General features: G+C 46.3%; 95 protein-coding genes (2 of these 95 only partly in view). 50 read left to right on the top strand and 45 right to left on the bottom strand.

Annotated elements, in window-relative coordinates; translation table 11 throughout:
* The 7 genes from G8759_RS08370 to G8759_RS08340 form a co-directional block, all read left to right on the top strand.
* On the top strand, positions 1 to 1,581 hold the 3' portion of the coding sequence (locus G8759_RS08370; RefSeq protein WP_167206927.1) for a glycosyltransferase. Its footprint begins 39 nt before the window's first position; 1,581 of the gene's 1,620 nt are visible here — the last part of the coding sequence; its start codon lies off the left edge, out of view; the stop codon is at positions 1,579 to 1,581.
* Positions 1,578 to 2,591: a polysaccharide deacetylase family protein gene (locus G8759_RS08365; protein WP_167206925.1), complete on the top strand. Its 1,014-nt coding sequence runs from the start codon at positions 1,578 to 1,580 to the stop codon at positions 2,589 to 2,591. The genes G8759_RS08370 and G8759_RS08365 overlap by 4 nt, the downstream gene beginning before the upstream one ends.
* 60 nt (positions 2,592 to 2,651) lie before the next feature.
* The gene (locus G8759_RS08360; protein WP_167206923.1) at positions 2,652 to 3,722 is read left to right on the top strand and encodes a polysaccharide pyruvyl transferase family protein; all 1,071 of its coding nucleotides are present in this window, start codon (positions 2,652 to 2,654) and stop codon (positions 3,720 to 3,722) included.
* A gap of 56 nt (positions 3,723 to 3,778) precedes the next feature.
* Positions 3,779 to 4,930, top strand: coding sequence for an acyltransferase family protein (locus G8759_RS08355; protein WP_167206921.1), 1,152 nt, complete (start codon positions 3,779 to 3,781; stop codon positions 4,928 to 4,930).
* A 299-nt stretch (positions 4,931 to 5,229) separates the two neighbouring features.
* A complete protein-coding gene (locus tag G8759_RS08350) occupies positions 5,230 to 6,669 on the top strand; it encodes a serine hydrolase (RefSeq protein WP_167206919.1) in 1,440 nt (479 codons plus the stop codon).
* Between the two features lie 915 nt (positions 6,670 to 7,584).
* A complete protein-coding gene (locus G8759_RS08345) occupies positions 7,585 to 8,487 on the top strand; it encodes a glycosyltransferase (protein ID WP_167206917.1) in 903 nt (300 codons plus the stop codon).
* Positions 8,487 to 9,497: a glycosyltransferase gene (locus G8759_RS08340; protein WP_167206915.1), complete on the top strand. Its 1,011-nt coding sequence runs from the start codon at positions 8,487 to 8,489 to the stop codon at positions 9,495 to 9,497. The genes G8759_RS08345 and G8759_RS08340 overlap by 1 nt, the downstream gene beginning before the upstream one ends.
* 128 nt (positions 9,498 to 9,625) lie before the next feature.
* Here the strand turns inward: G8759_RS08340 and G8759_RS35810 are convergent, their stop codons facing one another.
* Together G8759_RS35810 and G8759_RS08335 are read right to left on the bottom strand one after the other, a co-directional pair.
* Positions 9,626 to 9,880, bottom strand: coding sequence for a hypothetical protein (locus G8759_RS35810; protein ID WP_232074179.1), 255 nt, complete (start codon positions 9,878 to 9,880; stop codon positions 9,626 to 9,628).
* 56 nt (positions 9,881 to 9,936) lie between these two features.
* Positions 9,937 to 12,105 (bottom strand): TonB-dependent receptor plug domain-containing protein, encoded by a 2,169-nt coding sequence (locus tag G8759_RS08335; RefSeq protein ID WP_232074178.1) that lies wholly within the window; start codon positions 12,103 to 12,105, stop codon positions 9,937 to 9,939.
* Between the two features lie 73 nt (positions 12,106 to 12,178).
* Between G8759_RS08335 and G8759_RS08330 the strand changes: the two genes are divergently transcribed.
* A complete protein-coding gene (locus G8759_RS08330; RefSeq protein WP_167206913.1) occupies positions 12,179 to 12,829 on the top strand; it encodes an oxidoreductase in 651 nt (216 codons plus the stop codon).
* A gap of 279 nt (positions 12,830 to 13,108) precedes the next feature.
* On the opposite strand, the gene G8759_RS08325 is transcribed toward G8759_RS08330, so the two are convergent.
* Entirely contained in the window at positions 13,109 to 15,565 is a 2,457-nt protein-coding gene (locus G8759_RS08325; protein WP_232074177.1) for a glutaminase family protein, read from the bottom strand.
* A 203-nt stretch (positions 15,566 to 15,768) separates the two neighbouring features.
* Complete coding sequence (locus G8759_RS08320) at positions 15,769 to 16,995, bottom strand: DUF6786 family protein (protein WP_167206909.1); 1,227 nt, start codon at positions 16,993 to 16,995, stop codon at positions 15,769 to 15,771.
* A gap of 4 nt (positions 16,996 to 16,999) precedes the next feature.
* Between G8759_RS08320 and G8759_RS08315 the strand changes: the two genes are divergently transcribed.
* Together G8759_RS08315 and G8759_RS08310 are read left to right on the top strand one after the other, a co-directional pair.
* A complete protein-coding gene (locus G8759_RS08315; protein ID WP_167206907.1) occupies positions 17,000 to 17,542 on the top strand; it encodes a GNAT family N-acetyltransferase in 543 nt (180 codons plus the stop codon).
* A 655-nt stretch (positions 17,543 to 18,197) separates the two neighbouring features.
* Positions 18,198 to 19,970 carry an arylsulfatase gene (locus G8759_RS08310; RefSeq protein WP_167206905.1) on the top strand — a complete coding sequence of 591 codons (1,773 nt, stop codon included), beginning with the start codon at positions 18,198 to 18,200 and terminating at the stop codon, positions 19,968 to 19,970.
* A gap of 302 nt (positions 19,971 to 20,272) precedes the next feature.
* Here the strand turns inward: G8759_RS08310 and atpH are convergent, their stop codons facing one another.
* The 6 genes from atpH to G8759_RS08280 form a co-directional block, all read right to left on the bottom strand.
* Complete coding sequence (gene atpH, locus G8759_RS08305; RefSeq protein WP_162387842.1) at positions 20,273 to 20,812, bottom strand: ATP synthase F1 subunit delta; 540 nt, start codon at positions 20,810 to 20,812, stop codon at positions 20,273 to 20,275.
* 55 nt (positions 20,813 to 20,867) lie between these two features.
* Positions 20,868 to 21,362, bottom strand: a complete 495-nt coding sequence (locus G8759_RS08300; RefSeq protein WP_167206903.1) for a F0F1 ATP synthase subunit B — start codon at positions 21,360 to 21,362, stop codon at positions 20,868 to 20,870.
* Positions 21,363 to 21,579: 217 nt separating this feature from the next.
* Entirely contained in the window at positions 21,580 to 21,837 is a 258-nt protein-coding gene (gene atpE, locus G8759_RS08295; protein WP_162387840.1) for an ATP synthase F0 subunit C, read from the bottom strand.
* A 106-nt stretch (positions 21,838 to 21,943) separates the two neighbouring features.
* A complete protein-coding gene (gene atpB / locus G8759_RS08290; protein WP_167206901.1) occupies positions 21,944 to 23,044 on the bottom strand; it encodes a F0F1 ATP synthase subunit A in 1,101 nt (366 codons plus the stop codon).
* Positions 23,045 to 23,063: 19 nt separating this feature from the next.
* On the bottom strand, positions 23,064 to 23,426 hold the full coding sequence (locus tag G8759_RS08285) for a hypothetical protein (RefSeq protein ID WP_167206899.1): 363 nt from the start codon (positions 23,424 to 23,426) through the stop codon (positions 23,064 to 23,066).
* Between the two features lie 71 nt (positions 23,427 to 23,497).
* Positions 23,498 to 23,770 (bottom strand): AtpZ/AtpI family protein, encoded by a 273-nt coding sequence (locus G8759_RS08280; protein ID WP_167206897.1) that lies wholly within the window; start codon positions 23,768 to 23,770, stop codon positions 23,498 to 23,500.
* Between the two features lie 118 nt (positions 23,771 to 23,888).
* Between G8759_RS08280 and porW the strand changes: the two genes are divergently transcribed.
* The 3 genes from porW to uvrC all read left to right on the top strand — a co-directional run bounded on the left by porW (position 23,889) and on the right by uvrC (position 30,630).
* The gene (porW, locus tag G8759_RS08275) at positions 23,889 to 26,153 is read left to right on the top strand and encodes a type IX secretion system periplasmic lipoprotein PorW/SprE (RefSeq protein ID WP_167206895.1); all 2,265 of its coding nucleotides are present in this window, start codon (positions 23,889 to 23,891) and stop codon (positions 26,151 to 26,153) included.
* Positions 26,154 to 26,235: 82 nt separating this feature from the next.
* Positions 26,236 to 28,587 carry a penicillin-binding protein 1A gene (locus G8759_RS08270; protein WP_167206893.1) on the top strand — a complete coding sequence of 784 codons (2,352 nt, stop codon included), beginning with the start codon at positions 26,236 to 26,238 and terminating at the stop codon, positions 28,585 to 28,587.
* A gap of 234 nt (positions 28,588 to 28,821) precedes the next feature.
* Complete coding sequence (gene uvrC, locus G8759_RS08265; RefSeq protein ID WP_167206891.1) at positions 28,822 to 30,630, top strand: excinuclease ABC subunit UvrC; 1,809 nt, start codon at positions 28,822 to 28,824, stop codon at positions 30,628 to 30,630.
* 78 nt (positions 30,631 to 30,708) lie between these two features.
* Here uvrC and porN read toward each other — a convergent pair whose 3' ends face one another.
* The 8 genes from porN to sucD all read right to left on the bottom strand — a co-directional run bounded on the left by porN (position 30,709) and on the right by sucD (position 40,091).
* A complete protein-coding gene (gene porN, locus G8759_RS08260; protein ID WP_167206889.1) occupies positions 30,709 to 31,767 on the bottom strand; it encodes a type IX secretion system ring subunit PorN/GldN in 1,059 nt (352 codons plus the stop codon).
* Between the two features lie 64 nt (positions 31,768 to 31,831).
* A complete protein-coding gene (gene porM, locus G8759_RS08255; RefSeq protein WP_167206886.1) occupies positions 31,832 to 33,418 on the bottom strand; it encodes a type IX secretion system motor protein PorM/GldM in 1,587 nt (528 codons plus the stop codon).
* Positions 33,419 to 33,533: 115 nt separating this feature from the next.
* Positions 33,534 to 34,346 carry a type IX secretion system motor protein PorL/GldL gene (gene porL / locus G8759_RS08250; RefSeq protein ID WP_162387831.1) on the bottom strand — a complete coding sequence of 271 codons (813 nt, stop codon included), beginning with the start codon at positions 34,344 to 34,346 and terminating at the stop codon, positions 33,534 to 33,536.
* A gap of 127 nt (positions 34,347 to 34,473) precedes the next feature.
* On the bottom strand, positions 34,474 to 35,610 hold the full coding sequence (gene porK / locus G8759_RS08245) for a T9SS ring complex lipoprotein PorK/GldK (protein WP_167206884.1): 1,137 nt from the start codon (positions 35,608 to 35,610) through the stop codon (positions 34,474 to 34,476).
* 268 nt (positions 35,611 to 35,878) lie between these two features.
* Complete coding sequence (locus tag G8759_RS08240; RefSeq protein WP_167206882.1) at positions 35,879 to 36,850, bottom strand: PorP/SprF family type IX secretion system membrane protein; 972 nt, start codon at positions 36,848 to 36,850, stop codon at positions 35,879 to 35,881.
* A gap of 204 nt (positions 36,851 to 37,054) precedes the next feature.
* The gene (locus G8759_RS08235) at positions 37,055 to 37,840 is read right to left on the bottom strand and encodes a uroporphyrinogen-III synthase (protein WP_162387828.1); all 786 of its coding nucleotides are present in this window, start codon (positions 37,838 to 37,840) and stop codon (positions 37,055 to 37,057) included.
* Positions 37,841 to 37,943: 103 nt separating this feature from the next.
* Complete coding sequence (locus G8759_RS08230) at positions 37,944 to 39,116, bottom strand: DUF4271 domain-containing protein (RefSeq protein ID WP_167206880.1); 1,173 nt, start codon at positions 39,114 to 39,116, stop codon at positions 37,944 to 37,946.
* A 96-nt stretch (positions 39,117 to 39,212) separates the two neighbouring features.
* Complete coding sequence (gene sucD, locus G8759_RS08225) at positions 39,213 to 40,091, bottom strand: succinate--CoA ligase subunit alpha (protein ID WP_162387826.1); 879 nt, start codon at positions 40,089 to 40,091, stop codon at positions 39,213 to 39,215.
* A gap of 159 nt (positions 40,092 to 40,250) precedes the next feature.
* On the opposite strand from sucD, the gene G8759_RS08220 reads away from it, so the two are divergent.
* Positions 40,251 to 40,826 carry a DUF6962 family protein gene (locus tag G8759_RS08220; protein ID WP_167206878.1) on the top strand — a complete coding sequence of 192 codons (576 nt, stop codon included), beginning with the start codon at positions 40,251 to 40,253 and terminating at the stop codon, positions 40,824 to 40,826.
* 111 nt (positions 40,827 to 40,937) lie between these two features.
* Positions 40,938 to 42,023, top strand: a complete 1,086-nt coding sequence (locus tag G8759_RS08215; protein ID WP_167218804.1) for a DNA topoisomerase IB — start codon at positions 40,938 to 40,940, stop codon at positions 42,021 to 42,023.
* 29 nt (positions 42,024 to 42,052) lie between these two features.
* Here G8759_RS08215 and G8759_RS08210 read toward each other — a convergent pair whose 3' ends face one another.
* From G8759_RS08210 to G8759_RS08200, 3 genes are all read right to left on the bottom strand, one after another.
* A complete protein-coding gene (locus tag G8759_RS08210) occupies positions 42,053 to 42,748 on the bottom strand; it encodes a DUF421 domain-containing protein (protein WP_167206876.1) in 696 nt (231 codons plus the stop codon).
* 57 nt (positions 42,749 to 42,805) lie between these two features.
* Positions 42,806 to 43,012: a DUF2188 domain-containing protein gene (locus G8759_RS08205; RefSeq protein WP_167206874.1), complete on the bottom strand. Its 207-nt coding sequence runs from the start codon at positions 43,010 to 43,012 to the stop codon at positions 42,806 to 42,808.
* Between the two features lie 71 nt (positions 43,013 to 43,083).
* Complete coding sequence (locus G8759_RS08200) at positions 43,084 to 44,472, bottom strand: TolC family protein (protein ID WP_167206872.1); 1,389 nt, start codon at positions 44,470 to 44,472, stop codon at positions 43,084 to 43,086.
* Between the two features lie 106 nt (positions 44,473 to 44,578).
* Between G8759_RS08200 and G8759_RS08195 the strand changes: the two genes are divergently transcribed.
* Complete coding sequence (locus G8759_RS08195; RefSeq protein ID WP_167206870.1) at positions 44,579 to 46,210, top strand: amidohydrolase; 1,632 nt, start codon at positions 44,579 to 44,581, stop codon at positions 46,208 to 46,210.
* Between the two features lies 1 nt (position 46,211).
* Here the strand turns inward: G8759_RS08195 and G8759_RS08190 are convergent, their stop codons facing one another.
* A complete protein-coding gene (locus G8759_RS08190; RefSeq protein WP_317166772.1) occupies positions 46,212 to 46,682 on the bottom strand; it encodes a 3-oxoacyl-ACP synthase in 471 nt (156 codons plus the stop codon).
* Between the two features lie 365 nt (positions 46,683 to 47,047).
* Between G8759_RS08190 and G8759_RS08185 the strand changes: the two genes are divergently transcribed.
* Together G8759_RS08185 and G8759_RS08180 are read left to right on the top strand one after the other, a co-directional pair.
* Positions 47,048 to 47,902, top strand: a complete 855-nt coding sequence (locus tag G8759_RS08185) for an SDR family oxidoreductase (protein WP_167206868.1) — start codon at positions 47,048 to 47,050, stop codon at positions 47,900 to 47,902.
* An 82-nt stretch (positions 47,903 to 47,984) separates the two neighbouring features.
* Complete coding sequence (locus G8759_RS08180; protein ID WP_167206867.1) at positions 47,985 to 48,848, top strand: SDR family oxidoreductase; 864 nt, start codon at positions 47,985 to 47,987, stop codon at positions 48,846 to 48,848.
* 130 nt (positions 48,849 to 48,978) lie between these two features.
* Here the strand turns inward: G8759_RS08180 and G8759_RS08175 are convergent, their stop codons facing one another.
* Positions 48,979 to 49,692: a hypothetical protein gene (locus G8759_RS08175; RefSeq protein ID WP_167206865.1), complete on the bottom strand. Its 714-nt coding sequence runs from the start codon at positions 49,690 to 49,692 to the stop codon at positions 48,979 to 48,981.
* A gap of 82 nt (positions 49,693 to 49,774) precedes the next feature.
* On the bottom strand, positions 49,775 to 51,070 hold the full coding sequence (gene nhaD, locus G8759_RS08170) for a sodium:proton antiporter NhaD (RefSeq protein WP_167206863.1): 1,296 nt from the start codon (positions 51,068 to 51,070) through the stop codon (positions 49,775 to 49,777).
* A gap of 92 nt (positions 51,071 to 51,162) precedes the next feature.
* On the opposite strand from nhaD, the gene G8759_RS08165 reads away from it, so the two are divergent.
* Positions 51,163 to 51,489, top strand: coding sequence for a hypothetical protein (locus G8759_RS08165; protein ID WP_167206861.1), 327 nt, complete (start codon positions 51,163 to 51,165; stop codon positions 51,487 to 51,489).
* Positions 51,490 to 51,506: 17 nt separating this feature from the next.
* Here the strand turns inward: G8759_RS08165 and G8759_RS08160 are convergent, their stop codons facing one another.
* The 4 genes from G8759_RS08160 to G8759_RS08145 form a co-directional block, all read right to left on the bottom strand.
* Entirely contained in the window at positions 51,507 to 52,688 is a 1,182-nt protein-coding gene (locus G8759_RS08160; protein ID WP_167206859.1) for a cation:proton antiporter, read from the bottom strand.
* A 94-nt stretch (positions 52,689 to 52,782) separates the two neighbouring features.
* Positions 52,783 to 54,309: a 1-hydroxycarotenoid 3,4-desaturase CrtD gene (gene crtD, locus G8759_RS08155; RefSeq protein ID WP_167206857.1), complete on the bottom strand. Its 1,527-nt coding sequence runs from the start codon at positions 54,307 to 54,309 to the stop codon at positions 52,783 to 52,785.
* A 49-nt stretch (positions 54,310 to 54,358) separates the two neighbouring features.
* Positions 54,359 to 55,243 carry a PE-PGRS family protein gene (locus tag G8759_RS08150; protein WP_167206855.1) on the bottom strand — a complete coding sequence of 295 codons (885 nt, stop codon included), beginning with the start codon at positions 55,241 to 55,243 and terminating at the stop codon, positions 54,359 to 54,361.
* 58 nt (positions 55,244 to 55,301) lie between these two features.
* The gene (locus G8759_RS08145) at positions 55,302 to 58,391 is read right to left on the bottom strand and encodes a PAS domain-containing protein (protein WP_167206853.1); all 3,090 of its coding nucleotides are present in this window, start codon (positions 58,389 to 58,391) and stop codon (positions 55,302 to 55,304) included.
* 249 nt (positions 58,392 to 58,640) lie between these two features.
* Here G8759_RS08145 and G8759_RS08140 point away from each other — a divergent pair, with 249 nt between their 5' ends.
* The 14 genes from G8759_RS08140 to G8759_RS08080 all read left to right on the top strand — a co-directional run bounded on the left by G8759_RS08140 (position 58,641) and on the right by G8759_RS08080 (position 77,313).
* Complete coding sequence (locus G8759_RS08140) at positions 58,641 to 61,124, top strand: S9 family peptidase (RefSeq protein WP_167206851.1); 2,484 nt, start codon at positions 58,641 to 58,643, stop codon at positions 61,122 to 61,124.
* A gap of 351 nt (positions 61,125 to 61,475) precedes the next feature.
* Positions 61,476 to 63,221, top strand: a complete 1,746-nt coding sequence (locus tag G8759_RS08135) for an FAD-binding protein (protein WP_167206849.1) — start codon at positions 61,476 to 61,478, stop codon at positions 63,219 to 63,221.
* A 3-nt stretch (positions 63,222 to 63,224) separates the two neighbouring features.
* On the top strand, positions 63,225 to 64,085 hold the full coding sequence (locus G8759_RS08130; RefSeq protein WP_167206847.1) for a methyltransferase domain-containing protein: 861 nt from the start codon (positions 63,225 to 63,227) through the stop codon (positions 64,083 to 64,085).
* A gap of 11 nt (positions 64,086 to 64,096) precedes the next feature.
* Positions 64,097 to 65,194 carry a hypothetical protein gene (locus G8759_RS08125; protein ID WP_167206845.1) on the top strand — a complete coding sequence of 366 codons (1,098 nt, stop codon included), beginning with the start codon at positions 64,097 to 64,099 and terminating at the stop codon, positions 65,192 to 65,194.
* A gap of 111 nt (positions 65,195 to 65,305) precedes the next feature.
* A complete protein-coding gene (locus G8759_RS08120; protein ID WP_167206843.1) occupies positions 65,306 to 66,772 on the top strand; it encodes an amidohydrolase in 1,467 nt (488 codons plus the stop codon).
* A 161-nt stretch (positions 66,773 to 66,933) separates the two neighbouring features.
* Positions 66,934 to 68,703 (top strand): aspartate--tRNA ligase, encoded by a 1,770-nt coding sequence (gene aspS / locus G8759_RS08115; protein WP_167206841.1) that lies wholly within the window; start codon positions 66,934 to 66,936, stop codon positions 68,701 to 68,703.
* A 425-nt stretch (positions 68,704 to 69,128) separates the two neighbouring features.
* The gene (locus G8759_RS35805; protein ID WP_232074176.1) at positions 69,129 to 70,850 is read left to right on the top strand and encodes a sialate O-acetylesterase; all 1,722 of its coding nucleotides are present in this window, start codon (positions 69,129 to 69,131) and stop codon (positions 70,848 to 70,850) included.
* Positions 70,851 to 70,933: 83 nt separating this feature from the next.
* Positions 70,934 to 72,112, top strand: coding sequence for a DUF11 domain-containing protein (locus G8759_RS35800; protein ID WP_232074175.1), 1,179 nt, complete (start codon positions 70,934 to 70,936; stop codon positions 72,110 to 72,112).
* A 271-nt stretch (positions 72,113 to 72,383) separates the two neighbouring features.
* On the top strand, positions 72,384 to 73,523 hold the full coding sequence (gene moeB / locus G8759_RS08105; protein WP_167206839.1) for a molybdopterin-synthase adenylyltransferase MoeB: 1,140 nt from the start codon (positions 72,384 to 72,386) through the stop codon (positions 73,521 to 73,523).
* A 168-nt stretch (positions 73,524 to 73,691) separates the two neighbouring features.
* Positions 73,692 to 74,045, top strand: a complete 354-nt coding sequence (panD, locus tag G8759_RS08100; RefSeq protein WP_167206837.1) for an aspartate 1-decarboxylase — start codon at positions 73,692 to 73,694, stop codon at positions 74,043 to 74,045.
* Between the two features lie 130 nt (positions 74,046 to 74,175).
* Positions 74,176 to 75,222 carry a lysylphosphatidylglycerol synthase transmembrane domain-containing protein gene (locus G8759_RS08095; RefSeq protein WP_167206835.1) on the top strand — a complete coding sequence of 349 codons (1,047 nt, stop codon included), beginning with the start codon at positions 74,176 to 74,178 and terminating at the stop codon, positions 75,220 to 75,222.
* A 27-nt stretch (positions 75,223 to 75,249) separates the two neighbouring features.
* Positions 75,250 to 75,729, top strand: a complete 480-nt coding sequence (gene rfaE2, locus G8759_RS08090) for a D-glycero-beta-D-manno-heptose 1-phosphate adenylyltransferase (RefSeq protein ID WP_167206833.1) — start codon at positions 75,250 to 75,252, stop codon at positions 75,727 to 75,729.
* A gap of 259 nt (positions 75,730 to 75,988) precedes the next feature.
* Positions 75,989 to 76,411 (top strand): DUF2147 domain-containing protein, encoded by a 423-nt coding sequence (locus G8759_RS08085; protein WP_167206831.1) that lies wholly within the window; start codon positions 75,989 to 75,991, stop codon positions 76,409 to 76,411.
* Between the two features lie 236 nt (positions 76,412 to 76,647).
* Entirely contained in the window at positions 76,648 to 77,313 is a 666-nt protein-coding gene (locus G8759_RS08080) for a zinc metallopeptidase (RefSeq protein ID WP_167206829.1), read from the top strand.
* A 97-nt stretch (positions 77,314 to 77,410) separates the two neighbouring features.
* On the opposite strand, the gene G8759_RS08075 is transcribed toward G8759_RS08080, so the two are convergent.
* Entirely contained in the window at positions 77,411 to 77,794 is a 384-nt protein-coding gene (locus G8759_RS08075; RefSeq protein WP_167206827.1) for a phage holin family protein, read from the bottom strand.
* A gap of 77 nt (positions 77,795 to 77,871) precedes the next feature.
* Between G8759_RS08075 and G8759_RS08070 the strand changes: the two genes are divergently transcribed.
* From G8759_RS08070 to nspC, 5 genes are all read left to right on the top strand, one after another.
* Positions 77,872 to 78,600: a class I SAM-dependent methyltransferase gene (locus G8759_RS08070; protein ID WP_167206825.1), complete on the top strand. Its 729-nt coding sequence runs from the start codon at positions 77,872 to 77,874 to the stop codon at positions 78,598 to 78,600.
* 155 nt (positions 78,601 to 78,755) lie between these two features.
* The gene (locus G8759_RS08065) at positions 78,756 to 79,328 is read left to right on the top strand and encodes a hypothetical protein (RefSeq protein ID WP_167206822.1); all 573 of its coding nucleotides are present in this window, start codon (positions 78,756 to 78,758) and stop codon (positions 79,326 to 79,328) included.
* The gene (locus tag G8759_RS08060) at positions 79,309 to 79,860 is read left to right on the top strand and encodes a hypothetical protein (RefSeq protein ID WP_167206820.1); all 552 of its coding nucleotides are present in this window, start codon (positions 79,309 to 79,311) and stop codon (positions 79,858 to 79,860) included. The genes G8759_RS08065 and G8759_RS08060 overlap by 20 nt, the downstream gene beginning before the upstream one ends.
* Positions 79,861 to 80,328: 468 nt before the next feature.
* On the top strand, positions 80,329 to 81,015 hold the full coding sequence (locus tag G8759_RS08055) for a response regulator transcription factor (RefSeq protein WP_167206818.1): 687 nt from the start codon (positions 80,329 to 80,331) through the stop codon (positions 81,013 to 81,015).
* Between the two features lie 121 nt (positions 81,016 to 81,136).
* Entirely contained in the window at positions 81,137 to 82,282 is a 1,146-nt protein-coding gene (nspC, locus tag G8759_RS08050) for a carboxynorspermidine decarboxylase (protein WP_167206816.1), read from the top strand.
* A 162-nt stretch (positions 82,283 to 82,444) separates the two neighbouring features.
* On the opposite strand, the gene G8759_RS08045 is transcribed toward nspC, so the two are convergent.
* A complete protein-coding gene (locus G8759_RS08045; protein WP_167206814.1) occupies positions 82,445 to 83,425 on the bottom strand; it encodes a UDP-glucuronic acid decarboxylase family protein in 981 nt (326 codons plus the stop codon).
* Positions 83,426 to 83,512: 87 nt separating this feature from the next.
* Positions 83,513 to 84,844, bottom strand: a complete 1,332-nt coding sequence (locus G8759_RS08040; RefSeq protein ID WP_167206812.1) for a UDP-glucose dehydrogenase family protein — start codon at positions 84,842 to 84,844, stop codon at positions 83,513 to 83,515.
* A gap of 372 nt (positions 84,845 to 85,216) precedes the next feature.
* On the opposite strand from G8759_RS08040, the gene G8759_RS08035 reads away from it, so the two are divergent.
* A complete protein-coding gene (locus tag G8759_RS08035; protein WP_167206810.1) occupies positions 85,217 to 86,356 on the top strand; it encodes an acyl-CoA dehydrogenase family protein in 1,140 nt (379 codons plus the stop codon).
* Positions 86,357 to 86,394: 38 nt separating this feature from the next.
* Here the strand turns inward: G8759_RS08035 and G8759_RS08030 are convergent, their stop codons facing one another.
* The 3 genes from G8759_RS08030 to G8759_RS08020 all read right to left on the bottom strand — a co-directional run bounded on the left by G8759_RS08030 (position 86,395) and on the right by G8759_RS08020 (position 87,611).
* A complete protein-coding gene (locus G8759_RS08030) occupies positions 86,395 to 86,637 on the bottom strand; it encodes a GlsB/YeaQ/YmgE family stress response membrane protein (RefSeq protein ID WP_167206808.1) in 243 nt (80 codons plus the stop codon).
* Positions 86,638 to 86,706: 69 nt separating this feature from the next.
* Entirely contained in the window at positions 86,707 to 87,459 is a 753-nt protein-coding gene (gene pgeF, locus G8759_RS08025; protein ID WP_167206806.1) for a peptidoglycan editing factor PgeF, read from the bottom strand.
* On the bottom strand, positions 87,459 to 87,611 hold the full coding sequence (locus G8759_RS08020) for a hypothetical protein (RefSeq protein WP_167206804.1): 153 nt from the start codon (positions 87,609 to 87,611) through the stop codon (positions 87,459 to 87,461). Before G8759_RS08020 ends, pgeF begins: the two co-directional genes overlap by 1 nt.
* A gap of 87 nt (positions 87,612 to 87,698) precedes the next feature.
* Between G8759_RS08020 and G8759_RS08015 the strand changes: the two genes are divergently transcribed.
* Positions 87,699 to 88,097: a T9SS type A sorting domain-containing protein gene (locus tag G8759_RS08015; protein WP_167206802.1), complete on the top strand. Its 399-nt coding sequence runs from the start codon at positions 87,699 to 87,701 to the stop codon at positions 88,095 to 88,097.
* A 128-nt stretch (positions 88,098 to 88,225) separates the two neighbouring features.
* On the opposite strand, the gene G8759_RS08010 is transcribed toward G8759_RS08015, so the two are convergent.
* From G8759_RS08010 to G8759_RS07990, 5 genes are all read right to left on the bottom strand, one after another.
* Positions 88,226 to 89,056, bottom strand: a complete 831-nt coding sequence (locus G8759_RS08010; RefSeq protein ID WP_167206800.1) for a sulfite exporter TauE/SafE family protein — start codon at positions 89,054 to 89,056, stop codon at positions 88,226 to 88,228.
* 54 nt (positions 89,057 to 89,110) lie between these two features.
* Positions 89,111 to 89,815, bottom strand: a complete 705-nt coding sequence (locus tag G8759_RS08005) for a hypothetical protein (protein WP_167206798.1) — start codon at positions 89,813 to 89,815, stop codon at positions 89,111 to 89,113.
* 277 nt (positions 89,816 to 90,092) lie between these two features.
* Positions 90,093 to 91,454, bottom strand: coding sequence for an FAD-binding oxidoreductase (locus G8759_RS08000; RefSeq protein WP_167206796.1), 1,362 nt, complete (start codon positions 91,452 to 91,454; stop codon positions 90,093 to 90,095).
* A gap of 44 nt (positions 91,455 to 91,498) precedes the next feature.
* The gene (locus G8759_RS07995; protein WP_167206794.1) at positions 91,499 to 92,413 is read right to left on the bottom strand and encodes a helix-turn-helix domain-containing protein; all 915 of its coding nucleotides are present in this window, start codon (positions 92,411 to 92,413) and stop codon (positions 91,499 to 91,501) included.
* Between the two features lie 54 nt (positions 92,414 to 92,467).
* Positions 92,468 to 93,340, bottom strand: a complete 873-nt coding sequence (locus G8759_RS07990; RefSeq protein WP_167206791.1) for a helix-turn-helix domain-containing protein — start codon at positions 93,338 to 93,340, stop codon at positions 92,468 to 92,470.
* A gap of 537 nt (positions 93,341 to 93,877) precedes the next feature.
* Here G8759_RS07990 and G8759_RS07985 point away from each other — a divergent pair.
* The 5 genes from G8759_RS07985 to G8759_RS07965 all read left to right on the top strand — a co-directional run bounded on the left by G8759_RS07985 (position 93,878) and on the right by G8759_RS07965 (position 102,256).
* Positions 93,878 to 95,530: a putative maltokinase gene (locus G8759_RS07985; RefSeq protein WP_167206789.1), complete on the top strand. Its 1,653-nt coding sequence runs from the start codon at positions 93,878 to 93,880 to the stop codon at positions 95,528 to 95,530.
* A gap of 180 nt (positions 95,531 to 95,710) precedes the next feature.
* Positions 95,711 to 97,717, top strand: a complete 2,007-nt coding sequence (gene glgB, locus G8759_RS07980) for a 1,4-alpha-glucan branching protein GlgB (protein WP_167206787.1) — start codon at positions 95,711 to 95,713, stop codon at positions 97,715 to 97,717.
* 149 nt (positions 97,718 to 97,866) lie between these two features.
* A complete protein-coding gene (locus tag G8759_RS07975; RefSeq protein WP_167206785.1) occupies positions 97,867 to 98,637 on the top strand; it encodes a hypothetical protein in 771 nt (256 codons plus the stop codon).
* Positions 98,638 to 98,989: 352 nt separating this feature from the next.
* Positions 98,990 to 99,382, top strand: coding sequence for a response regulator (locus G8759_RS07970; protein WP_167206783.1), 393 nt, complete (start codon positions 98,990 to 98,992; stop codon positions 99,380 to 99,382).
* Between the two features lie 21 nt (positions 99,383 to 99,403).
* Positions 99,404 to 102,256 (top strand): PAS domain-containing sensor histidine kinase, encoded by a 2,853-nt coding sequence (locus G8759_RS07965; RefSeq protein ID WP_167206781.1) that lies wholly within the window; start codon positions 99,404 to 99,406, stop codon positions 102,254 to 102,256.
* Positions 102,257 to 102,286: 30 nt separating this feature from the next.
* On the opposite strand, the gene G8759_RS07960 is transcribed toward G8759_RS07965, so the two are convergent.
* A complete protein-coding gene (locus G8759_RS07960) occupies positions 102,287 to 103,249 on the bottom strand; it encodes an alpha-E domain-containing protein (protein ID WP_167206779.1) in 963 nt (320 codons plus the stop codon).
* A 153-nt stretch (positions 103,250 to 103,402) separates the two neighbouring features.
* On the opposite strand from G8759_RS07960, the gene G8759_RS07955 reads away from it, so the two are divergent.
* On the top strand, positions 103,403 to 104,164 hold the full coding sequence (locus G8759_RS07955) for an NIPSNAP family protein (RefSeq protein WP_167206777.1): 762 nt from the start codon (positions 103,403 to 103,405) through the stop codon (positions 104,162 to 104,164).
* 235 nt (positions 104,165 to 104,399) lie between these two features.
* Complete coding sequence (locus tag G8759_RS07950) at positions 104,400 to 105,794, top strand: Gfo/Idh/MocA family protein (RefSeq protein WP_167206775.1); 1,395 nt, start codon at positions 104,400 to 104,402, stop codon at positions 105,792 to 105,794.
* Between the two features lie 27 nt (positions 105,795 to 105,821).
* Here the strand turns inward: G8759_RS07950 and G8759_RS07945 are convergent, their stop codons facing one another.
* On the bottom strand, positions 105,822 to 107,402 hold the full coding sequence (locus tag G8759_RS07945; RefSeq protein ID WP_167206773.1) for an OmpA family protein: 1,581 nt from the start codon (positions 107,400 to 107,402) through the stop codon (positions 105,822 to 105,824).
* Between the two features lie 85 nt (positions 107,403 to 107,487).
* Here G8759_RS07945 and G8759_RS07940 point away from each other — a divergent pair, with 85 nt between their 5' ends.
* On the top strand, positions 107,488 to 108,483 hold the full coding sequence (locus G8759_RS07940) for a glycoside hydrolase family protein (RefSeq protein ID WP_197933106.1): 996 nt from the start codon (positions 107,488 to 107,490) through the stop codon (positions 108,481 to 108,483).
* A 33-nt stretch (positions 108,484 to 108,516) separates the two neighbouring features.
* Here G8759_RS07940 and G8759_RS35795 read toward each other — a convergent pair whose 3' ends face one another.
* From G8759_RS35795 to G8759_RS07925, 3 genes are all read right to left on the bottom strand, one after another.
* Positions 108,517 to 110,598, bottom strand: a complete 2,082-nt coding sequence (locus G8759_RS35795) for a DUF5723 family protein (protein WP_232074174.1) — start codon at positions 110,596 to 110,598, stop codon at positions 108,517 to 108,519.
* A 119-nt stretch (positions 110,599 to 110,717) separates the two neighbouring features.
* Positions 110,718 to 111,329, bottom strand: a complete 612-nt coding sequence (locus tag G8759_RS07930; RefSeq protein WP_167206770.1) for a hypothetical protein — start codon at positions 111,327 to 111,329, stop codon at positions 110,718 to 110,720.
* Positions 111,330 to 111,391: 62 nt separating this feature from the next.
* Positions 111,392 to 113,251: an ABC transporter ATP-binding protein gene (locus G8759_RS07925; protein ID WP_167206768.1), complete on the bottom strand. Its 1,860-nt coding sequence runs from the start codon at positions 113,249 to 113,251 to the stop codon at positions 111,392 to 111,394.
* A 261-nt stretch (positions 113,252 to 113,512) separates the two neighbouring features.
* Between G8759_RS07925 and G8759_RS07920 the strand changes: the two genes are divergently transcribed.
* Together G8759_RS07920 and G8759_RS07915 are read left to right on the top strand one after the other, a co-directional pair.
* The gene (locus tag G8759_RS07920) at positions 113,513 to 114,460 is read left to right on the top strand and encodes a thioredoxin family protein (protein ID WP_167206766.1); all 948 of its coding nucleotides are present in this window, start codon (positions 113,513 to 113,515) and stop codon (positions 114,458 to 114,460) included.
* A 120-nt stretch (positions 114,461 to 114,580) separates the two neighbouring features.
* Positions 114,581 to 115,105 (top strand): low affinity iron permease family protein, encoded by a 525-nt coding sequence (locus tag G8759_RS07915; protein WP_167206764.1) that lies wholly within the window; start codon positions 114,581 to 114,583, stop codon positions 115,103 to 115,105.
* Here the strand turns inward: G8759_RS07915 and G8759_RS07910 are convergent.
* Positions 115,102 to 115,343 carry the 3' end of an AAA family ATPase gene (locus G8759_RS07910; protein WP_167218798.1) on the bottom strand. It continues 838 nt past the right edge of the window, so 242 of the gene's 1,080 nt are visible here — the last part of the coding sequence; its start codon lies beyond the right edge, outside the window; it ends in the stop codon at positions 115,102 to 115,104. The two genes, G8759_RS07915 and G8759_RS07910, sit on opposite strands and share 4 nt — an antisense overlap.

Here is a 115,343-nt window from a genome sequence, read left to right as displayed (position 1 = left end):
AATCATGGGCGTTTTTTACAACAAGCTATCGATAGTGTTGTCCGGCAAACGTATACCCCAATCGAAGTTATAGTCGTCGATGATGGCTCTACCGATACTACCAAAACGGTTGCCTTGCGGAATCCTCAGGTTCACTATGTATATCAATCAAACCAGGGATTGTCGGCCGCTCGAAACACAGGCATAAGCCACAGCATGGGCGATTATCTCGTTTTTCTGGATGCGGATGATCTCCTCTACCCTCACGCCATTGCTTACAATGTGAAGATATTACTTGATCATCCTGAGGTAGCATTCGTATCAGGAGGGCACCACACTGTTGATACGGAACTGAACATTCTGAATACAATAACAAGGACTGTACTTACCAATCATTATCGAAACTTTCTGAGAATTAATTATATCGGTATGCATGCAACGGTTATGTACCGTCGAAGTATATTTGATACCGTACGTTTTGATGTAACTCTCAGAGCCTGCGAAGATTATGACATATATTTGACCATAGCGGCAGAGCACCCCGTATTACACCATACCGAGGTTTTAACTGCTTATCGGCAACATCAGACCAATATGTCATCTGATTGCCTCATGATGTTATCAACCGTTCTTGACGTACTAAAACGACAGGAAAAACTCATTCATGAACCAGAAGACCTCGAAGCCTATCAGGCTGGTATAAAGAATTGGCATTCCAATTACGCTATGGAGATGTACCATCGACTTCTCAAAAAGGACGTTTTCCTAAGCAATTCAGTCAAAAAAAGCTACGAGCAACTACTCTATAAATATAATGCCAGGTGGTTCTATCGTTATCAATTGTTTACCAAGCTCATGTTTATCAAGCCAATAGCCAAACGCGTTGTGCCTAACTTTCTATTCCGGTGGGCGTATCAGGCGGGTCTTTTTCAAAGTTATCGACCTAAAGTAGGGTCCGTTCGTTTGGGCGACCTCAAGCGGCTCAAACCAATAAGTGACTCTTTTGGCTACGACCGGGGCGGTGGTCCCGTTGATCGTTACTACATCGAAAATTTCCTGCATCAACAAGCCAATTTGATTCGAGGACGCGTACTGGAAATTGGCGACAATGAATACACGATGCGCTTTGGCGGTACGAATGTTAGTCAAAGTGATATTTTACACGTTCATGCCGATGCTCCCCAGGCCACTATCATAGGGGATCTGACAGACCTTCCTCAGGTTGATACGAATACATTCGATTGCATTATCCTGACCCAAACACTGCACTTGATCTATGATTTCAGCAGCGCGATCCAAACCTGCCATCGGATTCTGAAACCAGGTGGTATGCTACTACTAACCTCGCCAGGAATCAGCCCGATTGATCATGGTGAATGGCAAAAAACATGGTACTGGTCGTTCAATGAATTATCGCTGAAACGAATTCTTACAGAGCATTTCCCTGCCGATCGTGTCACGTTGCAAACATTTGGCAACGTATTCGTGGCTACTGCATTTCTATACGGGATGGGTCAAAACGAATTAACTCAGCATCAATTAGATATGCAGGACTCTCACTATCCTGTTATCATTACGGCTAAAGTTTGCAAACCATTATGAACGTTCAGCCCCTTTGGTTGCGTCAGCTCCGGCAATCTATTTCCCCCAGCGTATTGGCACTTATGTACCATCGTGTGGCTGAAGTTGATTTTGACCCCTGGGATTTATGCATTAGCCCTGCTCACTTTGAGAAACAACTACAATGGCTAAAAAAGACCAATCGTGTGATATCAGTTAATCAGTTAGTTGATCAATTACAAACAGGTAAACTCACCCATAGGGGGCTGGTGCTGACTTTTGATGATGGGTATACGGATAATTTTACGGTTGCCAAACCACTGTTGGAAAAATATGAATTGCCAGCTACATTCTTTCTGACAACAGATTCTATTTTCAACAGGCAACCGTTCTGGTGGGATGAATTGCAATTCCTAATCTTTGATACGCACCTTCTACCTCAGACGCTTTCGATACAAATTGCCGATGAAAACTTCCTGTTTGATCTGGACGACGAATCAGAACTGACACAGCGTCTTATGCAACTACAAAAATCATGGAAAGCGAGCAGTCCTCCACCATCAAAGCGATGCAGTTTATATTTAAGCATCTGGAAGAAAATGCGGCCTTTACTTCATAATGACCAGCAAAAAATTTTAGCTTATTTACGAAACTGGGCCAGTTCTGATGTACAAATAAGACCCGAAGATTCAGCCATATCACTAGCACAGCTTACTGAATTGATCGATCATCCGCTTATTGATATAGGTGCTCATTCCTTATCTCATCCGGCACTGTCTGATCATAAGGAAGCTACACAGCGTCACGAAATAGCTACCAGTAAAAATATACTTGAAAAAATAAGCCATCGATCCATAACTTCGTTTGCTTATCCATACGGAGATTATGACAGTCGTACGCAAAAAATAGTGCGTGAAGAAGGATTTTCGATTGCTTTCACGACAAACGCTGTACAAACAAGAGGTCGTAGCAATCAGTATCAAATTGGACGGTTTCCCGTTCCAAACTGCACGGGCGAACAATTACAAAAACAGCTTGATCAAATTTTATAATAGTCATCATGAGTTGTTTCAGGTTTGTTGAAACAGAACTAGTGGCGGGTAGTATTTCTCATGAATAAAAAAGTGCTAATTGCGGGCTGGTTTAGTTTTGAACTAGGACATCCTACTGCTGGAGACATCCTGGCATTAAACGTTACCTGCGAATGGGTAGAACAAGCTGGTTATAGTTATGATATTGCTTTCGACCTTCCTTTTGAAGGCGGTGTTAACTGGCGATTGGTTGAAGCGTCAACTTATTCGCACGTCGTATTTGTATGCGGCCCCTTCGAGCAAAGTCAATATGAAGCTGATTTTCTAAATCGTTTTAACACATGCCGTCTTATTGGCCTTAACTTATCAATGCTTGTTCCATTAGAAAAGTGGAATCCTTTTGACTTACTACTGGAGCGAAATAGCTCGTTAACTGTACGACCAGATATTGTTTTTTTATCGCAGGAACCCCAGGTGCCGGTTGTGGGTATTTGTTTAGTCGAGCCGTATCCGGGCGCTTTGGATTCTGTAGCTAACGAAGCAATTAATCGTTTGGTCAACTCCCGCCAAATGGCTGTTGTCTATATAGATACTCGCCTGGATTCAAATAATACTCACCTCCGATCTTCGGCCGAGGTCGAATCCCTGATTGCCCGGGTCGATGTACTTTTAACAACCCGGCTACATGGAACAGTACTTGCACTCAAGAATAATGTTCCAGTACTTGCTATTGATCCAGAAGCCGGAGGAGCTAAAATCGTGGCACAGGCTGAAAAAATAGGCTGGCCAATCGTATTCAAGGCTGACGAACTGGATGATCAGGTATTAGCGAATGCTTTTAATTATTGTTTGACCGATCAGGCACGTAGAAAGGTTCAGGAATGCCGTGATAACTCTATGGTAATGGCTAAAGAAATACAAAACGAGTTTATTTCTGAGTTAACGCATCCCATAGAGCTGGAAATTAAATTTCAAAACCGATTGGCGAATCCAGTCGCGAATAAATGGATGAGTGACCTGTCTGCCAGTTCTCGGATAAAGCCAAATTGGGTAAACAAGCTAAAAAAGAATAGCAAAAAGCTCGTAAAAACTATATCTTATTTGACATTACCAATCCCTATTTACAACTATCTTTTGTCAAGAAAAAGATAATGCTTCTCTTCTAAATATAGATCAATCGATAATTTAAACGAATTATATAGTTTACTATGAAGCTTTTATACACTGAAAGTACAGATCGAAAGAATAACCTGGATTTTTTTAGGTTTATTCTGGCGGTAACAGTAGTCTTCAGTCATGCTTATGTGCTATACTATGGCACGGCCAATTATACGGAGCCACTTTGGGTATTTTCAGAAAAGCAAGTAGGGTTTGGCACGGTGGCGCTTAACTTCTTTTTTATCATTAGTGGATTTCTTGTTTTACAAAGTTGGGATCAAAATCCAGATTATCTTACCTTTATAAAAAAGAGAGTTTTACGAATTTATCCGGGATTCATAGTTGTTTGTTTACTCTGTGCTTTTGTTTTTGCCCCTTTGGGAAATGGCATACCAATTCAACCATTTCAAAATATCAGAATGTATTGGGCTCATATTAATGTTCGCGAACTGATACACAATATCCTCTTGTTAAGGTATCCTGTTTTACCAGAAACATTAACAGGGGCACCAAGACCAAATGTGATCAATGCGTCAATATGGACAATCCCATATGAATTCAAGTGTTATTTATTGATAATTCTTTTGGCATTCCTTAATATTTACAAAAATAAATTTGCCTTACTGATAGTATATATTTTTATCCTGATAGTTAATATTTTACATTACAAAACATACGAATTATATAATATTAGTGGAATCGTTAGTCCTCATCTTATCCCCTATTTCCCATCACAAAAATTCATGACTATCCTGAATCTGGAACATTTTTTATCATTTTTCTTGTCAGGATCATTCTTTTATTTTTATCGAAACTATATACCTCGCTCGATTCTCTTATTCTTAAGTTCATTATTTCTTCTCCTTATCAGCGCAAGATGGTTAGGTTATTTTGAGTTAGTTCAGCCATTTTTCGGATCTTACATACTATTTTACATTGCATTTTCTAAAAAAATAAAATTCTACACGTTCGCAAAATACGGCGACTTTTCATATGGCTTTTACTTATATGGTTGGCCAATCCAACAGCTTGTATTATTGTACATTGGCCAGCAATTAAGCATGACAGGAAATTTTATAGTTTCCTTTTCAATAATTTTTATCTTTTCAGTATTAAGCTGGTATCTAATCGAGAAACCATTTCTATCTCTTAAAGAAAGATCGATCTCTATAAATTTTTCCTATTTAAAAGTCAGGATATAAACTACCTAACATTTTACATTAATAGATCCAGGTTTTCTCGCATCTATTACTTTCATTCTTTTTTCATAGATTCCCGAGTAAGTATTTGTTAAATTTATAATGTGTTGTACCTCGAAGTAATCGCACAGGCGATCTAATTCAAAGACTATGAGAATATAGTATCATCCCGGTAAATTGTTATTGTTTAGTTAACATGCGAGTGATCTGATCCTACAATGAATACCGTTCTTATAGCAAGCAACAAAAACAATAAGTAACTAATAATGCAGTTTAGCCACAACCTTATAATCTATAACTATATGAAATCGTATTTAATTTTTGTGGGTCTGTTTTCCTTGATAATAAATTCAAGTCCAGCACAAAGCAAGAAAGATAAACTAAATGAAATAATGAGAGCCTATCACAATTATAATATGTTTGACGGAAGTGTTTTAGTTGCTGAGAATGGCAAGGTCATTTATAAAGCTGCTTTTGGATTAGCCAATAGAGAGTGGGACATCCCTAACACTACCGAGACCAAATTTATGATTGGTTCTATCTCAAAGTCGTTTACCGCTACACTAATGCTCATTCAGGTCCAGAAAGGCTTAATTAAATTAGATAAAGCAATTTTAGATTATCTTCCCGAATTTTCCAATAAGCCAGCTGCAAAAGTCACAATCAGGCAATTGCTTAGCCATACATCAGGAATTCCAAATTATGATATAATAAAGGATTTTTTCCCAAAGATTAGTCGACAAAATTTTTCCAGAGAAGAATATGTGAAAGTATATATGGATTCGCCTTTGGCCTTTGAACCAGGAACAAGATACGCCTACAGTAGCTGGGGATATTTTACACTCGGCTATATTATGGAAAGAGTTACCGGCAAATCATATTCACAATTAGTGAAAGAAGATATTTTCAATAAAACTGGCATGAACAGTTCAGGTTCTTATTTCCATACGCAAGTTGTCAATAAAAGAGCTACAGGCTATGATTATAGTTTTGGAGGTTATACTAGTTCAGATTTTCGTGATCAATCAAATACTATGGGAACAGGAGATTTATATTCTACTGTTGAGGATATTTTCAGATTCCATATAGCACTTAGTAACAATACTTTGCTCAACAAACAACTTACAGCAGAAATGTTCACCCCCGGCATTAGGCCAGCCCAATATGGCTATGGCTGGTTCAATAAACAGTTTAAATACACGACCACTGATAGCGTATTTTCAAATTTTCACTTAGGAATGACCGAAGGTTTTTTATCGTTTATAGTTCGAATTCCTTCTACAAATAGTTTAATAATTGTTCTATGCAATAGTTCTCCAACCGATTTTTTTGGAATTACTGGTAATTTAGCCAAGGTGTTGTATAACAAGCCTGTTCATATAAAAAAACCAATACATAAAGTTATAGAGAAATTAATAGCTGAGCAAGGCGTAATAAAAGCAATTGAGGAGTATAAGCGAATGAAAGCAGATACTGCTCGATATTATATTGACTGGATCTCTATGAATTTCCTGGCAGAACAATTACAAACACTGAAACGATATGAAGATGCAAGAATCATTGGAGAGAATAATGTAGCAGAATTTTCTAATCGAGATTTAGTTATGGTAACAATGGGAAATATTTATTTGGCATTGAACAGAAAAGCCGATGCTATAGCCTATTACAAAAAAGCACTTACAATCTATCCAGGCTACGAAGAAGCGAAAAATAAATTAAAAGAGATCGAGGAACATAAATAATATTGATCGTTGAATTAGTCAGTAATGAAGTGGACGTCATATCGGTTTCTGTATCTGCAGAGCCAAGTTTTAAGAATCTGACCTTACACCAATAAATCTGTCTTCACTCACGCCAATACCCACTAACCGATGTCTAAACGGGTAGCCATCTAAGCCCAACTTGACGGACTTAATCGAATACCGGTAAAGAAAAACGATCAACAAATATAACCACACTTTGAATCATGCTGGCTCGGGGTGGTCTGGCTGTTGAATGCTGTTTGAGTAACTAGCCGAAGTACAGAGGAAATTGCGTAGCTGAGTGAAGCAGCTCACAGGCTACTCATCTGGGCAACGCAAGTGTTAGAAGGATAGCTAAACTAGGGCCACTTTCTCCTAAACGGAGATTATGAATGGATCTATGGGCCACCTCGCAGAATGCGTGATGTTGAATAAAGGGCCCACTATTGTTCGGACAGTCGAAGTGTTGGACAGAATTCTCCGAAAGATGCAGGCTCATCAGGATCAGAAAAGCTATTTGTTATAGGAGCTTCTCTATTGTCCATCTCTTAAAAAGTAATGACAATCTGCCCTTCCAGGGGTGCTGAGAAACAACTTTAAGGCTCTGCATAAAACTTGCATTTAAGTTATATTCTATGGTGTAAGTTATTATAATATTTATTAATAAATTTACAACCACTTCTACATACTAACTTCGGCAGTCTGGAAGCTGGTTATGTTGGAAAATCTCTGTTTATCAATAGGTATCAAAATTTACTGTCTGTAAGCATAAACTTATTGGCAGTGATTCTATAGAATATAGAGATATTATTGGCATTAACAGTAACATCCACACTAGTCTTGAACCGTATACCTCTAGAACCTCCTCCTATAAATCCAGTCTCGGTAGCCGAAAAAAGGGTACTCTGGTCGGTTATGATCCCCGTTTATAATTGCGCACACTACTTAAAAGAAACATTAACTAGTGTACTAATGCAAGATATGGGGCCATCCCAAATGCAGATCGAAGTTATTGATGATGCTAGCACTGATGGCGATATTGCTTCATTGGTGGCTGAAATTGGTCAAGGAAGAATTACCTATTTTCGGCAACCTCATAACGTTGGGAGCCTTCGTAATTTTGAGACTTGTCTAAACCGGTCACGTGGCCAGTTAATCCATTTATTGCATGGCGACGATAAAGTTTATAACGGATACTACAATGCAATAGCTTCATTATTTGATAGCTATCCTGAGATTGGAGCTGCTTTTTGCAGACACAATCACTTAGATGAAAATGGCCATCTAATCAAACCCACAGACGAAGAGGCTTCGAACAATGGTATTCTAAGTAATTGGCTAATGCGCTTAGCCATTGCACAACGAATACAGTATTGTAGTATAACGGTTAAACGAGAGGTCTATGAGCAATTAGGTGGGTTTTATGGTGTAACCTATGGTGAAGATTGGGAAATGTGGACACGTATTGCTCATAAATATCCAATAGCGTATACACCAAACGTTTTAGCAGCCTATCGCCTTCACTCGACCTCTATTTCTACTCAATCATTACAAACAGGCCAAAATTTGCGCGATTTGTTATGGGTTATTGAGACAATTCAACAGTATTTACCTGAAAGTGAACGTTACGAGGTTAAAAGAAACTCGTTAAAAAAATACGCTCATTCCTATCTAGGTAGGGCTAATCATGAATGGGTAAAATCGCGTGATAAACAGATTGTTTACGCACAAATAAAAGGATGTCTTCATTTGCATCAAGATATGCTTTTATATTTAAAAGCTGCCTATTTATATAGTAGACTATTACTTAATTATTAATGCAAAACGGCGTATCAATTGTTATCTGTACCTATAACGGGGCAAGCCGTTTGGAGCCAACCTTGCGTCACATTGCCCAACAAAATGTACCTTCTGACGTAAATTGGGAAGTGCTTCTTATTGACAATGCTTCTACTGATGGTTCAGCTCGTATAGCAGAAGAATTATGGAGTTTGCATGAATGTACCATACCTTTTCGTGTTTTACATCAGTCAATAAAGGGCTTAAGCTATGCTCGAGATATGGGGTTTAGCGAGGCACAATATGAGTATATACTCATGTGCGACGATGATAACTGGTTAGACAATGATTATGTTAGCACTGCCTATAAAATTATGGAGAGCCATCCAATTATTGGCGTACTGGGCGGTCATGGCAATTTAATATACGAAATCCCCCCACCTGCATGGACTATTAACTATCCAATTCATGCAGGCGGAACTCAGGTATACAGATCACGAATGGTACGTTCGTATGGAATATATGGTGCAGGGTGTATTATTCGTAAATCAGCCTATGAAACACTTCGCCTGGCTGGATTCGAATTCTCACTTACTGATCGAAAAGGAACCAAACTTAGCACTGGAGGAGACATGGAATTATGCTATGCAATCGCCCTGGCTGGTTATTCCATTTACTATGATAATCGTCTTCAATTTAAGCACTTTATTCCAAAAGTCCGTACCACCTGGAATTATTATGTAGAGCTTCTAAATGAAAATGCTCTTGCATATATCGTATTAGAGCCTTATAAAATTCACCTGACCATAAACACAAATAATTTAATTGTCTTTAGGCTGATGTTACTAGTAAATTTTTCACTTCGTGGGTTTTATTTACTTTTTACCATAGCAAAAAAAACAATACTAGTACTTAGCGCATCGGATACCAATGCAATTGATTTAAAAATAATATGGCTAAAGGCTAGATTAAAGATCTATAAAAACCACAATGAGATGGTTGATACTTTTCGAAAAGTATCAGTGTTTCGGCGATACTTTGTAGTTTAATAATTTATAACAATTCTTTAATATAGTATCAGACTATAGATCTAATTTATCCTGTAATCTGATACTATAATTTTTCCGATAAATTCATAATTATTTAGCACTAGTCAGCTATTTACGGTTCAGATGGTTTACTGTGTTTGTATTACTTGCTGCCCCACACCCGGCATACCGCTCGTTGTTACGCCTTCGGCCCGTAAACGGAGTCTGGTTTTAGCATCGGACGTATAAAATGATACGGTTGCTTTACCTTCGGCATTCGTCTGAATGAGCGGTGCCCACAAAAGAGTCGTGCGATAATCAGGTCTGACATGTTCTGGCTTTTTAGTATCGTACCTTGGTGCATAGAACTCCCTCACGGGCGCATAACCGGGCAATTTAGCCAAAAGCGTTCCGGGCGGTACATCCTTCGTTAGATCATAATCGGGAGCGCCCCGTTTGGTCAGAATAGAAATAACACCACCGCCCCCCGAGAGCCATAAATAGCAGCCGACGGTCCCTTTAACACATCGATGCGATCAACGTCCTGCACCGATACACCAAGCACAGCCTGCAAATCCATAGGCATACCGTCCAGTACAAACAAGGGTTCAACGGGTCCACTAAAATTAGCCGCCCCCCGAATCTGTACCCGTGCACTCAGACCGTTGCCAATTACCTGCACACCCGCAATTCGCCCCTGAATCACATCCAGAATGGTCATTCGGCCAGCTGTATTCATCTGATCGAATTTGATGCTGGCATCGGGTGTGCCATAAATCGTTCGGGAGTCATGTTCCTGAAACTTCTTCGCCTTTACCGTAACAGATTGGAGCAATACCTCTCCATTCCGGCGAATTTGCCGCTCTATTTCCTGATATTCTTTGGTACGTCTAATGAATTCGGCCAATTCATCAGACCTAAATTCAAGGGGATTATACGGTATGCGTGTGATGGTAACGGTTGGAGTCAGTAACTGATCGAGCGAAATAGCCAGATCACGGTTTGCTTTGCCCTTAACACCCTGAATCAATACTGTTGTTGTGTCTGTAAAATCAAGGTCATAAGCGCCGAAATGACCCGACTCATCGCTATCGCCAGTCAGAAAGTCGCGTGTGCTATCACGCCTGGACAAGACAAACGTCAACTTCACTTTACTGGCAATTCCTTTCTGATTGGGCCGGAGCACCCGACCTGTGAGCGATAACCCGCGTTCAACATGGTATTTAACGGGCTGAATCGTATCACCCAGCACTTCGGTCCAGGTAAAGCGTCGCCATCCCTGCGTCATCAGGAGCAAGTCCAGTTGCTGCCAGCGATCTTTATGGATGGAGTTGAAGTAGTAACCTGGTTGTTCAATCGTACCCGTCAGGTCCGATGAAAGCAACAGATGCGATACTATACTGGCGCTATTCGAGTCGACTTCAGGTGCCTGTCGGGCGTCAAGAGCGGCCAATGATAGATTAGCAGCCACAGGCTTACCTGCTGGATCCGTTGTAGAGATGGTCAACTCAACTTTCTCGCGGTTTTTATAGGATGCTTTGTCGGTCGACAGACCGATATTGATTTGCTCATTTTTTGTAACGAAGACAAGTCGCTCACAGGCTGGTTTATTTGTTTCATCGAAAAGCGTGAGTTGGGTGATTCCTTCGGGAAAATCAACTTTAGGTAGCTGTACCAGCGAGCCTTTTTTCGATAAAGGCACTTTGGCAACCTGAATCACCCGTCCGCGCGTCTGAGCCAGAAGCGTCATCATGGCCGCAGGGTCAGCACTGGTTTTGTTGTGACGCAGATACACCCGAATGTGATCCTTATTACTCAGATTATCTACCTGCATGATCACCCCCTGCGGCTGAACAATTGGTAATGGATAGGGCTCCAGCGATCCGTCGGCCTGTTTGACGAATCCCGTATAAGTCTGGCCGACTTCAGGAGTAAGGGTAAAAAAGCCCATACCCAAATGTGTGCTGGAAAGACCCGTGACCGTATCTTTCTTTGCGTTCAGCACAAACCCTTCAACTGTCTGGTTATGTCCCGATGCATTAACCGCTTTAAACGCTACCCTTGCTTCTAAACCCTCAACCAATTGGCCTCCTTCGGGCAAAAACTGTACATCCAGTCGATTTGACTTAACTATTACTGCACTTGCAGGCTTTGTAGTTGCGCCATCCGTCCGCAGAATCGTCAGTGTTTTGGTAAAGTAATAAGCTTCCGGGAAGTTGCGCATGTAGTTTGTATAGGCCTGAAGCAGATATGTTCCAGCCGCTAACGAATCAGGTAAAGCAAGCTGACCAGGCGCATAACTTGTTGTGGCCCGAAGTTGTGATCGAAGGCGAATACGCCGGGCATACGGATCGACTAAATCCACATAAAGCACCCGACTGATGGTATCAATACCGTGAGTATTCCCATCGAAAATATAGCCTTTCATCCAGATCGTTTCACCGGTGAGATAAATAGCACGGTCTGTATGGATATATACTTTTTCGAGAGGTCGTTGTTGGTTATAAGTCTGGAATTTAACTAATAATTGTTTTATAAAGTCATCGTTGTTTATAAAGCGAAATGCCGATAGTAAACCAATCGCCGTTAGCAGACTAAGAATGGTTGTTCGATGGATGGTGTGGTGCATAAAATAGGTTTTTTCATTAAGTATCTCCAACTGCTCAATGAGCGACTAAATTAGCAAAAATATCCTCTTTGACATGACTGCACCTACTCCTAAAACAGCTATAGTCCTTGGTGCTACGGGGCTTATCGGCGACCTGCTTACTCATCGACTGGTCGATTCTCCCCTCTATGAAAAAGTTAAAGTTCTGGTGCGAAAGTCGTTAAACTGGCAGCACCCTCGCTTACAGGAGGTTCAATTCGATTTCGACTACCCCAATGGCCTACTGACCCAAGCCGACGATATCTTCTGCTGCCTGGGTACAACGATGAAAAAGGCAGGTTCAAAGGAGGTTTTTCGAAAAGTTGATTACCAGTATCCAATGGATATTGCCCGATTAGGTCTGGCTGCTGGTGCTCAGCAATTCGCTATTGTTACTGCTATGGGTGCCGATGCAAATTCAACGTTTTTTTATAATCGGGTTAAAGGGGAAGTAGAACGCGATCTTACAGCGCTGAACTATCCGTCATTATTGATTTTTCGACCTTCCCTCCTCCTCGGAAACCGGGGAGGAAATCGGTTAGGTGAACGGCTGGCCGAAGGTGCCATGCGGTTGTTTTCTCCTCTTATTCCAGCAAAATATAAAGGGGTTGAAGCATCTAAAGTCGCGAATGCCATGCTGACTACCATGCAACAGGGGTTGATAGGCAAACATGTATTTGAATCGGATCAGTTACAGATGTATTGACCAATGGGATCAAAAACGTAGTGTTTGAACACAACGCGCCTGAGACCATTTTTCAACATGTTAACTTTAAAAATTGATCAGGAATCTTAAGCAATTACGAAACGAACATTGAATTTTCTTTTTCGGCAACTAGCTCAGTTTATCCGAATTTATCCTAAAAACAGGTGCCCGCAAATCAGCCCTCCCTGATTGCTAGTGAAGCTGACTAATTCATCGCTGTAACTTTAGTATTTTTTTAAATCTCGTGCTTGTATATACAAAAAATGAATTAACGCTTATTTACTTTAGTTTCTCTGCCAGCATTTTGATGTAATAGCCGCCAACAACCGATCGTGCCCGAAAACCAACATGCTTCCCATCGGTGGTTTCATGCCAGTCGCTTAGTGGAATCCGGTCGGGGCTTTCGTTCACAAACCGCAATACAGGTGCAATCAGCGCGTCGAAATCGGCCGGGCGGTCGGCCAGTGTAGCTGTCCATATAATCCAGTCTGATTTGGTGTATGTTCTACGGCTGTCCAGAGGTAGACCAAATGGTTGCTGTTTTGTTAGATAATAGGCAATTTCTTTCTGGGATACTTCTTTAGGAAAAATGTCCAGTTTTAGCAGTTTATCCCATACCAGATTGTACTTCTGGCTCCAGGTGCCTTCGTTTTCAAAAGTAAGGGTATAGTGATCCCCGTTATCAGCGAGTTTCATCCACTTGCGGGCCAGGTCGCGCGCCATCTCGATATACTCCTTTTCACGGGCTTTATCGCCCAGACGACCTGCCAGATAACCATAACTGGCAATGCCCATGATGGCTTTTACCGATAGATTTGCGTTGCGGGCAATATGGCCGGCAAAATCGTCAGTGCAGAGTTGATTGGCCGGATCGAAACCGTCTTTAATCAGGTAGTCGGTCCAGGTTGTCAGCGTTTTCCAATGCTGTCGGGCATACGTAGCATTCCCTTCGACAGCGGCAATAGCTGCTGTCAGAATCAACATATTTCCGCACTCTTCAACCGGCATGTCTTCACCATATGTTTGCCCATTCGCCAACGGATAGGTCCCAACGTCATGGGCAGCAAAGGGCTTGGTCCATTTCCCGCTTTCAGAGTACTGAAAAATGGGTTCCATCATCCCTTTCAATAATAGCGGGTTATATATCAGAAAGAGCGGGGCTGAAGGATAGGTTACGTCTACAGTGCCAATTGAGCCATTCGAGAAATTTTCTTTCGAGAAAAAGAAGGCTTCTCCGTTTGGCCCAGCAACCAGTTTATGGGCTGCAATTGCCTGCCGATAGGCAACAATACACAACTCGGCATAGGCTGCGCCACCTGCTTTCAAGGCATCAGCATACAGTTGCTTATCGAACGCGTCACATTGCTTTTTTAATTTAGTATAATCGACTTCAGCATCCTGTAGCGCTTGCTCAATGGATGTGTTCCCATTTGTGTATCGGCGCCACCAGGCATTCAGCGGTTTGCCGAAGTACTCCACAGATTGAATATCATCATACCCAATCAGCAAATGCCGCTCCACTGGTTTATTATCGACTTTTCCCAATTCCATGCTGGTGGCCAGAACGGGCAGGCTATCGCTTACGGTGCGGGGCATGCGTTCATGCATATCCGTTACACGTCCCTCGCGCTCAAACTGGTTCAATGCACTGGCCAATGACCCGATCCGTCGATTCGTGCCTGGCTCGGTCGTCGATGCGATATATAAATACCCCCAGTCGATCCGCACATCATCGCCCTTCCTACCCAAAATTTTCTGATCGGCTGTACCGACACGCATGTAATCCAACTTTCCGGCTTTACCACGGCGCCAGGTTACGAGTTGATCAGGCGAATTAACGGCAAGTTCAGACGAAGCATCAGTATATACCTGTACATCGTGCTGCTTACCATCGGTCGATCGTACACTGTAGCTAACATACTGAACAGGTCTCGATAAGACGTCCAGATTATCCATGAGCAAAGGAGCCATGAACGTAACCGTTAGCTCAACACCCTCCACCGAGAAAGTGTATTCAGACTGTGTTGCCGTTGTCCGTCGACCGGTTTGTGTGGCCGGTTTATAGTTCAGAATCCGCTCTTCAACAAGCCCCAGATCGACAAAACCTGGACCCGACAAATTCTGACTATGGAAAGCGATTACATTCCGACCTTTCCGCAACACCTCCGACGCTTTGCGATTAGTCGGTGTCAGCCGATAGATTGGCGAAACACCGCTCACCTTGGTCATCCGTTCGCCATTGATGAACAACTCATAATTATCGTTCTGAATAGCATCAACGACAAGCGGGCCATCAGGTACCTGATCCAGCGTGACAGTTCGCCGGATATAAATATCATTGGTTGTCCATTTGGTATGATCGCCATCCCGGCTTCCAAACGTAGCTTCTCCTGTAGCCCATTGGCTATCATCGAAATCGGGGCTAGTCCAGCTTTCGGAGGCTGGCTTATCGGTCACATAACGAGCCTGATAAGTCTGGCGTTGTGCAGACGGAACGATCGTTTCACCAGCAAAGGATGGATTACCCATGAATCGAAACGTTCGTCCATCAACGCGAATCAACCCATTTAATTGCTGCGGTTGCCCTGTCCAGTGGCGAGTTGCATCGCCGTTAAGCTGGTTACTAAATGACCATACACTCGAATAAGGATCAATGGTCAACAATGGGGTTGCCGGCGGGTTGAGGGCAGGTTTGGTCGTACTACCTGATTGAGCATACCCAGTCAGAATGGTCATAAATAAAATAATAATTACGGTTAAGTACTGGCTCTTAAATAAAAAACCTATTCCGAATCTACTGCATCTATAGAACATATTTTTTAACTATTTCAATATGCATTTAATTAATTTTAACATATCGCTTATAAAACTATAAAGCCGGGCGATATCATTTTTTCAATAACCCGGTTAAATCTGACCACAGATGCGGAGAAATCGCATTATTGCTCTATCGTTTCCAAACGGGTAAGCAATAGTCGTTGCGAAATTTTATCTAACTGACTCTCCGGTCCTTGTAAATGTATGGTTGTATGCTGATGCTGCATTGACTGACTGGGTGCTAATGCAGCAGCGGGCGAAGATGACTCCATCTCATAGAATTTCCCCATCTGTGGCTGGCCTGGTTTCATAGGCCCATCATTATAAGCGTTGAGCACATCACCTGAAAAGGGTTCTTTCTGAAGCTCCCAGGCAGAATTGACGTATTGTTTATTGCTGGAATCAAATGTGTATGTTACAAGTGTAAGGGTCTTTGTTCCCGGATCATAACTGCCCAGCCACTTTGTTGCGCGCGCAGGTGCTACGCCAATCTTGCTACGGTAGTTCGCATCAGCTTTAAATAGTGCCGATCTCTCACCAATAATCAGGCGTTCGGCTGGCAGTTTGCCAAAATAACTGTCATTGATCGGTTGCCCTGCTCCAGGCTGAAAGGGTACTATAACGGTGGTGGCTGGTGATGCATTCATCATGCCAAGAATCCAGATCGACGGTAAACCTGTTTTGGCAGACCAGGTTTGCGCTCCTTTGTTTGTGATTACATTATCGGATCGAACGCCAACCACTTTCAGTGAATCTGTTTTTTCACCCAATAACTGATCGATTTCGGGTTTGCTTACCAGCGAAACGGTTCGTTCGATACCGATGTTGAACAGACTCCCCGAATAATTTACCAATTCAACCTGGCGGGTAAATGTAGCCGAGGTTTCGGTCTTTTTGGTGAGTGTAAACGGCTCTGAATCAATAGCAGCCGGAGTTTGCCAATGTTCCCCGTCGAATGGGTCGCCTTTCTTAAAATATAAGGCAAACTGGCCGCCTTCCGGCCCCAGCCAGAAGCGATCTTCCCCCCCAAACGCATTCATATGGGGTAGTATTTTTTTTGATTGAATCAACTCATAATTGATCCAGCCATAACTAGCCTGCCCATCGGCAGTGCTGGTCATTACACGTCCCTGATAAGCTGGGCATATCAATGCCTGGGCATCTCCTGCTTTTAACTCAATAAGGTCATGATGGTATTCTTGTAAAAAATGCCGGGCCTCGTTAAAGGTATTTCGGTTTGTCGTTGCACTATCCATGTTAGCCGTTTTGTGTTCATCCGTTGTTGCAGATTTCCGACCAGAACAAGCCAGGAGTCCACAACCAAAGGCAAGCAATAGGATTTTGTTCATACGCATGGCAAAGAAATGCTTGAAATTCGGCAAATTGAGGATCGATTTGTCAGGTTACCCATCCGGCAACGATACCAAAATCACCGTGCTCATTAATCCTACTCCATCAGCTCCCATTATCATTCGATCAGCCGGCCAAAATGACCTTGATATCGTTTACCGGTTTTTGTGTGAGCTTGAAGAACTACCCCTCGATCAAACCCAGTTCCGATCTGTATTCTCTCATAATCTGCAAAACCCAATGATTTATTACCTGATCGCAGAAGCAGATGGAGAATCGGTAGGTTTTATTAGTTGCCACGTTCAGTATCTGCTCCACCATGTTGGGAAAGTCGGCGAAATTCAGGAGCTATTTGTACGAGCGGATCGACGTAATGAACGGATTGGTCACCAGCTTGTAGAGGCTCTGAGTGAGTTGGCAATACGCGAGGGCTTTATCAATTTAGAAGTTACCACAAACCAGAAACGCACTGATACCATTCGATTCTACGAACGGGAATTATTCAATCGAACTCACATTAAACTGGTTAAGTCGATTCGACCCTGATTCACTTTTATTGCTTCTTGCTATTCATTCATTGTCTTCACTTACTGTAATGGTACCGTTTTCGCATTGGATTCGATCTGGGCGAGAGCTTAAACAAGCAGCCTAAAAACCTAGCTAAGTAGTTGATCAGAATGGCCATCAATGAAACTCTTCCAGACATATGTCTATGTAACAGGAGCTTAAATATGTTTCTGTCAAGACCATCCAGCAATTTACAGCCAAGTTCTAAGTCAACACCGTTTTTTATGTATTTCTTTTCTATTAGAAAGAATGTTTCTAGCATTTAATTAGCCTTCAAAAGGATTTACAATTTGAACATTAAAATTATTACATAAGCAGATTCATTTTAGTCATTTTTAAATTTACCTTACCTCTAAAAAAGAATATTTATTAGTATTTACACTTATCTTTATCGGTAATTTTCTCAGAAAAATACTAACCGAATCATTTTTATTACGAGCACACCTTCATCAGCATTCCTTGTCGGCCGAAAGTTGTAGAGTGTAGTGAGGATTGAGAATAGATGAACTTCATCGAGCACGGTTACAAAGAACCCGTCGACACCACCAATAACAACGATTCGGACCTATAGCGCCCGTTTTTCAATGATGTTGGAGAAAGTTTCAAACCAATAAAACAGACTGTTCAATAACCCATGAAACAACAACCTATTTTATGTATGCTTCTGGCAAGTGTATTCAGTACAACGGCAGTATGGGCCCAACCAATTTCTCCTCCCCATGCTGTTGTACGACCGAATATCATCCTGATTATGACTGATGACCAAGGATATGGCGATTTGGGATTTTATGGTAATCCGTACGTGAAAACACCCAACATTGATGGCTTTGCAGCCCAGAGTACCCGACTGACCAATTACCATACTTCACCAGTGTGTAGTCCTACGCGGGCCAGTTTGCTTACGGGTCGGTATCACCAGCGAACGGGTGTACATGACACCTATAATGGTGGCTCAATCATGGCAACGGAAGAGGTGACATTAGCCGAAATCCTGGCACAGAATGGCTATCAGACCGGCATTGTCGGCAAATGGCATCTGGGAGATACTTATCCGTATCGGGCATCGGAACAGGGATTTGCGTTCTCACTCGTTGGACACGGTGGGGGTATTGGACAGCCTGGCGATCACCCAGATAATTTCTTCCGTCCCGACAGTAGTTACTTCAATCCGACACTCTATAAAAATAATATACCCTTAAAAACCAGTGGTTACTGTACGGATGTATTTACCGATGCAGCCGTTGATTTTCTAAAAGCTAATCAGCGTCAGCCGTTTTTCCTGTACGTTGCTTATAACGCGCCACACGATCCCCTGCAGGTCCCCAAACGGTACTATGACCAGTATAAAGACCTGGCATTCAACACCGATTTCGATCAGCAATCGGGTAAAGACTGGGCGTCGATGTCGAATAAAGATAAAGAGGATGCACGTCGGGCATATGCTATGATCACCAACATTGATGATAACGTGGGACGGATCCTGGCACAAGTAAAAGCGCTGCATCTGGAAGAGAATACGATTATCCTGTTTACAACTGACAATGGCAATCAACAATTGCGGTTCAACACGGGATTTAAAGGGCGTAAAGCCAGTGTCTATGAAGGAGGTAACCGCACTCCTCACTTTATTCAGGGAAAAGGCATTTTCCCTCTTAATCAAGAAATCGATGCCCGAATAGCTCACATCGATATATTACCCACTTTATTGGAAGCTGTCCATATCTCAATACCGACCAATTTACGTTTGGATGGCCAATCGGTGCTTCCAATTATTCAGGGCAAATCAACTAAACGGAACGGGCTTTTTTACAATGCCTGGAATCGGGGATGGCCTGAACCCTATCGAAACGCAGCCATCTATAGTGATGATTTTAAATTAGTTGCCGTTAATGTCGATCCTCAAAAACTGGAGAGTTTTGAACTATATAACCTCAAAAATGATCCATATGAGCGGTCGAATGTAGCTGTGGCGAATCCGGCTATCGTTATGCAGATGAAAGCAAAGCTGGATAGTATTTTTGCTGACATTGCGGCTAGCCCAAACCTGGTGACGCGTCGGATCGGGCTGGGCAATATCCACGAAAATCCAACTATCCTAACTCGTCAGGATTGGACAAGCGTGATGAATAACTGGGTGAGCGAAAGCGGGCTGGGATACTGGGCCGTGAGTGTACAGAATGATGGCTATTATGACTTTACTATTCGTCACCGCCCCGTTAGAAAAGGAAGCCGGGTATTGGTTAGAGTCGGCCAGACGCAACGGAGCCTACTGACCAATCAGGACGACAGTACCGAGGAAACCTTACAACACGTCTATTTAAAGCGCGGAGATTATACGCTCGAATCGTGGCTGGAAACTGACAAAGGCATACAGGGACCATTTTATGTAATGACAAAAAAGAACTAGTATGGCATCGAGTCTCCGGTTTTGTTTGTTAACACCCATGCTTTGCGAGAAGAAAGTTGCGACACTATCGTAGATCCAAATTATTCAACCCGATGCAGTAAGATGGAATGAACAAGGTTGTTAAGATAATCCATTCGATGAAATACCAAAGCTTGACCAACCGACAGTCGTCGCAATGTGGTTGCTGCCTAATGCTTACCCAAGGTATGCAAGTGGTGTAATAAAATCAGAAGCCCCGTCCTGATCAGGACGGGGCTTCTTAGCGTGGCTCAAAGAGCCATAGTTTATATAGGTGTCACACGTTAATTCAGGAACTGCAATCGTAGCTCATTCAATTGGTTGCGAATCGAACCATCGATCTGTTGATCGCCAACACGCAGAACGTAGCCGCCAATCAACTTCTGATCAATTTTTTCTTCCAGTTCAACCAATTTGCCACCTGTTGTTTTCAGCACTATCGCTTTAAATTTCTCGCGAAGCGCGTCGGTGAGCGGAACTGTCGTGATAACCGTTGCCCGTTCAACACCTTTCAACTTATCATACTGGGTGATAAACGCTTCGGCAATAGCGTCCATGATGGGTTCCCGGTTCTTTTTGGTAATAATTTGCAGGAACGACATCGTTACTGGGTTGAGCCGTTTTTCAAACGCAGCTTTTAACACCGCGCTTTTCTTCTCCGACCGAACGATAGGGTTCTTTAGCATCAGCAACAGTGGACGGCTTTGGTCTACTGTTTGCTTGAATAGCCGCATGTCTTTATATAACGTTTCCGTTATGCCCTGCTCCTGCGCCAAATCCAGAAGTGATTTTGCATATCGGGATGCTACGGTAGCAACTGCCATAGGTATGTCGTAAGTTACAATTTGCAAGACGAAAGCCTTACATCGTATAACTCGTTTAGTTTAGTCTTGAATTGGATACCAGATCACTAACTAGTTTTTCCTGCGAAGCCTTATCGCTCAGTTCTTTGCGCAGTACTTTCTCGGCAATATCGAGCGAGAGCGTAACCACTTCTTTTTTCATCTGGGTTACAAGCGCCTGCCGCTCATTCTGCATAGCTTCACGAGCCTGTTCCAGAATACGTTGCCCTTCAGCCGCTGCCTTATCGCGCGAATCAGCGACCATTTTGTCGGCCGTTTCTTTTGCGCCACGCAGAATAGCTTCCCGTTCAGAGCGGGCCTGTGCGAGCAGTTTCTCATTGTCGGCTTTCAGCGCGGTCATTTCGACGCGTGTTTTTTCGGCCAGATCGAGCGCACTTTGAATATTGTTTTCGCGCTCATGCAAACTATCAGTGATTGGTTTCCAGGCAAATGTGCGAAGGATCAGAAAAAGGCCGAGGAAAACGACTACCTGCCAGAATAATAGACCAAGATCAGGAGTAAGCAAATCCATGGATTTACGATTTACGTGTTTTACGATTTATCTTTAAAAGGGATACGCGATGGATGAAACCCGCCTATCAGCACTCAATTCAATCTTTTGTTTGAAGTTGTCTGCCCATCGGCAACCCCAAATGGGCAGACAGTCTCCGGAAATTTAGTGAGTAGTGGAGCCGGCACCTAATGTAGCCAGCCTACTCCGTTTTAGATGCTGCTGTAGCCAGACCGAATTAAGCGGTAGCTACCAGCAGACAAATAACAGCTGCGAACAGAGCCACGGCCTCGATCAGAGCCGCAATGATCAGCATGGCGGTTTGGATACGACCAGCAGCTTCTGGCTGACGGGCGATACCTTCCATAGCACTACCACCGATCCGGCCAATACCCAGACCAGCACCGATAGCGGCCAAACCAGCACCAATAGCAGCACCCATAATGGCAACACTACCTGTGGCTTCTAACAGCAGAGCAAACAACATTGCTAACATAAAACTCAAACTATTTATATAAGTGAAACAAAAGATTGCAAATCGGTTGGTAGTAAATAAATCCACGACACGTTGCAGACTACCTGCTGCAAACTACGCACTAGTCTTAATGCGCTTCTGCGCCTTCATAACCAATACCATGATCAGCTTCGTGGTGCTCTTCTACTGCGCTGCCAATATACATGGCCGTAAGCAGGGTGAAGATAAATGCCTGAAGGAATGCCACCAGCAATTCGATCATGTTCAAAAACAAGGTAAAGAACACAACAACCGGGCTAATAGCCAGACTTGTGCCTGAACCACCCAAATGGTTCGCCATGAAGATCAGTCCCAGTAAGCTCAAAATAATGATGTGACCTGCTGTAATGTTGGCAAACAACCGGACCATCAGCGAAATTGGCTTCATGAACACGCCCACAATCTCAACCGGAATCATAATTGGCAGGAGCGCAATGGGAACACCTGTCGGCTTGAGGATGTGCAGCCAGTAATGCTTGTTACCACTGAACGTAACGATCAGGAAAGTAATAACAGCCAGTACCAGCGTAACAGCGATGTTACCGGTCAGGTTAGCGGCACCCGGCAACAGACCCAGCAGATTGTTTACCAGGATAAAGAAGAATAGCGTTAGCAGATAAGGCAGAAACTTGGTGTATTTCGGCCCAATGCTTGGTTTGGCAATCTCGTCGCGAACGAACAGGATGATTGGTTCAAGCAATGATTGAATGCCTTTCGGCGCTTTGCCCTTGTTGGTGACGTACCCTTTGCTAACGGCGGGGAAAATCAGCAGCAAAATCACCGCACTCAACAGCAGCGACGCTACATTTTTGGTAATCGAGAAATCATAGATCTTGGCTTCATGATCTACTTTACCGGCTTCATCCACACGATGAATTTTGCCATGCTCCTGCTTGTATCCATTATAGACGGCTTCGTTAGCCAGGTGCGATGATGAGAAAACCTCCAGCCCCCGATCCTGCGAATACAGAATAACAGGCAATGGTAGAGTAACCCCATGAGCAAACTCCCAACCATGTTCATCTTTAATGTGGTGCATGATCATTTCGCCCACATTAAATCCTTCTTTTTTACCATGTGTGCCCGGTACTTCGCCCTCGTGGCCTTCCTCCTGAGCATGTACAAAAGCTAACGAGCTCATAACAAGAGCTATAGCCAACAGAAATCTATTAATCACAGAACTCATCATATGATGTGACAGATCGTTTTTACGAATCGCGTCGCAAGTTACGAGTAAGCCCCCAAATCTCAAAGCCTGTGTAAAATATATATAGTACAAGAAAGTCAAAAATGAACGTTCGACGCTGATCAATATGCCGGAATAGAAAAAACCCGACAAAAGCAAGGCCAAGGATCAAGCGGGCAACCGTTGCGGCCATAAACAAGGGAATGAACCGTTCGCGATCCCCTTGTAAACCAGACTCCACCAACCGATGAGTCAGGAATGACACGCTCAGGAAAAAGATCAATAAAATTTTCCAGTCAGGGTGTAACCAAGGTGATACAGAATATCGCTCGGCTATGAAAAATACAATTGCCAGTATGACAGTGACGATAAATGTTCGAAGCATGGAGATGGAGCAAGAGGTATGAGGCCAAAGACGCCACTTAAGCCGAGCGCCTGACTCCCACCCATTGCCAATTATTTTCGTGTCAATTGTCGGATAAATAAATACAATGACGCACCGATAGCCGTCAGCGACAATACAATTGTCCAGATAGGTCGCTTGTTATCCTGCCATTCGTCCAGTTTTAGACCAACCCAGACACCCAATCCTATTGTGCCAAGCATTTGAAAGGCAATACCGCTGAATTGCACAAAGGAAGTCGTTTTTTCGGCTACTTTCTTTATCGGATCGTTTCCGGCAGGCTTTTCCGGACGGTTTCCGGGGGGTAATTCAGGATCGTTTTCCACAGAATTCAAGGGTTCTATACAATCTAAAGAGCAAAATTCGTTAATTTGGGCTAACGTTCCATACGGTCAACACAGACTGGAGCGTTTTGAGATACGAGTGACTACGTATTATTTCCGAATGTTCTGCTATTTTCGTAACCGCCCGTTCCTATTATTGTTAACGGTTCTTGCTCTGCTAACCGGTGGGCTGGTTTCGTGTTCGCAATACAGCACAAAGCCCATCAGTAAAGGCTATCATAACCTGACGTCCCATTTCAACGCCTATGTTATCGCTCGCGATGAAATCAAGGAAGCTGAATTGATTCTATTCAAAAACCGGCAGGAAAATTACAATCAGTTATTACCCATCCTGCTGCCCGTGGATTCGATGCTGTCCATGCCTGTAAAACCCCAGCTGGACGACGCGATCAAAAAAGCTTCCCTTATTCCTGAACGCCATCAAAATAGCAAATGGCTCGATAACGCCTACATATTGATTGGTCGGGCCCGCTTGTTGAAGCAGGATTTACCGAATGCTATTGAAGTTTTCAAGTACGTAAACACAAAAGGAACCAGCGAAGACGACAAACACGAAGCCCTCGTCGGTTTGATGCGAGCTTATACGGAAGCCAGCGACTACACGAACGCATTGAATGTGGCGGAGTATCTGCGTACTCAACCCCTTAACAAGGCAAACACCCGCGACTTTTACCTGACCAAAGCGTACATGCACGAGCGGAAGGGTGAATACGTGACCGCTGCCGGTATTCTGGATGCGACTTTCCCGGTTTTAAAAAAGGGCGAATCGACTGCTCGTCTTCACCTGATTACGGGTCAATTATACGATTTGTCGGGTGAACCGACCAAGGCAATAGCCCATTACCAGAAGGTTCTGAAATCAAGGCCTTCTTATGATCAGTCATTTTATGCGAACCTTTACGCCATTCAAAGCAATGGCCTGACAGGCGATGAAAAACGGTTGGCACAATCGGCAGAAACGTTCGAGAATATGCTCAACGACCGTAAAAATGTTGACCTGAAAGACAAAATTTACTTTACGATGGGCTTGCTGGAAGCCCGGAATGGCAACTTCGATAAGGCCATTAATTTTTATAGCAAATCGATTCAGGCGGCCGGTTCAAATACGACACAAGTTCCATACACGTATCTGGAAATCGGTAAGTTGTATTTTGACAAGAAAACCGACTACGCTAATGCTAAGGTTTACTACGATAGCGCACTGGCGTTGATGCCGCAGCAATCGCCGGATTATGCGGCACTGGCGACCCGGAAGAAAACGCTGGACGAGTTCGTGCAATACAAAACCACGATCCGTACCGATGATAGTTTGTTGCATCTGGCCCAGATGAACCCCGCGGCATTGGATAAACAACTTGAAGATGCCATTACGCAGAAAGAAAAAGAGGACAAAGCACAGGCAGCCCTCGCCCAGCAAATTATAGATAGAGCCTCTAACGGTAATGTCAACTCAGTTCCCGGAGCCACCAATTCAGACCTTCAACCCAATGAACGCTGGGTATTGTATAATCCGGTTGCGTTGAGTCAGGGTAGACAGGAATTTTCGGTACGGTGGGGAAATCGACCCATTGAAGACAACTGGCGCCGTAGTAATAAAGAGGCTTCGGAAGCTATTGCGGGCGTCAATAGCCCGCTTAACGGTGGCACCCCTGCCAATGACGTAAATCCGAATGCTCCCTTACAACAACAGGATGCTACGAACGCAACAGCACCAACGGGGTCCGCAGGCGGGCCCGTCAATGCCCGAAAAGCACAAAAAGATGCCCTCTATGCTAAAATTCCTTTCTCAAAAGAAGCACAGGCACAGGCCAATCAGCGAATAGAAAACGCTTTGTATAAGTTAGGGAAGCTCTATAAGTTTCAACTCAATCAACCGGCCGACGCTATTCCAACGTTTGAGCAATTGCTAACCCGTTATCCCAATACACTCCAGAAACCAGAAGTGTATTACCTGCTCCACCTGTCGAATGAGCAGTTAGGAAAGACATCGACCTGGAAGGATAAACTGTTGGCCGAATACCCGAACACGTCCTATGCGCGATTAGCAGGCCGGGCCGTTGCTCAGTCAACGGATAGTGAAGCAAAGGCACTGGCGACCTATACACAGATTTATGAACTCTACAAAGCCAATAACGTGACCGAAGCGCTGGCCCGTGCCGATAATGCATTAAGTGCGTTTGCGGGTACACAACTGGAAGACAAACTAGCCCTTCTGCGCGTTATATTGGTCGGGAAAGTGCAAACTGTAGATGCCTATCGTCAGTCTCTTAACGAGTTCGTACGTGATTATCCGGCGAGCCCATTACTTCCGCGCGTTAAAGAAATGCTGACGGCCGCCAATCAGCCAACGGCAACCAGAAAATAAGTTCGTGGTTTTAGAGTTTGTCATCTGATTACATAACCGAAAAACGACAAACTGATCAACAATTAACACCTACACACCCATAATGATTGACTTTGCTCCCGGTCGCTACCGGACCATTATCAAAAACCTTTGGCGGTATGCATTGCTTGGTCTGGCTATGCTGGTTTTCTATATACTGGCTGTCAGCTACAACTTTCTGTGGTTATTTGGCGGGATGCCTAGTCTGAAAGCCCTCGAAAACCCACAGAGCGACAGAGCATCGGAAGTATATACGGCCGATAATCAACTACTGGGAAAGTATTACGTTGAAAATCGGACGCCCGTTGAGATCACTCAGGTTTCACCCAATGTAGTTTCAGCCTTACTAGCTACAGAAGATGCCCGTTTTATTAAACATTCGGGGATCGACCCGCGCTCGTTCTTTCGGGTTATTAAGGGTATCGCTACCGGCAATAGTAGTTCTGGCGGAGGCAGTACGCTTACGCAACAAGTAGCTAAAAACCTGTTCGATACTCGTGGAGAGAAACTTCGTGGTGTATTGGGTAATGTCCCTATACTTAAAACGGTTATTGAAAAAACGAAAGAATGGATTTTGTCGGTTCGTTTGGAGCGGAATTATACCAAACAGGAGATCATGATGATGTACCTGAATACGGTATCGTTTGGCAATAACACCTATGGTATAAAAACAGCGGCTAAAACCTACTTTGACAAAGAGCCGTGGAATCTGAACGTTGAGGAAGCTGCTTTGCTGGTCGGGATGCTGCAAAACCCATCACGCTACGATCCCCGTATTTTCGAAGAACGTGCTCTTCAACGCCGAAATGTAGTGTTGAGCCAGATGAAGCGGTACCGTTTTCTGAGTGAGGAGCAATTCTTCACGTATAAGCAGAAACCGATACAACTCGATTTTAGCATCGAAAACCAGAATACGGGCATGGCAGCCTATTTCCGGTCGGTTATTAAAGAAGATATCAAGGCGTTTATCAATCAGTATAATGAAGATAATCCCGAAGCAGAACTAGATCTCTACACGAGCGGACTGCGCATCCAAACAACGATTGACTCACGCATGCAGGCCTATGCCGAAGAGGCTGTAATGACTAACATGCGTGACCAGCAGAAGAAGTTTTACGAACACTGGCGCGGTCGAAATCCGTGGGTTCGGAAAAATCCAAAAACCAAGAAATACGAAGAACTGCCCGGTTTTATTGAAGCCCGGGCAAAACAGACAACCCGATATAAACAACTCAAAGCCGAGTATGGCACCGATGAACAGGCGATTTGGCGTGAGATGCGGAAACCCGTCAAGATGCGAGTGTTTGTTTATGGCGGTCGGCGCAATGAGAAAGATACGACCATGAGTTCGCTGGATTCTATCCGGTATTACAAACGATTGCTCAATACGGGTTTTATGTCGATGGACCCGCGCTATGGCCACGTAAAAGCCTGGGTAGGCGGTATCAATTTCAAACACATGAAATTCGATCACGTCCGCCAGGGACGCCGGCAACCGGGGTCTACATTCAAGCCGTTCGTGTACCTCACAGCTATGGATCAGGGATTCGTTACACCATGCAGCCACCTGATCGATCAGCCAACTCTTTTTGCCCATGGAGAAGATAATAATGGCGGCCCTCCCTGGCAACCACAAAATTCGAACGGTAAATACAGCTATCGAAGCTTGTCGCTACGGGAGGCACTGGGCCAGTCGATCAATACGGTCAGTGCGCAGTTGATCAAGAAAACCCGTTCTGCTGAAGTAATCGAGTATGCGCATAAAATGGGGATCGTCAGTAAGGATTTACCGCAAAACCCAACCCTCTGTCTGGGAACGGGAGACGTTTCGGTCTACGAAATGGTTGCCGCCTATTGCGCCTTTGCCAATGGCGGCATTCGCGTACGCCCAATGCTGATTCTACAGATTTCAGACAAAAACGGAAACGTTCTTAAATCGTTCAGTGCCGATGCCAATCAGGTAATCAGCGCCAATCGTGCGTACGAAATGCTCTATCTGATGCGTGGTGCCGTTGAAGAACCCAATGGTACTGCCCAGCGCCTTCGGACGCAATACAAGCTGCTGGAGGGTGGCAACGAGATTGCCGCTAAAACAGGTACAACATCGAATTATTCAGATGCCTGGTTTATGGGATTGACTCAGCACCTTGTTTCGGGCTTATGGGTTGGTGGCGACGACCGGTCAATTCACTTCCGGAACATCGAGCTTGGCCAGGGCGGGCGGTTGGCGATGCCTGCCTGGGGTATGTACATGCAGAAAATATATGCAGATCCCTCGTTGGCAAAGTACCGCCCGGAGCCCTTCCGTAAGCCCAACAATTTTAAAATAGATTGTGGTGGTTATCACATCGACTCCTCTCAGCGTTATATTCCGCCTAAAGTTGTGCCTGAAGACCAGGATGAAATTCTGCAATAACAGGCATATCAGTAGGTGTGCCACGGTTTTTTAGTAAAATAGTACGAACTGTGGCACAACTACTTATAAGCTCTAAATAACATCGTAGGGTCAGCATCTTGCTGGCCCTTTTTAATATAATTCATCAGGCAACCTTTAGGGTTTATTGGTTGTTTTGTATAGCCGCCCGTCCATAATTTGGACTTCCGCGATGACATAATTCTATCCCGACCGAGGTAGACGGTCTCTTAATTTATGCCGGAATTCGATTACAAGCAGGAATTAGCCAAAGTACCTCATGAACCGGGCGTTTATCGGTATTTCGATCTGACGGGTGAGGTCATTTATGTTGGTAAAGCGAAAGATCTAAAGAATCGGGTCAGCAGCTATTTCACGAATTCGAAACAGCACGACCGTAAAACCCTTCGTTTGGTCAGTCAGATTCGTAAAATTGAGTTTACGATTGTCCATACGGAATTTGATGCGTTGCTGCTCGAAAACCAGCTCATAAAACGCTATCAGCCTAAATTTAACATTCTGCTTCGCGACGATAAAACGTACCCGTTTGTTTGTGTTACCAACGAGAATTTCCCTCGGGTAATTACAACCCGGCGCATTGACCGCAAACTAGGCACATTCTACGGTCCATTTGCGAATCTCAAGCCTATGTATACGGTGCTGGATATGTTTAGTCAATTGTTTACGATTCGTACCTGTAACTACAACCTTGCGCCCGAAAATATTGAAGCTGGCAAGTATAAAGTCTGCCTTGAGTATCATATTGGGAACTGCAAAGGCCCTTGTGAAGGGAAACAAAAAGAGGCCGATTATGACAAAGACATTGAACAGGTTCATCACATCCTGAAGGGCAACCTGAAACCGGCACAGGATTATTTTAAAAGCCGGATGGTTGAAGCTGCGAATGATCTCGCTTTTGAGCAGGCTCAACACTATAAAGAAAAGATGGAGGTCATTCAACGGTTTCAGAGCAAATCGACCGTTGTCAATCCTAAAATTGCCGATGCAGATGTGTTCTCCATCGCTTCCGACGAATCAGCTGCTTACATCAATTTTATGAAGGTCGTCAACGGAACAATTGTGCAGGCACATACTGTAGAAATCAAAAAGAAACTCGACGAAACTGACCCCGACTTGCTGGCTATGCTGATCATTGAGTTTAGGGAACAATACGGTAGTCAGGCCAAAGAGATCATTACAAATATTCCGCTGGATGTCGATTTGCAGGCAGAGGTGACCATTCCGCAGATTGGTGATAAGAAAAAACTGCTGGATATGTCGCTCAAGAACGTTCTGTATTTCCGTCGGGAGCGTCAGGAGCGGGCAGCTTCTGAAGCGACAGCCAATGCCAGCAAAAAAGATCGCGTACTGATTCGGTTAAAGCAGGATCTACAGTTGAAAAATTTACCCAACCGCATCGAATGCTTCGATAACTCCAATATTCAGGGAACAAACCCGGTATCGGCGATGGTGTGCTTTATTGGTGGGAAGCCTGCCAATCGAGAGTATCGGCATTTTTCGATCAAAACGGTTGTTGGACCGAACGACTTTGCGAGTATGTATGAGGTCGTAACACGTCGTTATACGCGTGTACTGGAAGAAGAAACGGATATGCCTGATCTAATTGTGATCGACGGTGGAAAAGGACAACTCAGTGCCGCCTGCGACGCCCTGAAAGCCCTAAATCTATATGGCAAAGTGCCTATTATTGGAATTGCCAAACGGCTCGAGGAAATCTATTTCCCGGAGGATAATCTTCCGCTTTATATCGATAAAAAATCAGAGTCACTTAAACTTATCCAGCGTATTCGCGATGAAGCTCACCGATTTGCCATTACCTATCACCGCGATAAACGGAGCCGAAACAGCCTGATCAGCGAATTGGAAAATGTGGAAGGCATTGGCAAGAAAACAGCAGCCAAGCTTCTCAAGCATTTTAAGGGCGTAACTAAAATCCGTGAAGCATCTCTTGACGAAATGGCCGAGGTAGTTGGCAAAGACCGCGCCCACAAACTGAAAAATTATTTTGATACGATCGAACAGTAAAAAAATAAAGCGGCTGAGTAGCCGCTTGCGATTTATCACTTATAGCATAAAAAAGGCGGGTCATCCCCGCCTTTTTTATTAATATTCCCACAGACCGTGTTCGGTTTCCATAAGTTCGTACTCCGTCTGATATGACTTCATCAAACCCTCTTTGTCGCCATACATGCCAACTAAATCGGTATCGCCAGGGTTAGCCACTTTCGTGATACGACCGTAGAACAGCCGCAGATCAAACGCATCGGCAAGGTTTTTATGCTGAGCCTGGTTCTGTGGGTTATACCAGATAAATTTCTTCGGGTCACTGCGGAACAGCTTGTCCAGATCTTTGTATTTAAACGTAGCCAGTGGTGTTTCGACACCGGCTGCATTTTTATCGGAAGGCAGATAAATAGTTACCGTCTGGATATCGTAGTACAAGCGTGAACGCTTACGATCGAAAATCCAGTCTTCCTTAATTTCCATAATGTTAAACTCTTTGGCAAAGTATTCATCGCCAACAGGAACGGCTGCCACTTTAGCCACCGTATCAGCTTTGGGAGGCTCCACAACTGGTGCAACGACTTTTCCTTTTTTGCCTTTTGAGTTCTTTGCAGTCGTTTTTTTCTTCGCGGGTGCGCCCCAGCCATCATCAGCCGGTTGAGCAGCAGCGGCAGTAGCTGGCTTTTTAGCACCCCAACCATCGTCAGCCGGTTTTGCCGCGGCTTTAGGATCTTTCTTTTTGGCATCTCCCCAGCCATCGTTTGCGCCATTGGCAGTCGTTTCATTACCGAAACCGGCGGCAATTTCTTCAGCCGATAATTGTGGTGCAGAGTTCGGCATGATCATCCGCTGCTGAAACTTCTCTGGCGTCAATTTCGTCGTTACAGAATCGTTTTCGTAAGCATCGATCAAGCCAGCTTTTAACGCATCGATCAAATATTTCGATATCTCATTGTTCTTGGAGAACATCGATTGATTCTGTTTCTCTTTGAGGTCAATCCGACGCCAAAGAGTTTTCTTCATCATGATGTCATTTTCATTAATCGCCCGAACCGACAGCGCGTTTGTGCCGGTGCTTGCTTTCTCCTGCGCCATTGCTCCTCCACCAGCTACCGCCAGTAATGTGGCGGCCACGGCCATCGTTCTAACTTGTTTCATTGTCAAGTATTTGTTTTTGTCCTTCGTTCCTGTTGATAACGAAAGACTACTTTATTTAGTACGATTAATAAAGCGGAACTGTTTGCTGGGGATTACCCATAGGAACATCGCTGATATCCCCTCTGAAATTACGCCGTTGAACACCATCCGCCTGTATCGACAAGCGATCACCAGGCTGTATCTCAGCCGCCAGTGAACCTATTGAACCGCCACCTGGGCCTAAATTTACCTGACCAACTTTACGAGTACCCCGTGCCAGAATAACGGTAATGCCCGTTACCCGGAAATTGGCATCATCGGGCGAATAGTTCCGAAAGCTTTCATCAGCCACGGCCGTAACACGCACACTCCGTGCCTGACCAGCCGGTACACCACGTGGATCACCTGCTTTTGTACCACCAACATAAAACTCAAGCGTTGGGCGTGGTACTCGGTTTACCCGAAAATCATTTTTACCCAGTAAGCTGCCACCATTGCTCACATTAAGCGTGACACGGGCTGCGCTGGGGACAATGGTAATTTTTCCTTTTTCGCCAGACTGGATCACCGAAGCTCCATCAGCCGAAAAGCTTGGATTCCATAACGCGCCTAATTGTGGGCTCTGTACACTTAATTTATTAGCACAGCCTAAATATAACGGTGGAAACGAGCCCGACTCAATTTCGTACGATGGTTTCGCTACGAAATATTCAGCGGTTAAAGGTACAGTTTTCAAACCGGCTGGCGTCTGATAAGCAATCGAACCGGTCAGTGTACGCTTAGACAAACCATTTTTATCATAAGCGCCACCCTGCGCCGTAAACTCAATGATACCCTGACCATCCTGCATACGAACCGGGCCACCGTTCAGACTCATCCGTGGCTGTATACCCGACGACGAAGCTGCCAGAAACATCTGACCTTTAAACTTAGTACCGGCTACAACAACTTTGGAGTCCATGCTGAGCATAGCCAGGATCTTGTCAAATTTCACATCCTGTGCACCAACTTTACTAGCAAGAAAATCAAGTACTTCACCCTCAATCCGACGAACATCGGCTTGTTTCTGGCTCAATACGGCCAGTGCTGCCGGTATTGGGGTTTGGGCAAAGTTAAGCTCAGCAAAATCTTTCCGGCGTTGATCCGGCGATCGATTAGCAATCGGATCGTCTTTGCCATCAAGAGCCATCGGAGCATATTTTGTAGTCGAATATTTAGAAATATTTTCTATATATCCGTTCAACTGATCTTTCAATTTAAAAGCAGCTCCTTTACGGTTCGTGCCGATCATCACTTGCGCTACACTTTCTTCTTCACTCAGGTTCTTAATGTTACCAGACTCATCACGACCACCGCCGGTTTCAACAATCTGATCTTTCAGTTTATCCATTTCACCGACAATCTCAGTGGTCAATTTCCGAACATCATCGGCCTGTTTGACGATTGCCAGGTCGGTTGCCCGATTGCCTGATTTTTCAACCGTCGCCCGAATGTTGTCAAATGTTGACTGGTTAACCTTACTGACAGCCCCTGTTGACTGCTCTAAGCTGTTATTGATTAATACGAATTTTTCCAGAATAGCCGACGTAACCTGCAATGCCAATAACGCGGTCAATACCAGATACATCATCCCGATCATCTTCTGACGGGGTGTCTCTTTAGTGCCTGCCATAAATTATGGTAGAAAACGGGGGTTAGTTATTTGGTTTATAATTTACGGTTTATAGCACCGGTTGTTTACTATTGATACAACCATGAACTACAAACCGTAAACTAGCCAACTGATTTTAGTTACCACGCATGGCAGTTAACATACTGCCGTATACGGTGTTAAGCGACGCCAGATTACCGGTCAGTTTTGCCATTTCGCTCTTGAACTGCTGGGCATCACGGCTAGCATCAGACATATTTTCCATCGCAGTAGTCAGGCTACCATAAAAGGCATTCATCGCCTTAAGATGTTTATTCGCATCCTGCAATTCCAGTTCGTATACGGCGTTTAGTGCGCCCATATTTTTGGTCACTTTCTGGAATTGATCACGATAATCTTTAGCATCGGTAGTTGCATCAGCCATTGAGTTCATGGCCGTAATTGCTGTACCATATGACTTATTCATTTCGCTGATCGAGCTCGAAGCAGACTTAACATTACGAGCGTAATCGTTCGTAGCAACAGTTGCGTCGGTGAGGTCGCTCAGTTTCGAAACAGTATCATTCAAATTGCGAAAGCCTGAACCAAGGCGCTCAAACACATCAGGTGTTACTTTTGCCTGTGCCAGCATCTGGTCCATATTACCTGTCAGGCCGTTTGCCTGGGGGGCTGGTTTCCGGGCTTCTCCTTTATAATCTTCAGCCAGTTCTGGATAAACGCGCTCCCAGGCGTAGCCATCACCTGCCGTGGCAGGATTGGTGAAACTCTGAATAGCGTATAATAAGAAGATAACAACTTCAGTTAACAGACCGGCCGTTAATAGCCAGCCAAATTGTTCGTTGTGAGTAATCTTTGCCCAAGCACCTGCGATTACGACGGCGGCTCCGGCACTATAAATGGTTGGTACTAAACGATCCCAAAAGAAATTCGTGGACTTTTCTGCTGCCATGATAAGCGATTTGGTTGGAATAGGTAACTAACTTTTGTGGTTAAGACTTGTGTACTCTGAGCATTGAACGCGAACAGTCAACACTGGACGTTATTTCTAACGTCCAGTATCCAGCGTTAATTACGGATTAGGCTTTCTTAGCTGAAGCTTTCTTGCTGCTTTTACTCTTACTGCTACCACCAACGCGGCCACCACGACCCGATGCAGCACGTCCTTCGAGGTTATCCATTACACAGCGGAAACCTATATACGAACGTTTCTGATCTTCATATTCGTAGTAACGGGTACCTGTTTCGAGGTAGTAAGCAATGTCTTTCCATGAACCACCCCGAACAACTTTACGAGGTTCGTCGGCATTCTGGTTATCCGGGTTCATATCCCAAACAATAGCGTTTGAGTTATCGGCGTAGGCATCACGGCACCATTCAGCTACGTTACCAGCCATGTTGTAGAGACCGTAATCATTCGGGCTGTAGGCTGTAGCAGGAGCGGTATAGGGATAACCATCCGCATCGAAATTACCACGCTGCGGTTTGAAGTTAGCTAAGTAGCAACCTTTACCATTTGCCACGTAGGGGTTCCCCCAGGGATATTTCGCCCCGCTTTTTCCACCACGGGCAGCCCATTCCCACTCAGCTTCCGACGGGAGCCGGAACCCAAACGAACGATAGCCGCCATCTTTGGTGCGGAAATCATCGAGCGTGTTGGTACGCCACTGGCAAAAGTGTTTGGCAGCGATCCAGCTTACGCCAACTACCGGATAGGTGTCGAAAGCTGGGTGCGCATAATAATGCTCCAGCATCGGGTCACCATTGTGGTAGGTGAAGTCGTTTTTCCAGACAGTTGTATCAGGATAATACTTCGCCATGATTTCCTCCTCTCCTAATACGGAGACAGAGTCGGCCAGCAGCGCATTGACATACTGCCGGTATTCATGGTTCGATATTTCGGCATCGTCCATATAGAACGAACTGATGGTTACCTGCCGGTTCATATTAATTTGAGTAGCCGCCACGTCTTCGTCAGCCTGTCCCATGATAAACGAACCTGAAGGAACCAGTACCATTCCGTATGGAGTTGGTTGCTTCCAACCTTTACGACCTGTGGCCGTAATTTCTCCATTCGTAACACCGACTTCTCCTCCTTTGCCGTCTTTACCACCGAACTTTGACTTAATAAAGCCGCAACCTTGCATCAGCAGAATTACTGCTGCGACCATCACCACCCGGGTTGCGTTGGCTGTAAACCAGTTGTACTTCATCATTATAAGACTTTTTACCTTCTTCTTGTGCGAGACCAGACTAAAAACGAAAATCCGTTTGGTTATTGTATGTAGAATTTTCTTTACGAAGAATTTCTCAAAAACGTTGCTTCATTAATTAACTCAATAGCGCATTTTCACACTTTTTAACTAAACCTACTTTCTTCAAAAATACACTGCTATTCCTAAACTGCCTAACAAGAATACTGCCAAAATGTTAGTCTTTATTATCCGTCACCAGAAACCTTAAACAATCCTGTTAAATATTGAATTAATACCGAAAGCGAGGAGTCCGTATAATAGGTTTCTTACGGGGATCGGGCGCCGGAAGTGCATAGCCTATCATAAATTCGTGTGACGTTGCACTTTTAGCACTAGCTCCAAGGACCAGATCAACCGAATAGCCTACTCGCAATGCGTTGTTTCGCATCAGATTAATGCCAACCGTAGCCATGGCTGCATCCTGATATCGATAGCCAACACCAGCCCAGATCCGATTGTCGTATGTGCCGACTAAATTGATCGTTGCTGTTGAGTTCCGTATTCCTCCTAAGGTAGCATACTGAATCAAAATAGATGGTTGTATGTCAATATCATAGCCTATTCCTAACCGATAGCCAGCGCTCAGATAAGCGCTTGGATAGAGCGGATTGGTAGAACGGTCAGTACCTATTTGATACGGTGCCTTATTGATATGATTAACGCTTACACCAACCCAGTAGTCGGTCGTGTTGTAATAAACGCCAGCGCCAATATCCGGTTTAGCCTGTCCGATCCGTCCGGTTGGAATCAGGGGGTCGCCTGCATCACTTGGCCTAAGCACACCATAGTCGTAGCCTTTATTGAAAAGCCCGGCCTGAACACCAAATGCCAGTGTACCACTCTTCAACGCGAGTCGGTAGGCATAGGATAACTGTACCGATTGGTTATAGTTCGGCCCAACCTTATCGTTCAACAGGTAGATGCCTATACCGCTCTTAATGCGGGCCAGTGGCATGTTGAATGATAAAATCTGGGAGTTCTGAGCTCCTCCCGGATCAGAATTACCCGTTGTCTGATAGCCAAGATACTGGGTTCTCTGCGTAAGTTGTATTCGTGATACACCCTCTGACCCCGCAGCTGCTGGATTATAATAGAGGGGATTGTACATATACATACTAAGCTGAGGTTCCTGTTGGGCAAAAACCGACTGAGCGGTAAGCGTCAGTAGCAGGAAGGCAAAAAAGTAAAAAGTGCGAATCATACAAGCAAAGAAAAAAGAACCTGTGCCAAGGCCTCTTGGCCTATTACGACACGCATCGGTACGTTCGTTGCAACCGTACGATGCAGTTTACAAATAAACGCCGAAACTGCTACTTTATTGAACCAGAAAAATAAAGGTTGGTTGTTGAAAAAGGACCAAAAATGCCCTGATTTCAACAACCAACCTCACAAAAGCGCCAACTGTTTATGAATTGTTAGCCTTTTTAATATACAGATCAAGCGCACCTGTCATGGAGGGAGCGTTTGGCAATGGTGCTTCTATGTCAAGGGTAAGCCCTGCATCCGTCACTGCTTTTGCCGTAGTAGGGCCAAAAGCAGCCATTCGTGTACCATTCTGCTTAAACTCCGGGAAGTTTGTCATCAGCGATGCTACGCCCGATGGACTGAAAAAAGCAATGATATCGTAACTAGTGATATCCAGATCTGACAAATCCGTCGGCACAGTTTCATACATAACTGCCTCCGTAAAATGCAGGCTACTGGTATCCATGAACTCAGGAATATCGTTGCGCCGGATGTTGGAACACGGAAACAGGAACTTCTCGTTCTTATGTTTCTTGATCAAATCGAATAACTCGGTCGCGGTTTTAGTGCCGTTAAAGATCTTCCGCTTTCGGATTATGATGTATTTCTGGAGATAATTAGCTGTCTGTTCCGAAATACAGAAGTATTTCATGTCGGCAGGAACCTCGATACGGCCTTCCTGGCAAATACGAAAGAAATGATCGATCGCATTCCGGCTGGTAAAAATAATGGCTGTATGATCCAGAATATTGATTTTCTGGCGACGAAAATCCTTAAACGATACACCCTGTATCTGAATAAATGGCCGGAAATCAATCTGAATATTGTACTTGCTGACTAAGTCAAAATAAGGAGATTTTTCGTCGGCAGGGCGGGATTGGGTCACTAGCAGCCGGTTAACCTTCGTCAGCCGGTCTTGGGTGGATTGCATGCTGGTCTCGTTCATTGAATCTCAACTCGTTTCAATAGTCAGTTCTGAGTTTATAGCACTGGTTTATAATTGACCAGAAAACCAACCATAAACCACAACCATAAACTGTAAACCACTCTCACAGTGCGAAACGAAGGCCTATGATGAGTGGAATCAATTCAACGATGCAAAGGTACGAAAATAAATACAGATTTTTGATAGGTTCCTGACTACGGATGACAATGTATAGAAAGGCTAATCGCATCAGGTAAAACACCAGAACGGGCAGTAATAGCGCACTTTCTGACCAGGTCATACTAGCTGTATTGTAGGCAATAACCACTAAAAGCAACGTCAGTGTCGTAAAGAACAGCATCGACGACTGAAGTACCTTGAAAAAATGGATATTAATGATGCTCTGTAGTTTATATAACCCACCTAGCACTTCCAGAGCGATGTATTTGCCCATTAGTACAATAAAAGCCAGCCCGCTTAATACGATAAACTCACCTAACACCGCCCCCAGATTCTGCGCTCCCAACAAGCGTCGGGAGACAAATACATCGAGATTACGGCTTTGTACGAATACTATTAAATAAGCAACAACAAAACTTAAATTAAGAATAAACAGCACATTGGTGCTACTCAGGGGCCGGTTAATCAAAAAAGATTCTTCCTGCGCCCGAAGTGACAATAAATCACGCAGGCTATAAAACCGAAGAAACGCCCTGTGATAGAATGAAAACAGGAACGCATGGCTTGCTAACAAAAACAATAAGCCTAAGCCGAAAAAATTATTATACACCGAAAACGTACGCGGTCGTACACTCAGGTTATCATCACGCAGGACAACCAGTTTCTGAGTAGCTGACTTTGGGTAGCCAATAAACAGGCGTTTGTCATTCAGACCGGGCGCACCATACAGTGTCAGAAAAACTTCCGGCTGGCGATACACACGATACAGGCTGTCGATACTGAATACAGACCACTCGCCTGCCCGAAGTTTTCGTTTCAGGGATGCGTTAATAAACAGATACCCATCCTGTTTTGTCGAAATAAGAAGATTGTAGTGCCGATTACTTTCGAGGTCAAGATAGGTACTTAACGCTGTTTGGTCAGCGTGCTGTTCAACGATATAGGGTACGTAGGCTTTAGTGGCCTCATCGTATACCTGAAAATCATCGTGAAAATCATGAACCGGATAATACTGATTGGCCGGTCCAATTCCTTCTGTGCGGGACTGTGCAAAAACGGCTGTAACAAAGAGTGCCGCAACGAATGTTGAAAGAGCAATAGAGCGAAAAAATGCCATGGCAGGTACTCGTATCCAGTTTAGCCAGTCTTTTTTCCTTCTATTGCTTTTTTGCTCTTTCAACATCCGTTGCGGCACGCTTTATAGCCCGTTAAATCAATTTTTCCCCAATGCCTTCAGCATGGTATCACCAATGAGTGCGGGCGACTCAACAACGTGAATACCACACTCACGCATGATTGCCATTTTAGCCGATGCCGTATCGTCGGCTCCGCCAACAATCGCTCCGGCGTGTCCCATCCGGCGTCCTTTCGGAGCCGTTTGTCCGGCAATAAAGCCTACAACAGGTTTGCGGTTACCGTCTGCCTTGATCCAGCGAGCCGCTTCAGCCTCCATTCCTCCACCAATTTCGCCGATCATGACGATGGCTTCAGTTTCTGGATCGTTCATCAGCAGTTCAACAGCCTGCTTGGTTGTTGTGCCAATGATTGGGTCACCCCCGATACCGATCGCTGTGCTTTGCCCTAAACCGGCTTTAGTCAGTTGGTCAACCGCTTCATAGGTCAGTGTTCCTGATTTGGAAACGATACCAATGGTTCCTTTCTTGAAAATGAAGCCGGGCATAATCCCAACTTTACATTCCTCCGCCGTCATAACACCGGGGCAGTTTGGACCAATCAACCGAGTGTCTTTATCGGTAAGGTAGTTTTTCACCGCTACCATATCTTCCGTCGGAATACCCTCTGTAATGCAGATTATCACCTTGATACCTGCTTCAGCAGCTTCCATAATGGCGTCTGCAGCAAATGCGGGTGGTACAAAAATGATGGACACATCGGCCTCAGCCTGATCAACAGCTTGCTGAACAGTATTAAAAACGGGCCGATCGAGGTGAGTCTGTCCACCTTTGCCGGGCGTAACTCCACCAACGACATTGGTACCATATTCGATCATCTGCTGAGCATGGAAACTGCCCTCCGAGCCGGTAAAGCCCTGGACGATAACTTTGGAGTCCTTGTTAACTAAAACACTCATGACGGTTAGTAAATCGTTGGCGATGCGATTGAATTTGACACAGGATTAACAGACGACTGAAGAAAGATCTGAACAATTTTCGTCTTTTTCCTTTCGTCTGTTAATCTTGCATCATTGAATAAGTTGGGCAAAAGTAGCCGAATCTTCGTAAATTACGTGATGATTTTTTCGCACATTCTCTCAGGCTCTATTCTGGCCGGAACGGGCGTTGGGGTGTTCTGGCACTTTTTTCAGCGGGTAAGCATATATAATCGGCTTTTATGGGGATTTTTCTTACTTACCGTTTCGCTGGCGGCCCTGATTGGTATTTTCCATTATGCAGGCAATGAATCGCTTGAGCCTCTTCATCGCTCAATGGTCGTTCTAGCCGATAGCCTAGGTGTTGTTTGTGCGGTAGTAGGCGTTTGGGGATTACTTTACCGACGTGTCTATTCGATAACGACTTTTATAACGACCATGCTATTTGGTCTGTTTGTCTTTATCCTTCTACTGCTGCCCGAGGTTCGTGTTTTCACGCCAGTAGTGCCGTCGCTCGCGATTCTCGTACTGATGCTACTCGCTGTATTTTCCTTACTCCAGCGCAACAAACGTGGCCTTTGGATTGTCCTGGCGGCTATGATGATGGGGCTTGCAACGAAGGCTCAATCACTGGAGTCGTTTTTTCATCCGACAGATTTTTATCATTACGCCAGTGCATTAGCTCTCTGGTTCTTTGGCAAAGCGGCCGAACGGTAACCTGGTTTTATGACAACTGATTGCTTCAGATTATCGGATAACTGTTTTCTTTAGTCCCGCTTTAACCAATTGGCTCGTCAAACAGTTACCAATCCACAAAACTCAACGAACGTGGATTTACTGGAACTGGCACACGATCCGATTAAGGCAGCAAAGGCAGCCCGGCTCGTGTATATGAACGACACAATGCCTGGAATCAGTCGGCGAAAAACCGGCGATCACTTCACTTATTTTGATGCAAACGGAGCGATCATCGGCGACGCTGAAACAAGGGAGCGTATCCACAAACTGGTTTTGCCCCCAGCCTGGGAAGATGTCTGGATTAGCCCAAAAGTGAATGGACACCTACAGGCAACTGGTATCGACACAAAAAACAGGAAACAATATCGCTATCACGCCAACTGGAACAAGATCCGGAGCGAAACGAAATTTTTTCGAATGGCCGCTTTTGGCGAAGCTCTTCCCAGACTTCGCGCTCGACTGGATCAGGATTTAACCCATCGATCGTTGACTCGCGAAAAAGTAATCGCAATTGCGTTGAGCGTAATGGAACAAACCCTGATTCGCGTAGGGAATGCGGCCTATGAAAAAGAATATGGTTCTTATGGCTTAACAACCCTCAAAAACCGGCATGTTAAGGCAGTAGGCAGCGAAGTACGGTTTAGTTTCAAAGGCAAAAAAGGTATTTATCACGATATTACCCTCCATGACCGGCGGCTATCACGGCTCGTAAAAGCCTGCCGCGATATTCCGGGTAAAGAGTTATTTCAATATTTCGACGAAGCTGGCAATCGTCACTCCATCGACTCTGGAATGGTGAATGAGTATCTTCATGAAACAATGGGTGACGATTTTTCGGCAAAGGATTTCCGAACCTGGGCCGGAACAGTCAATGCTCTCCGGCTGCTCATTGAACTGGAACCTTGCGAATCAGAGAAAGAATTAAAGAAAAACGTCAATACTGTACTCGATGAAGTATCGCTGAAACTGGGCAATACGCGTACGGTCTGCCGCAAACATTACGTTCATCCGCAGATTCTGGAATCGTATGAATGTCGGGATTTAAACCCATATATTGAACAAAAAAACAGGTTCCGACAAACTAGTCCTCACGGCCTGGATGGCGTTGAAAAGCTCTTATTAAAATTCCTGAACGATCAGGTTAAGAGCGTTATCAAAGACTCATCATTTAAGTAGATAGTTTACTGATTATCAGCCACATAACTTCATTTTACTGCCTTTACCCATTTAGTTTTTTTGCAACGCTGACACGAAGAGTGGTCAACAGATGCGCTAAATGTCTTTACATGACCACAAGCACAACAGGCATAATCACCCGGTTGTGGAATGCTTTCTGAATGACGCTTCAATTCGTTGGGTAGAATCGGCAATCCGGGCCGGATATCATTTTCTTTAAATGTAAACAGACTGAGCTGACCATTTGGCTCCAGAATAGCCGTGCGCACCTGTCCCAGATGTTCAATACCTTCTACCCGCAAATCAGAAAATAGCTCCTCCAGCCCCAGGTCCTCCTGATCAAAATTCTCGGTTAAAATACAGCCGTCTTCAATCACATAAACGGGCTTACCTTCCAGAAGGGTTCTAACGGTTTTGTTCCGGTCACTGATGTATGTGGCCAGTTTGTAGCATCCCATTATCACCAGAAAGACGACTACGGCCGAAGCCAGCGGCACATCATGGTAGAACATGGGATCACCAGCGGCTGAGCCAAGGCCAATCAGCAACACCAGTTCGTAGATCGATAATTGGCGCACCTCCCGTTTCCCCGATACGGTCAAGGCGGCCAACACGACCAAAAACATAAAGACGGTTCGGAACGCAACCTCGCCAAGATATGTCCAGGGAAATTCATGAATAAAAATACGCTCCCAGTCAAACGGCTGAACAGGTTCTGGTTTCATCGTGAAGTAAGGAATAGATGGCTCGGCTCTAAGCGAAAGACCTGATCCATTAGCCGATTATTTATTCTCGGGAGCATTATCCTTCCGCACCTTTATGCTTCGTTTTAGAGCCCACTCTTCAGCCTTGGCGGTTGCAATGGCTATTGCTTTTGACTCATCAGCACCATCGGTGAGCAAAGCATTGGCAATATCGATGGCTTTGTTGCGCACCGGAGCCATAAAATTTCTGAGTGAGGCAGGGTACTCTTTTTTTGTGTAAGGCATACTCCGTGAGCGTTAGTTAATAAGTTGCCGTTAACTTAATTAACTAACGCTCAATCGGTCAGACTGTTCACTTATTGTCCTAGTTCTTGCGAAATGGTACTGCTAAGCCGGAGTAATTCAATTTCAGCCGCTTTGGCATTAAATTCGGCTTCGATTAATCGGGTCTGGGCATCGATGGAGTTCCGCTGTACATCGCGAAACTCAACGAACGTAGAGTTCCCGATCCGGTAGCGGTCATACGCAATATCGACGTTCTGATTTGCCAGCTGGTTATTTAACACCTCCAGATTCAACAGTTTCAGGCTATTCTGGTAAGCCTGGAAGGTTTGTGTAAGGGCGAGCTGGAGTTGCAATCGCTGGTTGTTTTCCTGATCTTTAGCAATAACCGTATTGATACGGGCATTCTGAATTTGTCGTTTCAGGTTATAGCCATTAAAAATCGGAATTGAAGCCGTAATCAGGTAATTAAGTGATCCCGTACGGCCTGTACTGACCCCAAAACCGCCCTGATTATCCTGAAGCTGATAACTATAGCCTGTCTGTGCCGTAACCAAAGGGAGTTGCTGGGCAGACGCCAGCCGAACATTCAGATCAGCAATTGTGCGGTTCAATACAGCCGAAACCAGCAGCGGGTTATTGGTATTCAGCGACTGCTCAAGCGATGCCAGTTCCAGATTCGGGCGAACAATGATCGTATCACGAACCGCAAACTCGGCAAGTGGTTCACGCACAAGTTGCGTATTCAGCAGGGTTTTTGCATTACGTAATGACTGCTCCTGTGCAATTAGGGCTGCACTATCGGTATTATAGTCTACCTGAGCACTCAAAAAATCAACTTTCGATCGTGTACCTACTTCATAATTGGCCCGGGCAAGTTCAAGCCGTTCTCTGGAGATATCAAGTGCCTGACTGAATGCGATTAACCGCTGCAATTGCCTGACTACATCGTAATAACTTGTAGCGATACTGGCTACGGTGGCTTCTATATTAGCCCTTGTCGTTACAGTGCTAATCTGCAATAGCTGACGAAGTTGCGTGTAAGTGCTTGACCGGGCATACCCGTTAAAAACGGTATAGTTCAGGTTCATGGCCAGGTTGGTTGTCCGGTTAAACACACCGTGAGCCTCCTGAGGAGGGCGAAGACCATCGAGATACGTTTGCCGAAAGCTCTGAAGGTTACCGCTCGTGTTCCCATTAAAAAACAAAGAAGGCAGATAGCCCGCGTTTCCCTTCGAGTAGTTATTACGAGCAATCTGCTCCTGCGACCGGTTAATCTGAATCTGGTAATTCTTACCTATAGCCTGTTCGATGGCTTGCGAGAGTGTCAACACCTCACCCGGCTGCGGGATAGTAGCAACCGTAAAGGTGCGTTGCTGGGCGCGTTGAATAGCGTTTTGAGGTTGTTGAGCAAGGGCCGAAAAAGGAAGGCAAACAAAAAGAATCCAACTGCTGAGCTTCATTGAATTAAGGTTGACAACGACGATTATGACAAAAATACGAGAATCTGCGATTAGCTGGTTGGGTTATCAACTTTCCTTTAATTTGCATCTTTCCCAATCATCCGTCATGAAACACCCTCTTTTGTTAATTTTAGCTTCGATCGTTCTGCTTTCGGGCTGTTCTTCCAGGCAAAAAGTCGACCTAATCGTCATCAACGCCCATGTCTACACCGCGGATTCAAGTTTCTCAGAAGCCGACGCATTTGTCATTAAAGATGGTAAGTTTCTGGCCGTTGGTTCGATCAAAACATTAACTGATCAATACTATGCCGATAGTACGGTCAATCTGCACGACCAACCCGTTTATCCGGGTTTCTATGACCCTCACTCCCATTTTCTGGGCCTGGGACAGGTACTTGATCAGGCTGATCTGGTTGGAGCGGAGTCTTACGATGAAGTGATTGATCGCCTGAAAACATTTTACCAGAAACATCCAAACGTTTTATGGCTTTCGGGCCGAGGCTGGGATCAGAATGACTGGCCCGACAAAACATTCCCAACAAAAGAGAAACTGGATGTTGCTTTTCCTAATGTGCCGGTTGTCCTGATGCGGGTAGATGGCCACGCGCTACTCGTCAATTCAAAAACATTGCGATTAGCCAAAATAACGGCAGGATCGAAGCTACCCGGCGGAGAAATTATTATAAAAAATGGCCAGCCCACCGGTGTTTTGGTAGACAATGCCATGCAACTCGTGAAGCGGGTAATTCCACAGCCCGACAATACCGACAAGGCAAGAATGCTGCAGGCAGCCGAGAAAGTCTGTGTTTCGCTCGGGCTAACAACGATTTCAGATGCAGGTATTAGCCCCGCCGAAATTAATCTCATCGATAGTCTGCATAAAGCAGGTAAATTAAAAATTCGGGATTACGCTATGATTAGCCTCGGCGAACCGAATCTAAATTATTTTCTGAAACGGGGGCCTTTTCAGACTGATCGGCTGACCGTACGGTCCTTTAAACTCTATGCCGACGGCGCTTTAGGCTCACGCGGAGCCTGCTTACTGCGGCCATACAGCGATCGCCCGGAAACAGGTGGATTTCTATTACTCAGTCCTGGTGAACTGGAACGTGTCACGACCATTTTATCCGGAACCGGATTCCAGGCCAATACGCACTGCATCGGTGACTCGGCCAATCACCTCATGCTCGATCTTTACGGAAAGCTGCTTAAAGGCCATAACGACCGGCGCTGGCGCATTGAACACGCGCAGGTCGTGTCTCCCGACGATGTCCATAAGTTTGGGCAGTATTCAATAATTCCATCGGTACAGCCCACTCATGCAACATCAGATATGTATTGGGCGGGCGAACGGCTGGGACCAATTCGGGTAAAAGGTGCTTATGCGTTTAAGGATCTGATGACACAAAATAAACTGATTGCCTTCGGAAGCGATTTTCCCGTTGAATCGGTCAATCCATTATTTGGCTTCCACGCGGCTGTTGCCCGGCAGGATGCCAAGAACTTTCCGGCGGGAGGCTATCAGATGGAAAACGCGGTCGATCGTAAATCAGCCCTGCTGGCCATGACCCGGTGGGCGGCATATGCCTGTTTCGAAGATCAGTTGCGGGGCAGTATTGCTCCCGGCAAACAAGCAGATTTCGTTGTGCTTGACCGCGACATCATGACAGTACCAAACACACAACTACGCCAGACGAAAGTGAAACAGACCTGGATTGGTGGCGAACGGGTTTACTAGACTAACCCACTTTTAGTACCTCATACGTCATTTTATTAAACAAAACCTGATCGCCCGCGCGCCGACCGGCCAATGCCATGCCAATTGGCGACGCGGGCGAAACAGCGAATACCTCATTTCCGTCGACACTGAGCTTACCGGCGCTAATGCTGATAAAGAACGTTCCGCGATTCGTAATGACCAGACTGCCGGGCTGAACAATCGTATAGTCTTTCTCGCTATTAATCCGCTCCAACTCCTGTTCCAGGGCCAGCGCAATATCGAGCTGATGCGCATATCGATCCCGTTCGATCTGCGCCATAGCACGGCCGGTTTCGTATTTATCACCAGCACTGCTCTTGGATTCCGAATTGGCCGACTCCTGAGCGGCCTCCATTGCCTGCCGGGCTATTTCAATGCGTTGCTGAACATGGCTCCTGCACAGAGCCATTAAATCCTGCCTAAGCTGCTTTGACGTAAAATCCTGATTCACAACAACTAAAATAAAAAAATTATTCTGTAGATGTACATAGCCAGCACATTGCTTTTGCCTATGCTGGCTCTAGTTAGGAATAATTTTATTGTCAAACGCTAAATAGTATCGCACAAGCGCTGCAGGAAGTAATTTTTGAGCATTTATCTATACTTATTTCCACCTGAAAAAACACCCGTTGGCGGTAATTTCAGTCCATTTCCTGTGTAGCAAATGCTCGAGTTTGTTCGTTTGCGACCGGAAATTAACGGCGCTGGAGCCTATGCCTAACTATGCCGCTACCAATCCACCATTTTAATAGATTTCTCCAAACAACCACCGTTGCTTTTGGCTTATAAAACTCAAGTACAACCAACAGCAACGTTATGGAAGCAAAAATTCCCCCTCAGCATCAGGATCTTCAACCAGGGATTGAAGCGGAACTGGATCCCCAGCCGAAGGTAATTCGGCATCTGTATAAAGGTGCGAACAAACTGAAAGACAAGGTCGCTCTCATTACGGGCGGTGACTCTGGCATTGGTCGGGCGGTGGCCGTTCATTTTGCCCGAGAGGGTGCCGATGTAGCCATCTCCTATACACCCCGAGAGGAAGAAGACGCGCAGAAAACCAAAGAACTGGTTGAGGCAGAAGGTCGTAAATGCCTGCTACTACCGGGCGATATTCGTCACGAAGTTTATTGTAAGCAGATTGTTGAGGATACGGTCCGGCAACTGGGTAAGCTGAACATTCTGGTCAATAATGCTGGCTTGCAGTTACAGCACCAAACGCTCGAAGAAGAGCGTGATGAAGACCTGCTGGCAACCTATGAAACCAATATATATTCGTTTTTTAGGGTCACAAAAGCGGCCGAACCACACTTGCATAAAGGCGACTGCATTATCAACACCACGTCGGTTACTGCCTACCAGGGGAGGGCCGATCTGTTAGAGTACTCATCCACGAAAGGGGCTATTATGACCTTTACACGAGCCTTGTCCAGCAATCTGATCGCCAAAGGTATTCGTGTCAATGGTGTGGCTCCCGGTCCAATCTGGACTCCGCTCAACCCGTCGTCGGTCAGCGCTAAAGAAGTGGCGCAGTTTGGCAAGGATGTACCCATGAAGCGCCCCGGCCAACCTAGCGAAGTGGCACCAGCTTATGTTTTTCTGGCATCCGAAGATGCATCCTACATGACGGGGCAGGTTCTTCACCCCAATGGTGGTACGATTGTCAATGCATAACACAAAAACTGAGCTGATTTAATTAAGGAATGAGACTGATCTATACTCATCCCTCAATTCCTGCTCCTAATTCCTCAAAAATATGGAACAAATGGAAATAGAAACCAAGCCTCAGCATCAGAACGCACAGCCGGGCCTGGAATATGAAATGGACCCGCAACCGATTTACATTCGGGACAATTATCAGGGAGCCGAAAAACTGAAAGATAAAATTGCTGTCATCACTGGCGGTGATTCAGGTATTGGCCGGGCAGTAGCTATTCATTTTGCCCGCGAAGGCGCTGATCTGGCGATTCTTTATCATCCGCGCGAAGATGTTGATGCCCTGAAGACAAAGTCACTTGTCGAGGCCGAGGGGCGTCGATGTCTGCTAATTCCGGGGGATTTAAAGCAAATTGCCTATATCCGGGAAGCCGTCGGTAAAATCATCAGCACCTATAATCGGGTGAATATTCTGGTCAATAATGCCGCTAATCATGTTGAGCAGAAGGAATTTAGTGGCATTTCGGATCAGCAGATGCGCGAAACGTTTGAGCTCAATATTCTGGCCATGTTCCGACTGACGAAAAATATACTGCCACACATGGGTGCATACGACTGCATTATCAACACTACATCGGTGGTATCGTACCGGGGTAGCGAAACACTGATTGATTATGCTTCAACCAAAGGGGCCGTAACAGCGTTTACCCGGTCTTTGTCGCAGAATCTGGTGGAGCGCAATATCCGTGTCAATGCTGTAGCACCCGGCCCTATCTGGACCCCGTTGATTGTTGCAACCAAAACATTGGAAGAGGTTGAGAAATTCGGGAAAGACACGCCTATGGAACGTCCTGGCCAACCTGCCGAACTGGCTCCAGCCTACGTATTTCTGGCATCAGAGGATGCGTCTTATTTTACCGGTCAGGTGATTCACGTCAATGGTGGCGAGGTAATCAACTCCTGATTCAGCAAGTAATTTCTATACATCGACCCAACAAACAAAAAGGTGATTAACTTCACCTTTTTGTTTGTTGGGTCGATGTAATTCTTCGATTATTAACAGGTTAGCTTATCAATTTGGCAATCTGAAACGATCATTTTACTGTAAAATCAGAGTCTTTCAGGCCTTTATTAATCTTTACGTTGTCAACTGTCATCGTCATCGGCCCGCGTGGCGACTGTTGCGCAATCGTCATGGGAAATTTGATGCCATTAACCTCTTTATAGTCTGAATAAACCGAGGTCATGGTCATTTCACCCCGTGCATTTTTGGTCGTCGTAACAGACTGCACTTTCAGGCCAGTGGTTGCATCGAAATTATCGGTCCAGGTAGCCGAGCCATCAGTCGTTGTGTGGCTTAACTTATACGTGTCTTTACCATCAATTTTTTCAGGACCAACAACGGCCGATTTCACCCCATTTTCAGCATAATGTAATTCCGGAAAAATCACGTTCATCGCGGTCATCTGTTGCGCGGCCGACCCTTCCAGCGTTGTACTATTGCCCTGCATACCACCCATAACGATTTTTGAGCCATCGCCGGTTTGTTTCATTACTTCCATTCCATTGGCATTTATGACCATCGAGAATTTGTTAGGCAGTTTCTGCTTTCGAGTGATCATAATAGCGCCCATTTGCCCTTCGCTTGACATGCTGGTGGTCACATCAGTCACTTTGGCAAGCGCATCTTTGCCACCAATGGCCGTAATGTATTTGTCTAAAACCTCCTCAGCAGTTGGAGTGGTCTGGGCAGTTGCCCGATAGTAAAGCAGCGGCAATACGAGTAGAGTTACGAGCAGTCTTCTCATGATAAGTCAGGGTTAACGATTTTTACCAAATGTAACGGATCACAAACAGATCAACAAGCTACTGATTCTGTCTGTCAGCTGCTTAGCGCATCACCATAAACTCAGCCAGATAAACCAGTGCTCCAGCTACATAGCCGACCAGAGCAAGCCAGCTGATTTTACGCAAATACCAGCCGAACTCCAGTCGTTCGAGCCCCATAACGGCGACCCCGGCAGCCGAACCAATCACCAGAATGCTACCACCCGTTCCGGCGCAGTAGGCCAGAAACTCCCACAATTTGTTATCTGTCGGATAGGTCTGCATATCATACATACCCATGGCTGCGGCAACAATCGGCACATTGTCGACTACGGCCGACGCCAGACCGATCAGTAAAACAATTACATCAAGGTTTCCAATCGACTCATTCAAGGACTCGGCCAGACTGCGCAAGATCCCCGTTGTTTCCAACGAGCCAACGGCCAGAAGAATCCCCAGGAAAAACAGAATGCTTGGTGTATCGATACGGCTCAGTGCATAAGCTGGGGTAAACTTCTGCCGTTCGGCCTCATCCTTATCACTATGCAGCACTTCAGAAACCACCCAGATCACGCCCAATACAAGCATCATGCCCATATAAGGGGGCAAGTGAGTTACTGTCTTAAATATTGGAACATAAAGCATTCCACCCAGGCCGACAGACAGCATGATCCGGCGATCCCGGCGGGCCGCCGTTGTCACATAGGGGCGACTGATCCCCTTTGCCGCCGTCGATACGGTAGTCTGTTCTTTGGGTTTATACCGAAATGTTAAAATCCCCAGCGGAACCAGCAGCGAGACTAAACTGGGCAGCAGCAATGAACTAATTATTCGGGTGGTAGTTATTTGCCCACCAATCCAGAGCATAGTTGTGGTAACATCGCCAATGGGAGACCAGGCACCACCCGCATTGGCCGCAACGATAATCATGCCTGCCATAATTTGCCGTTGCCCAACGTTGCGAATTAATTTACGCGACACGGATACCATTACGATGGCGGACGTAAGGTTATCTAACAGAGCAGACAGGAAAAACGTTAACAGGCTGATAATCCAGAAAAGAACGCGGGTGTTACGGCTCGCAATACGGTCGGTGATGAGTGTAAAGCCGTCGTGGGCATCGATCAGTTCGACAACCGTCATGGCACCTAGCAGGAAAAATAATATTTCGGCGACGCTGGCCAGATGCTCGCTCAGTTGGTGAACAACGGCTTCGGCACTGGGAGCCATTAATGCATAAACAGCCCAGCAAACAACTCCAGTAATCAATGCTGTGGCTGTTTTATTAATTTTAACCGGGTGTTCAAGCGTGATCAGCACATAACCGACAACAAAAAGAAGGATAAGGGTTAACGTCATAATGGGAATTTCAAAGTCCTATCAACTGTTTTACAGTCAACTACTATCTGCATGAACCGCCAGCCTGTTCATCACGTACAACTCAGCGCCTGATGTCTACATTCATTATTCGCGTTTCTTCACTTGGCCCCGATGGCATGGCCCTGTTTCCCTTTATTCTGGTCCGTAAGCCTAACCCTGGGGCCGTTTTGCTCAATCACGAACGAATTCATCTGCGCCAGCAGGCTGAACTGGGCATTTTGCCTTTCTACATCTGGTACTCGCTCGAATACATTATCCGGCGATTTCAATACCGCACTCATTATACAGCTTACCGGAATATCAGCTTCGAACGGGAAGCATTCGCGAATGAAGACAACCTGACTTACCTAAAGAAACGTCCGCTCTGGGCATTCCGGCGATACATGGCAAATAAGTAAATCCGGTTACCCAAACATCATTCATTAGGAAGTACAGGCTTTTGGCCGAGGCCGCCCGCTACCATAACGATCAGTGAAAGCACGATGACAAGTATTGGAATTCCATCCCGGAAACCAATTACCCGCATATCCGGGGGGATGTTGAGGTAAAGCAGAATAGTGATCAAACCACGCGGGGCAATCCAGAGAAGTGGCTTCATCGGCCCCTGATAAGTCAGGCGAAGCGTGATCCACCGCCAGCCAATAATGACTGCAACAAATATGGCACTCACGATCAGTGCATCCCGATCCAGTAGTTCACCGGGAACAGCGGCATAGCCCAGAATCAAAAAAAAGAACGTGCGGACAACAAACGCACCTTCGGCCGTAAGATTTTTAAGCTGATCCAGCTCCTTCTCGAACAGGTCATTCTTTAGAATCCGGCTTAACTGGCCGCGAATGAATAATTCGGTATTATTCAAAAACAGGCCAAAAATCAGGATCAATAACAAGGACGACAAATGGTTGATTTCGGCGATGGCATAAACCAGAAAGAGTACTGATATGATCGGCAGGAATTTGATTCGATGGTTGATCCGTCCAATCAGATACAGCAACAGGAAGCAGCACCCCAACGATAGCAACGCCATAATGAGCATATCACGGGCAAAAAACCAGACGGCACCCCATATCGAATTCTGGCTGAGCAACAGAAAATTAAATACTAAGACTCCAATTATTCCCGCAAAAGCCGATTCATAAACCACAAACTCACCCTGCCCATATGATATATTTGATATGCTTGGAATAGCGACCGCGCTGCTAATGATCGAGAATGGCAGGGCCGCAATCAAACAATGATAAAACGAATCGTTCAGCAATAGATATAAAACGCTGGCTAACAGAAAGGTAATGCCCGCTACTGAGAATACGGATGCAACCAGCGTACGACGAATCACACTTAGTTTTTCCCGATGCAATTCCAGATCAAGGCCATTTTCAAGTACGATCAGAATTAAGCCTAGCGTACCGAGCGTCGGCAGGATTGTGTTTACAAACGGTACCTGAACGCCAAAGTAATTAGTTGCCTGTCGGGTTATTCCACCTAATAATAAGAGCAATAGTACCGAAGGCGTTCGGAACCGGCTGCTAAACAGGTCAAACGCGTAGGAAATTAAAACGGATAAGCTTAGAACAATAATGAGAATCGAAGAATCCATTCGGCAAGATAAAAAGCAGTTTTCAGTTTACGGTTTATCATTGGTAGTTAAACCCGTATCTGACGCTAAAAACCAGTGATTGGCCGCTCGAAAACTACACTAAATCCGTTGCGATTTTTGCCGATAACAAGCAGAGTGGAATGCCACCCCCTGGATGAACGCTGCCACCAACAAAATAGAGATTCTTAAACTGTCGGGAGAAATTGGCATGGCGCAAAAATGCAGCAAACCGGTTATTGCTGCTGTTCCCGTATAAAGCGCCCTGCGCTGAAGAGGTTCTGGCTTCAATGCTTCGGGGGTCCAGTATCGATTCCGTTTCAATAAGTGAGCTAATCTCCGTCCCCAGTGTATGACTCAGTTTCTGCAAAATACGCTGCCGGGCCCGGGCAATCATAGCATCCCAGTCCTGACCGGTGTTGTTTGGCACGTTTAACAGGATAAACCAGTTTTCGCAGCCTGCCGGCGCATCATCTGGCTTAAGCTTTGCACTACAATTCAGGTAAATGGTCGGATCGTCTGGGACCTGATTCTGCCCGAATAAGGCATTGAATTCGGCCCGATAATCAGTACTAAAGATTATATTGTGCAACCCCAGTTCGGCAAACTGCTGCTTGATGCCCCAATAAAAAATCAATCCCGAACTCGATTTAGGTTGTCGTAGAATTCGCTCGGGTTGTCGGGCATTCGGCAGCAGTTTCCGGAATGTACTGACAATATCCATATTAGAAATGACAACACTAATCTCACTTTCCGTTGAGCTAGTAGTAGCCATTTCCTGATTCAGCCGTGGAAGGCGACCAGTCTGCGAGGTGAATTTAATAGCCACGGCACGCATATCCTTCGTCACAATTTCTGTAACATAGGTATTGTAGTGGAAACGCACACCCAATTCTTCGGCCAGTTTCAGCAAACTATTGGTAATACTCACCATGCCCCCTTTCGGGAAGAAAGCCCCGATATTATATTCCAGATGCGGAATAATATTCATCGTTGCCGGCGTCTGATACGGATCTGAGCCGTTATATGTAGCGTATCGATTAAATAACTGCACCAGCCTGGGGTTATTGAACCGACGTTCATTTGCCCCGTTCATGGTCCCAAAAACACCGAGTCTGGGTAGATTAAGGTAACCAGTCAGCGCGTCACGATTGAACCAGGTCGACAGCTTATGGAGTGATCGATGCAGAAATAATTTCTCCGTTACCGCATATTTCCGGGCACTGTCTGCCAGGTGCTGATGTAAATGAATAGAGGGTTCACCAAATACGGTTTCGATCTCTTTTCCAAATCGATCAAGATCGGCCCAGGCAGTCAGGCGCGTGTTATCGTCCCAGAAATAGCGACAGGTTTCGTCAAGGAGGGTGTACTCAAAATAATCGGCGGGATTTCGGCCAGCGAGTTTAAATAGTTCGTCTACTAAATGCGGCATCGTAAAAAGCGACGGACCAGCGTCGAAGCGGTACGATTGCCCGTCGGGCGTTACGTCTTCGAAACCAGACAATTTACCGCCCGCATAGGCATTAGCCTCGAATACGTCGACCACATAACCCTTCACGGCCAATCGGATGGCGCTGGCAATCCCGGCGATTCCGGCCCCAATGACTGCAGCTTTTCTAGTCACAACGAATTATCAGTAAGCAGTTTCCAGACACCAAACTGCCTGTACTGACTTACTGTTTGGCGTAGTAGTACAGATTCACCGACGAAGCACTAGCCAGTTCGCTAATGGTAAAAAAGCCTTTTCCGTCTTTATCGAAGCAAATAGCTTCACCCTGCGGTTCCATGCGCGATGTCAACAGCGATCGGGTACCTTTTTGCAGCGCATCAGCGACAGTTTGGCCAGGTGTACGTTTCCAATAAAAAATACCGGTATAGGTACGGACTAAAATTTCACTACCGTCGGGCGAAATGGCCGCACTCGTTACGTAGCCCGCTAGTCCATCGCCAAAGGAGGGCAGTTCACCATAGGTCTGAAGTGTGGTAACCTGGTTAATATCCTGTGGATACGGAAGCCGATACAGATGGACTTTCTCTTCCCGTTTGGAAATTATCCACGTATCACGGGTCTGGGGATCGACAATAAATGCTTCAGCATCGCGAGGTCCGTCAGGATATTTGTAATTAATCCGCTCCACCTGTCCGATTGTCTCCTGCAAATTAGCCGGTTCAATGAACCGGTATAGCACGCTGGTTGGTCGCTGGGCGTTGTTGTCGCCGATGTCGGCAATATATATGTAATTTTTCCCATCCTGAGGCCCAGGGCCTATAGCCATATCCTCCCAATCGATGTTGGTCGTGTTCGGAATACTCATTTTCCCCTTCAACTTACCATCATACCCCAGCAAAGCCAGTTCGGCCGGGCTACCGCTATCCTGTTCAATCCAGAGATTACCGGGTTGAGTACGGCTATCAGCCAGGCCGGATGCTTCGTTAATCTGACCCGGCGTAACAGGTGTCGATGTAGGATTACTACTAAAAGTACCCGCATCAGGAGTAACACCAATAGTACAGGAAACGACAGTTAGTGTACCAAGAACTAAAAGGACAATGCGCATGAAGGATTTCCGGTTGATTCAGTCGCCAAAGTAACGAAAGAAGCGACGGAATAAGTCTTTAATTTGAGGAAGAGGGCAGTAATATCCTGAAAGTAGCTCCCTGACCCGGTCGTCCATCGGCCGTGATGTACCCATTGTGATTCTCGACAACCTTCTGAACAATAGCCAGTCCAATACCTGTTCCCTGATATTCGCTACGGCCATGCAAGCGCTGGAATACCTGAAAAATCCGTTCAGCGTAGTGTGGATCAAAGCCAATTCCATTATCAGTCAGTTCGACCGCATGAAACAGTTGGTTGTTCTCAGGGGGAGGTATAGAAAGCCCCGACTCACGACCACGAAGCAAGCTCGAACTAATTGTAATTTCCGGGATTCGATCGACTTGTACAAACTTCAGGGAATTACTGATCAGATTCTGAAACAATTGGCGCAACTGAGCCATATCACCCATGATGACAGGCAGTTGGCTTATGGTCACGACGGCTTTTTTTTCTGTTATAAACGTTTCCAGATCTATCAATACCTCCGCGACAACACTATTCAGATGAACGGGCTTATGTTCTTCCCGCTTAGCAGAAACACGTGAGTAAGCCAATACATCCTTGATCAGTACCTGCATACGGGCAGCAGCCGACTGCATCCGTTGGATCATATCTGCCCCCGAATTGCCAATGAGTGGCGCATATTGAGCCTTAATAATATCGCCAAATGCCTGAATCTTACGCAGTGGTTCCTGTAGATCATGGCTGGCGACATAGGCAAACTGCTCCAGGTTACGGTTCGACCGTTGCAGTTCGATTACCGATGTTTCCAGTTGCTGCTGAAGTTGCTTGAGCGATGTATAATCGCTAAAGGTTACCAGTACTTCGTCGCCCATTTTGGTCGACATAATATCGAGCCAGGCATCGATCCCGCCACCATCATAATGAAAATCGAACCGCTGTGGCTCACCGGTTTGATAGGTTTTATTATAAAGTTCGAACAGACCGTTATTTTTATAATCAGGGAACCACGTGCTTCCTAATGCACCCATAACCGTTTCGGTATCCTGGCCAACATAAGACGCTAGTTGCCGGTTGGCTACCCGAAACCGGAAATCAATGACGCTCCCCGTTTCATCACGTACTGGACTAAAGAGAAAAATACCAGTTTGCGATGTATCGATTACGGTCTGCAATTCAGCCCGGGATCGTTCCAGTTCCTGCTGCGCCCGTTTCAAATCGGTGATATACTGGAAGACAGTGAGCACATCCTTTTCCTGTTTGACCATCGTAATTTCAGCCCACAGATCGACACCGTCGTCCGAAAAATGATGTTCATACTGCTGCGTCTCACCCGTTTCGAGAACAATCCGTAACCGATCAAAGAATCCCTTCTGCGCTGCTATTGGAAACATCGTAAACAGCGTGTTTCCCTGCATATACTCCACTGATCGACCGGTGGCGGTAGCCGCTACCGGATTAGCCAGCTTATACCGAAAATCGATCACCTCATTACTTTCATCCCGTATGGGTTCATAGAGTACGAGTGCAGTCGGGGAGTTATTGATTACCGTTTGAAGCAGATCGGCTGTCTGGCTGATTTGCTGTTGGGCTCGCTTGGCTTCCGATATATCAGAAAACGTAACGACAAAACCATCCCCTAATTTCATGGCCGAAACGGCAACCCAGAAATCAAGTCCGTCATAACCATAATACGTTTCCATACTGGTACGCTCACCCGTCTCGACGGTGTGAATGTACATTTCCAGCATGCCCGACTTTGCATTCCCAGGGAAGATTGACAGCATGGATTGCCCGATCATATCGTCGGGCGAACGACCACTCAACTGGCTGGCAGCTTTGTTGATCGCAATGAACGTAAAGTCTGTAATTACCCCCAATTCGTTCCGGATGGATTCGAAGGCCATAATCCCGTTGGTCGAATTATCGAGTACACTGTTGAGCAAATCAGCCTGTCGTTTGTTTTCGGCTGCGGCTTCCTCAATGACCTGTTTTACGCGTTTACTCTCTGTAATGTCGGTATAGGTAATGACGAGTCCGTTACCAAACGGAGCCAGGGCCATATCGTACCAGACATCGCTGTGTAAACTCTGACTATGCTGTGGATCGCCGGTTTCGGTTACGTTACAGAATTGGTCAAACAATTCTGTTTGCTGGAGATCCGGAAATACCTCCAAAGCCCGTTTGCCAACAATATCGTTTGCGTCAAGTCCACGGATATCAGCCCCGGCTTTATTGATCACCGTTACGACAAAATCGATAATCTTTCCGGGTAAGCCATCCGGTGCGGTTTCTCGGATGGCTTCCATCGCCTTTATACCATTTGGCGAGCTATTCAAAACGCTGTTGAGTAGATCAGACAGGCGCTTATATCGCAACAAATCCTGCTTTTGCTGCGTGATATTGACTCCCGTTACCACGCATCCATCACCAAGTTTTGTGATGGCCGTATCATACCATTCCTGGACATCCGGGTAGTAATGCTGCGCCCAAACGGGCTTTCCGGTTTCAATAACCTGGCAAAAGAGGTTAAACTGGCCTGTTTCCCGTGAACTCGGACGAAACCCCAGCAACGTGTTACCCATTACCTCTTTGCCATACCGACTCATAACATCCTGGCGACCAGCCGGATTGGCCAGCCTAACCCGAAAATCCTGAATTTGGCCTGCGGTATCACGAATCGCTTCGTAAACAAAAACATTATTGAGCGACGTATCCAGTATCGTTTGCAGCAATTCCGTCTGGGACTGCTTTTCCTGCTCAGCCGCTTTTAAGGATGAAATGTCGCGGGTGACGCTGAGAACGCCATCGCCTAATTTAGATCGACTTATCAGATACCATCTATTCAGAATAGTATTGAAGTATGTATCTTCATCAGGTTGGCCTGTTTCGTATAGGACGCACATTTTCCTGAAAATCTGTGCCATATACACCTGATCGTGCCGGTTATCGCCCAGCAGGAGTGTCCCGATACTCACCTGATACTTACCCTGGCTATACTCCTCTGCTTTTTTATTTACATAATCAATCCGAAAATCAACGATCTGATTGCTCTTATCGCGGATCGTTTTCATCCAGATCACTGCATCCGGCAATGCATCAAGAAGCTGAGAGAACTGGATATCGGGCGATTTATCGGTTAGCATTCTCGGCAAAAGCAATTTTCGGTAAAGGTCTGATAGCTAACCAAATACACATCCTATAGTAGTAAAAGCAGTTGTCAGGCAGCTTTCGCCAAACGTCTACCAGCCTAAGCAATCAGCGAAGATACGTAATTTATGATGTAAAAATCATCCTAATAGACAGACTGTCTACCAGAACCATTATCCTAAACAATGGTACTTGATTTTGGTGTATCTTTAGTGCTTGTGTTACCTTGAAACAACTTTCCTCTTATGCTTCACAACCTGACTACTCGTCGAAAACGTGTTCGACTTCTATTGGTACTTTCGGTCATCATTCCGCTTGTCGGACGCGCCCAGGACAGCCCAACCTACCAGACCCCTCCCAAAGCCCTGGCCGATCTGGTAACCGTTCCGCCCACGCCGAATGTCAGTATGTCGGGCAAGGGTGATGTCATGCTCATTCTCGAACAGGCGTCTGCACCGGGAATTGCCGAACTAGCTCAACCCGAGTTCAAACTAGCTGGTCTGCGCCTGAACCCCGCAAATAATGGCCCCAGCCGAGCGCGTTACATAACCGGCCTCAAAATCAAAAAACTGACGGATAAGGATGAAAAAACCATTACCGGCCTTCCGGCAAATCCACTCATCAGCTATGTACAGTGGTCGCCCGATGAGACTAAAATAGCCTTTACCAATTCAACCGATACCCGTATCGATCTGTACGTTGCCGATGTAGCTACAGCTGCAGCACAGAAAATTGGCACAATTGCCCTCAACGCAACTCTCGGAACACCCTATCACTGGGTATCGGACAGCAAAAACCTGATCGTTAAAAGTATCCCGGCCGGACGTGGTCCGGCACCCGAAATCAGTCGTGTACCCAGTAGCCCGACCACTCAGGAAAACGTCGGTGGCAAACGCGGCCAGGCCCCAACGTACCAGGATTTGCTCAAAAACCCGTCCGACGAGCGGCAATTTGCCTACTATACCACAGCACAAGTTGTTCGGCTGGGGCTGGACGGAACAACAACGAACATTGGCCAGCCGGGCATCATTCTTTCCGCTGATCCGGCACCAAATGGCCAGTATGTGATGATCGAAACAGTTCATACTCCTTTCTCATACCTGGTTCCGGTCTATCGGTTTCCGCTGAAAACGGAGGTTTATGCGATAGCCGGTTCACTGGCCAAAACGCTCAACGACGGCCCGTTGCAGGAAACCGTGGCCTACAGCCCCGATGGTGCTCCCAACGGCCCACGTGAGTTTGCCTGGCGGGCCGATGCTCCGGCTTCGGTCTATTACACGGTAGCTCAGGACAACGGCGATCCTAAAGTAAAGGCAGACATTCGGGACAAGGTCTTTCTGACAGAAGCTCCCTTCTCGGCACAACCCAAAGAGATTTACGCAGCTCAGTTCCGGTTCGAAGGCTTCGAGTGGGGGAATGAATCGACTGCACTGGCCAATGAGCGCTGGTGGCAGAACCGCAAAACAATTACCAAAATCGTTAATCCGGCTACCTGGCAAACGTCCGTTTTGTTTGATCGGTCGTACGAAGATCGTTACACAAACCCTGGCCAACCCGACACGAAGCAGAATCAATATGGTCGCGACGTATTAAATATATTACCTAGCGGAGAGTTGATTATGTTGAACGGACTAGGTGCATCGCCCGAAGGAGACCGTCCCTTTGTGAGCCTGCTCAACCTGAAAACCAAGCAAAATCGTGAGCTATGGCGGTCGGCGGCCCCTTATTTCGAGCGGCCCATTGCCGTACTGGATGCTACTCGGCAAGTGATCTTAACCACGCGCGAAACGCCCGATGAAAACCCAAACTATTTTGTCAGAAATCTGAAAGCTCGTATTGCTCCGGTTCAGGTTACGTTCTTCCCTCACCCCTATCCGCAACTGAAAGGGATTCAGAAACAGCAGCTTCGCTACAAGCGCTCAGATGGCGTCGACCTGACGGCTACGCTTTACCTGCCTGTTGGTTATAAGAAAGAGCAAGGTCCACTACCGACCTTCCTGTGGGCCTACCCTGCTGAGTTTAAAAGCAAGGATGCGGCTAGTCAGGTATCGGGCTCGCCCTATCAGTTTAACCGGATCAGTTACTGGGGAGCGGCTGCGTTCGTAACCATGGGTTACGCCATTCTGGACAACGCCAGCATTCCCATCGTAGGCGAGGGCGATAAAGAACCGAACGACACCTATATTGAGCAGTTGGTAGCCAGTGCCAAAGCGGCCATCGACGAAGGCGTCCGGTTAGGTGTGGTCGATTCAAGTCGTGTGGGTGTGGGCGGCCATTCATACGGCGCATTTATGACGGCCAATCTACTGACTCACAGCAAATTATTCAAAGGTGGCATTGCCCGCAGTGGTGCTTACAACCGTACTCTGACCCCATTTGGGTTCCAGAACGAACAACGTAGCTATTGGCAGGCACCGGAGGTGTATAACAAGATGTCGCCGTTTATGAATGCCGACAAGATGAAGACTCCCCTATTGCTTGTTCATGGCGAAGCGGATAATAATACGGGGACGTTCCCAATTCAGTCGGAGCGGTATTACAATGCGCTAAAAGGCTTTGGCGCAACAACGCGGTTAGTATTCCTGCCCTATGAGAGTCACGGCTACACGGCCAAAGAATCGTTACTGCACATGCTGTGGGAAATGAACGGCTGGCTCGATAAATACGTCAAAAACCCAGCCGTAGCCGGACAGGGCAACAAAGCAGGAAAAGTTGGCGGAGGAAAATAACCTACGACTAAATCCTTTAGATGGCTGATCCGTCAATTGACCATCCTCAGAATGACTACAAAAAATTACGGCTTCGGTTCATGTTTGCATGCGCCGAAGCCGTAATTTTTTGTACTCACATTCAGAGTCTCCGGCAAACGGATGACGCATCGGGCAGTAGAGCAATCAGAACCCATGATAAGCCACTGGCTGCTGATAAACGTATCGTATAAATTTAGTGGGTACGGTAAATCTATACGAGTAGAACTTTACGCACATTGCACCTTGCACCGGCTATTGGCTTACCTTTCACTAAGAAACACCGTTGTGAATCAAGCAGGTAAAAGCCTCTTCTTTACATTTGCCTGTCATATGCGTCTAAAAGATAAACTTCCTCTCAGTTACCTTCTATTTACAAGCAGGGGCCGTATCAAGCGAGCTACCTACTGGATAGTCTCCGCATTTATCTGGAGTACATTCTACGTACTGCATACCGTGCTGTTTGACTTCGTGGGCGAAGGGGCGACGTATGCACTCTACCCGCTCCTGATCGGCTCCCTGTTCGCAACAGCCACAAAACGGCTGCACGATACAAATCACTCTGGCTACTGGCTGCTTCTGGTGTTGATTCCGGTTCTTGGCCCAATCTGGCTGATCTATCAACTGGGATTCAAAAAGGGAGATTCGCAGAAAAACAAATTCGGGACAGTTCCTGATGAAGCCGCTGATTATTTCAAAAACGATACCGGTCAGATAGTCGCGCACCATAACAGCCCGGAACGCATTATCAATGATGTCACTCAGCTCAATCCGGTTATTGTGGCAGAGGTTTTTCGGCCCGAATCTGTAGCGGAGTTGCAGGAACGACTCCGAACAACTACGGGCCCTGTATCGGTAGGTGGTGGACGGTTCAGTATGGGTGGACAAACGGCAAGTCCAAACAGTCAGCACATCGATATGCGTGGTCTGAATCAGGTCATTCATTTCTCGAAAGATGATCGCATCATTAAAGTGCAGGCTGGCATCCGTTGGTGCGACATCCAGCGGTTCATTGACCCCCACGACCTGAGCATTAAAATCATGCAGACCTATGCCAATTTTACCGTTGGCGGAGCGCTGAGTGTAAACTGTCATGGCCGCTACATGGGGCACGGCCCGCTCATTCTGGCCGTCCGTTCCATTGACATTGTGCTGGCCGATGGGTCGCTTGTTCAAGCCAGTCGTACCGAAAATCCAGATGTATTTTTCGGCGCTATTGGTGGCTATAACGGGTTGGGAATTATTGTAGCCGTCGAGCTAGATCTTGAAGCGAACCTGGCCGTTCGGCGTGACCATTACAAACTGGCCCGTTCAGCCTATCGTTCCTACTTTGCCAATACCATCCGCGATAATCCCGAAGCGGTTTTTCATAATGGCGATATGTATCCGCCCGCCTTTACAAACATGCGGGCCGTTACGTGGGTTAAAACAACCGAAAAGCCAACCGTCAAAATGCGCCTGATGCCACTTCGGGAATCCTATCCGCTGGAACGATATTTTATGTGGGCATTTACTGAGACATTCTTCGGTAAATGGCGACGTGAACACATCGTAGACCCGCTTATCTACCTGAGCCAGCCCATTCATTGGCGCAATTACGAAGCAGGTTACGATGTCGCTGAACTCGAACCGAGATCACGCACGAAACGCACCTACGTATTGCAGGAATATTTTGTTCCTGTTCGTCACTTCGACGCTTTTTCGGAGAAAATGAGTGAGATATTTAACCGCTATCGGGTCAACGTTATCAATGTCTCGATTCGCCATGCACTCCCCGATTCGGGTTCGTATCTGGCCTGGGCGCGCGAAGAAGTTTTTGCCTTTGTGGTCTATTATAAACAGCGGACCAATGAAATCGCTAAAAATGAAGTAGCTATCTGGACGCGCGAACTGATCGATGCGGCTATATCGGTCGATGGGGCCTATTATCTTCCCTATCAGGCGCATGCCCTGCCGGAGCAATTCCATCAGGCTTACCCAAACGCTAGAAAATTATTTGCACTCAAGAAAAAACTCGATCCCGCCTTTCGGTTTCACAACGTATTCTGGGATACATACTATAACCCCTCTACTTTCTAAGCCATGACACCAGTAACTTCTGAATTTCACACTGTTTTCGATGAAACGAAACCCCGCGATGCGTTTTACCGCTTTCTACAGGTCGTTTTTCACCTCTATCCCGAAGATAAGTTTCACCACCTGATTCGCGAAGTAACGAAAACCGAAACGTCGGACGAGCGTATTTATAAAACTGTACAGGATCGCCTGCCCAGCATCAAGCCGTTTCTGTCAGAACTGACCTATGCGCTTCCTGCCCTAAAAACGCAGAAAAAAGAAATGACCCGGCAAACGCTGGAATTGCTGCCCAAAGGAGCCCAGATAAACGGTTACGTTGAAATTGGGTCACCGGGCCGCTACATCAGCCATCTGCGTAAACACCTGCCTATCAGCGGGCCTATTTACCTGATCAACGATGTTGCCCCAACCAACAGCCCTGCCGATATTATGGAACGGGGTCAGTTAGGCAAAATCGGCACTTTTGTTGAACTGAATGATTACGAGCCGATTAGCCCAGATGCGATTGCCAGTGAGAGTGTCGATCTGGTAACCTGCCTGATTGGTCTGCACCACGCCCGACCCGAAAAACTAGCGGGCTTTATCAACTCCATCCGGCGGATTCTGCGGCCTGGTGGCTGGTTTATTCTGCGCGATCACGACGTAAAAACCGCTGACATGGCCAAGTTTGTATCGCTCGTGCATACGGTTTTTAACCTTGGCCTGAACATCAGCTGGGAAATCGACCAGCAGGATTATAAGGGATTCAAACCGATCGAGGAATGGAGTCGGCTCATTAGTCAGGCGGGATTTAGCGATGCGGGCAAACGGCTCCTTCAGGCCAATGACCCATCGGATAATACGCTGGTTCTGTTTACGAAAATTTGATAGCCACTCCCATGCTTAGGCTCCCGATTCTGACGGTTATCATGGTCGTACTGGCCATCTTCCTTTTCCTCCGCAAAGGGCGGCAGTCATTAACGACTCCGGCCGGTACAGGCTGCGTTGTGCCGAAAGAATGGCTGGTCAGCAATCCAAATCCGGTCACACCCACCGAGCACATCCGACCCGCCGATCAGACATTCCTGACCTATCCCGAATGGTTTCTGGTTCATAGCCCCGCCGAAATCGCCGACTACGCCCAAATCCGCACCACGACAACGTTCCCATACATGAGCCACGTTAAACAGCTCTGGCAAAGCTATGGTGTGGTGTATGATCAGATCAAGGGCATTTTCGCATTCAATACGGGCTACCACATCATGATCTGGGTCATTGGTGTCAGCACAACGGTCGAATATGCCATGAAAGCGCTCTACGAAATCATCGTTGGGCGGCTAACGAACCCAACGCAGGGCGCTATCGTGACGGATGAGGATACCTTCAACACAACGTTTACGCAGGATTACGTAGACTTTATCCGCGTATCGCCCTGGTACGAGTTCGACTTTACGTCCCGAATTCCCAAACTATTGACGGGAACATCGTTTTGGGGGCCACATTTCCTGCGCAAGTGTGATCGCAAATATATGCTGCTGACGGAGTTACTCGTGAAAGCGGGCTATGGTTACCTAATCAAACTTGGCACCAAAGCCTCCTACGACGACGCTTTGCCGACAACTGCGGTCATTATAGACAAACTACCTGCTACCCAAAGCCCAACCTCCCAATCTCCTGCCCAAACATACCCGGATGGCTCGGCCTTACTGATGTTGCCCCGTTATGAAGCCTTTCATCCGGCTGTGTCGGCTTTAGTTCAGCAGGGTGCAAGCTTCCGGGAAATTGCCGGAAATAACTCGGCCATCCTGATAACTCTATTGGCTCCCGAAGCCTGGAAACCAGCCTCGCCCGATTTCCAGCTGGTATTTACGCAGCCCATTCTCACCAAACCCGGCCTGAAGCGTGTGGCCCTGGTAACGCCCGTCCGTTGGCTGGACAAAACCGTTCGGTTCGTAACCGAGCAGGGCGTTAAGATTGAGCATGTGTATGATTATTGAGCAACCAATATAGTTTGGTACTATAGGACGGATGTAAAATCATTATTACGTTTTCTCCCATCATTCCCCTATTTTTATCGGCTTATTAACCAATAATCCGAATACTAACCTATGAAAAGACAATTCCTCACAACCTTATTACTCATTCCTATAATCGCCGTAGCTCAGCCTAAAGCAAAAAAAGCAGCAACTCCAACGATTGATCCTGATAAACAGGCTGTCATTGCGGACCTCGACAAACGGTTCCCAGAATACGCTACTATTTCAAAACAGATCTGGACTTTCGCGGAACTTGGCTATCAGGAAGAAAAAAGCTCAGCCCTACTGGAAGAACAATTAAAAAAAGAAGGTTTTGATGTTCAAACAGGTGTGGCTGGAATTCCCACAGCTTTTGTAGCTACCTACGGTTCAGGCAAACCCGTTATCGGTATTCTGGGTGAATATGACGCGCTGCCAGGACTGGCAACCGAAGCCAAACCTGAATTTACGCCCATTGCGGGACAAAAAGGCGGGCACGGATGTGGCCATAATCTCTTCGGAACGGCGTCGGTAGCAGCTGCTGTTGAGGTGAAAGACTGGCTCAAAAAATCAGGCCATGCCGGAACGGTCAAAATTTACGGTTGTCCAGCCGAAGAAGGTGGTTCGGCCAAGGTGTATATGGTACGCGAGGGTCTGTTTAATGATGTAGACGTTGTGCTGCATTGGCATCCTGGTGCTCAGAATGCTGCCGATGCCGGTACATCGCTGGCCAATAAGAATGCAAAGTTTCGGTTTAAAGGGATTGCGGCTCACGCTGCTGCATCGCCAGAGCGCGGTCGATCGGCGCTGGATGGTGTCGAAGCGATGGATTACATGGTCAACATGATGCGCGAGCACATTCCATCCGATACCCGTATTCACTATGTCATTACGCGCGGTGGTGAAGCGCCAAACGTCGTTCCGGCTTTTGCGGAAGTTTATTATTACGCTCGCCATAAAGACCGGGCAGTCGTGCAAAGTGTCTGGAAACGCATTGAAAATGCGGCCGAAGGCGCAGCCAAAGGAACGGGCACACAGGTAAGCTGGGAAGTGTTGGGCGGTGTTTATGACTTGTTACCCAACGTAACTCTGGCCGAAGTAATGCACCAAAACCTGAAAACAGTTGGCGGGGTGAATTATACCCCTGAAGAAACAGAGTTTGCCAAGAAAATCAGCGAGACGTTCGACCGGAAAGTCCCCATCGAAGAAGCAGCTACCGTAAAAGACTTCCGCGATGCTTCTGAAAGTGCGACCAGTGGCGGCTCGACCGATGTTGGCGACGTAAGCTGGACGGTGCCGACCGTGGGTTTATCAACCGCTACCTGGGTTCCGGGCTCATCGGCACACAGCTGGCAGTCTACGGCAGCCAGTGGCATGAGCATTGGCCAAAAGGGAATGATCGTAGCGGCCAAAACACTCTCCATGACAGCCCTCGATCTATTCAAAACACCGACACTCATCGAGAAAGCCCGCGCGGAGTGGGTCAGGAAGCGGGGTGCCGACTTCAAGTATGAAGCACTGCTCGGCGATCGGAAACCAGCGTTGGATTACCGAAAATAATGCACGAATGAATGAAAGAGCGAACGAGTGAGTAGTCGGGTTTCGGCAAAGTACCTACCTTTGCGGTAGAATTCTAAAGAGTGAAGAAGTGAATGAGCGAACGAGCGGTTTCCGCCAGTCACATTCGCCCCTTCACTCTTTCACTCTTTCCTTCTTTAAACATGCTTCGAACGCATACTTGCGGAGAACTCCGCCTTACTGACAGCAACAATACGGTCACATTGACCGGCTGGGTCCAGACAATTCGTGATAAGGGTGGCGTATTGTGGGTTGATCTACGTGACCGCTATGGTATTACACAACTTCTGCTTGAAGATGGCCAGACCTCGCCCGAACTTTTTGCCATTGCCCGCTCACTGGGCCGCGAATATGTTCTGAAAGCCACTGGCACAGTCATCGAGCGAAAGTCAAAAAACCCGAATCTGCCCACCGGCGACATTGAAATCAAGGTCACATCGCTTGACATTCTGAACCCGGCCAAGTTACCACCTTTCCTCATCGAGGACGAAACCGACGGTGGCGACGACCTGCGGATGAAATACCGATACCTGGATCTGCGCCGGAATCCTGTTCGCCGAAACCTTGAGCTTCGCCATCGGATGGCCCAGCAGACACGTCTGTACATGGACGGCCAGAATTTCATTGAGGTCGAAACGCCGGTATTGATCAAGTCCACGCCCGAAGGTGCACGGGATTTTGTGGTGCCAAGTCGGATGAATCCGGGCGAGTTTTATGCTCTTCCACAGTCTCCCCAAACATTTAAACAGTTGCTGATGGTATCGGGCTTTGACCGCTACTATCAGATTGTGAAGTGCTTTCGCGATGAAGATCTCCGTGCGGATCGTCAACCTGAATTCACACAGATCGACTGCGAAATGTCGTTCGTGGAGCAGGAAGATATTCTGAATATGTTCGAGGGCCTGGTGCGGCATCTGTTCAAAGCGGTAAAAGGGATCGATATGGTCGAAGTGCCACGCATGACCTATGCCGATGCCATGAAACGCTATGGGTCTGATAAACCCGATACGCGCTTTGGTATGGAATTCGTCGAACTCAAAGGCACTTTCGATACGGTTGATATGACCTCCGGGAAAGGTTTCGGCGTGTTCGATTCGGCCGAACTGGTTGTGGGTATCAACGCGCCGGGTTGCGCTCACTATACGCGCAAGCAGCTCGATGAACTAACAGACTGGGTGAAACGCCCGCAAATCGGCGCTAAAGGCCTGATTTATGTCCGCTATAACGAAGACGGTACGCTAAAATCGTCGGTAGACAAGTTTTATGCGGAAGGCGATTTAAAAGCCTGGGCTGCGCACTTTGGCGCTAAACCTGGTGATTTGATGCTGCTCATTTCGGGCGATTGTGCTAAAGCACGCAAACAACTGAACGAACTTCGGCTGGAAATGGGCAGTCGGTTAGGTCTGCGCGACCCAAACGTATTCAGTGCGTTATGGGTTCTCGACTTCCCGTTGCTCGAATATGGCGAAGAAGAGAAACGGTGGTTTGCCATGCACCACCCATTCACATCGCCAAAACCGGAAGATATTCCACTGTTGGAAAACGACCCGGGTTCGGTTCGGGCCAATGCATATGACCTGGTTATCAATGGAACCGAAGTTGGTGGGGGTTCTATCCGGATTTTCAACCGTGACCTACAGGCGCGGATGTTTAGTATTCTGGGTTTCTCGGATGAAGAAGCCAAAAATCAATTTGGCTTCCTGATGGATGCCTTCGAATACGGAGCTCCACCCCACGGTGGTATCGCATTTGGTTTCGACCGGTTGTGCTCACTCTTTGGCGGAGCCGATTCTATTCGCGATTTCATTGCCTTCCCGAAAAACAATTCTGGCCGGGATGTGATGATCGACTCGCCGTCAACCATTTCGCAAGCCCAATTAGATGAACTAAAGATTGCAACGGTAGCGAAGTAAACTTATAAACAGCGCGAGTGGAAACTTCGCGTAACCAGAGTCTGACAGACAACCCCTGTTTGTAGACTCTGGTTACGCGAAGCTCTCACCCGCGCTGTCTTTACAGTCAAAAACTATGTTTACTTACTTAAAGGTTATGCGTTTATTTATATAATAAATACTTAGTATCCTTTATTGCCATATTACACCTAGAGATAGCATATTAAAAAACTAAATTACTCTATATCAACTCATTGAGTTACGATCTAAAATTCTATAAAAATTAGGGTGCCAATTAAGCCGAAAAGGCTATTTCTTCAAAGCATAAACTAATGTATTAAGTTAGCCCATTTTGGCAACTTGATAAGTATATACATCTAGCATTTCATGAGATAATAGTTTATACTTGGCGGCCATTATCACGGCATTACGCAACCCTATCCGACATGAGCGCTTCTGTACGACCAATACTACTGGTATTGCTTATTCTATATTCTGCGCGATCCTTTGCTCAATTAACCATCACGAGCCCAGTACCCCGAATTGTTTATCAACGAAATCAGGCAGACGAAGCCACAATAATCATAACAGGTCTAGCTCCGCCAACGGCTACAACCATCGAAGCGAGATTTATGCCGATGGCCGTTGGGCAGGGCGAAGTAACAGCCTGGACACCTCTCTCATTTTTGCCATCATCTAAAGCATTTCGAGGATCTGTTCTTGTGAAAAAAGGGCAATATCGCCTGGATGTTCGAGCGAAAACAGGCAGTACCGTAGTAGCCGAAACGTACGTCAATCGGGTAGGTGTCGGCGAAGTATTCGTGTTGGCCGGTCAGTCGAACGTGTATGGTGGACTACAGCGTGTTCCAAGTTCCGAAGAGGATCGCGTTTCGTGTGTTGATTTCCGGCAGGAAACGATCAACGAATATCTGCTTCCTTTCCGGTTTAGTAATGTTAGCTACGGGAGTAATATAGGGCCAAGTCAGCCTCCACACCTTTGGAGTATTCTGGGTGATCGACTCGTTCGTCGGCTCAATGTACCGGTTATGTTTCTGGGCGCGGCATTAGGTGGTACCTCAAGCGATGAATGGAAACAATCGGCGGCCGGTAACCTGGGAAATACGCCTAATTCATCCGTGTATAGACGCTTGGGTATCGCTTTATTGCACTATGTATCCCGAACGGGAGCACGCGCCGTTCTCTGGCACCAGGGTGAAAATGACCTCATGACCAGTACTCAGACCTATTTCGACAATATTCAATATGTCATCAACAAATCCCGTCAACAGACAGGCTTCAACCAATTAGCCTGGATGGTGTCACGGACCAGTTTTGTAGCTGGCCAAACAAGTGCTACTGTTATTGCTGCTCAAAATCAATTAATTGCCCAGGTTCATGATGTCTTTGCGGGGCCCGCAACAGACAGTATAGTTGGCCCGGAGAACCGCCCCGATGGTACGCATATGCTTGGCGAGGGGCTCTATCGGTTTATCAATACCTGGGAACAATGCCTGAACAGTACGTTTTTCAATACGTCGGTACCATTTACCCCCGTCGATTCATCCGCTTTTATTACTAGTGGTTACACGCTTCCTCTCACCCGCCGACCCGGCGAAACCATTCAGGTAGCTTCTCTTCGGGCCGACGCTCATGAATCTGACAATCAATACGTTGCCCAACTAGTACGGGCTGACAATAACCAGGTTGTATACGAATCTGCCCCCGGCACAGCCAATCCATTGATGGTAACATTGCCTGCCAACTTGCCCGATGGGCAGTATCGCATGCGAACAAATTCGACTCATCCCGTTACTTTAGGTACTCTTGGCGAACCTTTTCAGGTACATCAATCGGCAACACCCACCGCTACTCAGCCTTCAATTCAGCTGACAACTAGTGGCGGAACAACCGACCCGGCCATACAACGTTTTGCCTACCGATATGAACCAAAAAGTCATGGTTTTTTCGTAATGGTTCGATCAGATATTCCGGTAGAAACTCAAGTTATTAGTATAGACGGCGGGAGTTTCGGCAATTCGGGCTGGAATGTGGCCTCGCCCAGCAGTCAGGGACCCGACTATGCCGAATTTGCCGATTTCAATTATCTGAACAATTACCCCCCAGCGCCTTTGGTGTTGGGGGGGTTGAGCCTGGCCGGTATCGGTTAGCCGTACGACGCCAGGGTGATTCGGGCTCAGGCTTCTGGTATGATGTAAGCCTGATTGAAGGCCGTAATATTCTGTATTATGCCATGGAACCAATTCCGCCTGTGCCTCCTATTCTAACACTTTATGGTGTTCCGGCTACCCCTCCCTGCCTATCCGGTTCATTCTCCGTATCGGTTACTGTCACAGACGGAGAAATGAATAATGGAAATAGCTTTGCAGTCCAATTGTCGGACGCTACAGGTTCCTTTAGCGCCGGAACAACGATTGGCACGGGTAGTACAAGTCCAATACTAGCTACTTTACCCTCGGGCTTACCTCCGGGAAATAATTACCGTATACGGGTGATCGGTAGTAATCCGGCCGTAGTCAGCATGCCTGGTGCTCCCCTGCTTATTTGTTCTGATGCCGCTGACTTATCGCTGTCTATGCAGCTCGATAATCGCGTACCCGCTGTTGGTCAGGTCGTTTCTCTCACTTTGTCACTGACAAATTCCGGCCCACAGGCTGCAGCGGGCGTACGCCTTCAAAGCCTCCTCCCTCCAGCTATCACCTTTGTTGATTCGCCCAATTCCGCCGTTAGTGTGCTGGAAAGTGCAGTAACCATCGAGGCAGGTACTGTTTCTGCAGGGACAACTATTCCTTACATTTTTCGGCTAAAAGCGACTCAGTCCGGCACGTTTGCCACAGCCGCCCAGATCATTGGCAGTCAGACCTCTGACCCCGACAGCCAGCCCAACTCAGGTACAGGCGATGGGCAGGACGATGCCAGTCTGGTCGACCTGCGAACCGCCGATGCAACTGGGCCGTTAGTCACATCACCGAATCCAAATCAGACGCCCCTTCCAGCGGTACTATCAAATCAGCCACCAACCGATCCGACAAAAGCTGATTTAAGCCTTTCTATGCGTACGAGTAATTTAACCGTATCGGCAAATGGACTTGTTAGTCTGACAGTTACCGTCGTTAATCGAGGAGGACTCGTAGCCAGTAACACAGCCATTCAGGTTCTATTACCTACAGGTTGGCAAGTAACCAATACGACTGGCTTAACTATTAATGGTCAGACGATTACGGCATCCATAGGCGAAATAGCAGCCGGCAATTCGGTCAGCATTGTCCTGCCTGTTCAGGTAAGTGGAACTGGCACGATAACCGCTCAGATTTTAAGCGTCACGGAAGCCGATCCAGACTCTACACCCGGAAATGGGTACGAAAATGGCGAAGACGATGAAGCCCGCATCCATATTCGAACTAATGGTTAGCTCCGGCCGACAAAACACGGATCATACACGAACAGCAAATTTTAATTTTTAGGATAAGCAGTTCGTGTAGCGGCTCATAATACCGTCGGTTCCCATTTGTGTTTAAGCGGTATTGTCACATCAGGAAATGGTAGCTATATTGCTTTTCGAAAATTTTACACGAGTTGCGTTTGCAAAATAGATGAGCTTTTTTTCAATCCAGCGCAATTTTAGCGAGCCAAAATCTGTTGGATTAAAGCAATAGATTTTGGTTTGCATAGCGTTCGACACCATGGAAGCAACAACGTTAGTACCTGCCGAAAAACAACGATATCAAAAGCATCTGAACCTACCAGAAATGGGTATGGCAGGCCAGCTTAGGCTCAAAAACAGCCGGGTTTTGGTCGTTGGTGCGGGAGGGCTGGGCTGCCCTGTACTACTTTATCTGACAGCGGCTGGCGTTGGCACTATCGGCGTTATCGATCCCGATGTAGTAGACCTCAGCAATCTTCAGCGGCAAGTACTCTACACGACCGATGAAGTTGGCAAACCAAAAGCTAAAATCGCCGTTAGCCATCTTAATCGGCTCAATCCCGATATTTCTTTCGATACCTATACAGCGGCTCTTGAGATCAATAATGCCAGAGGTATTATTGAAGGCTACGATATCGTTGTTGACTGCACCGATAATTTTAAGGTTCGGTATCTTGTTAACGATATATGCGTAACACTGGGCAAACCATTCGTTTATGGGGCGATTCATCGCTTCGAAGGGCAGGTAGCTGTACTCAATGCCGATCTGGGCAATGGGCAACGCGGCCCAACGTATCGGTGCCTGTTTCCCGAATACCCCAACGACATTGAGATTCCTAACTGCAACGATACAGGTGTGCTCGGAGTACTGCCAGGTGTTATTGGAACGTATCAGGCAAATGAAGTAATTAAACTTATTACGGGCATAGGGCAATCGCTAAGCGAACACCTGCTGATGGTCGATCTGCTGACAATGAATCAACAGCGGATCAAAACCAAACGCCGGGCCGACGCTGACGACCTTGCCCGACAGGGTCTGGCATCTGGATACCGACCAACGCCCGCCGTTGCGACCGGCCCACAGAAAATCACAGCTCATGAATTAGCCGAACGGCTTGCACTGGGCGAGGATATATTTTTACTGGATGTCCGCGAACGACCCGAATATGATCTCTGTCACCTCGAAGGGTCAATACTTATCCCGGTTGGCATGATTCCCAATAACCGAAAACGCATTCCTACCGATCGGCCCGTTGTAGTGTATTGTCATCATGGAATCCGCTCGGCCAATGTCATCAACTACCTCTATGCACAGGGCGGATTAACGAATCTGTATAACCTTGAGGGCGGTATTAATGCCTGGGCACGGGATATTGAGCCTGAAATGGCAATTTATTAATGCTCAGTCAAGGTACAAAAACTAATGCCATAGCGCTAGGCTATGGCATTAGTTTTTGTACCTCAGGTTACAAGTTGAGCCGGAACCAACCCCTAACTACGGTTGTTTCGTGAGTGCCGTTGGTAAGCGTCGGTATTTGTCGCCCCAACCGGCATTACCTTACCAATCATGTTTATCAACGTCCTTAAATCCAAACTCCATCGCGTTAAAGTCACGCAGGCGGAGTTAAATTATGTCGGCAGTATCACTATTGATGAAGATCTTATGGATGCCGCCGGATTGTTCGAGAATGAGCAAGTACACATTGTCAATAACAATAACGGTGAGCGACTTATCACCTACGTGATTAAAGGCGAACGCGGTTCGGGAACGATCTGTCTGAATGGAGCCGCAGCGCGTAAAGCGCAGGTTGGCGATATCATTATCATTATTGCCTACGCGATGATGACGCCCGAGGAAGCAAAGTCCTACAAACCAACCGTAATCTTTCCGGATAATAATAACCGACTGGTGAAAGACTAGCCTTTTACGCACCGTTAACATCCATTTCCGTGAAACTCCGTTACTTTGTAACGGAGTTTTTCGTGTAACGCGGCCAAAAAGTCGCCCTGAATTTGCCATAAGCGCGGTCTTTGAGCCGCGTTACCATCCTATGAATCTCAAAAACGTACTAAAATACGCCATCTCATTAGCAATCGCTGGAGGATTACTCTGGTTTACATTTCAGCAAAGCCATCTTGATGTTGCTGATTTATGGCGCAAACTAAGCGCTGCCGATTTCCGATGGATACTCGTATCGGCGGTCCTGACGCTTGTAGCACACTGGAGCCGGGCCGAACGCTGGCGGACATTACTGGAACCCGTTGTTCCGCAACGACCAACTTCACTCGATGCAACGGTAAGCGTGCTGACCGGTTATTTAGCGAATATGGCCCTTCCGCGCGCTGGCGAGGTGGCTCGTTGTGGAACGCTCTATCGGCTTTCGGGCGTACCGGTCAATGTTAGTTTTGGCACTGTAGTCGCCGAACGTTTGTTCGATGTATTGATGCTCCTTCTCTTGCTGGCAGCCACATTCGTGCTTGAATTCGACCGGCTTAGTCAGTTCTTTATGGAATTTTTAGGCGGTAAGCTTCCCAAAGGATCAAGTGGTTCGAGTATCCTGATGCTGGCAGGGGCGGTACTGCTTGGGTTGGCTCTATTGGGCTGGTTTCTTTTTAATCGCTACCGGGAAGCACTCGGCAAACACCCGGTCTATCAGAAAGTAAGCGGATTTTTATCCGGTTTGCTCGAAGGATTATTGAGCGTTCGCAAATTACGCAGGCCAGGTGCTTTTTTATTTCACACATTGCTCATCTGGACGATGTACTACCTCATGTCGTACACGCTCTTCTTCGCCATGCCAGCCACGGCCAATCTTGGTCCGCTGGCTGGATTGACAATTTTAGTAGTCGGATCGCTTGGTATGGCAGCACCCACACCAGGAGGAATAGGCTCGTTTCACCTGCTAGTGGGTCAGGTTGCCCTACTCTATGACCTGACCAGTCAGGATGGGCAGGTGCTGGCCACGTTCATACATGGTGTTTCAACCCTAATGATTATTATTCTGGGTATCCTGAGCCTGCTGGTCGTACTGTTACGTCGTAACAAAATGACGGAAATAGCGGATGTTCTGGATGATCCTAAAGCGATAAAACTATAGTAGCGCGTTCGCGTAACATTTCTTTACATGACTGAAACTAAAATCCTCTCACGCGAACAGGCTATCCAACAGGCTGATCAATGGCGGGCAGCAGGGCAGAAAATCGTTTTCACGAACGGTTGCTTCGATATTGTTCACCTTGGCCATATTGATTATCTTGAGAAAGCCAGAAACCTGGGAGATCGCATGATTCTGGGGCTGAATACGGATGACTCCGTTAGTTGTATTAAAGGCCCATTGCGCCCGGTCGTCAACGAGTATGCCCGCGCCCGGTTGATGGCCGCCCTCGAATTTGTCGATGCCGTAACACTTTTTGGCGAGCCAACTCCGCTGGAACTGATCGAAGCCATTAAGCCAGACATTCTTGTTAAAGGCGATGATTATTCGGTTGCCAACATTGTTGGAGCCGACTTTGTGTTGGGCAGGGGTGGTCGTGTTGAAACGGTTGCTCTCGTGCCGGGCTATTCAACGACTAAACTCATAGAGCGTATCAAACAGAGTTTTTAGCCGAGCATATGCGAGTATTTTTTTTGCTCTATTCAAGAAAAATACTTAGCCTCTAAATTCTCATAATCCATTCACTATCAGTCAGGAACTGGCTTTTTGTCAGCTCCTTTTTTACATTAAAACAAACTTAATCTATATAACCAGTAGAAATTCACAAATAGATTTTTTATTTTAGTCCCACATTACCCCTACTCACCGACATACAATCTGCAAATCCGTAATTTTTGCTTGTATCACCTTGTAAACCAATCGTGAACGAATGTCTTTGTTACTGCGCCGAAATCGCCTTTGGGCATTAAGCCTTTTTTTCCTTTGTGTATGGCCTGCATCAGGTAAATCATCGGCAGAGAATACAGCCGACCAGATTTTGGGTCGCTGGCTATTTCCTGGACGAGGCTCAACGGTCGAACTGTACCGCGTGGGTGATCGCTACTTTGGCCGCATTTCTGAAGTCAGTCCAACGGGTAAACAACAGTTTGGTATTACCAAAAACCAACTCCTTATCAGCAATCTGGTATTCGACGGATCTGGCTGGTCGGGCGGGGAGTTGATTCACCCAAAAACAGGCAGCCATTTTAATATTGAAGTCAAAATGGTTGATTCACAAACATTAACCGCCACTGTATACAAAGGCTGGCGTTGGCTTCATAAAGAATATATCATGACGCGAAAGCCTTTATAAGTAAACGGCTACTGGCCACATACGTTATTTCTGTTCCTAAACCTTTGCAACAGCCAGCCGATAGTCGGCTGGCTGTTGGTATTTACAGCTTGCCAACGGGCCATAGACTTGATAAATGGTTGCAATTGTGGAGACATTTCGGCGAAACTATTGTTTTATAGGAGACGGACCGGTAAGTTACCCGTTCGTTTATGTATAAACCTAACCAAAAAACGATGATATCCCCTTGGTTGTTAATGATCCTTATCTTCGGTATCAGCCTTTTTGTGAGCTGGCGCCTGAAGAGTAAGTTTAATGAATATTCTCAGATTGGGTTAAGCAATGGCCTTAGCGGTGCCGAAATTGCACAGCGAATGCTTCAGGAAAATGGCATTTATGATGTGCGTGTCGTTTCAACGGAAGGTATGCTCACCGATAATTATAACCCACAGGAAAAGACTGTTAACCTGAGTAATGATGTCTATTATGGCCGCAGTGTGGCAGCCGCAGCGGTAGCCGCCCACGAATGCGGTCACGCAGTGCAACATAAACTCGCTTACGCTCCGTTGCAATTACGATCGGCGCTGGTTCCTGTTTTATCCGTTTCTTCGCGCTATTTGCAGTGGGTTATTCTGCTTGGCATTGTTATGCTCCAGACAACACCTGTTCCATTGGCCATCGGTGTTGGCTTATTTGCCCTCACAACGATATTCAGTTTTGTAACGCTACCCGTTGAGTTCGACGCCAGTCGCCGGGCGTTGGCCTGGATTCAGGATCGGGGCGTAGTCAACCAGCGTGAATATGGATTTGCCAAAGATGCGCTCTGGTGGGCAGCAATGACGTATGTTGTGGCCGCCTTAGGTTCGCTGGCAACCTTGCTCTATTACGCGAGCTTACTGTCGGGCGGTCGACGTAGCGACTAATCTTATCAGGTAACTAAGTATAAAGGGGATAATTGAGAACCATATGGATCTCAATTACCCCCTTTTTCATAAATTAACTCAGTAACTTACTTGCTATTCACCGGATCATCAACGCTTCATAGCCTGATTGAACCCGTTCTTCAGTCGGCGCCGAACGGTCAATTAACATCCCTGCAACCGCCACAGCAAGCGCTATAACAAGGGCGGGCCAGAAGCCAACGATGGTAAAACTGTCTAAAAAACTATCGATAAGTTTCAGTAAAATAGCCGTTACGATGATACGAATAATGCCAGTCAGGAGGAAGAAGGTTACTAAATTGAGTGGGAAACGAATAATCCAGCCGATAAAAAAATTAAGTAGCCCCAGCAATACAGCAATCAGCAGCGCTGTTCCAAAATTCTTCACATCGACCTGTGGCATGAGGTAAGCCAATCCAAAAATTACGGCCGCGTCTAACAGTAAATGCAATATAAGGTTCATAGATAAACGTTTAGATGGTTTTCTGAACAACTGTTTCCGGACAGGGTTGTTTCAAAGATCGTATCATCCCTAAGAGCATGTATCGTCTCTGGCTATTCTCCTTACTCTCCTTATTGGCTTGCAGACCTGGCTCTTCACAGCAGCAAACATCAGCTCAAACTGCCGATAGCACCCGCTATTACCAATACCAGCAAGCTACTCGCGATGGGATTGGCAAACGATATATGGGCCGGGAGATTGCGCAGGTTATGGGACATTTGGGTGCATCATGGCTCGAGCGGCCCGAGCGGGAACGGGAAGAACGCACCGATTTATTACTCAAGGCGCTCAATCTCAAACCAACTGATGTTGTTGCCGATATTGGGGCCGGAACGGGGTTCTTCACCTTTCTGATGGCTCCCGAATTACCGAAAGGCCGTGTGCTGGCGGTTGACATTCAACCCGAAATGATTCAATACCTGAAAGAAGGTAAAACGAAGCGAAACGTCAGTAACGTTCAGCCGGTGCTTGGTACGGAGTCAGACCCAAAATTACCCGCGAATGCCGTCGATCTGGTCATCATGATCGATGCGTACCACGAATTTTCGTACCCACGGGAGATGATGGACCACATTGCATCATCCTTAAAACCGCATGGGCGCGTTGTGCTGGTTGAATATCGCGCCGAAGATCCGAATGTGCCCATAAAAGCGCTCCACAAACTAAGTGTAGCCCAGGCCACCAAAGAAATGAAAGCAGTTGGTCTACGATTGCTAAAAAACGACAGCCGCCTACCCCAGCAACACATCATGTTTTTCGGGAAATGATGATTCTCTGCTTTCTCTATTTCTATCTCTTCCCTATACTATCCTTGCCATTGAGAGACGGTCAAGTTGCACATAAAAAAAACGATACCTCAGTCGCCTGACAGGGTCTAAAATGGCAAAAGTCCTGAGCCTGTTTGGAGACCAGACGTGGGGCTTTGAGCAAGTTCAATGTCTTATTATTAAATCAGTTAAAAATATGGGAAAGAAAATTTTTTCAAAGCTCTCTTTTTAGGCGACTACTAACTACGATTCTACTTCTAGTTGTTGTTTCTTGCTCAAAAGAACCAGGTGCACTGTTCAGGCCAAGCATTGACAAAGATCTTGGCGATCCTAATATTGATGTAGAAACCCGTGTTACTAATGCGGCTTATAACGTATATGAAATTACGTTGAGTACAGCGCTAGCTAGTTCGAGTAAAGAGTATATAGCAGCGACGATTATCCACGAAATGCTACATGTTTATCTTCCAGCTAATGATGGAGAAACAGATCATGAAATAATGGCGGAAAAATACGTTAAGCCAATGGCTTTTACGCTAAAAGCTGCTGGCTATGCACTGACTTATGATGATGCTATTGATTTGTCTTGGGGAGGGTTACAAAAAACGAAAGCTTGGAAGCAGCTGGTAGACATAGACCGGGTGTCAGGCACCAATGTGACAGATAAAATACTACAGACAAACGTTAACTATAAAAATAACACAGGTTATGGAGCTAGGTGTAACTAAGGTGTTTGTATTAATACTCATGCTGACGACTATCACTAATGCTGTAGGGCAGTCAGTAAAGGGAGTACAGACTCCTCCGATACTAAAGAGTGGGGAGCCTTTTTTAAAGTCTATTCGCTTAACATATACAGAGAAACCAAATATTTTCAGAACAGTCTCTATCAAGTTTAAAGTATCCTCTGAAGGGAATTTGGATACGTTAGTTGTTTCCGATAATACACCCTCAGAGTTTGCTATATCCATTCGAGAACAGCTAAACCGATTAAATGGACAGTGGAAGAGCCAGTATCTAAATGGGCATCCAGTTGCCAGCAAATGGGTAATAATCCGCTTCTACATTACGGGCTACAAAGAGGACTCCAATGAATGTTTGAATAAGCAAGAAGCTGACTTTATAGCTGCTTATAAAAGAGAAGCTGACTTATTTGATTGTTCAGTTGATCTAGAACATCCTATGAGATGTAAAACTGCATACCTAGAAGGATATGATTATTTTCTATATCCACCTTGGTTATCGAGAGTTGAACGTTAACCTGGATAAGTAAAGGCCTGTATTATTTCCTTATTGCGATCATATTTGCCATAAGGAAATAATACGTACTTCAATTGATTTATCTAATCGTTTATTTGCTTACCACTTTGTTTGGGAAAGGTGGAATTCACTCCACGAATGAACTACCCCCCGGTTATAGATTTTTTATTTCCACTTTGATTGTTTCAGGTCTATGTCGCCCTGCACCCTAAATCAATAAGGTGCCTTTAATTGCAAACCCATCGGACCTGCTCGGCGAATAACCTCATAATCAAAGGAATATTAATCACTTTTTAAGGAAAAACAGGCTAAACTCTAAGCCGGATTTAATTCCGAGTACTGCTTTCTGTGCGTCATTTGTAACACTACATTCTAGTGTTATGTCCATTCAAATCACCGGATCTAAATCTGGTTTATTGAATTGATCAGGCATCTAATCTGGTCTTTGCTGATTTTAGGCAGATGCGCATGAAACTTTTACTTATCGATAGCGAAGTATCCCAGGCCGACTGGATACGTCGGCGGCTGGAAATTGAGAACAATCAGGTTATGGTTAGCCCAGACTGGCATACGGGCTGGATGATGGCTCACCAGTCTCATTATGACATCGTACTGTTGGCCATGAACCTCCAGGACAGTGTCCAGTTAAGTTCATTTTATTTATGGGCTGTCGAAACGCACGATGTGCCGCTATTATTAATTATTTCTCCTGATACACCCGCCAACAAAGCGTGGGTTCTGGAATCAGGAGCGGATGATTGTGTTGGAAATTCGGTAGATATTCGCGAATTGATGGCCCGGTTGTATGCGCTTTATCGGCGAAAAGCCGGGCACTTTACAACACGATCAGAGCTCAGCATTGACGATCTTAACGTTAATTTATCCGAGAAATCAGTATTCCGGGCTGGCAAACGCATTAATTTACTCCCTCGTGAATATTATCTGCTGGTATTTCTGATGGAAAATAAGGGGCGTGTTATTTCCAAAAAAGAAATTCTTGAAACGGTATGGAATGCCGCCGATGCGATTCGCCCGAATACAGTTGAGGTATATATCAATTATCTGCGGAACAAAATCGACCGACCGTCAACCACGAAGCTTATTCATACCGTAGTTGGTATGGGTTATGTAATCCGGATTCCGGACGACGTGTAGTAAAATCGTTTACGGCTTTAGTAAATCGTAATTCCAGATCAGGCGAAAATCTGATCGTAAACGGCTGTACAATAAGTAAGCAAAGGTTCTATTGCGGCAGAAAACGCCTTACCTTTGCCGCATGAATACGATCCTGCATCAGCGCTTTAACACAATACCATCCCCCTGCTTCATCCTCGAAGAAGCAAAACTCCGCCGAAATCTGCAACTCATCGACTCTGTTCAGAAGGCCGCCGGTGTAACGATCATTCTTGCTCTGAAAGGCTTTTCCATGTACAGCGCGTTTCCGTTGGTACGCGAATACCTGAGTGGAGCCACGGCCAGTTCGCTCAATGAGATCAAGCTGGTGAACGATTACATGGGCGTACAGGCGCATACCTACATACCCGCTTATCGCGACGACGAATTCGATGAGGTTGTTGAACGAAGCAGCCATCTGACATTCAACTCGTGGAACCAATGGGAACGCTTCAAAGACCGGGCAATTGGCCGTGTTTCGTGCGGAATACGCGTTAATCCGCAATATTCGGAGGTGGCAACCGATATGTATAATCCGTGCGTACCGGGTTCCCGACTGGGTGCAACGCGCGACCAGCTCCCCGATCAATTACCCGAAGGACTGGAAGGTATTCATTTTCATACCCTTTGCGAAAATGACTCGTTTACCCTCGAACGCACCCTCGATGCACTTGAAAGCCGATTCGGCGATTTGCTTCATCAGGCAAAGTGGGTCAACTTCGGAGGTGGCCATCTTATGACTCGCGAAGGCTACGATACTAACCACCTGATTGGACTACTAACTGCTTTCCGGCAGAAATATAATGTTGACGTCCTGTTAGAGCCAGGCTCGGCCATCGCCTGGCAAACAGGAGTTCTGGTGTCAACTGTGCTCGATATCATCGATAGCCAGGGTATTCAGGTCGCTATTTTAGATACGTCGTTTGCGGCTCATATGCCTGATACGCTCGAAATGCCCTATAAGCCGCGTATTATTGATTCCTACCACGAGCCTGTTGCCGGTAAACCGACTTACAGACTGGGTGGAATGACCTGTCTGGCGGGTGATTTCATGGGTGATTACTCGTTTGACAAACCGCTGGAAATCGGCGATAATCTTGTCTTCGATGACATGATTCATTACACAATGGTGAAAACCACAACCTTTAACGGCGTGGGTTTACCAAGTATTGGCATCTGGAAAGAGAATGATCAGTTTCAGTTAGTACGCTCCTATGGTTACGATAGCTTTAAGGATCGGCTGAGTTGATCAGTTGAGACTTAAGCTAGTACCGTCACTCTCTGCAAACAAAAAACCTGCGCACAATATGGTCCGCAGGTTTTTATCAGACAGCTAAAGGTGTACTGCACAAGGCAATTACGGAAGTAAAACTACGCAACGTTTCCATTAACGGCAACGCAACGGTTCAGTTTATTTCTTCACGAACTCACGGTGGTAGGCCGCCTTGTACAGTTCTTCTTCTGGTAAACTCTTGAAATAGTCATACGTAATCCGTAATCCTTCTGCGCGAGACACTTTAGGCTCCCAGTCCAGAATTGCTTTTGCCTTGGTAATATCAGGCTGACGTTGTTTCGGGTCGTCCTTAGGCAAATCTTTTAATACGAGTTTCTGGGTCGTGCCGGTAAGCTTAATAATCTCTTCGCCGAACTCTTTAATAGTGATTTCCGATGGATTACCAATATTGACCGGATACGGATAGTCACTTAGCAACAGACGATAAATGCCTTCAACCAGATCGTCGACGTAACAGAACGAGCGCGTCTGGCTACCATCGCCGAAAACGGTTAGATCTTCACCCCGGAGTGCCTGACCAATGAAAGCAGGTAATACCCGACCGTCGTTCAGGCGCATCCGTGGACCGTAAGTATTGAAAATCCGGACAATGCGCGTCTCCAGTCCATGATAGGTATGGTAGGCCATCGTCATTGCCTCCTGGAATCGCTTCGCTTCGTCGTACACACCACGCGGCCCTACCGGGTTCACATTGCCCCAATATTCTTCGTTTTGTGGGTGAACCGTTGGATCTCCATACACTTCCGATGTTGATGCGATCAGCACACGCGCCCCTTTTACCCGCGCCAGGCCCAGGCAATTATGGATTCCCAGTGAACCTACTTTCAGAGTCTGAATCGGAATCTTGAGGTAATCGATCGGGCTGGCTGGCGAAGCAAAATGCAGGATATAATCCAACTCACCGGGAACGTGAATGAATTTGGATACATCGTGGTGGTAGAACTCAAAATTCGGCAGGTGGAACAGGTGTTCGATGTTACGAATGTCGCCGGTAATAAGGTTGTCCATCGCGATGACATGATAGCCTTCCTTGATGAACCGATCACACAAATGCGATCCTAAAAATCCGGCTCCGCCGGTAATTAAAACACGCTTCATTCAATATAGGGTTTGTGGTAAATTAAACACAGAGACACAAAGTTACAGCGTTTTATGGCTGTGCTCTTTGTGTCTCTGTGTTTAAAACTACGCTTTTTGTTCGACAGGGGCCAGAACGGCTTCCCGGCCAACGCTAATGTATGTATAGTTCAACTCGCGCATTTGATCGAGCTCATAGACGTTACGACCGTCAAAGATAACCTTGTTCTTCAACAGCAGATTCATCTTATCGAAGTCTGGTGTGCGGAACAGTGGCCATTCAGTAATGATCACAAGTGCGTCGGCATCGTCTAATGCGGCATATTGTGTATGTGCATACGAAACGGCATTACCAATCTGGTTACGCACGTTTTCCATCGCTTCGGGGTCATATACCGTTACTTTAGCACCTGCCTCTATCAGAGCTTTGATGTTATCCAAAGCTGGTGCTTCGCGGATATCATCGGTATAAGGCTTAAAGGCAAGTCCCCAGACAGCAATGGTTTTTCCCGTCAGATCACCACCGAAGTAGTCTAAAATAAGGGGCATCAGTTTGGTTTTCTGCGTATAGTTAACTTCCATTACTGATTTCAATACTCTGAAATCATAGTCGAAATCCTGAGCAGTTTTCGCCAGTGCCTGCACATCTTTGGGGAAACAGCTTCCGCCGTATCCAATCCCGGCAAACAGGAACCGCTTTCCGATCCGGCTATCGGTACCAATGCCGCGACGAATATCATCTACGTTAGCTCCAGCCCGTTCACAAAGATTGGCAATCTCGTTCATGAACGTGATTTTCGTAGCCAGAAACGCGTTGGCAGCATATTTGGTCATTTCAGCCGAACGCTCGTCCATGAAAATAATGGGGTTCCCCTGACGTACCAGTGGTGCGTAAAGTCGGTTCATAACGCCTTTCGCCCGATCTGACTTTGTACCGATCACGACCCGATCAGGTTTCATGAAATCTTCAACAGCTACACCTTCGCGCAAAAACTCAGGGTTAGACACTACGTCGAAATCTACCTTCGCATTATCGGCAATGTGAGCGTGCACTTTTTCGGCAGTACCGACTGGAACTGTACTCTTATCGACAATAACCGCGTATTGACTCAGAATAGGCCCCAGATCACTGGCTACCTTCAAAATATATTTCAGGTCAGCAGAGCCATCTTCACCAGGAGGAGTTGGCAGTGCCAGAAAGATTACTTCAGCCCCTTTGATTCCTTCTTCCAGATCCGTCGTAAACGACAAACGTCCCTGCTCTACATTCCGATGGAAGAGTACATCCAGGCCAGGCTCATAAATCGGCATAATGCCGTTATTAAGCTTTTCTACTTTGCGTTCGTCGATATCAACGCATGTTACCTGGTTACCGGTCTCAGCGAAACAAGTCCCCGTGACAAGGCCTACATATCCAGTTCCTACAACTGCCAGTTTCATATAAAAATGTCAAAGTAAAATTTGCGAACGATTACGGTATATATTACGGACGTTCAAGTTGGCCCGATGTCACAAAAATAGGAGTTTTTTAATAACTGCCTAGCCCTAACGTGTAATTATGACTTATCGGTAAACAATTCGTCACCTACCAAATGCACTGAACATTAACCCTGTTAACCTCGTAACAAATATACGATTTAACTTTATTATAACTCAAAAAATTTAAAAATAGCAAATTTGGTAACATAATAAACTATGGACCTTATTTTGCTAGTTAATATTGCCTAGGAAGTGTCCAGTAAAAAACCATTGGAGTTTCAATAGAATTTAGCGATATTTCTATTCGATCACTTCATCGAGTTACACCCTTATATGACTAACGAAATTGTAGAAAATCAAGAATTAATAGCCCAATCGGTTCGGGATTTGAGTGAACGTTTAATTCGCCCAAACGTGCGCCAATGGGATGAAGAGCAACATTTCCCCGCCAGCTTATTTAAACAGTTGGGCGATCAGGGCCTTATGGGAATGCTGGTACCCACAGACTATGGCGGTACGGGTTTAGGTTATCGCGAATATGTAACAGCTATTGTGGAGCTTTCCCGCGTAGATGGTGCCGTAGGGCTGTCTATGGCGGCCCATAATTCGTTGTGCACAAACCATATTTTATTATTCGGCAACGAAAATCAGAAACAAACATACCTTCCCCGGTTAGCAACTGCCGAGTGGATCGGCGCGTGGGGTCTGACGGAGCCCAATACAGGTTCTGATGCAGGGAATATGCGCACAACGGCTATTCGTCAGGGCGACGGCTGGATTCTGAATGGAGCCAAGAATTTTATAACGCATGGCAAAAGTGGAAACGTTGCGGTAGTGATCGCCCGAACGGGTGAACCAAACAAACCACACAATGCTACTGCGTTCGTCGTTGAACGGGATACGCCTGGTTTTATGGGCGGTCGAAAAGAAGATAAGATGGGAATGCGGGCTTCAGAAACAGCCGAAATGCTGTTTCAGGACTGTTACATTCCCGACAGTCAGCGGCTAGGCGCGGTAGGCGACGGCTTTATCCAGTCATTAAAGGTTCTGGATGGCGGTCGTATTTCAATTGCCGCATTAAGTTTGGGAATAGCCTATGGTGCCTACGATGCTGCTTTAGCCTATGCCAAAGAGCGGGAACAATTCGGGCAGCCCATTGCTAATTTTCAAGGTATCAGCTTTAAACTGGCCGATATGGCCACCGATATTGAAGCGGCAAAGTTATTGACCTATCAGGCTGCCGATTTGAAAGATGCCGGAAAACCCGTAACGAAAGAATCGGCGATGGCTAAACTTTTTGCTTCAGAAACCGCCGTTCGGGTGGCTAATGAAGCAGTCCAGATTTTTGGTGGTTATGGCTATACAAAGGATTTTCCGGCGGAGAAGTTTTACCGGGATGCCAAGCTTTGTACAATTGGAGAAGGAACGAGCGAAATCCAGAAAGTAGTCATTTCGCGACAGATACTTAAATAAGTTGAACCGCACAGGATGGCCTGTGCGGTTCAACTTATTTATACGGTTCGGCGTGAGCCTTTAATTAGAGCAGCAATACCCAGAATGATGACGGCACCAACGAATGATGTTAGAATCTGATCTACTACACCACCAGCTCTACCAAATATCCATCCCCCTACGAAACCACCGGCAATACCCAGCAGGATTTCAACGACGAGCGAAAACGAAAAGCGCTTAAATACAAGATCGGCGAGCCATCCGGCAACCGCACCTACCAAGATTGAAACTAAGATTCCCATGATTATTAACTGTTGAGTGAAAAATCTATTACAAAAACAGATACATAACAGCCTCACACAGGACATTGTTTAAGGATGAATACCAATTACGGCCAACATTCGTCCGGTTTGCCCTTGTTCGGCGCGATATGAAAAATAATCATCGTTATTGAGCACCGTTGAAAAAGGCGATACGCCAATTTGAGCCAATGGAATTCCGAAATCAACGAGTTGCTGCCTGTTAGCAGCTTTGAGATCGATACAATCTTTTAACGTACCGGAATCTTTCTGCTTATAGGCCGGAGCAAACTGTTCGGCTACTTCAGGACCAACCTCAAATGAGTTTTCGTCGATACAGGTCCCGATATAGGCATAGCATTGATCGGCTGCTGTTCCAAACTGTTGTTGCATCGCAGCAAGTGTTTTAGTAACGATTTCGCCTGCTGTTCCGCGCCAGCCTGCATGAATGGCAGCCACGGCCTGGTTCACTTTGTCATAAATTAAGATTGGAACACAATCGGCAACCGTGACGCCGACAAATAAATCGGGTATATCGGTTATGAGCGCATCATAACCATCAAAACGGCCACCTTTGGTAGCGTACATTATAGCCGTTCCGTGAACCTGATGCGACGATGCAAAGTGGCTTTCTGATTCCTCTAAACCTAGAGCCCTGAAGAAACGACGGCGATTTTCAGTCACATTACCCGGTTCGTCTGATGTGTTTATACCCAGATTGAGCGATGAAAACGGAGCAGGACTGACCCCTCCATGTCGGGTACTTTCAGCTGCGGTTAACTGGTTAAAGTCAGAAAATATGGCAGGAATGCGATAAAGGGACATTATACGGATGGATGTTTCAGGCGTTGCAACGTCATTGTCCAGAACAAAATTGCGATCAAATCCCCATCTATCCTAAATACCGTTTCCTCAATCGCCCCTATTTTTCCGCCATTCATCAAGTCGGCAAACCGCTCCGGTAGTTTGTAATGCATAGTACCATCTATCGCCTATACCTTTGGATCATCAATCGGGAATAACCCGGCTAGATTTAAAAACGGAAACAAAAAAACTAACATATCATGAAAACGTTCATCAAACCTCTGCTCCTTACTCTTTCACTGGGTATTCTTACATCATTGACTTCTTTTTCTGAAGCTAAACCAATCGGTCGCCCAACTGGTGCTGTAGCTTACAAAGCGGGTGTTTACACAACCGTTAACGGCAAACTGAACATTGCTCTCGACAAAGAAACCGGCGGCACTGTCGACATTCGCCTGAAAAATGCTCAGGGTGCAGTTTTGTACAGTCAGCACCTGAATAAGAACGAAAGCCAGTACCGCACTCGCCTGAATCTGAGCGACCTTCCAGATGGCGTGTATCAGGTAGAAATCACGAACGGTGTTGAAACCACAACGCACAACATTACCCTCTCGACTCAACAGCCTAGCACACCAAGCCGAGTAGTTGCCTTAAACTAACAACTAAGATTCATTTTTGGACAAGACCTCAACTGGCTACCAGCTGAGGTCTTGTCATTTTCGATCCATCCATTAAGCGTCTAGAACAGGCTATCACTTTCAATCATAGCAATCGATAAGCCACTGGTTTAGTGGATGTGGCATAGCCACTGTACCGTTTTAACCATAGGAATTAGTGCTTCTTTGCCAATAATATAAACGCTTAAGCCCAGTACAGACCATCCAAAAAGCATTCGGGTTCTGCGACCCGAAACAAATCTCGATACATACGAACCTACCAGAATGCCCAGTACAGCTAAGCTGGTAAAAACCAACAGAAATGGCCAGTTAAACCGCTCAATTGTCGTGTCGCTCAGAAAACCGGTAAATGAATTGACAGCAATAATTAACAATGACGTACCAACTGCTTTTTTCATTGGCAATCGCATCAGTATTACTAAAGCTGGTATAATCAAAAAGCCACCGCCAATACCTGCCAGTCCAGTCAGACTACCTGCCAGTAAACCGGTCAGGATCGTTAATGAGTCGCGATATTGGGGTAAGACTGCTCCGCTATTTTCCTGGCTTCTTTCTCCTTTGATCATCGAAAAAGAAGCGACCAGCATGATCAAGGCAAAAAAAAGCAGAAAGGCGAGTGCTTTACTCAGTTGAAATGATTCGTGGACAAAAACTGGGTCAGGAATAGTCGGTATAACGTATCGACGGATCAGAAATACGACGCCAGATGAGGGAATCGAAAACAGCAGGGCTATTCGGTAGTGAATTTGTTCGTGGATGTAATTAATTGTCCCTATGATCGCGGCTGTGCCTACTACAAACAGCGAATAAGCCGTTGAAAGTACTGGATCAATGCCCAATAAATACACGAGCACGGGTATGGTTAACATACTTCCCCCTCCTCCCATAAGGCCCAGGCAAAAACCGATCAGCACCGAACAAAAGAAGCCAAGTTCCTGCATGATTGTTATCGTTCATCTTTTGTTTTCATTCGACTATTACTAACCACTTTTACATCAGCCAGCAAAAATGTAAGCACATCCTTTCTCCTGTGCCCGACCGAGCGCCCACACGCCAGAGGGAACGGGCTGAATGCCGGGCAACAGACCGGAGAGCCAGTCTTTTTTCACATCGTCTGGCTTTTGATTAATGCCCTGAGCAACAGCCGCACTGTAAACAGACATTGCTGCTTCGCAGACGCAGAACTTCACACCACTGGCTTGCAGTTCGTTGATACCAATCGCTACATTTCCTATTCCCGGAAATTTATAGTCACCTGCCTTAGGTTTCCAAAACGGATTACGAGTTGCGGGCTTATTAGTAGCCGGATCGTCGGCTTTGAAAACGTCGCCAAATTTGTATTTCTCCCATAAACGGTCTTCAAATGCATACGGAATCGCATCATGACGGAGCACAACTACAACACTATTTTCTGCTTCAGGAGTGCCCGTAGCCCCATTTGTCATTAAAAACACCCGAGGCCATGCAAAGGGGAAAAGGCCATGGGGCCGAGTGGCATCAAAAACGACCTTGTGTTTCCCCTTAATGTCGTTAAACCAGGTATCGGCGCTTTCTACACTATTTTCCAGAACAGGTTCGAGTCCTGCCTGCGCGGCCTGTGGATTAACGAACGTGGCCACGCTCAAAGCTGCTACCCCACTGGTCAGTGCGCCCAGAAATTCGCGACGGGGTGTCGATTGATTATCATTCATTGGTTTCATAAGAAAAGTGGTTATAGGTATGTGTAAGGAAAAAATTATGCATATTCTGTTTCAGCGGCCTGTGTAAAATTCAGGCAAGGCAATAGCCTGATGGCAAAGTGCATACCTTACCATTGGTAGTCTGAGTAGCGTATTTTGATACCAACCCTATTGAAAAATGATTCTCAGGCTTGGAGTAAACTGCCAGAAAGGTTCCTCTAAAAACTTAGTTGTTTTTGGCTCATATACCTTGTTGTTTATATGGGTTTAAGTCCATTCCCGGGCATGTTGTTGAGCATTATACGGGCTTAATATTTTGATTCACCCGAAACAGATTAGTAGGGTCGTATTTAGCCTTTACTGCCACCAATCGATCGTAGTTATCGCCATAGGTGGCCTTTACACGATCTTCACCTTCTTCCATCATAAAATTGATGTAAGCACCTCCGGCTCCGTATGGGTGTAAATCCTGCCAGTAATTTTTGGCCCAGCTGGTGATTAGTGAAGCGTTAGCCGGGTCAGGATCAACACCAACGATAACCATCGCCCAGGTTGCATCCCGATAATTCCAGGCAGTGTCCTGATTGCGGACCCGTGCAGCCGCCCCATTGATGGGATATAAATGCATGGTCGAGAGCATGGTTGGGAGTTGAGCGGCATGTTGACAATGAATATCGATTACCTCGTCGCTCAACTCATTCACATAATCAGCCTTCCAGTACCATTGCATTCCCGGTGGATAGAGCGGATCGAACAGGCCCTGTAATACGGGTACCGGCATTGGTCCGACCAGATCGAGCGCCGGGGTTTTCATCTGACGGATTGGGCCCAGTAGTTTATCAGCGTCTTCTGTTGGGCCACTATAACACCACAGAATACCACACATTTTTTTCAGATGAAGGTGTTCTGGAAATGGCGGGCCAGGGGGTACGGTCAGGAAGGCAAACCAGCCATTAATCTCATCAGGAGCATCTTTAATGTAGGAACGATACCACTGCATGATCTCTTTAGCATCTTCCAGTTCGTAAAGTATTGGTCCGGCCACGACCGTACTGATCGGATGGGCATGAAACAGAAAAGATGTAATAACTCCAAAATTGCCGCCACCGCCCCGAATAGCCCAGAATAAATCCTCATTTTCGCTGCCAGATGCCTTTACGACCCGGCCGTCGGCCAACACGACAGTAGCTTCCAGCAGATTATCGATAGTCAATCCGCAATGCCGGGTCAGATAACCAAGACCACCACCGAGCGTAAGTCCAGCGAGGCCCGTTGTTCCGTTAATACCCGTTGGCACTGCCAAGCCATATGGATGTGTTGCGGCATCCAAATCTTTCAACAAACAGCCACCTTCGGCCCAAACGGTCTGCTTTTCGGCATTAACCTCAATTCGTTTCATACCGGATAAATCAATGACCAGGCCATTATCACAGACGCCTAAGCCCGCTCCATTGTGTCCCCCTCCTTTGATCGCCAGCAACATGCTGGTTTCTCTGGCATAGTTAACCATCGCCACCACATCCTCAACCGTATCACATTGAGCAATTAAGGCTGGCTGCTTATCAATCATCCCATTATAAACCTGACGCGCCACCTGGTATTCCGGGTGCTGCGGATCAATGAGTTTCCCCTTCAATTGAGGAATAGCTACTGTTTCCATAATTAGAATAGATTTGGTTTAAGAGTGAAAGCGTATAGAACAGACTACCTAAAGCTCAATTGCTTACGGTATTGCAATGGTGATTCGCCAAACTGATTCTTAAACACGCGACAAAAGTGCGACCCACTCTCGAAACCACTCTCCTGCACGATATCACTAATACTTTTCTCTGTGGTTCTCAGCAAGATGCCAGCATGTGCTAACCGTTTCTGCAGAAGCCACTTAGCCGGTGGTATATTGAACATCCGTTTGAACTCGCGCTTAAAGCTGGGCAAACTTTGATGGGCCAGTTGAGCAAACTCAGGGAGCGATAGATTATACATAAAATTCGTCTCCATAATCATGTACAACGACGGACTAGTACGTTTAGCAAGTTTGCCGAGATACCCGACCAATGATTGATTATCAGGTTCGGCAAGAATGGCCAGAAACAATTCCCGAAAACATTGTTCAAGAATCGCTTCAATCGGTGCCTGCTCGTCGGTAAAGTAAGCTAGCATTCGTTGCGCCAACTGGCTAATCACTTCATTGAGTTTCAACTCATTAATCTGACTAAAAATTGATTCTGGCTCTGATTTTTGATCATAAATCTGCGGATAATTTTCAACAAGCTGTTGCAGATAACTGTCTGGTATGTAGAGGTTCATCGACCGCCAGCCTTCATCCAGATAAAGCTCCTGATTGTAGGCTCCTGTTTTGAAAAAATAGCAATGCCCTTCCTCCAATAAGTAGGTAGTATCAGGTCGATGAATCAACTTTCTGCCCTCTATAACAAAGGAGAGAATATTGTAATGCGTAAACACATCTACCTTCCGTATGGTCTGCGGACAGTAGTAGTATACAAACATCAAATCTTTACAATTGAACTGTTTGTAAAGCTCTGGCTGGTAGCGCAAAAATTCATACACATTTATCATGGCAATGCAGAATAAGAGCTTGGCCTTTAGTCGAAAAGCCACAGAAACTGGGTAACACATCCGCGTCGCCCTTTTAGCCAGTACAGGTAAAACCGATTAAGCGGTTAGGGTCCGTTCCGACAGCACTATACGTTGTTTTCGGTAATGTTGGGGCGCAAGTCCAAATTTGTCTTTGAAGACCCGGCTGAAATGGGAGCTATTCTCAAAACCACTATCGAAAACTATATCACCAATGCTCTTTTCGGTTGTGTTGAGTAGAACCAGGGCGTAATCGAGCCGCTTCTGAATGAGCCATTGAGCGGGCGTTGTATTGAATAAGCTTCTGAATTCACGCTTAAAGGAGGCCAAACTACGGTTGGCAATCTGAGCGTATTCATTCAGTGACAGATGGTACATGTAATTAGCCTCAAGCACCTCATAAAGCGATATACGAGGACGATCGGTCAGACTATGGAGATAGGTAACCAGGGCGTAATTATCAGGATTGATGAGCAGAGTAAATAACAATTCCCGAAACCGCTCTTCCAGTACCTCTCCAGTGGGTTCTATTTCCTGTTCAAAGTAGTTTAGTAAGGTTTGTACAAAGCCCGTTGTAGTTTCATTGGCGGCCAATTCAATAATCGGCTCAGTAGGCTGGTTTGTTATGGGTTTCCCCCGATAGAATTGCCGAAAACTTCGGATGAGCTGCTGTAAGTAAGTATCCGGTATATAGCATGTCAATGCCCGGAAGCCTTCATCCAGATACACTTCCTGAATAAATCCGCCTTTTTTGACAAATTCCAGGCTCCCTTTCGCAAATGTCCAGCTCTTTCCCTGTCGATAGATGCGTTTGCTTCCACTGACAACAAATGAAAGGTAGCTATGATGCGAAAATATGTCATCCCGGTGTTGCGACTGCGGGCAATCGTAGTAAGCAAACAGAAGATCTTTACATACGAATTGCCTGTAAATATCTGGTTGGTACTTCAAGAAGTCGTATACATTTGTCATAGCTCCGATCGAAAAGTTAACCAACTGACTGATAGAACAAAACTAGACAATATAATGCAAGCTCATTTTGCTGTACGGCTCAATTTATTGCCTCTAAAGGTCAATTTAAATCACCAGCAAAAAGATTGGTCAACCAATTCCGTAGATCCTGTATTTTTCATACTAATCAATTACCTGCTAGCCCTATTTCACGAATCGGCAAATCGGTTGAAAGCGCCCAAATTAGTAGTATTTGCCGGCATTTGGGAATCTGTCCGGTAGATGATCGCTGACATCTTTAACGTTCAGGCCAAAAGAAAATACGCACCCGTTCTCACCCTCGCCAACATCAGCCGTTCTTTTTTGTTTTATATTCAAGAAATTTTTGACCTGAACCGAGTACAAAGAATCAGCTATACCTCCTGAAGGCCGGTTAATAGCTACTAACTGGCTAGTAACCGGCCTTTAGTCTGATCTACCCTCGTTCGGACCAACACCACACAACCTAATTGACTCCCAGCCAATTGAACCTTATTCATGGTACCGTCCCAGCCTCTGACCTCCTCCACCTCCTGGACTACTGTTGCCACCGATAGTACATTTTGGTCAGAATTGGCCCAAACGCTACTACCAATATACGTAAATAACTGCCGTTGGTTTGCGGGTAAAGCCCGTCAGCAAACTGGCTTTACCGTTCAAACAATACATACCTTAACGCTTTCCGATGGTGACGTAGCCTTCCTGTTAATTCTGGAAGCAACCTATGCTGATGGCATTCCAGAGCATTATCTGCTTCCGCTATCATTCCTGACCGGCTCCATAGTCGATGTACCCGACAAAGGCCGCATTGGTGAGGCAATCCTCGGCGGTCAATCGGGACTTCTGATCGATGCCATCTACGACGAACGCTTCCGGCATGCTTTGTTCGCCAACATCTATACGAATCAGGTGATACCGCAATCGGATGGTCAACTGATTTTCCGTAAAGGCAAAGGGCTGGAAGAAGGCGATGAAAACCTGAGTTCAAGAGTGCTGCCTGTCGATTCGAGTAATTCTGCAATGACTTTTGGCGATAAATATTTCCTTAAGCTCTATCGTAAACTCTTTCAGGAAACCAACCCGGAAGTCGATATGGTGGCCTTTCTGACGGACGAAAGTAATTTCAATCATATTCCGGCCTTTGGCGGAAGCATTAGCTGGCAACAAGCCAATACCAATCCATCAGGGGAGCGTTCGAATATTACGCTGGGAATGATGCAGCGTATGGTCCAGAATGACAAAGACTCGTGGATGCAAACCGGCGATTATCTCAACGATTTTCTGTTTGCCGTGCCCCAACGCCTGTTTGCCATTCGGGAAGATGTTTTTGAGAAGGTTGAGTTATTGGGAAAGCGAACCGGCGAAATGCACTGTGCACTCTATAAACCGGAAGCCAATGAAGCTTTTGCTCCTGAACCATTTACGGATGAGTATCGCGAATTTCTGATTAAACGCTTTGGCGATCTACTTGAGCGTCGATACGCTCTGCTTATTGATAACTATACAAAACTTGATCCGCAAACACAGCGCCTTGCCTGGGTGTTTATGGAGGCCCGCGAGATGATCGAGACGTTTATTGACGACTTCCGAAACCGTCCGATTGATTCACTACGTATTCGTATTCATGGCGATTATCACCTTGGGCAAGTACTGGCTACTGGCCATGATTTTGTTGTGATTGATTTCGAGGGAGAACCGGAAAGCAGCATTACCGAACGAAAAATCAAGCACTCCCCCCTCAAAGATGTGGCTGGCATGATCCGGTCGTATCACTATGCTGTTTCGGCCAAACTTTTTAACTCCATAGAAACCGACGCTCTCCATCCTGAACATTTACAACGGGTTTCAGATCGGTGGTTTTACCTCATCCGCGATACCTTTTTAAATTCGTATCTGGATGTTTTTGGAACTCCACATCCATTATTCAAAAACAACAATGAAGTAAATTTCCTGTTACTGGTTTATCTGCTCGAAAAGGCAGTTTATGAATTGGGCTACGAAATTAGTTACCGCCCCTCCTGGGTTAAAATTCCACTCAGGGGTATTATTGACGTTGTTCGTGAAATTGAGAAAATTCGCCTGAGCGACGGTGAAAGTGTGCCCAACATACCAATGCTGCAAACAGCTCTGCTGCAATCGAAAAGCGAATAGTTTTACAAAGGGCAACCACACATGCCTTTCGACTAAGCAAACCAACAACACCCCAACACGAACAGTAAAAATTGAAGCATCGATGGATTGTAAAGGTGCTTCATGAAGAACGGTAAGGAATTTTTCTAACTTTCCGGCCCTGATCACGTTCAATAACGTAGCTATACCAGTTCCTAAAAAATGGCAAAACGCAAAACCACGACGTCACCGTCTACAATCTCACCGGCTGAAACCAAGCAGCCAGAACAGCCTGCCCCTTTACCACAAAACACCAACGAATCGGTGAAATCGGAAATTTATTCCCGTTTTACGGATTTCGATATTTATCTATTTCGGGCAGGGAAACATCAGAAGCTATACGACAAATTTGGCTCACACGTCGTTGAGTTTAACGGCGTTATTGGCACTTATTTCGCGGTTTGGGCACCTTCTGCGCGGTATGTATCTGTGATCGGCAGTTTTAATGGCTGGGACAAAGCTAGCCATCCACTGAAAGTCCGCTGGGATTCATCGGGCATCTGGGAGGCATTTATTCCGAACACGGGCAGGGGCGAATCTTACAAATATTTCATCGTTCACGAAGGAGGACGTGAAATTGAAAAAGGTGATCCGTATGCACACTGGTGGGAAACTCCTCCCAAAACAGCTTCCTTAGTCTGGGATACCTACTATGAATGGCAGGATCAGGACTGGATGGCGAACCGAAAGGCAAAAAATGCCCTTAATGCCCCGTTTTCGGTCTATGAGGTTCATTTATCCTCCTGGCGACGCGACCCTTCAGATCCAAAACGCGAACTGAGCTACGGCGAAATTGCCAATGCGCTTGTTCCGTATGTACAGGATATGGGCTTCACGCATGTTGAGTTCATGCCGGTTATGCAATACCCTTATGAACCCTCCTGGGGCTATCAGATTACAGGCTACTACGCGCCTAGCAGCCGCTTTGGTACACCGCAGGATTTCATGCATTTAATCGAACGATTGCACCAGGCGGGCATTGGCGTATTGCTCGATTGGGTTCCCTCCCACTTCCCCGGTGATGCACACGGTCTGTATGAGTTCGATGGGTCACATCTCTACGAACACCCCGATCCACGCAAAGGCTACCATCCCGACTGGAAAAGCTACATTTTCAACTACAGCCGACCAGAGGTTCGTTCCTTTCTGATCTCTAACGCCATTTTCTGGCTCGACCGTTGCCATGCCGATGGGCTCCGGGTCGATGCCGTTGCCTCCATGCTCTACCTAGATTATTCCCGGAATGCCGGCGAATGGGAACCGAACATGTTTGGTGGCCGCGAAAATCTGGAGGCCATTTCGCTCTTTAAAGAAATTAACGAAGCGATTTATCTCAGCTTTCCGGATGTACAGACGGTGGCCGAAGAGTCGACTGCCTTTCCGGGCGTATCGCGACCCGTTTACACCGGCGGATTGGGTTTTGGCATGAAATGGATGATGGGCTGGATGAACGACACACTACGCTACTTCCAGCGTGATCCGGCTTTTCGCAAATTCCATCAGGATAATCTGACCTTTAGCACAGTCTATGCTTTCACGGAAAACTTCATGCTCCCTCTTTCGCATGATGAGGTCGTGTATGGCAAGAAATCGCTTATTGGCAAAATGCCGGGCGATGAATGGCAGCGTTTTGCCAACCTAAGGCTATTGTTCTCCTATATGTTTACCCACTCTGGCAGCAAACTGATGTTTATGGGTTGTGAATTCGGGCAAACATCAGAGTGGAAATTCGACAACAGCCTCGACTGGCATTTGCTGGAATTTGCTCCCCATAAAGGCATGGCAACCTGCGTACGAGCCTTAAATAAACTCTACAGAAACGAGCCTGCTATGTACGAACGCACCTACACCGCCGACGGTTTTGAATGGATCGATACATCGGATCGGGAAAATAGTATCATTACGTACATCCGCAAAGGCAATCGCCCCGAAGACAATTTACTGGTTGTTCTCAACATGACCCCTATTCCCCGCTCCGACTACCGCATTGGCGTACCAACCGCAGGTTCATATCGGGAAATTTTCAATAGTGACTCCACCGAGTTCTATGGTAGTGGTATTGGCAATACATCCCCGGTTCAGAGTGAAGAATCTTCATGGCATGGACGCCCGCAGTCAATCCGGTTAAATGTGCCGCCACTAGGTGCCATTATCCTAAAAATTGGCTAATAACCTGGTTTTTTGTGCGATTGCACTGATTTAAGGATTAACTTGATTTTGAACCGTTCACTAGGCGACAAAATCAGATTAATCCTTAAATCAGTGTAATACCGGCTTAGCACCTATCTTTACCGACTCATACATCCTGATTCGTTTGCATGAAGAAAATAATTGTTGCGGTACTTACCCTTTTCTCCATTCCCAGTTTTGCCCAATCGCCGGTAGCAGCTCGTCTGAAGAGTGGTTTTGATCTGGGCATGGCCTATTCTAAAAACAATTATAATCCATCCATTACGTATTATCAGCTCATTAATGTTGGCGAGCGAAAATTATTTTCCCTGGGCTGGACGCTTCGTCTGGGTGCTTTTTACGGCGATAATTTGAATTATTACACAGCACCCGCCCGGCTAACACGAGGAAAAACTGGTTTTGGTGCACTCTCAGAGCCTCTCATTGCCCGTAATGTTGACACGGTTCGTCTCGATTACGTAACGATGACTTCTCTGAATGCGGGAGTTAGGGCGCAGCTTAATCTGGGCATGGTTGAACTGGGAGTCAGTGCTGACCTGTTAGGTTTCACATTTGGCAAGTCGCGCACGGGCCGCTATTGGTCATCAAATGGTAAGTTCAACCTAAAGACACCGGCGGGCGCAGATTCGACTCTTTTCTTTCAGGGGGTTAACGCTTTCCAGCAGAGTCGTCCCAGCAATTTAAACGTGCGGCTGCTGGGCGACAATGATCTTGGAACACTTTCTACAGAAGTTTATGCCCGTTTTCATATCAGCCAACGCTTTGCCGCCAAAGTGGGGTATCAATGGCTAACGACTGAAATCACTGTCAATAACCGCGACATTGTAGCCGATAACAATCGGTTTCGTAATCGGGCAGGGATGGTTTATGTAGCACTTACATTACCAATATTTTATTGATTCTCCGTTAGCTAACCAGCCAAAAATTAACAGGTTCCAGTCATAGGACTTTCGCTCAGATTCGTACCACCGCAGCCGCGGACGGTGGTTACTGCTGCTGCTCCTAATAACCGTGGCACGCATCTGAGCGAAAGTCCTACGTGAGCAATTCCCTCTTACAAATAGTTTCATTTTCGGGATGAGTAACTAGCTGACAGCTCAGACTTTCAGCTATAGGCCATCTATTCAGTAATCACTAGTTTGATTTGCTGCCCGATAGTCATAACCAATCTACCGCCATCTCTATAAGTTAGCACGATCTACTACATTTAATTGACAAAACCTCAGCCGAGCACTGCCCATTTAACACTTCATGGACTCACCGATTACGTGCCTTTTAATTGATGATGACGAAGACGATCAGGAAATTTTTTTGCTAGCTTTAAGAAAATTGGATTCGTCGATTGCCTGCTCCTTTGCTGACGATGGAGCAGAAGCACTGCGAAAACTTCGGCAGGATGAGACTTTTGTCCCTCAATTTATTTTCCTGGACTTAAACATGCCAGGAATGAATGGCAAGCAATGTCTAACGGAAATCAAAAAAATTGCCCACCTGCAACACGCATTGATCTTTATATACTCAACATCGTCTGAAGCAAAGGATATTCTGGAGACAAAACAACTTGGGGCAGACGGGTTTATTACAAAGCCCGCACAAGTGTCTGACCTGATTGATGAGTTGTCAAAATTGCTTCTGGACTGTTAGCCCGTCCGAAACCAGTTCATCATGAAAACGCATAGTCCGGCTTCTCTTTATCCCTTTCTCAGTCGAGAGGGGGAAATGGGCAACTTGATTCCCTCGATTGACTGGTCGATTAATCCACTAGGCCCAATTGACACATGGCCGCAAAGTTTGCGTACAACGCTCAGCATTATGCTTGGCTCCCCGCTCCCCATGCTTCTTTTCTGGGGTCCCGAACGGATTTGTTTTTGTAATGAAACTTACCACCTGGAGCTTGGTCATTCGAGTAATTATCCCGCAGTCACAGGTGAGCCGGGCCCAACGGCCTGGCCATTACTATGGACTGAGACGAACCTGGTTATCGATCAGACAGTAAGCAGTGGAAAACCTGTCAGGATTGAGAACAAATTATTAGCTATCCATCGAAAGGGAGAGCTGGTCGATAGTTACTGGACATTTAGCTACAGTCCTGTTATCGGCGAACTGGCTGAACCCGGTGGTATACTCATAACCTGCCTTGAAACAACAGGCATTCCTCAGTCTATCGGACCAATGGACATAACTCAGGAGCAGCTACAATTTGCGCTGAAGGCCAGTGAATTGGGCACCTGGGTTCTTGATCCTGTGCAGAATATTGTTCACTGGGATATGCGCTGCCAGGAGCTTTATGGCTTTCCGAACGATAATCAGGTCGCTTATGCCGATGTTTTGAACCACATCCATCCCGATGATCGTCAGGAAGTAGAAGAATCGGTTAGGCGCGTATTAGCTCCAGGATCAAAGGATCGTTATGACAGCAAGTTCCGGACAATCGCAGCTACCGATAATAAGCTGCGCTGGTTACGTTGCCAGGGCAAAGCGTATTTCAATGACCAAAATGTAGCTTACCGTTTTGCTGGAACAGCGCAGGATATTACGGATCAGGTGTTGGCTCAGGAAAATCTGAAACGAACCGAAGAACAGGCCAGATTGGCCGTAGATAGCGCAGGTGCAGGCACATTTTTCGTCGACTTAGCCACCGATACTATTGTCTATTCGTCTACACTTTCTACCATTTTTACGGGTAGTGAACAGGCCAACTTAACCCGCGATGTACTCATCAATTACATCCTGCCACAGGATCGCCCCATCCGGGATAAAGCTTATGAAAAAGCTGCACTGACGGGCAAATTACAGTACGAAGCAAGAACTGTCTGGAACGACGGCAGTATCCATTGGCTCAAAGTGATGGGTACTTATTTAAACGATGCATCCGGTAAAGCACTGAGTTTTGCCGGTATTGCCCAGGACATTAGCGTCGAAGTTGAAGCACGATTGGAACAACAGCAGTTTACGTCTCTGGTAGAAGGCAGTCCGGAATACATGAGCATTTTCCGTCTGGACGGCCCCGTACTGTATGTCAATCCGTATGGTTTAGAACTACTGGGTTTAACGCGTGATGGGATAACGTCCAGGCAAATGAGCGATTTCTTCACTGTTGAAGACTGGAAAATCGTACAACAGCAACAGATACCTGTTGCTATGGCTCAAAAGCAGTGGGAAGGCATACAACATTACCGTCATTTTCAGACAGGAGAACGAATTCCTCTGGATATCAAGCGATTTATTATCGACGATCCATCAACCGGAGAGCCCTATGCTATAGTGGCAACGGGCCGGGATCTACGCCCGACACTGGCAGCCCGAAAAGAGCTGGAAGAAAGCGAAGCAGCCCTTCAAAAAGCAAATAAGCGGCTGGAAATGGCGTTGAATGCCGGTCGTTTAGGTTCGTATGAACTGGATTTAGGATCGGGACTTATGCAGTGTACGCTTCAATGCCGGGCAAATTTTGGCCTTCCAGCCGATGCACTCTTTAATTTCCCAGACCTGCTGGATGTGATTTTACCCGACGATCGCCAACGTGTATTGGAAGCCATCGACGAGGCAATCATGACGACGAATACCTATAATGCCGAATATCGCATCAACTGGCCTGATGGCTCTATTCATTGGATCAGAGCTTCGGGCCAAGGAACGTATGACGAAACAGGAACCCCATTAAAAATGGTTGGCATTACAATGGATATTACCACCCAGCGAATGGCCCAGCAGGAGTTAGAGCGCCAGGTTAAGGAACATACGCAGGAATTAAGAACAACAAATCACGAGCTAATCAGAACCAATCACGAACTAGAACAATTTGCTTATATCGCCAGCCATGATCTTCAGGAGCCCCTCCGAAAGATTCAAAGTTTTGCGGGGCTGCTGCTTGACAATCGACACGATGACGAACTGTTTACGCTTTACCTTAATAAAGTGACCAAATCAGCGCAACGGATGTCGGCCCTGATTAAAGCCGTTCTCAACTACAGCCGATTGTCAAAAACGGATGAGCAGTTGGCACTAATCGATCTCAATCAGATTATACGAAATGTACTGGTTGATTTTGAGCTATTAATCGAAGAAAAAAAGGCCGTTATTCAGTGCGGAAATCTGCCCGTTATTGAAGGAATTCCGTTGCAGATGCATCAACTTTTCACTAACCTGATCAGTAATGCCCTAAAGTTTTCGGAAATACTCCCTGTCATTGTTATTCAGGCCAATATACTTACCCCAATAGAAGTCGTAGAGCAGCTTAACCTGTATCCAACCAGCACGTATGTCCACTTAATGGTACAGGATAACGGCATTGGCTTTGAACAGGAATATGCCGACCGTGTTTTTACTATTTTCCAACGGCTCAATAATGCCAAAAACTACAGTGGCACTGGTATTGGACTGGCCTTATGCCGCAAAATTGTAAGCAACCACGGGGGCATTATTACAGCCGAAAGCGAGCCTGGCCAGGGCGCTATTTTTCATATTTACCTGCCAGAGAAACAACCCGTAGGCCAGTTTTCAGCAGGCTATAGCCTCTAATCGACTACCGGCTGAAAACTGGTTTTTGTCTTATACTTCCACCGGCTTTAGATCGAAATAGGTTTCGAAAATGGAAGCCCCAATCTCATTCGTACGCGTCTGAAAATGATCCAGATACTGATGTAATCCTGCCTTAAAGACATCTGCAGTCTCGGTAAATTCAATCTCCGCACGTAGTTTGGAGAGCGTTCGCTCAGCCGTATTCCCGAAGCCATGAGAAATATTATTTCCCGAAATTTCGTAGAGCGATAACTCAGCCTGCCTAATACAGTGGGCAACGGCACGGGGAAACATTTTATCCAGGATGAGGAACTCAACAATGCTCGATGGCGTCAGTGAACGATACTGCTGACGGTGCATATTGTAGGCGCTAACCGACTTCAGCACCGCCGACCAGATCATCAGGTCGAGGGTAGAACCGACCGCTTCAATTTCAGGCAATAAGGTAAAATATTTCACATCCAGAAAGCGTGATGTTTTATCGGCACGCTCCAGAAATCGACCAAGCCGCCCAAAATGCCAGGCTTCATTACGGGTAATGGTCGCATCGATAATGCCGTAAAAGAGCTGCGTATCGTTGCGAATATCCGTGAAAAAACTTTGCGTTTGCACCTCGCCCCATTGCTGCTTTGGTGATGTTTCGCGGACTTTCAGGTAAAACTGATTGAGGTGTTCCCACATCTCCTTCGAAATAACTTCGCGGATCGTCCGGGCATTCTCGCGAGCGTTACTCAGGCACGAAACAATGGAGTTGGGGTTACGCTTTTCAAAAGTCATAAAATGAATGACATTCTCACGCGTTGGCTGCTTATAGTACTTGTCAAACAGGTAGTTATCGGCCGTTGCGATGAGCAGAGGCTCCCACTGCTGATTCACATTAGGTGGTAAATCGAGGGCCAGATTGAAGTTAACGCTCATGAAGCGGGCATAATTTTCAGCCCGTTCAATGTAGCGATGCATCCAGTAAACAGAGTTGGCAACGCGGCTCAGCATAAGTTAAATAATTGGGTTATCACGGAGGGTGACTAACAAAAATAGAACTTCATTGCTGTTTTACAAGCCTCGACTCTATAGTCTGATTATTTTACTAAATAATCATTTAAAAATAGAGTAATTTGCCAGCCATTCCTTTTCGTAAATAACACTATGTTCAAACTGTATTCACTACTCACGTTTGGCTTGCTATTCAGTACAGCAACATTGGCTATTGTCAGCCCAGGAAAGCCCAGTTCCAAATTTTATGAGGTGAGGATTTATTATCCAACGCCGGGTAAGTATGCCGAAATTGTTGACCGCTTCCGGCAATACACGACAAAAATTTTCGAGAAGCATGGGATGGAAAATATCGGATACTGGACTCCAACCGATACATCGCGCAAAGAGTTAATTTACATTCTGGCCTATCCAAGCCGCGAAGCGCGTGACGCGTCCTGGAAAGCATTTAGTAGTGATCCGGAATGGAAAGCAGTGGTGGCCAAAACCGAAGCCAATGGCAAGCTGGTCGACCATGTGGATCAGATATTCATGACCGAATCGGATATTTCTCCCGAAGTAAAAACCGGTGTAAAATCACCCGCCCGTACGTTCGAATTACGGACCTATACGCCAGCTCCCGACAAACTACCTGCCCTGCTGACTCGTTTCCGCGATCATACGATAAAACTGTTCAGTAACCATGGTATGACACACATTGGCTATTGGACAACGCAGGAGAAAGATGGCGGTCAGCCAAAGCTGGTCTATATTTTGGCTCACCCGAGTGAAGCTGAAGGCAAAGCCCATTTCGACGAATTTCGCAAAGATCCGGTCTGGGTTAAGGTAAAAGCAGAATCAGAAAAAAATGGACCGTTAACCACAAAGGTGGAATCGGTTTACATGAAACCAACGGATTATTCTCCGATTAAGTAAGCTAACGCTGTCTTCGGGTGGTTATCGATCTGACTGTAAAAATTAGATCAATAATCACCTGAAGATCAGTCCCATGCCGTAAAAGCTGTTTCATTTCATCAATACAAAGCGCGTCAATCAGGAAGAAACGAACAGAATGATAGTGACGGGTCAACAGTGGGCCACATGCGATCAATGGCTTACTTTTCTTAACAAAGCGGTTGTAGGCAGGTTGCGTTAGCAAAACTACAACGTTATGAAATCGATTGATCATCTGGTTGATTTGCTCGATCAGTCCCGTTTGCCGATGGTATCCCGGCAAAAATTCCTAAAAACAGCTGGTCAAGGTCTGGTTGCTGGCGCAGTCGGCAGTGCACTTCTTGGGTGCGATAAAAAGCCCGAAAACAACTCATCGGTTTCCGCAACTGTCAATACAACCAGCGGACCCGTACCCAAATTACCGGCTACTTCTCCACCGGCCAAAGTGCCTGCCGATTCTACTAAGCCGATAGAGCTGGAACAAATCAAAGCAAAAACAGAACAGGAGGAATCACCAACGCCAAGCCCTTTACCTCAAGATCAGCGCATTGGCTATGCGCTGGTTGGCCTGGGCCATCTGACACTAAATCAGATTCTACCGGCTTTTGGTGCTTGCAAAAAATCTAAAGTGGTGGCTTTAGTAAGCGGTAGCCCCGAAAAAATGCAGAAAGTAGCCGCCCAATACGGCGTCAGAAAAGAGAGCTGCTACAACTACGCCGATTACGATAAACTACGCGAGAATAAAGAAGTTCAGGCCATATACATTGTGCTTCCTAACGGGATGCATGCCGAATATACAATCAGAGGGGCACAGGCAGGCAAGCATATTCTCTGCGAAAAGCCAATGGCGAATAGCGCCCAGGAATGCCAGTCGATGATCGATGCCTGCCAGAAAGCGGGCCGTAAACTAATGATTGCGTATCGGATTCAATATGAACCACATCACCGGATTGTCCGTGAAATGATTCAGAAAGAACAATTCGGCAAGGTTAAGTCCATCATGGCTAACAACGGGCAAAACTCCGATAACCCGGACCATTGGCGGTTTAAAAAGGCGCTGGCCGGTGGAGGTTCGTTACCCGACGTTGGTTTATACTGCCTGAACACAATTCGATATCTACTGGGTGAAGAACCAACCGAAGTAGTCGGTTATGTTCATAGCACACCTAATGATCCTCGGTTTAAGGAAGTTGAAGAACAGGTCAACTGGCTCATGAAATTCCCGAGTGGAGTACAAACCAGTTGTGCTACCAGTTATGGCCATCACGACGACAAAAACTACAAGGTGCTGGCCGATACGGGCTGGATCAAAATGGACCCGGCATTTCCCTATACGGGTTTGCAGTTAGAAACGAGCCAGGCACAGGGAAAAGAAAATCAGGTTATTCAGCACAAAATTAGCGATCAGGACCAGTTTGCAGCCGAAATGGATCATTTCTCGGAATGCATCCTTGAGAACAAACGACCCTTTACGCCGGGTGAAGAAGGCCTTCAGGACCAGAAAATCATGGAAGCTATTTACCGATCGGCGCGGGAAGGGCGGCCCGTAAAGCTCGCTGAAGTCGATAAAAAAGATGCATTTCGTGGCCCGGAGCCCAAAAAATCCGCATGACGGTAAAGTCTATCGACGCGATTCAGGTTAGAGTACCATAAACTCTACCCGCCTGTTTTTCTTCCGGTTCTCTTTATTGTTATTGGGAGCAACGGGGTCCAGCGATCCGCGCCCGACGGCCTTTAGTCGATTTTTACGGATTCCTTTACCAACCAGATAGTTAACCACGGCCTGACAACGATCGCGGGAAAGCTGCGTATTCAGATCAAAATCGCCCTGGTTATCGGTATGACCCCGTATTTCGATGCGCAGTGATGGATACTGCGACAGCACATCGAACAACTGGTTAAGTTCCGTATACGATTCTGGCCGTAGAACAGGACTGCTCTGATCGAAATAAATCCTGTTCAGGCGAATGCTTTTACCTTTTTCAATGACGCCAAAGGTTTTTGTTGTGACAGAGGATACCGATAAAGCGGCTGTTTCCGTTGCCGCTTTATCGGTTGGCTGACCTTTGGATAATAGCGTTTTTTCAGCAGTAGCAGGCGATTTAGCCAACAATTTAACCAATACCTCATTTTGTTCTTTATCCAGGGTCAACGACCGTGTAACACCCTCATAGCCTGGAGCTGTACTGGTCAGTTTATAGATTCCTTTACCGGGTATAGCTGCCGTAGCCAGACCGGTTGCAAGGTCTATTTTTATGGGAATCGGTGGAGTTCCGGTTGGGCCAATAAGTATGAATGTGGCTCCCGACACTGCTTTCCCTGTTTGATTGTCGACCACCTTAATGGTCAGACTAAGCGTAATTTTATCTAGTTCAGCATCGAATTCATAAAGCTTGCCTGACAATGGGACATCAATAGCTAATCGTCGGTTTATGGACGTATAGCCCACTGCACTAACCTGAATGTCAAGATCATCATCGGTTGTAAATGTACGTTCAAGTCGACCGGTAGGTAATTCGAACCGCTCAGCTTTACCCGTAATTCGGGAGGTAATACTGACTACGGCCGATGCGAGAGGCTGACGAATATCCACCGAGAACACTTTGATAGTCAGCACAGTAGGCTTTAGCTTCATCAACTTCATCGTAATCCGTCGCGGAGCAATCACATTGGCTAATTGTATTTTAGCGGATACATAATCGGAAGCAGATGCCAGAATAGTAAGTGCGGTGCCTGACGCTACCGACACATTAAACTGTCGATTGAGACTGTCAAATACGGGTGTCAACCTCTGATGGGCCTGGTCGGTCACGCTCAACTCCCCGCCAGGAACCGGCTCCTTCGTTTGAGAATCAATTACCTGAATGGTTACCGCCAGTTGGGCCGAAGCATTCGGTTTTTCGGCTGAATGAGCCCGTGGTACGTACGCAGTGGCTGGCTGACATGCCGTTGTAGTCGGTGCAGAAACTGTATCTGACACAGGTGCTGAACCACCTTTTGTCACAACGGCAATATTATCGGCCTTACCTTCGGTATGTATAAATCGTAGTCGAAAATCGTTAGGAATTATATTGTCTGCTTCATAAGCGGTTCTATTGATGAGCTGACTATTGGCCCAAAAATTCAATCGGCCCTTCGCCCATAAATCCGAAACCAGAATGGCCGGGAATACTAAACAGGTGATTATACTTACCCGAACGCGGCTTATTGAGTTCGTCATCTATTTTTAATTATGCAGGTGCGATAACATCAAAATACGAACAGTTTATTAGTCGTCCAATCAGATCGTTAACAGGTAAAATCGTATGCACATCTTACTACTTTGGCTGTATATAGGCTGGCAACTTTTAACGGTATCGACCCAGGATACACCTAAGAACATACTTACTAAAATACCCTCGCCCGTTCTGTTTCAGGGTGATGACCATACGGCTTATCGCGACCCGGCAATACTTTATTACAACAACACAATGTACCTCTTTTTTACTCTCGTACGGATCGAAGAGGGCGGTAAGGTATATTCTTATACAGCCATGAGTCAATCCAAAGACCTGCGTCGCTGGTCGCAGATACAGATTTTGACACCCCGCGACCAACGTCTCGATTACAGTAGCCCCGGCAATATTATTCGATACAATAACGAATGGATTCTTTGCCTGCAAACTTACCCTCGCCCTGATTACACAGTTCAGCAAATGCCCCGATTCGGCAGCGGTGATGCCCGGCTTTTTACCATCCGAAGCAGCGACCTGCGTTATTGGAGCCAGCCCGAACTTATGCGTGTTAAAGGACCAACTGTGTCAGAACACGACATGGGCCGAATGATCGATCCCTATCTACTGGCCGACAAAGATGAACCCGGCAAATGGTGGTGTTTTTATAAGCAGAATGGGGTGAGTATGTCTTATTCCTATGACCTCCACGACTGGACCTACTCCGGGCATACAGATTCTGGCGAAAATGCCTGCGTGCTGGTCGAGAATAACGAGTACGTATTGATTCATTCGCCTAAAAATGGGATAGCTATTAAGCGCTCAACCGATTTACGAACCTGGAAAGATTGGGGTAGCCTCATTACGTTAGGGCAGGCAGATTGGCCCTGGGCCAGAGGCAGACTAACCGCAGGTACGGTGCTGAACATGAAGAACGAACCTCAGTTCGGGAAATACGTCATGTTCTTTCACGGTTCGGGTCCATTGACCGAAGAAGCTGGTAATTTTGATAAAAATGCATCAATCGGGATTGCCTGGAGCGATGATCTGAAAACATGGAACTGGCCCGGTAAAGAATCGCATCGTTAGCAAGTCAGACAATCTTTTACCGACATCGATTTGCTACTGACTATTTCCCAGTTTTACCGCCAGGCCGGGCGCTTGTCCTGTAAGCACGTTTACCGTAAATCGGAAACGGTCGGCAGTACCGAAATAGACTCCCAGATCGTCTTTAAAAAGTGTGGCCACCCGTACTAACTGCTCCTCATTTCCGCCCAAAAACTCCAGCATTATTAATCGGGTTGGGTTAGCTGTCAGGTACGTTTTTAGTTGCTCCAAAACTGCCTTATTTCCCTGAACCCCACGTAACCAGCTCTTCACTAACTGGCTAACGAACACCCGATCCTGTTCAGACAAGGTAGTATCTTTATTGGCTACAGCTTTCAACGCACAGCCGTCAAGCTCCTTTAACCCGGCTTCGTTTGGACAGGTATCCTGATGATCGCGAAGTCCATCGCCATCTGTATCCGGACAACCGGCCAAAGCTGCCGGGCCAGCCACAGCCGGGCATTCATCTTCGTTATTAGCAATCCCATCACCGTCGGTATCTGGGCAACCCTTATATTTGGCCGGTCCGGGTTCATGAGGGCAGGCATCATTTTTATCGAGAATTCCGTCACCATCAGAATCGGGGCAGCCTTTGTTCGATTTAGGTCCGGCATCCTGGGGGCAGTTGTCGTCTTTATCCTGAATGCCATCATTATCCGTATCGGGACAGCCCTGAAAAAGCCAGACACCCGGAACGGATGGACAAAAATCACGCTGGTCAGAAACATGATCTCCATCACTATCTCTCGGCCGTTTTGCTCCAATTGACCATGTTACACCCGCGAAGAGATGTGCTGACATTCCGTTATCTGTAATGAACCCAACTAAATTATCGCTTCCGATCGTGAACATGCCATACCGAACGTGCGTACCAAGCGATACCTTGCCCAATTCCCGCCAGTAATTTACCATCGCCGAAAACTCCAGACCTGCCGATTCATAGCGAGGTCCGAATGTTATAAGTTCAGCCCGATGCTGAGCAATGGCCGCCCGATCGGCCGATGGTCGGGTGGGTTTCCACCAGGCAGCGCCAACAAACCAGTTCTTACGGACCTGAGCATCCAGTTGAACCGACAAAGTCTGGGGTAGTTTCACTGTCAGATCACCAATTGTGCCTTCGGGTACAATTCCCAGCGATCGGGCTACGGCATCTCTGACCTGTGTAGGTGTTCTGGGCGGTTTTATCTCCGACTGAAGCAGCGTACCTTCTCGCGGCTGAACCATCCAGGAACTGGCATTTTTATACCGGATACTGCCAATATCCAGCAGCGACAGTCCGAACCTGAACTTATATTTTGTTGCCGATGCGTCCACAAGTGTTTTGCCATCCATTGGGTAGTAAAACGACTCGGTCTCCGGTCTGAATTCGTACGTCAATCCGATATCGAAGCCATTGCCTGTTCCGGGTATTTTCCCAAAAAGCGCATCGCCGAAAGTCAGTTGATTTAGTGTTATGAGGTCTGAATAGGTCGTTGTCAGGCTATTGAGCGAATAGCCGAGCCAATCCGAAGGTGCCCCGAATTTACCATTTGCTGCTAGTTCTGTTGTTTGCAGACCACGAATGTATTTATAGGTTCCGCCCGCCTTCACAAAATGATGATCCTTAACGATTATTGGCAGTGCATAGGACAAAGCAATTTCACCGAAAGCGGTTGATGTCAAATGGGCCGAGCGGTTAATATCTGCCAGGGGCGCTGTGCTTCCCTGAAACCAGTCGATCAGATCAAAAGCCCCGGTCAGATTAAGATCGGACCGATATCGGGTAGTAACCGCAAATGCATGATTATTAGGCAATTGATACATAGCCCCCGGCCCATGCATATCAACTTCTTTCATGGCCAGGTTCTGCCCATGCAGTTTAATATTAGCTTGAGCAAAAAAAAGCGTCGCCAATGGCACGCGAGGCTGATTGGCAGCCTGAAACGATACTGTTCCTATATTAACGTAAGTCCCCCAGCGAGAATCAGCAATAGAAGATGGATTTAAAGATAACCCATTGGTGCCAGCATAATTACTAAGCTGATAACCAGTCATCCGCTGCGCAATCAGAAAACCAGGCACTAAACAAAGAATACCAATAAGTAGACGTTTGGGCATAGAGGAGGCATGATATACTGGCAAAAATGCGAAATCAAAAGCCCCTATCCAAAACTGTACTTGGGTGATTTAGTACACGGCGATTTTTAGTGAAAACGTTATATATAATAATCGCTTAATCAATGATGAGCAGCCGTTGTTGATACCGGCGGATTAATCATGATATGGGCCCGGTGCGTACCCGGATCCATAATCCAGGGCATACCCGGCGCTTCGGGTTTTAGAGGAAGCCCGGTGCTTTCGGCAGTTGCATAGGGAATGTAAACGACATAGCGTAAATAACCGTCTTTCACGTCACCAGTGGCAACATCATAGTTCTCATCTTTTGCCGTATACGAAAACAACGTCGATGGATGAGTGGGCATCATTAACTTCTTATCCTTGGTTTCCTGTTCGCGAATAGCCAGAATTTCGGCTGGTTTTTTACCTTCCTTTTTCAAAATCCGGCCCCGCTCCATAAACGGATCTAAATCGCGATGGTAGCAGGATACACTCAAACCTTTCTGGGCTGGGTCGTCGGCCAGACAAATCAGTTCGTTTGTCCCTTTCCGAAGTACGACAAACTCATTCTTCGCGGTATAACCATATACAGTCGCTCCATCGCGTTTATCTGCCGGAGCAGCCAGAATCGCAGCCTTAATCTGCACGTCGGGCGAAGGTACAGTAGGCGTTTGGGCCATAACAACGGCAACCAGGCTGTATGAAGCCAAGAAGGCAGAGATCGTTTTCATCCTTAACGTATTTTTATTCAGTAAGGCGAATCAATGCAACTACTACTCAAACCACAGCAGGACTATTGATATCCTCTGGCCTGCAAACCAAACAATTCGGCGTATCGACCATCCTTCTCCAGCAATTCGTAATGGCTGCCGATTTCGAGCAGCGTACCGTTCTCCAGAACCAGAATCCGGTCGGCCATGCGAACGGTACTGAACCGGTGCGAAATAATCACCGACGATTTTCCATCGGTCAGTTTTCCGAAGCGCTGGAACACCTCATATTCGGCGCGAGCGTCAAGTGCGGCTGTAGGTTCATCCAGAATAATTAATTGAGCGTCACGCATATAGGCCCGACCGAGGGCAACTTTCTGCCATTCGCCCCCCGACAGTTCGACTCCCTTGCCAAATGAACGCCCTAACTGCTGATCGTAGCCACCAGCGAGTTTGGCAATAACGGTGTCGGCCAAGCTTCGTTGCGCCGACGCTTCAATACGGGGCTGGTTGGTCCGTTCGTCAATATCACCTACCGCAATATTTACGCCTGCCGACATTTTAAACCGGGTGTAATCCTGAAAAATAACACCGATGTTCCGCCGTAATTCCATCAAATCATATTCGCGGAGATCATACCCATCGAGTAAAATCCGTCCCTCTGCGGGATCGTAAAGGCGGGCCAGCAGCTTAACGAGTGTTGTTTTGCCCGCACCATTTTCGCCGACGAGCGCAAGCTTTTCGCCCGCATGGAGCGTAAATGACAAATTACGCAACGCCCAGCGCTCCGAGTTGGTGTATTTAAACCCAACATTTTCGAAAACAAAACCCTCTCGAATCGGATTTGGAAATGGCCTTGCTATACCGGGCGAATGAATCGATGGTTGAATTGCGAAATAATCGAACAGATCCTGTAAATAGATAGCTTCCTGTGTCAGGCTGCTGAACTGAAGTAAAATTCCTTCCAGCGAACCGCGCACCTGCCGGAACGATCCCGCCAGGAACGTCAGGTCGCCCAGCGAAATCTGGCCCCCAACTGCCCGCATAACAATCCAGACATAGGCTCCGTAGTAACCTGCCGTACCGAGAGCGGTCAGTAGCGTTCCCCAACCCGCCCGACTAATGGCTAATGATCGATTTTTGAGAAAGTATTCCCACGATAAAGAACGGAAGCGATCAATCAGGAAATTGGATAATCCGAAAATCTTGACCTCTTTGGCCGTTTCGTCACTAGCACCAATGAAGCGCAGGTAGTCAAGTTCGCGCCGTTCGGGTGTCCACGAACGCGATAGTGAATAACTCCGCTGATTGAAATAATTATCGCCAATGAAGGATGGCGTTACGGCCAGTAGAATCAGGAGTAACAACCAGGGATTGTAGATCGCCAGACCAGCCGCCAGAAAGGCCACCGAAATCAACTCCTGTACTTGTCCGAATACTCCCGACAAAAGCACCGTCCGACCCGTCGTTTGTCGGCGGGCGCGTTCGAGCTTGTCATAAAACGTAGCATCTTCAAACTGTTCCAGATCGAGCGTGGCTGCGTGTTCCATGAGCCGAATCGATGTCCTGTTCGCAAACAAATCGCCCAAGAGGCTATCCATTAACGAAACTGCCCGACCCAGCGCCGTCGAAATAATAGCCAGTCCAAACTCAGCCGCAACGAGCCACCACAGATAGTTCGTATCATCGGGAGTTGACCCAGCCGTATGTTTATTCAGGGCTACAACCTGATCAATAATAAGTTTGCCAATGTAGAGTGTTGCCGCCGGAATTGCCGCCCGAATCAGGCGCAAAGCCGCGTTGCCCAGAAATAAGCCGGGCGAAGTTTCCCAGACTAAGCGAAAAAAGGCGGGCAGATTGCCGAGGGCTGCGAAGCGTTCGCGCCAGCTTATTTGTTCCTTAGTATCAGTGGGATTAGCGTGTGGAGTTGCCTTTTTTGCCATATACCCAAAAGACAAGTGCAAGCGGGGATTAGTTCATAATCCTTATCTCGCTGCTCCGGGATTCAGGCACTAAGGTCAAGCTACCAGTTTTCGGAAAAATTAATAGGCAGATATCCTATTTTGCACCATAATCTGATTCGAATCATTTTGATTTATAGAAGATTTTCAGGCTCCGTAAATCAATAGTTAAAACCAATCTATTACCTTTCTGAACAAACTAAGGTCATTTTATTGGTCGTGCAGAAAACAGTACCGTTATCCATGCAATCCTGCTTATTACGATTTAGTCTGGGCGTAGTTCTGCTCGTGGCAGTTGGTACAACGGTCTTTAGTGCAGCTCTTCCATTCGATAATCCGTCGGGAATTTCGTTTTTTAGAGGCTCCTGGAAAACAGTAGTAGCCGAAGCCAAACGCCAGAACAAGCCGATCTTTCTGGACATTTATACCGCCTGGTGTCCACCATGCAAACGAATGGCTAAAGAAGCGTTCCCTAACCCGAAAGTAGGCGCTAAATTCAACGTTCATTTTATCAACTATCAGCTCGATGCCGAAAAAGGAGAGGGTATTGAGATCGCGAAACGATACGCCGTATCGAGTTATCCAACGGCGCTGTATATAACCCCAAACGGCGATTTAATTCACCGGTCTGTCGGCTACGGTGGTGTAAACGCCATGATCGATCAGGCCAACCATATGCTGGCATTACCTCAGTTCCGGTCAACAATTGCCAAAGGAGACAAAGACTACGCGGAGGGTCGGCGCGATGCACCATTTCTGAGAAAATATCTGGCAACCTGTAAAGCACTTAACCGGCCCATCGATGAAGTGCTTGATGCGTATCTTGACGCACTACCTGAACAGGAACGCTCGACAAATGAGTCAATTTCATTTATAGCCGGGGCTATTCAATCATCCAATACCAAAGCATTTGACTACCTCATCAAAAACCGGCCAGACTCGGTTGACTCAATCAAACAAAGCGTGGTGGCAGTGATGATTTCCGATGCACTAGCCCATGTACTTGCCAATGACTTTGAGCGAGCATGTGCAACGAATGATGAAGCACTTCTCGAAACGGTTATTGCCAATAATGAACGAAATGCCATTTCGGCTAATCCGTCGGCAATTAGGTCAGCTATTCAGAAACAGGAAACAGCTGATGCTTATCGCCTGAAATTTTCAAGTCAAACTAAAAATTTAGGCAAATAGCGGGTGGTAGCAGATGACCTGTTTCTACCTTCAGGCTAGATTAAAATCATTTAATCTCACAAACCGGGCAGGATAATGTTTAGGTAGTTAACCATTCAGTCTATTAATCATTCCTACCGTATGGAAACCAATAAATTCGCTCGATTTTTTGAAAAGTTCGCGTCGAGGGCTACCCAGGCAACTGGTTCCTCAACTGCATTTCTGCTGGCTTTGTCAACAATCGTTATATGGGTCATCACGGGCCCAATCTTTGGTTATTCTGATACGTGGCAATTAGTAATCAATACGGGTACGACAATCATTACGTTCCTGATGGTCTTTCTAATTCAGAAATCGCAAAATAAAGACTCGCTTGCGATGCAGATTAAACTGAACGAATTGCTGGCCGTCAATCGAAAAGCCAGCAACAGGTTGTTAAATGTCGAAGATCTTACGGAAGCGGAGCTTCATGCATTGCACGAATTCTTTGGGCGACTGGCCGAACGTGCTAAAGCAGAAGCGACTCTTTCGGAGTCGCACTCAATTGAAGAAGCAGAAGAAATACACGAAGACAAACTGGAGGAATTAGAAGAACGGCGGGTAGTCCGTCAAAAAGAGAAGCAAACACATAAACTACAGACCAAAACTCAATCGGCAAAGAGCTAGAATCCCATTTTCACTTCTTGCCGCTCCCCCGAAACGGTCTGTTCTTCCATATTGAATATGTCAGCTAAGGTCATAGCCTCTTTGGTTCGATAATCCATGCCAATATGTGCCAGGAGTTCATTGGCTTTATCAGCAGCTAGCTTACCAAATGCGTAATCGACCATTAGGCGTCCCTTCCGCAACAGGGCTTTGTCCAGGAGATGCTTGCTGGCATTGAAGGTAGCAATAACCTGAATGT

The organism is Spirosoma aureum (genome assembly GCF_011604685.1).
Lineage (GTDB): Bacteria > Bacteroidota > Bacteroidia > Cytophagales > Spirosomataceae > Spirosoma > Spirosoma aureum.
This window is presented reverse-complemented; position numbering and strand designations above follow the sequence as displayed.

Coding starts and splice junctions, on each gene's coding strand:
- G8759_RS08365 (WP_167206925.1), top strand. CDS start 1,578: ATGAACGTTCAGCCCCTTTGGTTGCGTCAGCTCCGGCAATCTATTTCC.
- G8759_RS08360 (WP_167206923.1), top strand. CDS start 2,652: ATGAATAAAAAAGTGCTAATTGCGGGCTGGTTTAGTTTTGAACTAGGA.
- G8759_RS08355 (WP_167206921.1), top strand. CDS start 3,779: ATGAAGCTTTTATACACTGAAAGTACAGATCGAAAGAATAACCTGGAT.
- G8759_RS08350 (WP_167206919.1), top strand. CDS start 5,230: ATGAAATCGTATTTAATTTTTGTGGGTCTGTTTTCCTTGATAATAAAT.
- G8759_RS08345 (WP_167206917.1), top strand. CDS start 7,585: ATGATCCCCGTTTATAATTGCGCACACTACTTAAAAGAAACATTAACT.
- G8759_RS08340 (WP_167206915.1), top strand. CDS start 8,487: ATGCAAAACGGCGTATCAATTGTTATCTGTACCTATAACGGGGCAAGC.
- G8759_RS08335 (WP_232074178.1), bottom strand. CDS start 12,105: ATGCACCACACCATCCATCGAACAACCATTCTTAGTCTGCTAACGGCG.
- G8759_RS08330 (WP_167206913.1), top strand. CDS start 12,179: ATGACTGCACCTACTCCTAAAACAGCTATAGTCCTTGGTGCTACGGGG.
- G8759_RS08325 (WP_232074177.1), bottom strand. CDS start 15,565: ATGACCATTCTGACTGGGTATGCTCAATCAGGTAGTACGACCAAACCT.
- G8759_RS08320 (WP_167206909.1), bottom strand. CDS start 16,995: ATGAACAAAATCCTATTGCTTGCCTTTGGTTGTGGACTCCTGGCTTGT.
- G8759_RS08315 (WP_167206907.1), top strand. CDS start 17,000: ATGGCAAAGAAATGCTTGAAATTCGGCAAATTGAGGATCGATTTGTCA.
- G8759_RS08310 (WP_167206905.1), top strand. CDS start 18,198: ATGAAACAACAACCTATTTTATGTATGCTTCTGGCAAGTGTATTCAGT.
- atpH (WP_162387842.1), bottom strand. CDS start 20,812: ATGGCAGTTGCTACCGTAGCATCCCGATATGCAAAATCACTTCTGGAT.
- G8759_RS08300 (WP_167206903.1), bottom strand. CDS start 21,362: ATGGATTTGCTTACTCCTGATCTTGGTCTATTATTCTGGCAGGTAGTC.
- atpE (WP_162387840.1), bottom strand. CDS start 21,837: ATGTTAGCAATGTTGTTTGCTCTGCTGTTAGAAGCCACAGGTAGTGTT.
- atpB (WP_167206901.1), bottom strand. CDS start 23,044: ATGATGAGTTCTGTGATTAATAGATTTCTGTTGGCTATAGCTCTTGTT.
- G8759_RS08285 (WP_167206899.1), bottom strand. CDS start 23,426: ATGCTTCGAACATTTATCGTCACTGTCATACTGGCAATTGTATTTTTC.
- porW (WP_167206895.1), top strand. CDS start 23,889: ATGTTCTGCTATTTTCGTAACCGCCCGTTCCTATTATTGTTAACGGTT.
- G8759_RS08270 (WP_167206893.1), top strand. CDS start 26,236: ATGATTGACTTTGCTCCCGGTCGCTACCGGACCATTATCAAAAACCTT.
- uvrC (WP_167206891.1), top strand. CDS start 28,822: ATGCCGGAATTCGATTACAAGCAGGAATTAGCCAAAGTACCTCATGAA.
- porN (WP_167206889.1), bottom strand. CDS start 31,767: ATGAAACAAGTTAGAACGATGGCCGTGGCCGCCACATTACTGGCGGTA.
- porM (WP_167206886.1), bottom strand. CDS start 33,418: ATGGCAGGCACTAAAGAGACACCCCGTCAGAAGATGATCGGGATGATG.
- porL (WP_162387831.1), bottom strand. CDS start 34,346: ATGGCAGCAGAAAAGTCCACGAATTTCTTTTGGGATCGTTTAGTACCA.
- porK (WP_167206884.1), bottom strand. CDS start 35,610: ATGATGAAGTACAACTGGTTTACAGCCAACGCAACCCGGGTGGTGATG.
- G8759_RS08240 (WP_167206882.1), bottom strand. CDS start 36,850: ATGATTCGCACTTTTTACTTTTTTGCCTTCCTGCTACTGACGCTTACC.
- G8759_RS08235 (WP_162387828.1), bottom strand. CDS start 37,840: ATGAACGAGACCAGCATGCAATCCACCCAAGACCGGCTGACGAAGGTT.
- G8759_RS08230 (WP_167206880.1), bottom strand. CDS start 39,116: ATGGCATTTTTTCGCTCTATTGCTCTTTCAACATTCGTTGCGGCACTC.
- sucD (WP_162387826.1), bottom strand. CDS start 40,091: ATGAGTGTTTTAGTTAACAAGGACTCCAAAGTTATCGTCCAGGGCTTT.
- G8759_RS08220 (WP_167206878.1), top strand. CDS start 40,251: ATGATTTTTTCGCACATTCTCTCAGGCTCTATTCTGGCCGGAACGGGC.
- G8759_RS08210 (WP_167206876.1), bottom strand. CDS start 42,748: ATGAAACCAGAACCTGTTCAGCCGTTTGACTGGGAGCGTATTTTTATT.
- G8759_RS08205 (WP_167206874.1), bottom strand. CDS start 43,012: ATGCCTTACACAAAAAAAGAGTACCCTGCCTCACTCAGAAATTTTATG.
- G8759_RS08200 (WP_167206872.1), bottom strand. CDS start 44,472: ATGAAGCTCAGCAGTTGGATTCTTTTTGTTTGCCTTCCTTTTTCGGCC.
- G8759_RS08195 (WP_167206870.1), top strand. CDS start 44,579: ATGAAACACCCTCTTTTGTTAATTTTAGCTTCGATCGTTCTGCTTTCG.
- G8759_RS08185 (WP_167206868.1), top strand. CDS start 47,048: ATGGAAGCAAAAATTCCCCCTCAGCATCAGGATCTTCAACCAGGGATT.
- G8759_RS08180 (WP_167206867.1), top strand. CDS start 47,985: ATGGAACAAATGGAAATAGAAACCAAGCCTCAGCATCAGAACGCACAG.
- G8759_RS08175 (WP_167206865.1), bottom strand. CDS start 49,692: ATGAGAAGACTGCTCGTAACTCTACTCGTATTGCCGCTGCTTTACTAT.
- nhaD (WP_167206863.1), bottom strand. CDS start 51,070: ATGACGTTAACCCTTATCCTTCTTTTTGTTGTCGGTTATGTGCTGATC.
- G8759_RS08165 (WP_167206861.1), top strand. CDS start 51,163: ATGTCTACATTCATTATTCGCGTTTCTTCACTTGGCCCCGATGGCATG.
- G8759_RS08160 (WP_167206859.1), bottom strand. CDS start 52,688: ATGGATTCTTCGATTCTCATTATTGTTCTAAGCTTATCCGTTTTAATT.
- G8759_RS08150 (WP_167206855.1), bottom strand. CDS start 55,243: ATGCGCATTGTCCTTTTAGTTCTTGGTACACTAACTGTCGTTTCCTGT.
- G8759_RS08145 (WP_167206853.1), bottom strand. CDS start 58,391: ATGCTAACCGATAAATCGCCCGATATCCAGTTCTCTCAGCTTCTTGAT.
- G8759_RS08140 (WP_167206851.1), top strand. CDS start 58,641: ATGCTTCACAACCTGACTACTCGTCGAAAACGTGTTCGACTTCTATTG.
- G8759_RS08135 (WP_167206849.1), top strand. CDS start 61,476: ATGCGTCTAAAAGATAAACTTCCTCTCAGTTACCTTCTATTTACAAGC.
- G8759_RS08130 (WP_167206847.1), top strand. CDS start 63,225: ATGACACCAGTAACTTCTGAATTTCACACTGTTTTCGATGAAACGAAA.
- G8759_RS08125 (WP_167206845.1), top strand. CDS start 64,097: ATGCTTAGGCTCCCGATTCTGACGGTTATCATGGTCGTACTGGCCATC.
- G8759_RS08120 (WP_167206843.1), top strand. CDS start 65,306: ATGAAAAGACAATTCCTCACAACCTTATTACTCATTCCTATAATCGCC.
- aspS (WP_167206841.1), top strand. CDS start 66,934: ATGCTTCGAACGCATACTTGCGGAGAACTCCGCCTTACTGACAGCAAC.
- G8759_RS35805 (WP_232074176.1), top strand. CDS start 69,129: ATGAGCGCTTCTGTACGACCAATACTACTGGTATTGCTTATTCTATAT.
- G8759_RS35800 (WP_232074175.1), top strand. CDS start 70,934: ATGGAACCAATTCCGCCTGTGCCTCCTATTCTAACACTTTATGGTGTT.
- moeB (WP_167206839.1), top strand. CDS start 72,384: ATGGAAGCAACAACGTTAGTACCTGCCGAAAAACAACGATATCAAAAG.
- panD (WP_167206837.1), top strand. CDS start 73,692: ATGTTTATCAACGTCCTTAAATCCAAACTCCATCGCGTTAAAGTCACG.
- G8759_RS08095 (WP_167206835.1), top strand. CDS start 74,176: ATGAATCTCAAAAACGTACTAAAATACGCCATCTCATTAGCAATCGCT.
- rfaE2 (WP_167206833.1), top strand. CDS start 75,250: ATGACTGAAACTAAAATCCTCTCACGCGAACAGGCTATCCAACAGGCT.
- G8759_RS08085 (WP_167206831.1), top strand. CDS start 75,989: ATGTCTTTGTTACTGCGCCGAAATCGCCTTTGGGCATTAAGCCTTTTT.
- G8759_RS08080 (WP_167206829.1), top strand. CDS start 76,648: ATGATCCTTATCTTCGGTATCAGCCTTTTTGTGAGCTGGCGCCTGAAG.
- G8759_RS08075 (WP_167206827.1), bottom strand. CDS start 77,794: ATGAACCTTATATTGCATTTACTGTTAGACGCGGCCGTAATTTTTGGA.
- G8759_RS08070 (WP_167206825.1), top strand. CDS start 77,872: ATGTATCGTCTCTGGCTATTCTCCTTACTCTCCTTATTGGCTTGCAGA.
- G8759_RS08060 (WP_167206820.1), top strand. CDS start 79,309: ATGGAGCTAGGTGTAACTAAGGTGTTTGTATTAATACTCATGCTGACG.
- G8759_RS08055 (WP_167206818.1), top strand. CDS start 80,329: ATGAAACTTTTACTTATCGATAGCGAAGTATCCCAGGCCGACTGGATA.
- nspC (WP_167206816.1), top strand. CDS start 81,137: ATGAATACGATCCTGCATCAGCGCTTTAACACAATACCATCCCCCTGC.
- G8759_RS08045 (WP_167206814.1), bottom strand. CDS start 83,425: ATGAAGCGTGTTTTAATTACCGGCGGAGCCGGATTTTTAGGATCGCAT.
- G8759_RS08040 (WP_167206812.1), bottom strand. CDS start 84,844: ATGAAACTGGCAGTTGTAGGAACTGGATATGTAGGCCTTGTCACGGGG.
- G8759_RS08035 (WP_167206810.1), top strand. CDS start 85,217: ATGACTAACGAAATTGTAGAAAATCAAGAATTAATAGCCCAATCGGTT.
- G8759_RS08030 (WP_167206808.1), bottom strand. CDS start 86,637: ATGGGAATCTTAGTTTCAATCTTGGTAGGTGCGGTTGCCGGATGGCTC.
- pgeF (WP_167206806.1), bottom strand. CDS start 87,459: ATGTCCCTTTATCGCATTCCTGCCATATTTTCTGACTTTAACCAGTTA.
- G8759_RS08020 (WP_167206804.1), bottom strand. CDS start 87,611: ATGCATTACAAACTACCGGAGCGGTTTGCCGACTTGATGAATGGCGGA.
- G8759_RS08015 (WP_167206802.1), top strand. CDS start 87,699: ATGAAAACGTTCATCAAACCTCTGCTCCTTACTCTTTCACTGGGTATT.
- G8759_RS08010 (WP_167206800.1), bottom strand. CDS start 89,056: ATGCAGGAACTTGGCTTCTTTTGTTCGGTGCTGATCGGTTTTTGCCTG.
- G8759_RS08005 (WP_167206798.1), bottom strand. CDS start 89,815: ATGAAACCAATGAATGATAATCAATCGACACCCCGTCGCGAATTTCTG.
- G8759_RS08000 (WP_167206796.1), bottom strand. CDS start 91,454: ATGGAAACAGTAGCTATTCCTCAATTGAAGGGGAAACTCATTGATCCG.
- G8759_RS07985 (WP_167206789.1), top strand. CDS start 93,878: ATGGTACCGTCCCAGCCTCTGACCTCCTCCACCTCCTGGACTACTGTT.
- glgB (WP_167206787.1), top strand. CDS start 95,711: ATGGCAAAACGCAAAACCACGACGTCACCGTCTACAATCTCACCGGCT.
- G8759_RS07975 (WP_167206785.1), top strand. CDS start 97,867: ATGAAGAAAATAATTGTTGCGGTACTTACCCTTTTCTCCATTCCCAGT.
- G8759_RS07970 (WP_167206783.1), top strand. CDS start 98,990: ATGGACTCACCGATTACGTGCCTTTTAATTGATGATGACGAAGACGAT.
- G8759_RS07965 (WP_167206781.1), top strand. CDS start 99,404: ATGAAAACGCATAGTCCGGCTTCTCTTTATCCCTTTCTCAGTCGAGAG.
- G8759_RS07960 (WP_167206779.1), bottom strand. CDS start 103,249: ATGCTGAGCCGCGTTGCCAACTCTGTTTACTGGATGCATCGCTACATT.
- G8759_RS07955 (WP_167206777.1), top strand. CDS start 103,403: ATGTTCAAACTGTATTCACTACTCACGTTTGGCTTGCTATTCAGTACA.
- G8759_RS07950 (WP_167206775.1), top strand. CDS start 104,400: ATGAAATCGATTGATCATCTGGTTGATTTGCTCGATCAGTCCCGTTTG.
- G8759_RS07945 (WP_167206773.1), bottom strand. CDS start 107,402: ATGACGAACTCAATAAGCCGCGTTCGGGTAAGTATAATCACCTGTTTA.
- G8759_RS07940 (WP_197933106.1), top strand. CDS start 107,488: ATGCACATCTTACTACTTTGGCTGTATATAGGCTGGCAACTTTTAACG.
- G8759_RS35795 (WP_232074174.1), bottom strand. CDS start 110,598: ATGCCCAAACGTCTACTTATTGGTATTCTTTGTTTAGTGCCTGGTTTT.
- G8759_RS07930 (WP_167206770.1), bottom strand. CDS start 111,329: ATGAAAACGATCTCTGCCTTCTTGGCTTCATACAGCCTGGTTGCCGTT.
- G8759_RS07925 (WP_167206768.1), bottom strand. CDS start 113,251: ATGGCAAAAAAGGCAACTCCACACGCTAATCCCACTGATACTAAGGAA.
- G8759_RS07920 (WP_167206766.1), top strand. CDS start 113,513: ATGCAATCCTGCTTATTACGATTTAGTCTGGGCGTAGTTCTGCTCGTG.
- G8759_RS07915 (WP_167206764.1), top strand. CDS start 114,581: ATGGAAACCAATAAATTCGCTCGATTTTTTGAAAAGTTCGCGTCGAGG.